At 69.1% G+C, this 115,343-nt stretch carries 103 protein-coding genes and 5 pseudogenes (1 of these 108 cut by a window edge); 46 read left to right on the top strand and 62 right to left on the bottom strand.

The genetic code is table 11. The annotated features are described in order from the left end of the window. On the top strand, positions 1-845 hold the 3' portion of the coding sequence (locus GA0070624_RS16970; RefSeq protein WP_091341815.1) for an IS701 family transposase. Its footprint begins 454 nt before the window's first position; only the last 845 of its 1,299 coding nucleotides appear in the window; the start codon falls outside the window, past its left edge; the stop codon is at positions 843-845. Between the two features lie 177 nt (positions 846-1,022). Next, entirely contained in the window at positions 1,023-1,682 is a 660-nt protein-coding gene (locus tag GA0070624_RS16965) for an HNH endonuclease family protein (protein WP_091342280.1), read from the top strand. 89 nt (positions 1,683-1,771) lie between these two features. Here the strand turns inward: GA0070624_RS16965 and GA0070624_RS16960 are convergent, their stop codons facing one another. Next, positions 1,772-2,845 (bottom strand): ATP-dependent DNA ligase, encoded by a 1,074-nt coding sequence (locus tag GA0070624_RS16960; RefSeq protein ID WP_245718834.1) that lies wholly within the window; start codon positions 2,843-2,845, stop codon positions 1,772-1,774. 832 nt (positions 2,846-3,677) lie between these two features. Between GA0070624_RS16960 and GA0070624_RS16955 the strand changes: the two genes are divergently transcribed. The 4 genes from GA0070624_RS16955 to GA0070624_RS16940 all read left to right on the top strand — a co-directional run bounded on the left by GA0070624_RS16955 (position 3,678) and on the right by GA0070624_RS16940 (position 7,719). Beyond that, on the top strand, positions 3,678-5,162 hold the full coding sequence (locus tag GA0070624_RS16955) for an alpha/beta hydrolase (protein WP_141715059.1): 1,485 nt from the start codon (positions 3,678-3,680) through the stop codon (positions 5,160-5,162). Between the two features lie 369 nt (positions 5,163-5,531). After that, positions 5,532-6,476, top strand: coding sequence for an endonuclease/exonuclease/phosphatase family protein (locus GA0070624_RS16950; protein ID WP_091342271.1), 945 nt, complete (start codon positions 5,532-5,534; stop codon positions 6,474-6,476). A 52-nt stretch (positions 6,477-6,528) separates the two neighbouring features. Beyond that, positions 6,529-7,203: a nitroreductase family protein gene (locus GA0070624_RS16945; protein WP_245719163.1), complete on the top strand. Its 675-nt coding sequence runs from the start codon at positions 6,529-6,531 to the stop codon at positions 7,201-7,203. Between the two features lie 120 nt (positions 7,204-7,323). After that, positions 7,324-7,719 (top strand): MmcQ/YjbR family DNA-binding protein, encoded by a 396-nt coding sequence (locus GA0070624_RS16940; protein WP_091342270.1) that lies wholly within the window; start codon positions 7,324-7,326, stop codon positions 7,717-7,719. A 313-nt stretch (positions 7,720-8,032) separates the two neighbouring features. Here GA0070624_RS16940 and GA0070624_RS16935 read toward each other — a convergent pair. Both GA0070624_RS16935 and GA0070624_RS16930 read right to left on the bottom strand, forming a co-directional pair. Beyond that, a pseudogene (locus GA0070624_RS16935) lies at positions 8,033-8,224 on the bottom strand (IS256 family transposase); the annotation flags it as partial. Positions 8,225-8,248: 24 nt separating this feature from the next. Then, on the bottom strand, positions 8,249-8,956 hold the full coding sequence (locus GA0070624_RS16930) for a winged helix-turn-helix transcriptional regulator (protein WP_091342267.1): 708 nt from the start codon (positions 8,954-8,956) through the stop codon (positions 8,249-8,251). A 130-nt stretch (positions 8,957-9,086) separates the two neighbouring features. Between GA0070624_RS16930 and GA0070624_RS16925 the strand changes: the two genes are divergently transcribed. From GA0070624_RS16925 to GA0070624_RS16910, 4 genes are all read left to right on the top strand, one after another. After that, entirely contained in the window at positions 9,087-9,845 is a 759-nt protein-coding gene (locus GA0070624_RS16925; protein WP_091342264.1) for a DUF899 family protein, read from the top strand. A 43-nt stretch (positions 9,846-9,888) separates the two neighbouring features. Next, entirely contained in the window at positions 9,889-10,488 is a 600-nt protein-coding gene (locus GA0070624_RS16920; RefSeq protein ID WP_141715058.1) for a DUF5134 domain-containing protein, read from the top strand. A 196-nt stretch (positions 10,489-10,684) separates the two neighbouring features. After that, the gene (locus tag GA0070624_RS16915) at positions 10,685-11,188 is read left to right on the top strand and encodes a DinB family protein (RefSeq protein ID WP_091342259.1); all 504 of its coding nucleotides are present in this window, start codon (positions 10,685-10,687) and stop codon (positions 11,186-11,188) included. A 375-nt stretch (positions 11,189-11,563) separates the two neighbouring features. After that, positions 11,564-12,955, top strand: a complete 1,392-nt coding sequence (locus GA0070624_RS16910; protein ID WP_245718833.1) for an MFS transporter — start codon at positions 11,564-11,566, stop codon at positions 12,953-12,955. A gap of 92 nt (positions 12,956-13,047) precedes the next feature. Here the strand turns inward: GA0070624_RS16910 and GA0070624_RS16905 are convergent, their stop codons facing one another. Beyond that, entirely contained in the window at positions 13,048-13,965 is a 918-nt protein-coding gene (locus GA0070624_RS16905) for an NADP-dependent oxidoreductase (RefSeq protein ID WP_091342253.1), read from the bottom strand. A gap of 190 nt (positions 13,966-14,155) precedes the next feature. On the opposite strand from GA0070624_RS16905, the gene GA0070624_RS16900 reads away from it, so the two are divergent. The 4 genes and pseudogenes from GA0070624_RS16900 to GA0070624_RS36855 all read left to right on the top strand — a co-directional run. Then, positions 14,156-14,464: a hypothetical protein gene (locus tag GA0070624_RS16900; RefSeq protein ID WP_091342250.1), complete on the top strand. Its 309-nt coding sequence runs from the start codon at positions 14,156-14,158 to the stop codon at positions 14,462-14,464. Continuing rightward, positions 14,434-14,679 (top strand): annotated as a pseudogene (locus GA0070624_RS16895) (integrase core domain-containing protein); the annotation flags it as partial. The gene GA0070624_RS16900 and the pseudogene GA0070624_RS16895, both read left to right, overlap by 31 nt. Before the next feature lie 102 nt (positions 14,680-14,781). Beyond that, positions 14,782-15,369, top strand: a complete 588-nt coding sequence (locus GA0070624_RS16890) for a GrpB family protein (RefSeq protein WP_091348969.1) — start codon at positions 14,782-14,784, stop codon at positions 15,367-15,369. A 379-nt stretch (positions 15,370-15,748) separates the two neighbouring features. After that, positions 15,749-16,183 (top strand): annotated as a pseudogene (locus GA0070624_RS36855) (IS110 family transposase); the annotation flags it as partial. On the opposite strand, the gene GA0070624_RS35270 reads toward GA0070624_RS36855, so the two are convergent. Next, a complete protein-coding gene (locus GA0070624_RS35270) occupies positions 16,160-16,516 on the bottom strand; it encodes a hypothetical protein (protein WP_218105178.1) in 357 nt (118 codons plus the stop codon). The pseudogene GA0070624_RS36855 and the gene GA0070624_RS35270 sit on opposite strands and share 24 nt — an antisense overlap. On the opposite strand from GA0070624_RS35270, the gene GA0070624_RS35265 reads away from it, so the two are divergent. Next, on the top strand, positions 16,497-17,042 hold the full coding sequence (locus tag GA0070624_RS35265; protein WP_218105177.1) for a transposase: 546 nt from the start codon (positions 16,497-16,499) through the stop codon (positions 17,040-17,042). The genes GA0070624_RS35270 and GA0070624_RS35265 overlap by 20 nt on opposite strands. Before the next feature lie 135 nt (positions 17,043-17,177). Further along, positions 17,178-18,158 carry an integrase core domain-containing protein gene (locus GA0070624_RS16880; protein ID WP_091342246.1) on the top strand — a complete coding sequence of 327 codons (981 nt, stop codon included), beginning with the start codon at positions 17,178-17,180 and terminating at the stop codon, positions 18,156-18,158. Between the two features lie 84 nt (positions 18,159-18,242). Here the strand turns inward: GA0070624_RS16880 and GA0070624_RS36850 are convergent. The 7 genes and pseudogenes from GA0070624_RS36850 to GA0070624_RS16845 form a co-directional block, all read right to left on the bottom strand. After that, positions 18,243-18,497: pseudogene (locus tag GA0070624_RS36850) on the bottom strand (oxamate carbamoyltransferase subunit AllG family protein); the annotation flags it as partial. Between the two features lie 52 nt (positions 18,498-18,549). Then, on the bottom strand, positions 18,550-19,518 hold the full coding sequence (locus tag GA0070624_RS16870; protein ID WP_176731736.1) for a quinone oxidoreductase family protein: 969 nt from the start codon (positions 19,516-19,518) through the stop codon (positions 18,550-18,552). A gap of 2 nt (positions 19,519-19,520) precedes the next feature. After that, a complete protein-coding gene (locus tag GA0070624_RS16865) occupies positions 19,521-20,435 on the bottom strand; it encodes an intradiol ring-cleavage dioxygenase (RefSeq protein ID WP_091342241.1) in 915 nt (304 codons plus the stop codon). Further along, positions 20,432-21,556, bottom strand: coding sequence for an iron-containing alcohol dehydrogenase (locus GA0070624_RS16860; RefSeq protein ID WP_091342239.1), 1,125 nt, complete (start codon positions 21,554-21,556; stop codon positions 20,432-20,434). The genes GA0070624_RS16865 and GA0070624_RS16860 overlap by 4 nt, the downstream gene beginning before the upstream one ends. Positions 21,557-21,561: 5 nt before the next feature. After that, positions 21,562-23,166, bottom strand: a complete 1,605-nt coding sequence (locus GA0070624_RS16855) for a 4-hydroxyphenylacetate 3-hydroxylase N-terminal domain-containing protein (RefSeq protein WP_218105176.1) — start codon at positions 23,164-23,166, stop codon at positions 21,562-21,564. Between the two features lie 46 nt (positions 23,167-23,212). Further along, positions 23,213-23,614 carry a nuclear transport factor 2 family protein gene (locus GA0070624_RS16850; RefSeq protein WP_091342236.1) on the bottom strand — a complete coding sequence of 134 codons (402 nt, stop codon included), beginning with the start codon at positions 23,612-23,614 and terminating at the stop codon, positions 23,213-23,215. Continuing rightward, positions 23,605-24,093, bottom strand: a complete 489-nt coding sequence (locus GA0070624_RS16845; RefSeq protein ID WP_176731735.1) for a flavin reductase family protein — start codon at positions 24,091-24,093, stop codon at positions 23,605-23,607. Before GA0070624_RS16845 ends, GA0070624_RS16850 begins: the two co-directional genes overlap by 10 nt. Positions 24,094-24,321: 228 nt before the next feature. Between GA0070624_RS16845 and GA0070624_RS16840 the strand changes: the two genes are divergently transcribed. Next, positions 24,322-25,251 carry a LysR family transcriptional regulator gene (locus GA0070624_RS16840; RefSeq protein ID WP_091342230.1) on the top strand — a complete coding sequence of 310 codons (930 nt, stop codon included), beginning with the start codon at positions 24,322-24,324 and terminating at the stop codon, positions 25,249-25,251. 30 nt (positions 25,252-25,281) lie between these two features. On the opposite strand, the gene GA0070624_RS16835 is transcribed toward GA0070624_RS16840, so the two are convergent. Further along, positions 25,282-25,848: a transposase gene (locus GA0070624_RS16835; protein WP_176731734.1), complete on the bottom strand. Its 567-nt coding sequence runs from the start codon at positions 25,846-25,848 to the stop codon at positions 25,282-25,284. A gap of 139 nt (positions 25,849-25,987) precedes the next feature. Between GA0070624_RS16835 and GA0070624_RS35785 the strand changes: the two genes are divergently transcribed. The 3 genes from GA0070624_RS35785 to GA0070624_RS16825 are packed head-to-tail and all read left to right on the top strand — an operon-like array spanning position 25,988 to position 26,976. Beyond that, a complete protein-coding gene (locus GA0070624_RS35785; protein ID WP_245718832.1) occupies positions 25,988-26,458 on the top strand; it encodes a hypothetical protein in 471 nt (156 codons plus the stop codon). Further along, positions 26,431-26,739: a transposase gene (locus tag GA0070624_RS35780; protein ID WP_245718831.1), complete on the top strand. Its 309-nt coding sequence runs from the start codon at positions 26,431-26,433 to the stop codon at positions 26,737-26,739. Before GA0070624_RS35785 ends, GA0070624_RS35780 begins: the two co-directional genes overlap by 28 nt. Before the next feature lie 39 nt (positions 26,740-26,778). Next, positions 26,779-26,976 carry a helix-turn-helix domain-containing protein gene (locus GA0070624_RS16825; protein ID WP_176731733.1) on the top strand — a complete coding sequence of 66 codons (198 nt, stop codon included), beginning with the start codon at positions 26,779-26,781 and terminating at the stop codon, positions 26,974-26,976. Positions 26,977-27,154: 178 nt separating this feature from the next. On the opposite strand, the gene GA0070624_RS16820 is transcribed toward GA0070624_RS16825, so the two are convergent. Both GA0070624_RS16820 and GA0070624_RS16815 read right to left on the bottom strand, forming a co-directional pair. Next, a complete protein-coding gene (locus tag GA0070624_RS16820; protein WP_141715057.1) occupies positions 27,155-29,242 on the bottom strand; it encodes a P-loop NTPase family protein in 2,088 nt (695 codons plus the stop codon). A 461-nt stretch (positions 29,243-29,703) separates the two neighbouring features. Beyond that, complete coding sequence (locus GA0070624_RS16815) at positions 29,704-30,978, bottom strand: tyrosine-type recombinase/integrase (RefSeq protein ID WP_091342221.1); 1,275 nt, start codon at positions 30,976-30,978, stop codon at positions 29,704-29,706. Between the two features lie 618 nt (positions 30,979-31,596). On the opposite strand from GA0070624_RS16815, the gene GA0070624_RS16810 reads away from it, so the two are divergent. Next, on the top strand, positions 31,597-31,860 hold the full coding sequence (locus GA0070624_RS16810) for an RNA methyltransferase (protein WP_218105175.1): 264 nt from the start codon (positions 31,597-31,599) through the stop codon (positions 31,858-31,860). A 12-nt stretch (positions 31,861-31,872) separates the two neighbouring features. Here the strand turns inward: GA0070624_RS16810 and GA0070624_RS16805 are convergent, their stop codons facing one another. From GA0070624_RS16805 to GA0070624_RS34055, 7 genes are all read right to left on the bottom strand, one after another. Next, positions 31,873-32,571, bottom strand: a complete 699-nt coding sequence (locus GA0070624_RS16805) for a maleylpyruvate isomerase N-terminal domain-containing protein (RefSeq protein ID WP_245718830.1) — start codon at positions 32,569-32,571, stop codon at positions 31,873-31,875. A 302-nt stretch (positions 32,572-32,873) separates the two neighbouring features. Beyond that, a complete protein-coding gene (locus GA0070624_RS16800; protein ID WP_091342218.1) occupies positions 32,874-34,151 on the bottom strand; it encodes a DUF2399 domain-containing protein in 1,278 nt (425 codons plus the stop codon). After that, on the bottom strand, positions 34,148-36,433 hold the full coding sequence (locus GA0070624_RS16795) for a coiled-coil domain-containing protein (RefSeq protein ID WP_245718829.1): 2,286 nt from the start codon (positions 36,431-36,433) through the stop codon (positions 34,148-34,150). Before GA0070624_RS16795 ends, GA0070624_RS16800 begins: the two co-directional genes overlap by 4 nt. Then, positions 36,400-37,122, bottom strand: coding sequence for a hypothetical protein (locus GA0070624_RS35775; RefSeq protein WP_245718828.1), 723 nt, complete (start codon positions 37,120-37,122; stop codon positions 36,400-36,402). Before GA0070624_RS35775 ends, GA0070624_RS16795 begins: the two co-directional genes overlap by 34 nt. Positions 37,123-37,229: 107 nt before the next feature. Continuing rightward, positions 37,230-37,895 carry a hypothetical protein gene (locus GA0070624_RS16790; protein WP_091342216.1) on the bottom strand — a complete coding sequence of 222 codons (666 nt, stop codon included), beginning with the start codon at positions 37,893-37,895 and terminating at the stop codon, positions 37,230-37,232. After that, positions 37,892-38,350, bottom strand: a complete 459-nt coding sequence (locus tag GA0070624_RS16785; RefSeq protein ID WP_245718827.1) for a hypothetical protein — start codon at positions 38,348-38,350, stop codon at positions 37,892-37,894. Before GA0070624_RS16785 ends, GA0070624_RS16790 begins: the two co-directional genes overlap by 4 nt. A gap of 86 nt (positions 38,351-38,436) precedes the next feature. Then, complete coding sequence (locus tag GA0070624_RS34055; RefSeq protein ID WP_176731732.1) at positions 38,437-38,586, bottom strand: hypothetical protein; 150 nt, start codon at positions 38,584-38,586, stop codon at positions 38,437-38,439. Between the two features lie 41 nt (positions 38,587-38,627). Here GA0070624_RS34055 and GA0070624_RS16780 point away from each other — a divergent pair, with 41 nt between their 5' ends. From GA0070624_RS16780 to ald, 8 genes are all read left to right on the top strand, one after another. After that, entirely contained in the window at positions 38,628-39,803 is a 1,176-nt protein-coding gene (locus tag GA0070624_RS16780; protein WP_091342212.1) for a CHAT domain-containing protein, read from the top strand. A gap of 544 nt (positions 39,804-40,347) precedes the next feature. Then, positions 40,348-41,787, top strand: coding sequence for an aminotransferase family protein (locus GA0070624_RS16775; RefSeq protein WP_218105174.1), 1,440 nt, complete (start codon positions 40,348-40,350; stop codon positions 41,785-41,787). A 153-nt stretch (positions 41,788-41,940) separates the two neighbouring features. After that, on the top strand, positions 41,941-42,870 hold the full coding sequence (locus GA0070624_RS16770; RefSeq protein WP_091342207.1) for a phosphotriesterase family protein: 930 nt from the start codon (positions 41,941-41,943) through the stop codon (positions 42,868-42,870). After that, positions 42,867-43,622, top strand: a complete 756-nt coding sequence (locus tag GA0070624_RS16765) for a FadR/GntR family transcriptional regulator (protein ID WP_091342204.1) — start codon at positions 42,867-42,869, stop codon at positions 43,620-43,622. The genes GA0070624_RS16770 and GA0070624_RS16765 overlap by 4 nt, the downstream gene beginning before the upstream one ends. A gap of 37 nt (positions 43,623-43,659) precedes the next feature. Further along, complete coding sequence (locus tag GA0070624_RS16760; RefSeq protein ID WP_218105173.1) at positions 43,660-45,132, top strand: aldehyde dehydrogenase; 1,473 nt, start codon at positions 43,660-43,662, stop codon at positions 45,130-45,132. Positions 45,133-45,191: 59 nt separating this feature from the next. Next, the gene (locus GA0070624_RS16755) at positions 45,192-46,316 is read left to right on the top strand and encodes an enolase C-terminal domain-like protein (RefSeq protein ID WP_245718826.1); all 1,125 of its coding nucleotides are present in this window, start codon (positions 45,192-45,194) and stop codon (positions 46,314-46,316) included. 94 nt (positions 46,317-46,410) lie between these two features. After that, entirely contained in the window at positions 46,411-47,730 is a 1,320-nt protein-coding gene (locus GA0070624_RS16750) for an MFS transporter (protein WP_091342197.1), read from the top strand. Positions 47,731-47,846: 116 nt separating this feature from the next. Next, on the top strand, positions 47,847-48,974 hold the full coding sequence (ald, locus tag GA0070624_RS16745; RefSeq protein WP_091342194.1) for an alanine dehydrogenase: 1,128 nt from the start codon (positions 47,847-47,849) through the stop codon (positions 48,972-48,974). A 229-nt stretch (positions 48,975-49,203) separates the two neighbouring features. Here the strand turns inward: ald and GA0070624_RS16740 are convergent, their stop codons facing one another. After that, on the bottom strand, positions 49,204-49,689 hold the full coding sequence (locus tag GA0070624_RS16740) for a hypothetical protein (protein ID WP_091342192.1): 486 nt from the start codon (positions 49,687-49,689) through the stop codon (positions 49,204-49,206). Between the two features lie 92 nt (positions 49,690-49,781). Here GA0070624_RS16740 and GA0070624_RS16735 point away from each other — a divergent pair, with 92 nt between their 5' ends. After that, positions 49,782-50,879 carry an integrase core domain-containing protein gene (locus GA0070624_RS16735; protein ID WP_091342191.1) on the top strand — a complete coding sequence of 366 codons (1,098 nt, stop codon included), beginning with the start codon at positions 49,782-49,784 and terminating at the stop codon, positions 50,877-50,879. Here GA0070624_RS16735 and GA0070624_RS16730 read toward each other — a convergent pair. From GA0070624_RS16730 to GA0070624_RS16710, 5 genes are all read right to left on the bottom strand, one after another. Beyond that, positions 50,791-51,240: an L-rhamnose mutarotase gene (locus tag GA0070624_RS16730; RefSeq protein WP_091342189.1), complete on the bottom strand. Its 450-nt coding sequence runs from the start codon at positions 51,238-51,240 to the stop codon at positions 50,791-50,793. The genes GA0070624_RS16735 and GA0070624_RS16730 overlap by 89 nt on opposite strands. 44 nt (positions 51,241-51,284) lie before the next feature. Further along, a complete protein-coding gene (locus tag GA0070624_RS16725; RefSeq protein ID WP_091342187.1) occupies positions 51,285-52,121 on the bottom strand; it encodes a carbohydrate ABC transporter permease in 837 nt (278 codons plus the stop codon). Continuing rightward, entirely contained in the window at positions 52,118-52,963 is an 846-nt protein-coding gene (locus tag GA0070624_RS16720) for a carbohydrate ABC transporter permease (protein WP_218105172.1), read from the bottom strand. Before GA0070624_RS16720 ends, GA0070624_RS16725 begins: the two co-directional genes overlap by 4 nt. Before the next feature lie 121 nt (positions 52,964-53,084). Then, the gene (locus tag GA0070624_RS16715; RefSeq protein WP_218105171.1) at positions 53,085-54,380 is read right to left on the bottom strand and encodes an ABC transporter substrate-binding protein; all 1,296 of its coding nucleotides are present in this window, start codon (positions 54,378-54,380) and stop codon (positions 53,085-53,087) included. A 55-nt stretch (positions 54,381-54,435) separates the two neighbouring features. After that, entirely contained in the window at positions 54,436-55,644 is a 1,209-nt protein-coding gene (locus GA0070624_RS16710) for an aminotransferase class V-fold PLP-dependent enzyme (RefSeq protein WP_218105170.1), read from the bottom strand. A gap of 183 nt (positions 55,645-55,827) precedes the next feature. On the opposite strand from GA0070624_RS16710, the gene GA0070624_RS16705 reads away from it, so the two are divergent. Then, positions 55,828-56,610 (top strand): FadR/GntR family transcriptional regulator, encoded by a 783-nt coding sequence (locus GA0070624_RS16705; RefSeq protein ID WP_091342183.1) that lies wholly within the window; start codon positions 55,828-55,830, stop codon positions 56,608-56,610. A gap of 53 nt (positions 56,611-56,663) precedes the next feature. Here GA0070624_RS16705 and GA0070624_RS16700 read toward each other — a convergent pair whose 3' ends face one another. The 3 genes from GA0070624_RS16700 to GA0070624_RS16690 all read right to left on the bottom strand — a co-directional run bounded on the left by GA0070624_RS16700 (position 56,664) and on the right by GA0070624_RS16690 (position 59,301). Then, the gene (locus GA0070624_RS16700; RefSeq protein WP_091342180.1) at positions 56,664-57,506 is read right to left on the bottom strand and encodes a class II fructose-bisphosphate aldolase; all 843 of its coding nucleotides are present in this window, start codon (positions 57,504-57,506) and stop codon (positions 56,664-56,666) included. A 2-nt stretch (positions 57,507-57,508) separates the two neighbouring features. Next, entirely contained in the window at positions 57,509-58,423 is a 915-nt protein-coding gene (locus GA0070624_RS16695) for a 1-phosphofructokinase family hexose kinase (protein WP_091342178.1), read from the bottom strand. 71 nt (positions 58,424-58,494) lie between these two features. Further along, positions 58,495-59,301, bottom strand: a complete 807-nt coding sequence (locus GA0070624_RS16690) for a DeoR/GlpR family DNA-binding transcription regulator (RefSeq protein WP_091342176.1) — start codon at positions 59,299-59,301, stop codon at positions 58,495-58,497. 166 nt (positions 59,302-59,467) lie between these two features. Between GA0070624_RS16690 and GA0070624_RS16685 the strand changes: the two genes are divergently transcribed. Then, positions 59,468-60,361, top strand: coding sequence for an SIS domain-containing protein (locus GA0070624_RS16685; protein WP_091342174.1), 894 nt, complete (start codon positions 59,468-59,470; stop codon positions 60,359-60,361). Positions 60,362-60,390: 29 nt separating this feature from the next. Here GA0070624_RS16685 and GA0070624_RS16680 read toward each other — a convergent pair. Further along, positions 60,391-60,666, bottom strand: a pseudogene (locus tag GA0070624_RS16680) (NAD(P)-binding protein); the annotation flags it as partial. Here GA0070624_RS16680 and GA0070624_RS16675 point away from each other — a divergent pair. Further along, the gene (locus tag GA0070624_RS16675; protein ID WP_141715241.1) at positions 60,596-61,150 is read left to right on the top strand and encodes a LysE family translocator; all 555 of its coding nucleotides are present in this window, start codon (positions 60,596-60,598) and stop codon (positions 61,148-61,150) included. The pseudogene GA0070624_RS16680 and the gene GA0070624_RS16675 overlap by 71 nt on opposite strands. A 9-nt stretch (positions 61,151-61,159) precedes the next feature. Then, a complete protein-coding gene (locus GA0070624_RS16670; RefSeq protein WP_091342170.1) occupies positions 61,160-61,876 on the top strand; it encodes a B3/B4 domain-containing protein in 717 nt (238 codons plus the stop codon). 37 nt (positions 61,877-61,913) lie between these two features. Here GA0070624_RS16670 and GA0070624_RS36420 read toward each other — a convergent pair whose 3' ends face one another. The 5 genes from GA0070624_RS36420 to GA0070624_RS16650 all read right to left on the bottom strand — a co-directional run bounded on the left by GA0070624_RS36420 (position 61,914) and on the right by GA0070624_RS16650 (position 65,774). Then, positions 61,914-62,042 (bottom strand): hypothetical protein, encoded by a 129-nt coding sequence (locus GA0070624_RS36420; RefSeq protein ID WP_281180981.1) that lies wholly within the window; start codon positions 62,040-62,042, stop codon positions 61,914-61,916. A gap of 180 nt (positions 62,043-62,222) precedes the next feature. Beyond that, complete coding sequence (locus GA0070624_RS16665) at positions 62,223-62,960, bottom strand: amidohydrolase family protein (RefSeq protein ID WP_091342168.1); 738 nt, start codon at positions 62,958-62,960, stop codon at positions 62,223-62,225. Next, positions 62,957-63,718 (bottom strand): amidohydrolase family protein, encoded by a 762-nt coding sequence (locus tag GA0070624_RS16660; RefSeq protein ID WP_176731731.1) that lies wholly within the window; start codon positions 63,716-63,718, stop codon positions 62,957-62,959. Before GA0070624_RS16660 ends, GA0070624_RS16665 begins: the two co-directional genes overlap by 4 nt. Further along, entirely contained in the window at positions 63,715-64,611 is an 897-nt protein-coding gene (locus GA0070624_RS16655; protein WP_091342166.1) for a dihydrodipicolinate synthase family protein, read from the bottom strand. Before GA0070624_RS16655 ends, GA0070624_RS16660 begins: the two co-directional genes overlap by 4 nt. Then, positions 64,608-65,774 (bottom strand): DegT/DnrJ/EryC1/StrS family aminotransferase, encoded by a 1,167-nt coding sequence (locus GA0070624_RS16650; RefSeq protein ID WP_176731730.1) that lies wholly within the window; start codon positions 65,772-65,774, stop codon positions 64,608-64,610. Before GA0070624_RS16650 ends, GA0070624_RS16655 begins: the two co-directional genes overlap by 4 nt. A gap of 95 nt (positions 65,775-65,869) precedes the next feature. Here GA0070624_RS16650 and GA0070624_RS16645 point away from each other — a divergent pair, with 95 nt between their 5' ends. After that, on the top strand, positions 65,870-67,096 hold the full coding sequence (locus GA0070624_RS16645; RefSeq protein WP_091342162.1) for a helix-turn-helix domain-containing protein: 1,227 nt from the start codon (positions 65,870-65,872) through the stop codon (positions 67,094-67,096). 172 nt (positions 67,097-67,268) lie between these two features. Here GA0070624_RS16645 and GA0070624_RS16640 read toward each other — a convergent pair whose 3' ends face one another. From GA0070624_RS16640 to GA0070624_RS16630, 3 genes are all read right to left on the bottom strand, one after another. Beyond that, a complete protein-coding gene (locus tag GA0070624_RS16640; RefSeq protein WP_176731729.1) occupies positions 67,269-68,324 on the bottom strand; it encodes a dihydrodipicolinate synthase family protein in 1,056 nt (351 codons plus the stop codon). A 10-nt stretch (positions 68,325-68,334) separates the two neighbouring features. Next, positions 68,335-69,351: an NAD-dependent epimerase/dehydratase family protein gene (locus GA0070624_RS16635; protein ID WP_091342159.1), complete on the bottom strand. Its 1,017-nt coding sequence runs from the start codon at positions 69,349-69,351 to the stop codon at positions 68,335-68,337. 113 nt (positions 69,352-69,464) lie between these two features. Next, on the bottom strand, positions 69,465-70,346 hold the full coding sequence (locus tag GA0070624_RS16630; RefSeq protein WP_091342157.1) for a Gfo/Idh/MocA family protein: 882 nt from the start codon (positions 70,344-70,346) through the stop codon (positions 69,465-69,467). A gap of 300 nt (positions 70,347-70,646) precedes the next feature. On the opposite strand from GA0070624_RS16630, the gene GA0070624_RS16625 reads away from it, so the two are divergent. Further along, positions 70,647-71,942, top strand: a complete 1,296-nt coding sequence (locus GA0070624_RS16625) for a Gfo/Idh/MocA family protein (protein WP_091342154.1) — start codon at positions 70,647-70,649, stop codon at positions 71,940-71,942. Between the two features lie 18 nt (positions 71,943-71,960). Further along, positions 71,961-72,980, top strand: a complete 1,020-nt coding sequence (locus GA0070624_RS16620; protein WP_091342152.1) for an alpha/beta hydrolase family protein — start codon at positions 71,961-71,963, stop codon at positions 72,978-72,980. A gap of 60 nt (positions 72,981-73,040) precedes the next feature. On the opposite strand, the gene GA0070624_RS16615 is transcribed toward GA0070624_RS16620, so the two are convergent. The 6 genes from GA0070624_RS16615 to GA0070624_RS16590 all read right to left on the bottom strand — a co-directional run bounded on the left by GA0070624_RS16615 (position 73,041) and on the right by GA0070624_RS16590 (position 80,771). Then, on the bottom strand, positions 73,041-74,045 hold the full coding sequence (locus tag GA0070624_RS16615) for a hydroxyacid dehydrogenase (protein ID WP_091342149.1): 1,005 nt from the start codon (positions 74,043-74,045) through the stop codon (positions 73,041-73,043). Positions 74,046-74,252: 207 nt separating this feature from the next. After that, entirely contained in the window at positions 74,253-75,149 is an 897-nt protein-coding gene (locus GA0070624_RS16610) for a carbohydrate ABC transporter permease (RefSeq protein WP_091342147.1), read from the bottom strand. Then, a complete protein-coding gene (locus GA0070624_RS16605) occupies positions 75,146-76,045 on the bottom strand; it encodes a carbohydrate ABC transporter permease (protein ID WP_091342145.1) in 900 nt (299 codons plus the stop codon). Before GA0070624_RS16605 ends, GA0070624_RS16610 begins: the two co-directional genes overlap by 4 nt. A gap of 45 nt (positions 76,046-76,090) precedes the next feature. After that, entirely contained in the window at positions 76,091-77,221 is a 1,131-nt protein-coding gene (locus GA0070624_RS16600) for an ABC transporter substrate-binding protein (RefSeq protein ID WP_245719162.1), read from the bottom strand. Between the two features lie 683 nt (positions 77,222-77,904). Continuing rightward, on the bottom strand, positions 77,905-78,756 hold the full coding sequence (locus GA0070624_RS16595) for an AAC(3) family N-acetyltransferase (protein WP_091342140.1): 852 nt from the start codon (positions 78,754-78,756) through the stop codon (positions 77,905-77,907). After that, the gene (locus GA0070624_RS16590; RefSeq protein WP_176731727.1) at positions 78,753-80,771 is read right to left on the bottom strand and encodes an extracellular solute-binding protein; all 2,019 of its coding nucleotides are present in this window, start codon (positions 80,769-80,771) and stop codon (positions 78,753-78,755) included. The genes GA0070624_RS16595 and GA0070624_RS16590 overlap by 4 nt, the downstream gene beginning before the upstream one ends. 229 nt (positions 80,772-81,000) lie before the next feature. On the opposite strand from GA0070624_RS16590, the gene GA0070624_RS16585 reads away from it, so the two are divergent. Continuing rightward, complete coding sequence (locus GA0070624_RS16585; RefSeq protein WP_141715054.1) at positions 81,001-82,596, top strand: hypothetical protein; 1,596 nt, start codon at positions 81,001-81,003, stop codon at positions 82,594-82,596. A 95-nt stretch (positions 82,597-82,691) separates the two neighbouring features. Further along, positions 82,692-82,907 carry an oligopeptide/dipeptide ABC transporter ATP-binding protein gene (locus GA0070624_RS35770; RefSeq protein WP_245718825.1) on the top strand — a complete coding sequence of 72 codons (216 nt, stop codon included), beginning with the start codon at positions 82,692-82,694 and terminating at the stop codon, positions 82,905-82,907. A 51-nt stretch (positions 82,908-82,958) separates the two neighbouring features. On the opposite strand, the gene GA0070624_RS16575 is transcribed toward GA0070624_RS35770, so the two are convergent. The 12 genes from GA0070624_RS16575 to GA0070624_RS16520 form a co-directional block, all read right to left on the bottom strand. Continuing rightward, complete coding sequence (locus GA0070624_RS16575) at positions 82,959-84,581, bottom strand: hypothetical protein (RefSeq protein WP_091342129.1); 1,623 nt, start codon at positions 84,579-84,581, stop codon at positions 82,959-82,961. Positions 84,582-84,717: 136 nt separating this feature from the next. Next, positions 84,718-86,160, bottom strand: coding sequence for a ligand-binding sensor domain-containing protein (locus GA0070624_RS16570; RefSeq protein ID WP_176731726.1), 1,443 nt, complete (start codon positions 86,158-86,160; stop codon positions 84,718-84,720). Positions 86,161-86,979: 819 nt separating this feature from the next. After that, complete coding sequence (locus GA0070624_RS16565; RefSeq protein ID WP_091342125.1) at positions 86,980-88,929, bottom strand: hypothetical protein; 1,950 nt, start codon at positions 88,927-88,929, stop codon at positions 86,980-86,982. A gap of 271 nt (positions 88,930-89,200) precedes the next feature. Next, the gene (locus GA0070624_RS16560) at positions 89,201-90,520 is read right to left on the bottom strand and encodes a helix-turn-helix domain-containing protein (RefSeq protein ID WP_091342123.1); all 1,320 of its coding nucleotides are present in this window, start codon (positions 90,518-90,520) and stop codon (positions 89,201-89,203) included. A gap of 34 nt (positions 90,521-90,554) precedes the next feature. After that, positions 90,555-91,763, bottom strand: coding sequence for a DegT/DnrJ/EryC1/StrS family aminotransferase (locus tag GA0070624_RS16555; RefSeq protein WP_218105169.1), 1,209 nt, complete (start codon positions 91,761-91,763; stop codon positions 90,555-90,557). Next, a complete protein-coding gene (locus GA0070624_RS16550; RefSeq protein ID WP_245719161.1) occupies positions 91,760-92,704 on the bottom strand; it encodes a fumarylacetoacetate hydrolase family protein in 945 nt (314 codons plus the stop codon). The genes GA0070624_RS16555 and GA0070624_RS16550 overlap by 4 nt, the downstream gene beginning before the upstream one ends. 31 nt (positions 92,705-92,735) lie before the next feature. Continuing rightward, a complete protein-coding gene (locus GA0070624_RS16545; RefSeq protein WP_218105168.1) occupies positions 92,736-93,542 on the bottom strand; it encodes an amidohydrolase family protein in 807 nt (268 codons plus the stop codon). After that, positions 93,536-94,279, bottom strand: a complete 744-nt coding sequence (locus GA0070624_RS16540; RefSeq protein ID WP_218105167.1) for an amidohydrolase family protein — start codon at positions 94,277-94,279, stop codon at positions 93,536-93,538. Before GA0070624_RS16540 ends, GA0070624_RS16545 begins: the two co-directional genes overlap by 7 nt. Beyond that, positions 94,276-95,382 carry a DegT/DnrJ/EryC1/StrS family aminotransferase gene (locus GA0070624_RS16535; protein WP_091342119.1) on the bottom strand — a complete coding sequence of 369 codons (1,107 nt, stop codon included), beginning with the start codon at positions 95,380-95,382 and terminating at the stop codon, positions 94,276-94,278. Before GA0070624_RS16535 ends, GA0070624_RS16540 begins: the two co-directional genes overlap by 4 nt. Further along, positions 95,379-97,490, bottom strand: a complete 2,112-nt coding sequence (locus GA0070624_RS16530) for a heparinase II/III family protein (protein ID WP_091342116.1) — start codon at positions 97,488-97,490, stop codon at positions 95,379-95,381. The genes GA0070624_RS16535 and GA0070624_RS16530 overlap by 4 nt, the downstream gene beginning before the upstream one ends. A gap of 1 nt (position 97,491) precedes the next feature. Continuing rightward, positions 97,492-98,505 carry a Gfo/Idh/MocA family protein gene (locus GA0070624_RS16525; protein ID WP_091342113.1) on the bottom strand — a complete coding sequence of 338 codons (1,014 nt, stop codon included), beginning with the start codon at positions 98,503-98,505 and terminating at the stop codon, positions 97,492-97,494. 55 nt (positions 98,506-98,560) lie between these two features. Further along, positions 98,561-99,844 (bottom strand): ABC transporter substrate-binding protein, encoded by a 1,284-nt coding sequence (locus GA0070624_RS16520; protein WP_091342111.1) that lies wholly within the window; start codon positions 99,842-99,844, stop codon positions 98,561-98,563. A 244-nt stretch (positions 99,845-100,088) separates the two neighbouring features. Between GA0070624_RS16520 and GA0070624_RS16515 the strand changes: the two genes are divergently transcribed. From GA0070624_RS16515 to GA0070624_RS16495, 5 genes are all read left to right on the top strand, one after another. Further along, positions 100,089-101,033, top strand: a complete 945-nt coding sequence (locus GA0070624_RS16515) for a carbohydrate ABC transporter permease (protein WP_091342108.1) — start codon at positions 100,089-100,091, stop codon at positions 101,031-101,033. Between the two features lie 77 nt (positions 101,034-101,110). Continuing rightward, a complete protein-coding gene (locus GA0070624_RS16510) occupies positions 101,111-101,920 on the top strand; it encodes a carbohydrate ABC transporter permease (RefSeq protein ID WP_091342105.1) in 810 nt (269 codons plus the stop codon). Beyond that, positions 101,920-102,798 carry a Gfo/Idh/MocA family oxidoreductase gene (locus tag GA0070624_RS16505; RefSeq protein WP_091342103.1) on the top strand — a complete coding sequence of 293 codons (879 nt, stop codon included), beginning with the start codon at positions 101,920-101,922 and terminating at the stop codon, positions 102,796-102,798. The genes GA0070624_RS16510 and GA0070624_RS16505 overlap by 1 nt, the downstream gene beginning before the upstream one ends. Next, entirely contained in the window at positions 102,795-104,003 is a 1,209-nt protein-coding gene (locus tag GA0070624_RS16500; RefSeq protein WP_141715052.1) for an enolase C-terminal domain-like protein, read from the top strand. Before GA0070624_RS16505 ends, GA0070624_RS16500 begins: the two co-directional genes overlap by 4 nt. Then, positions 104,000-105,766, top strand: coding sequence for a family 20 glycosylhydrolase (locus GA0070624_RS16495; protein ID WP_091342098.1), 1,767 nt, complete (start codon positions 104,000-104,002; stop codon positions 105,764-105,766). The genes GA0070624_RS16500 and GA0070624_RS16495 overlap by 4 nt, the downstream gene beginning before the upstream one ends. 37 nt (positions 105,767-105,803) lie before the next feature. Here GA0070624_RS16495 and GA0070624_RS16490 read toward each other — a convergent pair whose 3' ends face one another. Next, positions 105,804-106,829, bottom strand: a complete 1,026-nt coding sequence (locus tag GA0070624_RS16490; RefSeq protein WP_245718824.1) for a glycoside hydrolase family 172 protein — start codon at positions 106,827-106,829, stop codon at positions 105,804-105,806. Positions 106,830-107,161: 332 nt separating this feature from the next. On the opposite strand from GA0070624_RS16490, the gene GA0070624_RS16485 reads away from it, so the two are divergent. Both GA0070624_RS16485 and GA0070624_RS16480 read left to right on the top strand, forming a co-directional pair. Then, entirely contained in the window at positions 107,162-109,156 is a 1,995-nt protein-coding gene (locus GA0070624_RS16485) for a hypothetical protein (protein WP_141715051.1), read from the top strand. A 73-nt stretch (positions 109,157-109,229) separates the two neighbouring features. Continuing rightward, positions 109,230-111,539: a PQQ-binding-like beta-propeller repeat protein gene (locus tag GA0070624_RS16480; protein ID WP_091342092.1), complete on the top strand. Its 2,310-nt coding sequence runs from the start codon at positions 109,230-109,232 to the stop codon at positions 111,537-111,539. Between the two features lie 425 nt (positions 111,540-111,964). On the opposite strand, the gene GA0070624_RS16475 is transcribed toward GA0070624_RS16480, so the two are convergent. The 3 genes from GA0070624_RS16475 to GA0070624_RS16465 form a co-directional block, all read right to left on the bottom strand. Further along, positions 111,965-112,843 (bottom strand): carbohydrate ABC transporter permease, encoded by an 879-nt coding sequence (locus GA0070624_RS16475; protein WP_091342090.1) that lies wholly within the window; start codon positions 112,841-112,843, stop codon positions 111,965-111,967. Further along, entirely contained in the window at positions 112,840-113,787 is a 948-nt protein-coding gene (locus GA0070624_RS16470) for a carbohydrate ABC transporter permease (RefSeq protein ID WP_091342088.1), read from the bottom strand. The genes GA0070624_RS16475 and GA0070624_RS16470 overlap by 4 nt, the downstream gene beginning before the upstream one ends. A gap of 65 nt (positions 113,788-113,852) precedes the next feature. Beyond that, complete coding sequence (locus tag GA0070624_RS16465) at positions 113,853-115,103, bottom strand: ABC transporter substrate-binding protein (RefSeq protein WP_091342086.1); 1,251 nt, start codon at positions 115,101-115,103, stop codon at positions 113,853-113,855. Positions 115,104-115,343 lie beyond the last annotated feature (240 nt).

Genomic DNA, 115,343 nt, shown 5'->3' with positions numbered 1-115,343 from the left:
TCTACCTCCCGAAATCGTGGTGCGACGACCCGCAACGCCGGGCTGAGGCGGGTGTCCCGGAGCAGGTGCGGTTCGCGACCAAGCCACAGCTGGCGTCCCGGATGATCGAGACCGCGGTCACCGCCGGGCTGCCCTGCCGCTGGGTGGCCGGCGACGAAGCCTACGGCGGAGACCCGCGCCTGGCCGCCCAGCTTCGTCAGTTGCAACTGGGCTACGTCCTGGCGGTGGCCTGCTCACATCAGGTGACCACCAGCCTCGGTGTCTACCGCGTAGACGCGCTGGCCACGGGACTGCCCGCTTCTGCCTGGCAGCGCGTGTCCGCCGGTCGAGGCGCCAAGGGACACCGCTACTACGACTGGTCCTTCACCGCCCTACCCGCCCACCGCGACCAGCACGGAGGACACCACTGGCTCCTGATCCGCCGCAACCGGACAACCGGCGAGCTGGCCTTCTACCGCTGCTGGTCACCCGAACCCGTCCCGCTGCACACCCTCGTCACAGTGGCCGGGCGCCGCTGGAAAATTGAAGAGTCGTTCCAAGCCGCGAAGACCGGCCTCGGCCTCGACCAGCACCAGAACCGCCGCTGGACGTCCTGGCACCGCTGGACCACCCTGGCGATCCTCGCCCACGCCTTCCTCGCCGCTGCCACCGCTCACCGCGACCGGCCCGACCCGGCCGGGCTGATCCCGCTAACCGTCAACGAGCTACGCCACCTGTTCAACGTCCTGATCATCGAGCCCACCCGCCGCCACACCGATCCCTTGCTCTGGTCGGTCCGCCGACGCCGCCACCAAGCCCGCGCCATGAAAAGCCATTACGCCCGACAAGCCCTCATCGAGCCGTGATCACGATCCCCGGCTGGAGTATTAGGAGGACCGGCACCCCGCTTCGGTGACGACGACCGGCAGCTAGCGCCGGCGGAGCGGCTGTTCTGCGGTTGTTTGCTCATAGACCATTGCTTTGCCGGTCGACACCCGCGTATATCGAAGTACCGCTATCTTCGATGACCGGGAGAGCCGACCGTGACCCGTACTGCGCGCTGGGCCGCCACCCTGCCGGCCGCCGTCACCGCCACCACGGCCCTGACCGCCGCCCCCGCCTACGCCGAGACCTATTCCGCTTACCTGCGCACTGCCGTGTCGAACCTGCCCGTGGCCACCGAGGTTCGCACCGGCTACGACCGGAGCCTGTTCCCGCACTGGATCGACGCGGACGGGGACGGCTGCAACACCCGCAACGAGGTCCTCATCGCCGAAGCCACCACCAAACCGTCCGTGGGCTTTGGCTGCTCCTTGTCGGGCGGGCGCTGGTACTCCTACTACGACAACGCCTACTGGACTGTCACCAGCGACCTCGACATCGACCACATGGTGCCCCTGGCCGAAGCCTGGGACTCTGGCGCCCGGAACTGGACCACCAGCCGCCGCCAGGCCTTCGCCAACGACCTCGGCGACTCCCGCCCGCTGGTTGCGGTCACCGACAACGTCAACCAGGCCAAGGGCGACCAGGACCCGGCCACCTGGATGCCCCCCTACAGCTCGGCCCGCTGCCGGTACATCAACGAATGGGTCGCCACCAAGATCCGCTGGCGGCTCACCGTCGACGCCTCGGAGAAGAATGCCCTGACGAGCTGGGCGAACTCCTGCCCCAACGTCACCATCACCGTCGTCCGGGCCTTCTGACGGCATACGAAGGGCGCCGCGCCGGCCGGTTCCTGCTACTTGCCCGGTTGGTTGCGGCGCCCTTCCTGTGTGGGTTTGGCCGAGGTCAATCAGGCGCTGCGCGTGTACGCGGAGAAGGGGTCTTCGCCTTCGTCGAGGATCAGCGGCACGTCGTACACCGACAGGTCGGGCCTCGGCCGCGCGTACCGCACCCAGTGACGCCATCGGTGGTGCTCATAGGCCGTATCCACCTGAATCTCAGCCACCACGGTCGGCTCGACCTGGGCGTAGCGCAGCGGCGCAGGCCGCTCGAACTGGCCGGACCAGGCAGCCGGTAGCGGATCGGGCCAGGGGTGGATGACCGTACGCCTCTCGGTCGGACGTGGCGGGGACAGCAGTCTCGCCAGCTCCTGGCGCTGCGCCGTGGCCAGCGAGTGCGTCCGGCCGGTGTACCGGAGCCGCCCGCGCCGGTCGAACCGGCCGAGCAGAGCCGTCTCGGGGTTGCGGATGCTGCCAGTCACGCCGCCGATGATCGCCTCCGTCGTGGCACGGGCCCGGAACTTCGCCCACCCTCGCCGGCCAGGCTCGTAGCGGCTGTCGAGGCGTTTGATCACGACACCTTCCACGCCGGCCGTGGTCCAGGTGGTGAGCCATTCGCTGACCTCCGCGACGTCGGCGCTCTGCGGGGTGACCGCCAGCTGCGGCGGGCCGCCGGCAAGCAGCCGCAGCAGCCGGGCACGACGCTCGACCAGCGGGGCGTCGAGCACCGGCTCTGCGCCGGCGTCGACGAGGAGGTCGAAGGTGACGTAGTAGGCGGGGTGCTCGCGGGCTTCGCGCAGCAGCTGTCGACCGGCGGTGACCCGCCGCTGCAGCAGGGCGAAGTTCGTCCGCCCGCGCTCCCAGACGACCAGTTCCCCGTCGAGCACCGCACCGGGCGGGACGAAGGCCCGCACCGCCCGTGTGATGTCCGGGAAGTACGGCGTCAGATTCCTGCCGGCGCGTGATTGCAAGTAGACGTCGGAGGCTCCGCGGAACGCCAGGGCCCGCCAGCCATCCCACTTCGGTTCATAGACCAGGTTCGGGCCCTCGGGCACCGAGTCGACCGGCGCGGCCAGCATCGGGGCGACAGGCCGGCGTAGCACCAGCCCACCTGGCGACGTCTCCCACCACCAGGCCGGGCTCATCCCCTCCAGCCCCGTCCGGCCACACCGCGGGCGCCACTCATACGCGTCCCTCCCCCTGCCATCGTCGGGCAGCGGGATCGGGTCCCGGGCGAAGATCAGGCACAACGAATGCATCGGATCTGCCGCAATTCCGAGTCGGTTCCTCGGCGCTAGTCCGGTGCCGGGTCCTCTTGCCCAAAGTTCGGCAGACGGAGCCTTCAATATGGACACCCGGAGGGTATCGTGACAAGATCTCTGAGTGAGCTGGCAAGCTCGCATGATCACGGCGCTTTGGCGGGCTATTTCGGCATTTTTGGCCCATGAGGGTCAGAAACCAGAGAAGGCCATAAAAATCAGGGTCTCCTCATTTTCGCCACGGATGTAGCGTACTTGGCCGCTGCCACCCTATCAGCCAGTTGATGGAAAGTTCATGCGTTGACTTCTCATCGCGGGGCGAGCACCATCAGTGACGCGTTCAGAGTCGACAGGAACTAGGCGGCCCGGGTAAAGGACCCGAGAAGTAGAGACACGATCGTTGACAAACGACCAGGTCAACCTTTCCCCAGTTCTTGTCGACACAACCTTCGGTGGGATACACAACCGGCGGAGGGCAGTGACACCAGATGCCGCTCGGCGCGCATCGTGACCCGATTGCGGAAGCGGCACCGTTCCTTATCCAACGCATACTCCGCGTCCCAGGAACGTCCCGAGGTGAGATCCCGCATGCTGGTCGCCGTCGCGGCCTTTTTCATCCTGCTCGGCACACCCTCGCCCGCCCTCGCAATTAGGCAGGTGCGGCCAGGTGTCACGACTACGCGAACCGCGCGTAGCACTCCCCCTTAAGGAGACCACCATGTCCAAAGCAAAGCGAAGACTCAGAGGGGCGGCATTCACGATTGCCGCAGTAACTGCGATGACTGCCGCATTCCCTCAGCCGCTCTCCGCAGCAAAGCCCTCATCGACGGCCGCTGTCAGCGGCGCGTCTGCGGCCGCCGCCTGCGACAAGGCGCCGACCGATGTGCAGGTCAGCGATCACTTTCTACCCTTCACCGTCCCCGCCGGGCTGATGCCCGACCCGCAGTTCGACGGGCTCCCGGCCGAACTGCAGGTGCACCGCGTCCAGCCCGTCTACGCCAACGGCAAGTGCGCCTCGGTGCCCAACAGGGCCGCAGTGCTGATCCACGGCCGCACCGTGTACGGCCCGACCGTGTTCGACCTGCGACAGCCCGCCCCCGAAGGCGGCGAGCTCAGCGTGCAGAAGGCGCTCGCCCGGGCAGGAATCGACACCTTCGCTCCCAACCTGCTCGGCTACGGCCGCTCGACGCGCTTCGCCCATGGCCTGGACGATCCGGGCAACGCAAGCCTGCGCGCCTACACCAAGGACACCTGCTCGTTCCCCGAGGGGTGCGACCGCACTCACGTTCCGGTGTTCCCCCTCGATCAGCAGGGGACGAGGCTGCTGACCAATCCGCTCGGCGGACAGCGGCGGGCGCACTCGAGCAACGTCCGATTCGCCCGTGTCGACGTCTTCGTGCGCGACATCCGTCAGGTCATCGACGACGCCATCGTGCGGGCGCAGCCGTCGGACGGCAAGGTAACCCTGGTGGGCTACTCGGCTGGCGGGCAGCACGTCGGCCGGACGCTGTACGCGAACAACCCGGTACTTCCCGGAAGCGACCAGTACATCGCAAAGGTCAACCGTGTCGTGTTCGCGGCGTCGCTCTTCGGCTTTTCGACCGAGGAACCGCCGGAGGCGGGCTTGGCTACCTTCCCGCTGCACGTCTTCGCCGGTGGCGGACCCGGGAACCTGCCGGCCGACCGCGAGGCGGCGTGCACCGGCCGTGTGGTCCCGGGCAGTCGGGAGCAGGTCGTGGCGCAGATCCGGGAGGAGGATCCTGTGGGCGCCCAGTGGGGAGGGACCATCCCCGGGCAGCCGACCGGCCTCGGCCGCAGTCCGGTTTTCTCCAGCTACGGCTGGAACACCGATGTCGCAAGAAAGATGACCACACCCACACTCGTCATCCACGGTCTTGAAGACGAGGTGGCGCCGGTGGTGAACGCGGACAACATCTACGGCAACCTCCCGGCCTCGATGACGAACAAGGTGCTAGTCAAGGTGGCGTGCGGAAGCCACACCTTTGTGTGGGAGGGCTGCTCCGGGACACGCTGCACCCCCACCTCGGGCACCCCCTACGGCGGCAAGATCGGCGCCCCTTGGGCTGGCCCCCATTCCACCCTCAAGGCGGCGCTGATCGAGTGGATCACGAGTGGAACCTTCAACGGCTTCCCGAGCGGACAGTTCACCGTCAACGAGAGCGGGGTGGCGAGCGGGCCCTGAGATCGGCTGGCGTTCGGCGGTACGAAGAAGGCCCGGGTCACGATCGGCGATCAAGCCCGTGACCCGGGCCTTCCCATGGAGCGGCCCAACGGAATGGAACGGTCGCATTGCGAGTCCGTTCCCGTTACTGACTGCGCCCCGGCCCACTCGGTATAGCCGAACTCGATCCCGGGACCCGCACACCCAGTCCACCCACGCTCGCCGCTCTGGCTGCTCGCCCGGCTGCCCGAGGGGCTTTTGGCGCGAAGCCTTCTTGGACTCAGCGGGCGTCCCCGTCCGTCGGGCTTGGGACTGTTCAGGTGACAGCACGACGTGCTCTCATTACCGTCCGTCGCAGAGGCCAGCATGGCAGCGACGCCGGGAGGCAACATGACGTCACCGTTGACCGTGATGACGTGGAACGTGGAAAACCTCTTTCCCGCCGGCCACAAGGACGGACCTCCAGACCAGGAGACCTACGGCGTCAAGATTGCCTACCTGGCCACGACCATCCGAGGTCTCAACCCGGACGTGGTCGCCTTGCAGGAGGTGGGCGACCCGCAGTGCGCCCAAGACCTCGCCAGGGCGGTCGGCGACGGCTGGCAGGTCCAACTCTCCGACCACTCGGATGGCCGGCGTATCCGAGTCGGCGTCCTGTCGCCCCACCCCGTCACCGTCGAGGACCAGGTCGTCGACCTTCCCGAGGCCGGCCTGCCGGCGGTACCCGACGTCGATGGCACCACCCTCACCCGGATGGGCCGCGGCGCCCTTCAAGTCCACGTCGACGTCGGCAGCGGCCTGCGGCTGGTCACCTGCCACCTCAAGTCAAAGCTGCTGACCTACCCCGACAACCGCCGCTACCCCAAGAGCGAGGACGAACGCGCCCGGGGCGCCGGATACGCCCTCCTACGGCGGGCCGCCGAAGCCGTCGCCGTCCGCGTGCAACTCAACAAGATCATGACCGCCTCCGCCACCGACGGCGAACCCGGCGTACCCACCTTTCTCTGCGGGGACCTCAACGACGGCCCCGACGCCGTCACCACCACCCTGCTCAGCGGCCCCAGCGACGGAGACATCAACCGGCCCGACAAGGGCGACCCCGTCCGGCTGTACAACCTCGCCCCGATCCTGCCGATTGGGAGGGCCTACTCACGCATCTATCAAGGACGAGGCGAACTCATCGACCACATCCTCGTCTCCCGCGACCTGCGCCTACGAGTCGCCAGCGTCGACAGCCTCGTCGACGACATCGGCTCGATCACCGAGTCCACCGACACCCGACGCCCCGCTACCGTCCCCGACCACGCCCCCGTCATCGCCCGCTTCCACGCCTGAACAACACCGGCGCGCCCGCACGACCCACAGTCCCGGAGTACTAGGCGGTGACCTGGGGCTTCTCGGCCTGGCTGGGGACTATCTCGCTAACGGTGTTTCCGGCGGTCTTCTAGTAGGTCTCAGCGGCCGGGAAGCGGTCCCGGAGGAGACGTTCCAGCAGCTGCTGCGTTACCTGCGCACCTCGCCGACGACGATCAACATCCAGCCGAACCGTTTCCACGTGCTGGAGACGCAGGATGGCAAGGACAAGCTCGCGGACGCACTGGTCGGCCGCTTCGCGGACAACGCGGAGAAGGTGCGCAACGCGTCGCACGCCATCGTCTTCACAACGCGCAAGGACATCCCCGACACGCACCTGCAGGAGATCTTCGAGAAGGAGCGCGCCGACGGGCGCTTCGCCGACCCGGAGATCCAGAAGGGATGGGAGGCGGGCGCCTCCAACTTCGTGGAGATCCAGACGGAGAACTATGGCGGGGACGTGCTCCACTGGCTTGAGAAGAACACCTACCTCGTCGTCGGCGCCACGATGATGGCCGCGGCATCCCTCGGGGTGGACGCGACGCCGCTCGAGGGCTTCGACCGCACGACCGTGGACGCGGCCTTCGACCTGACCGACACCGACTACACGACCACGCTGCTTCTGGTGCTCGGCTACCCCGACGAGGCTCGGGTCTCCCGCCAGCCGGTCTCGCGGCTCGACGCGGAGAAGATCTTCACGCACATGTGACGGACGGGGCGGCCATCGGACCGCGGTGCCGGCCCCGTTCACTTCGACTCGGTTGCCCAGCGTCCGCACCTCCTCGACGGACGCCAGGCAATCGACCCTAAGGACTTCGAGGAGGTCAAGATGCAGATTGATAAGGCAGTGCAGGATCGAGCCGCGGCCCGCGCCGCCGAGCTTCCCGGCTCCGAGCACACACACCAGGTCACCGGCGACTGGGAGGTATGGAAAGTCGGCGGCAAGGTGTTCATGCTACAGACGTCCATGCCCGGCGAGCCCGTCGTGATCCTGAAAGCGGATCCATCCGACGCGGAGACGCTCCGCGCAGCTCACGCGAGCATCTCGCCCGGCTACCACATGAACAAGAAGCACTGGATCACGGTGCGGGCGGGTGCGGACGTCGAGCCCGCGCTTGTCGACAATCTCGTGACCGAGTCGTACCTCCTCGTCGTCGCCGGCCTGCCGAAGCAGAGCCGTCCCGTCGATCCCGCTTCGTTCCGCGTCCCGCCCTCCGCCGACTGATCACGCTGACGCCGACCGCGCACAGAGCGCTGTTGCCCCTCATCCGAGCAGCGCCCGCACCGGCGCATGGCACCCTTGCGTGGCCGGGCCGCAACGACGAGGACCTCACCGTCGGCGTCCTCATCGAGGCACACGTCCTCGACGACCGCCCGATCGAACCCCACCTGCCGATGAAATACCCTGGTCAAACGCACGCCGTGTTCCAATCTTCGGTGCCTGACCTTCGACAAGCCAGAAGCCTATGCTGATCTTGGGACTTCGCCCAACATCAGTGGCCCCTTCGGGGCAGCTTCGCCTGGCGGGTAGGTGCGGTGAGCGCCGACTCCAGGACCCGCTTGGTGAGCTGCTGCAACAGCCCACCATCGCCGGTCAGCTGCAACCCGGCCGCCCGGGCCTGCTCCACCAAGCGGGCGACCAGTTCCGCTTCGACACCGTCCGCCGGTTGTCCCGGCCCGTTCTTCGCCACCGCGGCAGTATCCACGGCGATCGTCGCTTCTGCGGACATCAGGTGCTGCTCCTTGATCAGGAGTTACACCGTTCGTCCCAGTGTCCCGCCGGGAGTGCCGTTTGAGTGCTGATCTGTGGCGCCCGGGACGCGTGTACCCGCGACGAGATGGCGGACGACCTCGGGATCACCGATGATGGCGGCGCCGGCCGCTACGAGCCTGGCGAGGTCGTGGCTGCCGAAGGCGGCGAGGAGGGCATCCGTCGTGGTGATCAGGACGGCGTGCGGCTTTTCGGGCGGCTCGTGGGTGACCTCGGCGCCGGTCGGCGTGAGGCGGACGCCGAACACCCCGGCGGGACCGTGGTCGCGTAGTTCGATCCGGAGCGTCGCCTCGGGCCGCTCCGGCATCGGCACGAAGAAGGTGCGGATGCTCAGCATGGCGCTGTCCGCGCTCACGAAGACCTGTTCCACGGTCGGCGGGGCGGCCAGCGCCCAGGTACCAAGCGCGACCACGATCGGCTCGAGGCCGCGACCCCACGCCGTCAGCTCGTAGACCCGCACATTGCCCGGCGGAGGCAGCTGCCGACGGCGTACGACGCCCGCGTCGGCCAGCTCGCGCAGCCGGTCGGACAGTGCGTTCGGGCTGGCGGTGGGGAGCGCCTGCTGGAGGTCGGTGAACCGTTTCGGCCCGAGCAGCAGCTCGCGCACCACGAGCAGCGCCCACCGCTCCCCCACGATGTCGAGGCCGCGAGCAACGCCGCACGCCTGCCGATAACCCCGCTGAATCGGCACCGAAAACCTCCCTACGCCTTGTCCGGACCCGCGCCGCCCGTTCGTCACACTGGTGAGTTCCAGAATCTCATACTTGCTCGATCCTAGCAGTTACTATTAGCCTCATAGCCCCTGACCCGAGGAGGAGCCCATGACCACGCCAGCGACACCCCCGATCACCGACCGCGAGACCTGGCAGAAGCAGCTCGACGAGCTGCGGCTCCGTGAGAAGGCGCACACCCGGGAGGGCGACGCCATCGCCGCCGCCCGCCGGCGGTTGCCGATGGTCGAGGTCGACCCGACCACCCGTCTGGTCGGTGCCGACGGCCCGGTGCCCCTGCTCGACGTCTTCGAGGGAAGGGCCCAGCTGTTCGCGTCGTACCACATGTGGCACCCGGGCAGGCCGGCCGCCGACCAGTGCGAGGGCTGCACGTTCTTCACCGGCCAGGTGCTCGAGTTGTCCTACCTGCACTCGCGCGACGTCACGTTCGCGGTCTTCTGCCAGGGGCCGTTCGAGGAGACCTCGCGCTACCGCGACTTCATGGGCTGGGAGGCGCCCTGGTACTCGGTGCCCGCGGAGTCGCTCGACTCCCTCGTCGCCGGGCGCGCGTTCGGGATGAAGGCGTGCTACCTGCGCCAGGGCGACCGAGTGTTCGAGACCTACTGGACCACCGGGCGGGGCGTCGAGGCGATGGCGCCGTCGTACGGCCTGCTCGACATGACCGTCTACGGTCGCCAGGAGGACTGGGAGGACTCGCCGGAAGGCTGGCCGCAACGCTTCCGGACCGACGGCGACCAGTTCCGGCTCGACGGCCGGCCCACATCGCAGTGGTCGCGCCTCGCCGCCGGCCGTAACGACGACCTCGGCGCCTCCGGGCCCGCCGGCAGCGCGCACCAGTGCTGCCACTGAGGTTCGGCGTCTGCCGGAGGCTCCGCCACCGTTCGTGGGGCCGATGATCGGCATTGCCCCCCTCCGATGGCTGCTGACGGTGGCGTTCGGAGGGGCGGCCGCCTTTCACCTGCTCCGGTGCCTGCGCCCACCCGCTGCGCGGCTCTGTCCGGTGGCGGAGGATCGACTCTCCGAGATGTTGCACCTGGTCATGGGCCTATCGATGATCGCGATGATCTGGCGGTGGGGCGCGGCGGTCCCGGCAGCAGCCTGGATTGCCATTTTTATGATGTCGACGGCGTGGTTCGCGGTGCGGGCGGTGCGGACGCCGCGCGGTCGCGCCCTCCCGGTGTTCTTCGCCACCGCCACAGGGACCATGGTGTGGATGAGTGCCTCGGCACCGGGGGACGCCTCCGCCGTCGGTCACAGTGGTATGGACATGGCCGGGATGGCTCATGCGCCGGTCGGATGCGCCGGATGGGCCAGTGCGCTGCTCGGGGGGTACCTGGTACTCGCCGCATTCTGGTGGGTTGGCCGCGGGATGCGCATCGGTGGACTGTCCACGGCGACGACGAACGCGGTGGCGTGTCCGCTGGACTGGTCGGCACTGTGCCACGGCGTGATGAGCGCGGGTATGGGCATCGCCCTGCTCGCGATGGCGTAACGATGGGCGCCAGGCGGGATGCTCGCCGCCGGGTGAACTTCGGTTGAGATCAAAAGGAACATGCCAAGATCGGGCATCCACTCTTCGACAGAAGCGGATAACTGGCACGCCAGTCGTCACGGAAAGTCGGCGGGTACGTATCCGCAAGGTTGCATTCGGCCCCTGCGAAGAAGTGTCGTGTTAGGGAGGTTCAGAAATGACGGTGGCAGTCGACGCCGAGATCACCGCGTTGATGCAGTGCCTCCAGAGGCAGCGAAACCACGTGCTGGGTGCCGTGGAAGGACTGAGCGATGAGGCGCTGCGGCGCCCCGTGCTGCCCTCTGGGTGGAGCTGCCTGGGGATGCTGCAGCACCTCACGCTGTCGGTGGAGCGTTTGTGGTTCCGCGCTGTTGTAGCCGGCGACCCGGAGGTCATCGACCTGGTCGGCAGCCAAGACAGCCCATGGCAGGTAGCTCCGGAACTACCCGCCGGCGATGTCCTTGACTGCTATCGCCATGAGGCTTCCCTGGCGGATGCCGTCATCGCCGCCTCATCTGCCGATGCCGACCTGGCCTGGTGGCCCTTCCCCGAGGGCGAGTGGCGCCTGCACAATCTTCGGGATGTCCTGCTCCATGTGATCACTGAGACCGCCTGCCACGCCGGACACCTCGACGCGGTTCGCGAGCTCATCGACGGGCAACAGTGGCTGGTGAACACCTGACTAGTAGGCCTGGCTCCGTGCTTCGACTCCCGTGCGGCCGAACCCGGTTGCGCCATTCCGGTCCCCCATGTCAGACGTGGCGACCACTCTGACGGCCAACCGGATCTGCCGCGAGTCGCGCGCTAGATGCGACGCCGGAGCGATCATGTCAAGCGTCAACCGAGGCCGCCGTGTCAACCATCAACCGGAGTCGGACAGCCGGCTGCCGGCGATGTCGCGTCTCAGGACATGCGTGACAGATCAGTCTCGGGACGTGAGTGACACGTCTGGCTAGACGATCTTCGTCGGGGTACGGTGCTCGGCAGGCCCCTTACCGGTGCTGGACCTTCTCGCTGGGGTAAGGCCCAGCATCGTCGGTGCCGGGCACAGGCCGGCATGAGCCAGCCGGGGGTTAGGGGTATGGGAGCGCCGACGACGTCAGCGGGAACCAGCAGGGCCGGTAGCGGTGCCGGAGGGGGCGCCGGGGGACGCAAGCTGGGTGCGTATCTGGTGGACCGGCGTCCACTGGCGATCCCCGCATTTAGGCGGTTGTGGGTCGCGTCGTTGATCGCCGCGGTGGGTGGTTCGTTCGGTGTGCTTGCCATTCCCACGCAGCTGTTCACGTTGACCGGCTCGTCTGCGGCTGTTGGGGTCTCGGCTGCGGTGTCGCTGGTCGCGTTGGTGGTCTCGGCGTTGTGGGGTGGTGCTCTCGCCGACGCCATGGACCGGCGTCGGCTGTTACTGGTCGCACACGGTTGCCTGGCTCTGACGTACGTGGGGCTGTGGGCGCAGGCGGCACTGGACCTGCGGTCGGTACTGGCGTTGATGGCACTGGTTGCTTGCCAGGGCCTCAGCTACGGAGCGGTCATGGCGGCGATGGGCGCGGCGGTGCCCCGCGTGGTGCCGGCCGAGCTGCTAGCCGCCGCCAACGGATTGAGCTCGCTGGTCCGGTACACCGGGTCGATCGTGGGCCCGCTGCTGGCCGGTGTGTTGATCCCGGCGGTGGGACTCGGCGCGTTGTACCTGTTGGACACGCTGGCACTGCTGCTCGTCATGTGGTCGGTGTTCCGGCTGCCCCGGCTCCCTCCGCGACCGAGCGTGCCTGCACCGGTGCTGGTGCCGCGCCCTGGGACGCCTTCCTTGGTCGGCGCGAGCGCCGCGCCGCGTCGGTCGACGGTCGGCCAGCTGCTGGACGGTTTCCGATATCTCTTCTCCCGGCCGCTGCTGGTGGCGCTGATCGGGGTGGACCTGGCCGCCATGGTATTCGGGGCACCGTGGGCGCTCTACCCGGAACTGGCCGAGCGGGAGTTCGGCGGCACGGCCGGGGGTGGGTTCGAGCTCGGGGTGCTCTACGCCAGCTACCCGGCAGGAGTGTTCGCGGTCGGGATGGTGTCGGGCGTGTTCACCCGTGCCCGGCGGCACGGTGCGCTGATGGTGTCCGCCGCTGCCGCCTGGGGTGTGACGGTCGTTCTGCTGGGGCTGGCACCCCAGCTGTGGCTCGCCGCCGCGGCGCTCCTGCTCGGCGGCGGCGTCAACTTCGTGCTCAGCATGTTTCGACGGGCCATCAGCCAGGCGAGCACCGACGACACGCTGCGCGGCAGGATCGAGGGCTCGATGATCGTTGTCACGATGGGCGGCCCACAGATCGGCAACCTCCTGCATGGCGTAACGGGCGCGGCATGGGGACCGCGCTGGGCAATTTCCGTGGGTGGAGGGCTGACCATCCTGGGCGTGGCAGCAATCATCCGGGCGGTGCCGCAGCTGTGGCAGTACGACGCGGCGCACTGAGCGGCCCCACTGACGTCGTCGGCGTCGGGTCGGGTGCCGATCTCGTCAGTGGGGCGTCAGCATGACGGCGCTGTTGGCCTATTCCAGGGCGCTCAGGGGCGCACGCGAATGACGGTCTTGCCCTTGCGCCGCTCGGTCGGGTTGAGCGCGGGAATGGCGTCGTCGAGAGTCGCGACTGTTCCGATGTGCGTGCGAAGGCGCCCGTCTCGCACCCGGTCGACGATCTCCATTAGCTGACTCGGAACGGACTCGACGACGAAGTCGACCGCCAAGCCGTCGACAGGGCGAGCCTCAACAGGTCCGACCACCGACACCAGCGTCCCGCCAGGCCGGATGATGCTCGCCGAGCGCCTTTGGATATCACCGCCGATGACATCGAAGACCAGGTCGACCCCGCCGATGTCGTCGAGATCCTCGTGGTCGAGGTCGAGGAACTCGTTCGCGCCGAAGTCGAGCGCCGCCTGGCGGTCCGCCGCCCGACCGGTACCGATGACGTAGGCGCCGAACTCCCGGGCGAGCTGCGTCACCACTGATCCGACGGCGCCGGCGGCGCCGTGTGCGAGGACGCTCTGCCCCGCCTGAAGACGACCGTGCTGGAACAGGCCCTGCCACGCGGTCAGGCCGGAGATCGGCAGACTCGCACCCACCGTGAAGTCGACGTTCCCCGGCAGCGGCGCAAGGTTGCGTGCCTCCACGGCCGCGTACTCAGCCAGCGTTCCATCGCGGTGCCAGTCCGTGATCCCGAACACCCGCTGTCCCAACGAGAGTCCCGTCGTGCCGTAGCCGAGGGAGGAGACCACTCCGGCGAACTCGTGGCCGATGATCGCCTGGGCGCGATCGTGACCGGAGCGATCGACCCACGTCGAGGGCCACGCCCACTCCGCGGGGACGAAGCCCGACGCGTGGACTTCAACGACGACGTCGTTGATCGCCGGCGTCGGCTCAGGCCGCTCCGCGAGTGTGATCCCGGCTGCTTCCGCGGCCTGATCCATCGCGACGATTGCCTTCATGGGTGCCTCCGTATATCTCGTGCTCGTCGGCTCTGTGCGCCGCTTTTTTGGGCCTGCTAGCCCTGCAGGTGCCGACAATGACGTCCGTCCTGGTCACGGCCGGTTTGGCCACGACGACAAAGATCTTGCCCTCATCAACGTGCCCAGGCTGGTCGAATCGCTGAAAACCACTGGGCGAGGATGACTGGTCGTGCTGCTTCGACGGGCCTACGTCGGCGTAACCAACGCGCTGGCGATGCTGCGTCTGCTGCCGATGAGCGACCGGGCCAAGGACGCCGAGATCCTCACCCTGCGACACCAGATCATGGTCCTCCAGCGGCAGCTGCACGGCCAGAAGATCCGGTTCACCCCCGCTGACCGGGCATTGCTCGCCGCACTACTGCACCGACTCCCCCGCGCCGTGCTACGCCAGATCCGGCTGCTGGTGCGCCCCGAGACCGTGCTGCGCTGGCATCGCGACCTGACCGCACCGTCGGCGACGCCCTGGACAACGCGCTGATGGAATCCACCATCGGCCTCTACAAGACCGAACTGATCAAACCCAGGCGGCCGTGGCGCAGCCTCGCCCAGGTAGAACTGGCCACCGCTGAATGGGTCGACTGGTACAACCACCGGCGGTTGCACTCCGCCCTGAACTACCTGCCACCGGCCGAATACGAATCGATGTTCTACGCTCACAGCCAACCCGACCAGCAAGCCCTGGTCACAGTCTGAGGACTCCACCAGACTCGGGGCGGTTCACACCAGATACTTGACATGATCGTCGGCTTACTGCAGTGACTGCGGCGAAACAGCTTCCCTGGCAGAGTGACCGCCATGTCGGACAGCCATAGCAGCGAGTCGGACGAGGTCAACGCCCCCGTTCACATTGAGCCCTACGACGCCGCATGGCCCGAGCGGTTCGCCACCGAGGCCAGCGTGATCGGCCAGACCATCGGTCCCTGGATCACTGGCGGCATCCACCACGTCGGCAGCACAGCAGTACCCGGGCTCGCCGCCAAACCAGTCATCGACATCATGGTCGGCGTCGCAGACCTGGGGTCGTCGCGCCCCTGCATCGAGTTGCTGAAGCCTTTGGACTACTGCTACTGGCCCTACCTCGCTGAGGTCATGCACTGGTTCTGCAAGCCACGCCCCAGCCACCGGACCCACCACCTGCACCTCGTGCCGACCGGCTCGCCGCGTTACCTCAACGTCCTGGCGTTTCGGGACTACCTACGAGCCCATCCTGACGCCCGTGCCGACTACAAAGCACTAAAGCGAGAGTTGGCCGACCGCTACCCACACGACCGTGAGGCGTACACCAAGGGCAAGACAGACCTCATCGGCAAGCTGACCGAGGCGGCTCGGGCGTGGGCCACAACCAGAGACATGAAGAGCGGCAAACCCGATAGCACAACGTAACGGCCGGCCCAATCCACCTGTGAATCGCTGCGTCCTCGAGACCGAGCGTCAAGCATCTGGTGGGACGGATCCGGGCGTAACGCATCAACCGGAGTACGACACCCGGCTGCCGGCATGTCCGGTCTCAGGACCTGCGTGACGGATCGGTATCAGTTTTCTGGTCCATGGGGACGCCGCGCGTGCGGGAAAATCGGGTTGGTCGCCCGCCGACGTCGGTCGTCCTTGGCGCAGGTGAGGCCGTGTATCAGTTTGACGCTGGGAGCCGCTACGAGGGGCTGCGCATTGTAGCTACGAGCACGAGGGTCCGACTCTTCCCGTTTCCCCGCTGGCTCCCGCGGGTGGCCGTCCCCGATCCCCCCTTTGCTCCTCAGAGGTTGTCATGGAAGAAGTCGATGAGCAGGAGCTACACATCGAGCGGGTAGCCGCGCTTGATCTTGGCAAGGCGGTGTTGGAGGCGTGTGTGCGGGTGCCGCACGAGTCCAGGCCGGGCCGGCGGATGCAGGAGGTGCGGACCTACCCGACCACCACGGTGGCGTTGCTGCAGATGGCGGACTGGTTCCGCTGCTGGGGTGTGACCCGGGTGGTCATGGAAAGCACCAGCGACTACTGGAAAGGTGTCTACTACCTGCTGGAGGCGGAGGGCTTCGAGTGCTGGCTGGTCAACGCCCGGGACGTCAAGAACGTCCCGGGCCGAGCCAAGACCGACAAGCTCGATGTGGTGTGGCTGGCCAAGGTTGCCGAGCGGGGTATGTGCCGGCCGTCGCTGGTGCAGCCCCGACGGATCCGGGAGTTACGCAACCTGACCCGGTACCGGCGTTGTCTGATCCGCGATCGCACCCGGGAGATGCAACGGGCGGAGAAGCTGCTCGAGGACGCCCAGATCACGCTGTCCTCGGTGGTCAGTGAGCTGTTCGGGGTGACCGGGCGGCTGATCCTGGACGCGCTGGTCGCCGGGCAGCGCGACCCGAGGGTGCTCGCGCAGCTGGCCAAGGGCCACCTCCGGCCGAAGATCACACAGCTGCAGGAGGCGCTGCGCGGGTTCTTCACCGATCATCACGGCGCCATCCTGGCGATGATGCTTTCCAACATCGACCGGCTCACCGCCCAGATCGCCGCCCTTGGACACGATGGTCGAGCAGGCGATCACCCCGTTCGCACATCAAGCACAGCAGTTGGCGCAGATCACCGGAGCCGGCCCCATCGCCGCGCAGGAGATCATCGCCGAAGTAGGCGTAGACATGGCCCGGTTCCCGTCCGCCGCCCACCTGGTGTCCTGGGCCAAGTTCTGCCCACAGACCCACGAGTCGGCCGGCAAGAAGAAGAACAAGGGCCGCGCGAAGGGCAACCCCTGGCTGGCCGCCACCCTGGGCAACATCGCCGCCACCGCCGCCCGCAGCGGCGCCGGCTTCCTCGGCGCCCGACACCGACGCATCGCCCGACGCCGCGGGCCGCAGAAAGCGATTGTCGCCACCGGCAACTCCGTGCTGACCATCATCTACCACCTGCTGTCCGACCCCACCGCCCAGTTCAACGACCTCGGCGCCGACTACTTCACCACCCGCATCGACAGGAACCGCCGGGCCCGCAGCCTGGCCGCCGCACTGCAAGCCGTCACCGGCCAGAAGATCACCATCCGGGACGGCCAAGCCATCATCGAAGCCCAAGCCGCGTAACCTCACCACTGTCACGCAACGACAGCACTCCACACGGCACGCTGTCGGGGCGCTGCCCCGACGCTGCCGCCTGCCCACACGTCCGTTGATTTACGGGTCAGGACCTGTGTCGCCCGCGACGGTGGGGCCAAGGATATGGAGATCCTGGTGCTCCGCCATCAGGTGGCGGTGCTGCGTCGACAGGTGCACCGCCCCGACCTCGAACCGGCCGACCGGGTGGTGCTGGCGGTGCTGTCGCGGCTGCTGCCCCGCCCGCAGTGGCCAGTGTTCTTCGTGACCCCGGCCACGCTGTTGCGGTGGCACCGTGAACTGGTCGCCCGACGCTGGACGTACCCGCATGCCCGGCCGGGCCGGCCACCGGTCAACGCGCAGGTCCGCGAGCTGGTGCTGCGACTCGCGGCGGAGAACCCGACCTGGGGGCACCGGCGCATTCAGGGTGAGCTGGCCGGCCTGGGCTACCCGGTCGCGGCCAGCACGGTGTGGAAGATCCTGCACAACGCCGGAGTCGACCCGGCACCCCGACGGTCCGGACCCACCTGGAAACAATTCCTGACCGCCCAGGCCCACACGATCCTGGCGTGCGACTTCTTCACCGTCGACACAGTGTTCCTCAAGCGGATCTACGTGCTGTTCTTCGTCGAGATCGCCACCCGCCAAGTCCACGTGGTTGGGGTGACCGCCCATCCAACCGGCGTCTGGGTGGCCCAGCAAGCACGGAATCTACTGAGGGACCTCGACCAACGCGCAGCTGGGCTGCGGTTCCTGCTCCGCGACCGAGATACGAAATTTACGGCGGTCTTCGACGCGGTGTTCACCGCCGAAGGCATCGACGTGATCAAAACCCCACCGCAGACACCCCGAGCGAACGCCTTCGCCGAACGATGGGTAGGCACCGTACGCCGGGAGTGCACCGACCGGATCCTCATCGTCAGCGAGCGCCACCTCGCGGCCGTCCTCACCGAGTACACAACCCACTACAACAGCCACCGCCCACATCGATCGCTCGGCCAGCAGCCACCCAACCCGCCGTCGGCAGTCACTGACCTGACCGCCGCCAGGATCCGACGGCGCCCGATCCTCGGCGGGCTGATCAACGAGTATTCGCAGGCAGCGTAGCCGAACCGGCTTTACGAGCCCCACAGCCTGCGCCAGCGACATGCCACCGTAGCCGAGGACGTCGACGACGGCACTGTCCTCGAGCGCCCCAGTGGCTTTCTGCCCCTCCAACCCCCGGGTCGCAGTCACCTCGGGTGACGACGCAACAACGCCGAGCCAGCGACCGGGGTGACCGGCGACCTGGATGCCGAACCGGTGGCCGTTGCAGCCGGTTCGGGTGACCAGGGTGGAGCCCGCGACACCGTCGGCTGCGGCGAGACAGAGCGCGGCGACCACCACCGACAGGTTCAGCGCGAAGGCCGGCGACCTGTCGAGGAAGTCGGCCGCAGCGGTGTCGATGCTGCCGCTGGCCCACTCCCGCAGCGCTGCATTTGCTCAGACACACCTCGCTTTAGAGCACGACGACGAGTTTCCGGTGTGGTGATGCTTTCTGCTCAACCCATGCCTCGGCAACGTCACCGAGTGTAAACGTGCTGAGGTGCATACGAAGGTCACCTCGTCGCGCGTGATGAATGATTTTCTTGTACGCCGCCGCGAGCACGTGTGCTGGGGCGACGAGGTTGGAGTAGCCGAGAACCGCGACCATTCGGCCTCGTACTGCCGCCGAGCTGACAGGGACCTCGGATGCTGCGGACTGTCCGAGGTTCACGACTCGGCCCATGGTTGCGGTGGCCCGGATCGCTGCCAGTGCTGGCGGACCCCACAGTGGGTCGATCGTCACGTCCACCGGGCCGCCCGCGGCTTCTCGGAAGGCGGCTTCGAGGAAGACGGGGTCTTGGCTGTCGAGCGGGACGATGGCATCGGCTCCCAAGTCCTTGAGCGCTTCGAGCGTCTCACCGGGTCGCGCGGCTGCCACGACGTGGCCGGCGCCGAGCAGGCGCGCCGCTTGTATGGCGATCTGGCCGACCGCTCCCGTGGCGCCGAGAACCAGCACACGTTCCCCGGGCATCAGTTGGGCTCGCCACTGCAGACTCACCCATCCCGCTAGCGCGGACACACCCAATGCCGCCGCGTCCGCGTCCGGGAGGTCCTCCTCGATGGGCAGCGTGGCTGATTCCTCGACGCCGACATATTCTGCGAGGGAGCCGGTGCCGCTGTACCCGGCGTGTGTCTCGAACCGGACCCGGGTGCCCGTGGTCAGGCTGGTTGCCTGTACCACGTATCCGACTCCTTCAGCTCCGGGAACGTAGGGGATTGCCGGTGGGCCGGCGTAGAAGTGCCCTGACGCGATGAGTAGGTCTAGCGGGTTCAGCGGCGCGGCGGTTACCCTAACCAGCGCCTGGCCCGGTTTTGGGGTGGGGATTGGGATGTTGGCGACCACTGGGGGCCTACCGAGCTGCTTCAAAAGGGCTGCACGCATGACTAGTCCTGTCGGCGTTGATGCGGTTGCGATGTTCGTGGTGGAGGCAGCGGTTCGAGCACGATTGTCAGGTCCACGCTGAACCATGGGCCGTCCATTCCGTCGGGAGTCTGCGCCTCGGTGGCCTGGTGCGGCTGGAACCGATGTACCAGGCTTGGCTTCACACCGAAGACTGCGTCGGAGTCGAGGTAGGGGCTAGCTGCGTCGAAGATGTGGGTGGTGACCGGGCGATGTCCCCCGGCGCTTCCGATGACGTGGATGTGTGCAGGGCGCCAGGGATGTCTTCCGGTGGCGTTGAGCATCCTGCCAACCGGCCCATCGTGCGGAATCGGGTAGTCGACGGGACGTATGGTGACGAACCAAACCCGTCCGTCCTGATCGGAACGGAACACGCCACGTCCGTTGTTGGGGTCCTGATTGGGATCCTGTACGGCGTAGAGCATGTTGCCGGCGTTCTGCCAGATGTCGAGCGTGGCGCCGGGCACGGGTTCACCAGCTGTATTCACGACGCGCCCATATACCACGAGAGGTTGGCCGGTGGTGGTGTCGATGATCTCCTCACCGTGCTGTCGGACGGGTGAGCCGTCGACGTGAAACGGCCCCAGCACGGTTGACTCGGTGGAGCCGTCAACGGCTCGGTGGTTGATCGCGTCAACGAGCATCGAGAAGCCGAGGGCATCCGAGAGCAGGATGAACTCTTGCCGGGACGGTGAACACATTTGCCCAACCTCGGTTAGAAATTCGATGCCGGCCAGCCACTCCTCTTCGGTCAGCTTCGTTCCGCCTGCGAACGCGTGCAGGTGGGTGACAAGTGATCGCAGGACATGCCCGAGCCGTTCGTTGTCGCAGCTGTCGAAGCTCCGCAGCACTGCCTCGGTGATGCTCTCTTTTGTCGTTGTCTGTGAATGACCGGTCATGCCTGCTCCAATGGATTCCCGCGCTGCGCCGTGGGGCGCTGCGTGGCGGGATACGCCCCCGCCCAGGCGGCCTCCAGCAGCCCGCGTACACCGTCGACTGTGAGGTCTGCAGGGTTGTCGGGGGCGGCGGCGACGATCGCGTATGCGACGTTGGCAAGTTCTGCTCGGGGTAAGCCGAGGTCCCTTAGCCGCGTAGGGGCGCCTAGGGCGGCGGCGAAGGTGAACACAGCATCGGCGACGGCGCCTTGGGGGTGCCCTTCGCCGAGGCATCGTTGGATGGTCGCCAGCGCGGCCGGTGCCGCGGCCGTGTTGTAGGCGATCACCTGTGGTAGTACAGCGCTATGGAGCGCTGAATGCCGCAGGGCGAAGCGGCCGCCCAACTGATGACAGATCGCGTGGTGAAGGCCGGTTCCGGCCCCGGCTAGGGCGGCACCGGCCAGGCTGGCTCCCACTAGCGCGTCACCACGGGCCGAGGCATCGTGTGGGTGCCGGACCGCTCTCGGAAGTGCGGCGTACAGGGTCGCCAGGCCGCGTTCTGCGTACGCCTGGGTAAATGGAGTGGTCCGAGTGCCCCACAGGCCCTGCAAGCAGTGGGCGATTGCGTTCAACCCGCTCGAGGCGGTGAGTTCGGGGCTCATCGTGAGGGTCAGGTCCGGGTCGTAGATCACGGTGCTCGGCAAGACCCGCCAGTCCCGTCCCGTGACCTTCCCCTCCTCCGTGGTGGTGCCGTAGATCGGGGTCATCTCTGATCCCGCGTACGTGGTGGGCACCGCGACCAGCGGAAGTCCGGTCTCTCGGGCGACCGCCTTGCCCAACCCGGTCGCCGAACCGCCACCGACGGTCACGACGCCGTCAACCGCGCGCTCACGTGCGAGGTCAATGACGTCGTGGACCAAGCTCTCCGGCACGTGCTGGATCACCCTCGAGTGGTGCGCGACGAGTCGGCCGCCGAGGTTGGCAATCACCGCCTCGAGGCGGCTGCCCGCAGTCCCGGCGATGAGCAGAACAGAGTTCAGGCCGAGCCCTTCGCACTCCTCATCCAAACGGGCCAGGCCGCCGGCGGCGAACACGATTCGCGCCGGCAGCCGGCTGTCCTGCACCAGGGGTTTCATCTCGACCATGTGCGTCAGGCCTTGGCCGCGTCTTCCCGCTTCGCATCGTCTGCGGCATAGTAGCCATCGCGCTGGTCCTGGTCGCGGGCGTACTCCGGTTGGTAGCGGACCGAGGCGTAGTGGGACTGCTTCTCGGCCTCCGCGGCACGTTCGGCGATGCTCTCCATGCTGCCGAAGCCCAGCACCTCGCGGGCCAGCTCAGTGAGCGGGCCGTCGACCTGGTATTCGGTCCGTTGCATCGTCAGCAGCCTGATCAAGTACAGCGGCGTGCCGTTGAACTTCTCGAACATCTCGTTCCGGGTTCCCCAGTCGGACAAGAACCGTTCGTGGATCAGCTTGAACAGCTTGGTCCGGTCCCATGCCGTCATTGCCGGCCCCCGGAAGGCCTCGGCCAGTTTCGGACCGATGTAGGGGTCTTCGAGATCCGCCCGCGTTGGGTACACGACGATCCCTCGACCGCAGAAGTCGATCAGGATCTCGGTCATCTTGCCGATGTTCTCCAGGTAGTAGGCGCGCCCGAAGTCGACGAAGATGTTGTTCGGCTTGTACAGCCCACCGGGGGTGTGGAACCCGGTTTCCTCGGCCGCCAGGGTGAACGCCCGGCAGGTCTCACGGAACCTGACGAGGTCGGCGAGGTTCGACGCGACAGTCGGTGCCGTATGAGTGCCAAGAGCATGGGTGACGAGGAGCCCGAGCCCGGCGATGAGCTCGGCGTTCGCCACGTGCCGGATCTGCGTCTCAACGTGAATCCAGTCAAAGGTCCGCTGCGGGTACCACTTGGCGTGCTCCGGGTTGCCGACGTGCTGCACTCGCTCCCACGGGATGAAGACGTTGTCGAAGTACGCCATGCCGTCGAGCTCGTCGCCGAGCGAGGCCATCGGCCGGTCGAACTCCGAGGCGTCAGCCGCGGCATTGGATGGGCGGGTGAAGATGGACAGGCCCGGTGAGTTGACCGGCACCAGCGCGTAGACCGTCTGTTCCGGGGTCTGGCCGGGTCGCCACAGGTTGCCGATCAAGAGTTCGTCGACGAACGGCATGCCGGTGCCGATCGCCTTCCACCCGCGTACGACGATCCCGTCGTCGTTACGGTCGACCATGGTGAGCATGGGTGTCTCCGCGAGCGCGTCGTCTCGCGAGCGGTCGTACTGTACGTCCAAGAACATCGGCGAGAACGACAGGTCGTTGTTCTTGATCCGGTGCCACGAATCCACGATGTACTGAGCCAGCGGGCGCCCCTCGTGGAAGCGGGAGTTGTCCTCCCACGGTTGCGGGTCATCAACCATCGTGTAGAAGACGGGAAGCATGCTGCACGGCGGGCGCTTGAACATCGCGCCCTTGAAGTGCCGCCAGATGAGCTCGTAGTACTTGCGCCGCCGTACGACGTCTTCCTTCGACCGCGGAAGGAACCAGTGCATCGCCCGCCGCTCGCCGTCGTCATCTACAAATGTCGTCACGTCCTGGTGCTCGGGGTCATGGTGGAGGTCGTAGTACCCGGCCATCGCCTGGGCATAGCCGCGCGTTTTCGGGTGGATGGTGACATCGTCGATCAACTCACCGCCGCAGTAGACGCGACGGCCGTCCTGCAATCCCTTTAGATACTGCTCCCCGGTTCGGATCATGGTGGTGACTTCCCTTCTTAGGGGTGCGGGTGATTGTGTCGTAGGTTCAGGTGCTTTGCATCTGCCGGTTGAACGAGGCCGCGTCCCAGTAGTCCGCGCTGTGACCGATAGCCCTTTCACCGGCCGTCAGCCACAGCACCCCCGGTAACTCCAACGGCTGCCCATGAGCGGTATAGGGGCCGAAATCGGCCTGCAAGGATCCGGTCAGCCGGTAACGGACCGCAGCGTGCTGCGCGGTGACCGCGGTCGACTCGACGTGCCACATGGCGTCGGGGAATGCACGCAGGAAGAAGCCGAGGCCGGCGACGATCGCGTCGCGTCCCTGTCGAGGTCGACCCGTCGCGACATCCAGGTGGGTGGCGTCGAGGCAGTAGCAGGGTGCCACCGAAGTGGGGCTGTGGTTGTTGTAGGCGTCGAGCAACACGGGCACGATCTGTTTCAGCTCCATGCCAACTGCCCGCCTAGACGCGAGGTTGCGTCGAAGTCGATCGGCTCGTGATACCTGCCTGCCCCGTACAGCAGCGGTCGTCGGCTCCCGTCGATGAAGACCCCAGACACCAGCCCTATCAGCACCATGTGGCTGCCCACTACGCGGGCGTCATCGAGGTCGCAGTCAAAGGCGGCCAGCGAGTCATACAGCAGCGGTGCGCTCGCTCCCTCTGAGGGTAGGCAGTAGTCGTCGAGGTACTTTGGCATACCGGGACGCGAGCACAGCCGAGACAAGAACTCTTGGTCCTGGCTCAGCAGGTTCACCCCGAACCGGCCGCCGGTTTGCACGGCGCCCGCGAGCACCGTGTTCCTGTTCAAACAGATCAAGACTGTCGGTGGTTCTGCACATACCGGGGTGAAGGCGCTAACGGTCATCCCCCATGGCCGGCTCTTGTAGGTGGCGGTAATGATCGTGACGCCGGTGACCAGGCGCCGCATCGCGGCACGGAACTCGTCAGCGGTGACCGCGTTACTCGGGGCAGAGGGTCTGACTGTAGCCGACTGAAGACTCATGGCATCGACCATCCGAATCTGTGAAGGAGCATCGCCGTCGGTAGTCCCGTCGCTCCCGTGGCACGCCATCGACGCTAGGAGCGGGTGAGGTATTCAGCAATACTGTGATTGGTATCACTACCAATCGCTGCATCAATACCTGGGAGCCCCACCATGAACCTGGCGAACGTCGATTTGAACCTGCTGGTGGCGCTTGATGCCCTCTTGACCGAGCGCAATGTCACCCGAGCGGCTGCTCGGCTCGGCATGACGCAGCCTGGCATGAGCAACGCACTGGGCAGGCTGCGGCGGATGTTAGCTGACCCGCTGCTGGTACGCCAAGGACGCAACCTCAGCCTCACTCCGCAAGCCGAAGCCTTGCTCGACCCGCTGGCCAAGATCCTCAGCCTGATCCAGCACACGCTAGAGGACCGCGCGACATTTGATCCTAAAAAGGACAGTCGCAGCTTTACGATCAGCGCATCCGACTACGCCACGCTCGTCCTCGTAGGGCCACTCGTCAGGCGCCTTGCCGTCGATGCCCCAGGAGTGACCGTGCACGTGTTTCCGCGTGCCCCCGAAGCGGCGCAGTTGCTTCGGTCTGGCGAAGTGGACTTCGTCATCGAGCCAAAGGAGTTGATGCCCGCTGCCGAGTTTCCCGGATTGCAACTGTTGGGCGATCGTTGGTCCTGCGCCGTCTGGGTCGACAACGTGGAAGTTGAGAAAAAGATGACCATGGAAACTTATCTGCGGTTACCACACGTCATCTACTCGATCGGACGGTCGCTGTCTCTACCGGACCGGTACCTACAGGAAAGGAATATACGTAGAAGGGTCGAGTCTTCCGTCGACAGCTTCCTGCTAGCTGCATTCCTGTTGAAGGGAACCTCCCTGACCACTCTTCTTCCGCACCGGACCCGCCCCTACCTGCAAGTCGCCTCGGAGATACGGATGCTCGAACCTCCGCTGGAGCTACCCGAAATCACCGAATGGCTTTGGTGGCATCCCAGACATGACCTTGATCCTGGGCATACCTGGCTTCGAACCAGATTCGCCGAAGTGGCATCGGACATTCGGCAGGGGAGCCGACAGTCGACCAGATAGGACGAAGGGCGCTGATGCCCCTATGTTCTGTCAAGCGGTTCGTGGGGTCGGATCTATGGGATCGAGCTGGCGGAGCAGGTGGTAGATCTCGCGGGCGATGTACCGCTTGAGACATCGCATGGCTTCGCGGCGGGTGAGGCCTTGGCTGCTGCGTCGGTCGAGGTAGTCCTGGGTGCGTTGGTCACCCCGTGATCGGGTCAGGGCGATGCGGTAGAGGGCGGCGTTGGCGCGGCGGTCGCCGCCGCGGTTGAGTCGGCGCCGGCGGGTCTTGCCCGAGGACGCCTCGATCGGGTTGACGCCGCATAGCGCGGCGAAGGACGCCTGGCTGTGCATCCGGTCGGGGTTGTCCCCTGCGGTGATCAGCAGCGCGGAGGCGCTGTCGGGGCCGATCCCGTGACGGTGCAGCAGCTGTGGCGCGTTCGAGTTCAGCACGGCGGTGATCTGGCGCTGGAGTTCACGTTCCTCGGCGGTGAGTGTCTGGATGCGCTGGGCCAGGCGGCGCAGGGTGTAGACGGTGGCGGTGGCCACGTCGGTCGGGGCGGTGTCGGGCAGGGCGGCGCAGTGGCGGATCAACGCTGTGTTGGACAGGCCGGTCAAAGTGTCGCGTAGCGTTGTGGCGGCGGTGACGATTACGGCCTTGAGCTGGTTGACCTGTGGGGCTCGAGAATTGGGTTACCCCGGCTGACCCGCGGCGCTGCGCCTGCTCGACGCCGGCGTTGCCGACACAATGGAGTCCGTGATCGCGTCCCTTGTGTACCGGCTGCTTCGCCAAGTGCTGCAGATGTTGACCCAGCTCGCCCGCGACGGTGGAGCCAAGGACGTTGAGCTCCTGGTGTTACGCCATCAGGTGGCGGTGCTGCGCCGCCAAGTGCACCGCCCCGATCTCGAACCGGCCGACCGGGCGGTGCTGGCAATGTTGTCGCGGCTGCTGCCCCGCCCGTACTGGTCGGCGTTCTTCGTCACCCCAGCGACGCTGCTTCGTTGGCATCGTGAGCTGGTCGCCCGGCGGTGGACATATCCGCATGCCCGGACGGGCCGGCCACCGGTCGACCGACGGGTCCGTGAGCTGGTGCTGCGACTCGCGGCGGAGAACCCGTCGTGGGGGCATCGCCGGATTCAAGGTGAACTGGTCGGCCTGGGCTTCCGGGTGACGCCAAGTTCACTGCGGCCTTCGACGCGGTGTTCACCGCCGATGGCATCGACGTGATCAAGACTCCGCCGCAGGCACCTCGAGCGAATGCGTTCGCGGAGCGCTGGGTCGGCACCGTACGCCGGGAGTGCACCGACCTGATGCTCATCGTCAACGAACGCCACCTGGCGACCGTACTTGCCGATTACACATCGCACTACAACGATCATCGGCCGCACCGTTCACTGGGACAGCAGCCACCAAATCCGCCACCGCGCATCGTGGACGTGACCGCCGCCCGGATCAAACGGCGTCCGATCCTGGATGGGTTGATCAATGAGTATTCGCAGGCAGCATAGCCAGACCCGATTTACGAGCCCCACAAGGAGGAGGACGAGGTGGCCAGGGACTACACCTACGCCGAGGCCGCGGCGAAGCTACGCATCGCGGAAACCACCCTCCGGCGCTGGGTGTCCAAGGGCCGCGTCCCCTGTCACCGCCTCGGCCGAAAGGTCCGCTTCACCGACTCGGACCTCGAAGCCGCCTACCAGGTGTGCCCGGCTCTGGCCCGCCGCCCACGTCATAGACCGTCCTAGGAGGGCCGCCCCCGCAGCGGGCGCCTAGCCACCCCGACCCGTTCTGGCTCGCCGCCAGCTGCTGGATCGCGCTTCGGTTGCTAGACGGTTGTTCCGCCTGTTGGGTTACGCGGTCCCCCCGACGGTCACGTGAGTTGGTGTAGAGCGTCAGTCTCTGCTTCTTGTGGAGGCTTTCCCTTCACGCCGCGGCCGCGAGGGCGGCCAAGCGTCCGCGCAGCTCCTCGCCCTGCTCACAGTGCGGTGCGAGCTGCTCGACGATCGCCCGGCGGCTGGCGTTGTCAGGTGCCCGCAGCGCCTGTTCGGCGAGGTCGATCCGGCGTTCCAGCTCGATTCCGCGTTCGGACAGGATCTCCACGGCGCGATCCAGGATCTGCGTGCCGCGGGCGTCGGCCTCGGCAGCGAACAAGACAACGTATTCCTTCGCAACCTCGTCGAGGTTGTCGATCAAGACCTGACGCAGCAGGTCAAGCGTGGCGAGCTTGGACTTGTTGCGCTTGATCAATCCCCAGACCACGCCGAAGGCCAGGGAGAGGCCCACCGGCACGATGACAACCGGACCGCTGATGAAGCCGGCACCCGCCACGATCGCGGTCACGATCGACGTCCCAACGCCGAGCACTTTCGACACGTCCTGAAGGATGTCCTGGCCACTGGTGCGGTAGCGTTGCGAGGGTTCTGTCTTGAGCCTGGTCAGGTCGATCTGGGTGCTAGCTGACCCCATCTGCTCAGCCGATGTGGTGTCGCCGAGGATGGTCTGCACCGATTGGAAGACATTCTCCAGGAACTCCTGCGACTCACGTTCCCACAATTTCTCCGGCCCGTGCTGGCTGGTCCATTCGCGAAGCAGGTCGGCACGTCGCGATTCGATAGCCTCCGACTCCTTTTTCTTCGAGAGATCCGCAGCCCGGATTGCGTCGTCCAGCGCTGTGTGCAGGTGCTCGGCCAGCCCGTCGAATGTACGGGACATATTGCGGATACGGCGTAGGAGGTCCTCGCGCAGCCGCTCCCGGAACTCCGGAATCGTGGCGTTCAGTTGCTCCAGCCTCAGTCGCAGCCGATCCCGCTCGCCCGCCATTTCCTCCAACGGTGTGCGGGCAGTGTGCAGCATTTCCGTCAACAGGCTCAGCCGGCTGGCCAGGGTCCGGTGCGCCTCCTCAGCCACCCCCCGCAGATGGGTCTGTCCCGTGCCCGCCTCGATAAGGTCGGTCAGCACCCCCCGCAGCCGACCCATCCGGCTCCAGCGGGCGTAGTTCTGGCCCTTGTGGCGTTGTCCGTCGCCCTGCTCCATCAGCCACCGGCCGTACGCCTCCCACGCGGGTGAGACCGGGATGAAGCCTTCCGCCCCGATGAAGCCGGGCGAGGCGTCCCGCTGCACCGGCGGGAACCTCTCCACTAGGTAGGAGTTGTTCGCCGAAACCGTCTGCTGCCACGCGGTGCTGTGCTCGCCAGGGTTGGTGGAATTCGCCCGGTCAATGCCCGTCACCACCCAGATCACCGGCTTGCCGGTGCGCACGTGATGGTCGTGCAAACGGCGGATCAGCTCATCATCCTCCCGGCCCACCGTCTGGGTCGCCTGAGTGACAAAGACAAAGCAGTCGGCGTCGTGCCAGGCACGGTCGGCGATCTGGTCGTGCTGTGGGTCGATTGACCCGTGCCCCGGCAGGTCGTAGAGCTTTCCCGGGATGCGGCAGTCGCGCAGCAGGATCTCCACCTCCGCGACCTGGCGGCTGCGGTGGTCGACGCTCAGCCGGTTGATATCCAGCCGAGGGTCTTGCGTGGTGTAGGCCGCGACGACGGCCGGCGGCACCGAGTTGCCGATCGCCTCCCATTCCCGGCTGTCGGTGAACCGGACCCGCAAGAATCCCCGGCCGGAGGCGTCGACATCACTGGCGGCGGTGACCGGCACGACGGTTACCGGGCAGGCCGTCGTGTGCTTGGGGGCCGAATACAGCAGTCCCAGGTATTGCTCGGACGGCATGTCGTCGTCGCCTATGACCTCCTCGTAGTCCAGCATCCCGACCAAGCCACTGATGAGGAAGCTTTTGCCCGACGAGAACTGACCGACGAATGCCACATTGATGAGCGCCGACGCTGCCCGCACCTTGAGCTGATGGACTGCATACATCGCCGTGGCCAGCCATTCGCGGTCGACCTTCCGGTGCTCGTGTACGTCGTCGTGGCCAAGGGACGGCTCGGCGCCCAGCCACTCCTCCAGCGCCTCAAGCTGTTGTCGGACATCACTGGTGAGGGCTTCCAGGTCTGACATCCACATCTCCACGAGAGGTTCGGGGGCTGTCCTACTCGGACCAAGTTTGTTGGGTGTTGGAGAGAGTAGCGGCGATCAGCGAGGCTCATCGATCCCCGTTCGGACCCTGAACCTTGATGATCGGTTGATGGCGCCTGCGCTTCCCGTCAAGGGCGTCCACTTCTGGCAGCGGTGACAGACCGATGCAGACTTCGGCAGCTGGCCGTTCGGTCGGGCCCGACCGTCATCGCTCCTTGAACGGCCGTGCTCTAGAAGAGGGATGGCATTGGAGCACGAGGACGTGCAGCGCCTCAACGACTGCCCTCGGGAAGTCGGGAGAAAGAGATCGGCTGGACGATCGGCCCAGATGAGGATGGCGGCCCACGGCTCTATTGAGCTGTCGGCCGCTGCACTGGCACCCTGGGCCTCTGGCACAGACTCTCAACCGATGGTCTCAGCGCCCGGCATGGAGCCAGGATGCCCTACCGCCCGGCGGCCGCCAGCTTCTCGACGCCGAGGAAGTCCCCCACGATCTGCCGCACCGGCTCGTGGTGCCGGCGGGTCGCGTGCACGTACACGTTCATCGTCGTCGTCACGCTCGCGTGCCCGGCCATCGTCCGCAGCGCCGCCAGGTCGACGCCCTCCGTCGCCAGCAGCGTCAGCAGCGAGTGCCGCAGCCCGTGCATCGTCATCCGGCGCGGCAGGCCCCGCTCTCGGGCCAGGTCGCGGATCTTCACCAACCGGTCCGTGTAGAAGTCCTCGTACCGCCAGTGGTTCCCGCGCGGCGCCACGAACACGAACTGCCGCCCCTGCTCCCGGCTGGCCGCCGCCACCCGCTCGGCGACCATCCGCATCACCGACGCCGGCAGCGGTACCTCCCGGTAGTCCTGCTTCGTCTTCGGCTTGGGCTCGACCACCCACCGCCGGTTCACCTTCCGCAGGACCTGCACGATGGACACCGTGCTGCGGGCGACGTTCACCGCCCGGGGCGGCAGCGCCGACACCTCACCCCAGCGCAGCCCGGTCGCCAGCTTGCACAGCAGCAGGTCCGCCGCCTCCGGGTCGACCGCGTACGCCGCCTCGAGGAACAGCCGGGCCTCGTCCGGGCTCTCCAGGATGTCCCGCTCGGCGCGCGGGCCCTCGGGCAGCGGCAGCCCGTCCATCGGGTTCGACGTCCGCACGGCCGGCTCGCCGTCCTCGCCGGGCCGGCACGCCGCCGTGAAGATCGGCACCACGCTGTCACCCCGGATGTTGGCGATCGTCTTCGCCGACACCGGGCCCGCTGGCAGCTCTCCTGGACGGGTCCGGCCCAGCTCCCCGGCGTCGCGCAAGCCCTGCTGCCACTCGCGCATCTCCCGCCGGGTGATCTCGACGATCGGCCGATCGCCCAGCCGCGGGTAGACGTGCTTCTCCAGGCGCTCCCGGTACTTGCGCATCGTCTCCGGGTGCGGCTTCACGAGCGTGCCCAGCCACTCCTCGGCGTACGCCCGGAACGTCAGCTTCTCCTGGACCGGCTCCGGCGCCGGGGCGACGACGCCGGCCGGGAGCAGGGCGGTGAACCCGTGCTCGACCAGCTGCTCAGGCGACGGCATCCGCTCGCCGGCGGCCTCGACGAGCGTCCTGAAGCGCTTCGCGTCGGCCTGGTAGTCGAACGTCCGGCTGACCTGCTGGCCGTCGCGGCGGCCGCCGTCGCGCCACTTCACCCGCCAGCGAATCGTCTTCCCGCCGTTCGTCGTCCTTCTTTCCAGCCCTGCCACAGTTCCTCCACGTGAAGCGGCCTCGAACCCCGCCTCTGCGGGCTCTGCCGCCGAGCGCACCTATACGCAACAGTGGGACCGTAACCGTCTTGTCGGGGCGGCTCAAGATCGCGCCGCTAGTTGTTCCCGACGACGCCCGTCCGGGCCCGTGCTCCCTCGGTGCTCCCTCGGCGGCAGCAGACCGAGAACCGACTAAGGCCGCTGACCTGAGTAATGCCAGGTCAACGGCCTTCTGTGCGAGTTCTTGATCTTGTGTCCGAGGGGGGATTCGGCCACATGTTCCAAGCACATCCGCTGGGAAGCGGTGTGCATGCGTTGACGGTAGGCCATTGTGGAGCACACTTGCAACACCCCAACAGAGGCATCAGTACGCCCGATCCCCAGCCTTGACGCGGGCCGCAGGATGGCTCACGCCACGCTCGCTGTTCTCAACGACTCGTCGATGGTCGGGTGCGCCGCGAAGCACCACTCCCCCATGAACGTTGACCCTCGGAGCGTGAGCGCTCCCGTCCAGTGAGCCCGTCGATCCGGGTACGGCCCCGCCGAGAGATCCGGGCCGCCCGCCGACCCCGCTCCCACCGATACTGGGACCATCTGATCGCCGCCCCGTTGTGGCCGATGCACGGTGCGAATCTCGGCACCCTGCTGCGTACCTGCGACGCCGTCGGGGCATGCCTGGCCGTACCCCGCTTCCGCTGGATCGATGAGGCCGTCGCCCGCGGCAACAGGCTACGCCGGCCCAGCTGCGTACACCGAATCGGCGACCCAACCGGCTGGCTGCGCACCCAGAAGGACAACGATGCGCACATCGTCGGTGTGGAGCTGGCCGACGAAGCGATCCTGGTTCTGCACCACGTCGAGAACCCGGCCTACGCAGGATAAAAGGGATCGTTGTTACACGGACGGGTCCCAGGCGATGAGCTGATCGAAGATGCGACGGTCGCCGTCCAGCTCCAGCTTCAGAGAATCCGGCGGTATGCGGCCGTAAAAGAACAGGACCAGATCACTGGCCGTGCCCCGGGCGGAGGCGTCGGCCGTGTCCGGGTCCGGGTCCTCGCTGGCAGCCGGCGCGCCGAGGCGGGCGGTCCATGCGCCGTCGCGGGACAGCCGAAGGCGCCAAGAGCGGCCCTCGGTGGCGTAGTAATCGACGACGGCGGGTTCGTGCGGCCAGGCGACATCCGTCGAGCAGAGGGTGAACTGGCAGTCGTCGAAACCGTCGAGGGCGACCTCGTCCGGCAGCGGCTCCGGGTCCCCCACGGTGAGCTGGACATCGTAGGTGTGCACCGCGATCTCGGGAACCTGGCGCCGAGCCCATGCACCGGAGGTTTGCGGTGACTGCGAGTCACCCCACCACGTCCAACAACCGCGGTCCGGGCCGGCCTCGCGCAGCGCGCTCGTCAGTCGCTCGACGGACTCGGTCCACCAGGCCAGGAGAGCCTCGCGTTCCCGAGGCGCACCCGTGCCGTCCTCCCAAGCCGACTTCTCCGGGGGAGCGTCGGCCGGCCCTGCGGCGACGATGGCGGCCGACTTGCGGCGGCCCATGCCCACGTGTTGCACGAGATCGAACAGCGTCCACCCCGGACAGCTCGGCACCGGCACGTCGAGGCTGGGCGCCGCAGCGACCGCGGCGCGGAAGGCGGTCGTTCGTCAATCAGCCGCAGATGATCAGAGAACGTGAGAATCTTGTGCACCCCGGCTTTCTAACACTGTGCTCCGGCAACCGGACAGCGATTTTCACAGCCGACACGGCGGGCGCCGTGGCACTGGCGCGCCAGGGTTCCACCTGCCGTGACCTGCACCGTCACGATGAAAAAGGCTCAATGCTGCGTGACCTGCGTGACCTGCGTGGACGAGGTTTTCGGCAAGCGCAACGTTGCAGCGGCCACGGACGGCCCCTACCCGTAGTCTGGAGTTCGCTTCAAAGCGGTGGCCAGCGCCATTCTTGCGGTTGCTTCCTGTTCGATGGCGTAGCCGCGGTCGAGGCAACTGCGGGCGAAGGCTCCGATCTGGTCAGGCCTGATCGTAAATCGTTCTAGCTGAGTGCGACTGTGAGCCGAGAGAGCCCGGCCGGGGTTGTGTTCGGCAACGCCGACGTCAATGACGTGAACGGTCGTGCCTGCGGCGAGGCGGTCGCGGATCCGGGCAGCGATCCGTACGCCGCCGAGGTCAGCGTCGGTGCAGATCAGCGTCGAGGGAGTTTGCGCTGCTGCTTCCGTGATCAGTTTGACGACGGGATCGGGTGGCTGTCCATGGCACCAGATGACCGGCAGGTCCGGGTCCATATCGCAAAGCGTTTCGGCGGCCTGCCGGTTCTCGATGATTAGTAGCAGGCCAGCGCCGGCACGGACGTCAATGTTGATCGAGTGGCGGTGGCTGAGGCGGATGTCGTGTGGTCCGGGTAGCGGCGATAGGTCGACACGGGTGTCGCCGGCGCGAAGCCGGATCGGGCCGCCGATGCCGATGTACGGACTGCGGGACAGGCCGAGCGCGGCGATCGCGTCGGGTTCGAACCCGAGGTCGGCCAGCAGCCGCTGGACGTCGTCGCGCGCCTTGGTGTTTCCGGCATGGTTTTGCACGAACGCGCGAACGGAATCGTGGACGACGCCGGCCGCTAGGTCGGCGGCGGCGTTGACTACCCAACCGAGCCGGTCCGGGTGATCGGTGGCACCCAGGGCCTGAGCGACGCCGGGCCATTCGTCGCGCAGGTCGGCGGCGAGGTCGGCGGCACGGGTCTGCAGCGTGGTTCGCTGGTCGCGGCGGGCAGTTCGGCGCTCCTGCTCGGCGGCGGCGAGGTCGGGGTGCGGGTAGACCCGCTTGGGTGTCGGCGCGAGGCTGCTGCCTTTGAGGTCGTAGCCGATGGTGACGCAGCCCGCGCGGGCAAGGGTGAACACAATCGTTTCGGCTTGGGTACCGAGTCGGGCGGCGACGTGGGGCCAGGTGTGCTCGCTGCGGATCATCCACGCCCAGTCGGTGTCGCTGAGCAGCCCGGCGGGCCGGTGCGGCGGCAGGTGTGGGGTTTCAGTCCGCAGGCGGGCAGTGCGTGGGCACGGCCGGTTCCGGCTGTCCCGGGGGTACCGGCCGTTTGCCGGCACCGGCGCGTAGGCAACAAGCCCGGGCCGGTCGATCCAGGTGAGGGTGATTTCGGTGTCCTGGTCGGTGTCGGGAGTGGTCACGTCTGCGGCTCCGGACGGTAGGAGGTCATCCACTCGGCAAGGAGTTCGACGCGGGCTGCCTCGGTCTCGCTGCCGATGACGACGGGTGCTTGGTTGTACGCGTACGCATCGGAAGTTCGCCGCAGCTTGATGTACAGGCTCGAAGAGCCGATCGCGTACCGCTCCATGTCGTCCTGCAGGGCGCCGACAACGCTGATGGCGCGGTCCCGCCCGATGTTCTCGAACAGAGCCACCGCGTCGCGGCGGTGGGCGGAGCCGAGATTACGGCCGAGTTCGTCGAGGACGAGCAGCAGCGGCCGGTCCTGGGATCCGGCGAGCGCGGCGGCGCAGACAAGTTTGACGGCCTTGTCGTCCATCTGCGCGGTGTTGCCGCGAAGCCGGTACGATGACAGGGGTTTCCCCTCGCCGCGTCGCCAGCGTGGGGTGACCGTCCACTGCCAGGACTTCTGCGGGTCGGCCGGCGGTTCCGGCTCGGGGTAGTCGAGGCCGGCGCCGTACCCCCCGTACGCCTGGTCGAGGTTGTCGAACTCGTCGGAGACCTGCTTCAGCTTCGCTTTGATGGCCTTCGCCAGGGTGGCCCGCAGCGCCGTGGACGCCAAACGTGCCTCTCTCAAGTGGTCTTCGGCGCTGACCAACGTGCGGGTGAGGTTGGCCCGGCCGTTTTGGATCTGGTCGAGTTGCTGCCGGTCGATGTCTTCGAGGTCGTCGAGGTGTGTGCCGATGATCCGAAGCACTTGGGGAGTGAGGCGGATGTGGGCGTTGAGCTTACGGTCGCGGCGCTGCTGGTCGACGACTTTCAGCTCCTCTGGAAGCGCCTCATCCGGGGTTCCGGGCGGGAAACATGCCCGGTGAAGCTGATCGGCCCGCAAAGCGCACAGGTCGTCCCACTCCGCGATGGTCCGCTCGTGCTCCTGCTCGGTGAGGGTAAGCAGGTGCTGTTCCGCTGAGGCGACGGTTCCCGCCCACGCCTCATGCCGGCGCGGCAGGTCCAATGCTTGCCGTCGTTGGGTCTTCTCCTGCCACGTCTCCCGGTTTTGCTGCAGTTCCCGGCGCAGCGCGTTCAACTGTGCCCTCGCCGTCGCGATCCGCTCGTCGCGGGCGTTCTTCTCTCCCAATGCCGTCTCGTACGCCGCCTTGGCCCGGCCGAGCGGCCCGGCAAGCTCAGACAGCTTGTCGCTGATCTGGTTGTTCTGCACTCGCAGCTTCCGGACTTGACCATCGAGGTCGTCCGCTTCGAGTGCGGCTTTGGCGGCGGCGACGCGTTCGGCGGCACGGTCTCGGGCACGTTCGGCGGCTCGAACGTCGGCGTCGGCGGCCTCGTCGGCGGCGGACGTTTCCTCCAAGACGTGGAGAGCGGCCTGGATGCGGCCGGCGCGACCGGTCATCGCTTCAGTGAACCCGGCGATGCCGTACACGCCGGCGGTCGTGTCAATCCGGCCGGTGTCGTCGTCGGCGCGGTCGCGCAGCGCGGTCAGAAACCGATTCACGGTCATGGTCGCGTCTGGGGCGTTGGGCAGGTCCAGGCCGCCGGGCTTCCCGTCGCGGTCCGCTTCGACCAGCAACGAGCCAGGCACCGTCGTTAGGACCTTCATCGCCTCGGCCGCGTCGGTGACAACGACCGCATGCCGGTACGGCAGCAGCCGCGCCTCCCACACGGGCCGCTGCTGCTCGGTCAGCGAGATCGCGTCCACGAGTGGAATGCCCGTAATGCCGCGGTCACGCAGCGCCTGGACCTGGGCCACCGCGACGTCCTCGCCGCGTTCCGCTGCGTTAAGAGCCTCGCGTGCCTGCTGGACAGCCTTCTGGGTGACACCCTTGTTGCGCTGCGCGGCCTGGATGGCGGCTTCCGCCTCGCGGAGTTCGTGCTCGGCTTCGGGTTGCGTCCGCCCGTCTGCGGCCTCCGCGCTCTTCCGTAGAGTCCGGATCCGGCCGGTGTGCACCTCGATCCGGGCGACGTTTCCCTTCTCCTGGTCTTTCAGGTCGTTGACTGCGGCCTGAGCCTCCTCGTGTGCCTTTACCCGTTGGCGATAGCTGACCTCGAACGTCTTGTCGTCGGTGAGCCGCTCCAGGTTGACGTCGGCGATCTCGATGCTCGCTTCGAGCTCTTCACGCCGGGTTTCGAGTTGGCCGATGTCGTGGGCCAGGTCGTCGTCCGCGGCGACCCCGTCGATGAGGAAGCGTGCGCACCGCGACCTCCAGCTGTCGTATGCGTCGGCCTTCAAGGTGCGGGCTTTTTCCCGAGCGTGAATCATGTCCTCGGTGACGTGACCCGCCTGTTCCACTCGTCGTACTCGTGCTGCGCACGCTGGGCGTCGACCGCGTGCTGGTACTCCTTCTGCCGGGCCTTCAGCTCGTCGTCGATCTCCCTGTTCAGGCCGGTCAACGCACCGATCGCGTCGAAGATCCGCTCCGGGGTCAGTTCGTTCAACGGCTGGGCGAGCAGGTTCGCCGTCGCGCTGGCCCGCACCGACGTCGACAGGAACGACACGCACCGCACCGTCCTGCCGTACAACGTGCGGGCGAGCTTGTTCGCGCGGATGTTCGTGCGGCCGTTACTAGACGGCAGCGTGTCCCACAGCTGGTCGGCGCCGGCGGCCCGGTCGTTCTCCGTGTCGCCGTACGCGACGTGCCGCTGCGGCTTCCACCGCAGCTCGACGTGCGGCGCCTGCCGGTTGATCCGCAACCACACGGTCAACGCATCCGCCTCGATCTCGGCGATTGTGTGGCTAGCTGGCGGGACGAATACGCCGATGATGTAGCCGTGGTCGGCGTTGGCGTGCACGACTTCCTGCCCGGCTAGCTCCGCGGTGAACAGCAGCTCAGCGGCGGCCTGCGCACCCGACTGCAGCCGCCATTGGTCGTCGGCGTGCAGCAGGCTGAGCCCGGCGATGAATGACGACTTTCCGGCGCCGTTGGAGTCCGACGGGCCCTGTCCCGCGACGGTGATCAGTCCTCGTGAGGTGATTGGCACGGGATGGGTCGACAACCGCGAGATATTGATCATCTGGATGCCAGCAAGGACTCTCGGCCCGACGATGTCAGTGGCGCCATCGTCATCGAGGAAGCTGCCTGGTGCCGTCAACGAGGATTCTCCCTGCTGATGGTGCGGTTACGGCGCTCGCGGATCACGGCGGCGAGCGGATGGTTTGGGGCGGCGGCGAGGATCAGCTGGTCTTGTAGCCGCTCCCGCACGGCAGGGGTCAGCCGCAGCAGTTGCGGACCGGGCACGTACCCACCTTCGGCGTCGACGCGGTCACGGACCCGGCCGAGCAGGCCGCACGCGACAAGTTTGCTCAACGCGGTCTTCGCCGCGACCGCCGGAACCTTGCTGGCCCGCAGGATGTCCTCCTCCGCCGTCGGGTAGGGGCTCGTCCACACGTCCTGCGCGAGGCGTTCCTCGCTGCGCGGTATCGCGACCGAGTAGACGAGCACGAGGACGAGCACCGCCCGTTCGACCACGGTCAGCGGCTGCCAGCCGCTGCCGGTCAACTGCGTGGCGACGGCATCGTCGTAGCCGGAGGTGAACCGCAGCCCGTCGACCTGGACGAGGACCCGGCCGGTGCGGCGCAGCAACTGCTCCAGCCGGTCCCGGCTCGTCGGGTCCTGGAACGCGAGCAGTTCCTGCCGGTGGACCGGTTCCCGGCTGTGTTCCAGCAACGCGTACGCCGCTTCGACGTGCTCCCGCTGCCGGTCGGTCAGCGTGGCCAGGACGGCTTCGAACAGTGGGTTCTGGTCGCTGCTCACCGCGCCTCCTGTCTCTGCGGCCGCATATCAGAGTCCGGGTCGGGGATCATCCGCCACAGCTCCCGGACCGTGGACAGCTCCAGCGGCCCCCACGTCGCAACCCGCGGCCCCAGCCGCACCCTCCCCGCGGTTTGCAGCACCCAACGGGCGGCTTCCAGCCTGCGCAGGGCGGCGGTCAGCAGCCGCTGTCGGCTTCTCTGGTCCCGGCCCGGGGTGAGCTGCTCCAGGACCCGATCGACGCGTGCGAGGTCCGCCGGCTGGCCTGGCCACGGATCCGTTCCCGGGTCGGGCCAGCAGCAGCGCAGGCACGAGGCGAGAACCCGTAACGTGCCGGCGGCGTCCTGCAGCGTCACCGCCTGCTGCCGGTATTCGGCGAGAACCTGCGGGCCGGCGCTGGACGGAATGTTCGGCAGCAGCCACACCGATTGCGCGTCCGCTTCGATCAGCCGCCGCATCCCCGCCGGTGACGGGCTGCCCGCCGAGGCCCGCTGCGGGCCCCCGGAGCGAACCTTTGCCCACCACACTGCGGTATCCCGCTCATTCACGCTGGCACCTCCACCGGCTTCTGCCGTCGGAACCAGCCGTCGGTGACCCACGTCAGGTCCCCGGCAACGTCGATGCTCAGCCCGTCACCCCACGTCAGCGTGTACGGCAACTCCGGCCGTAGCCCGATCGCGGTCAGGTCCGACAAGACCCGCCGACCCGCCCGCCAATCCCCTGCCGCAGCGAGCAGTGCGCTACGTTGCCAGCCTGGCCGCACGGGACGGCCGTCCCTGGGCCGCCCGCGCCGCCGCCCGGTTGCTGGAGGCCTCGGCGCTGGCCGTCGGCGAGCACCTGGCCGTCGACCTGGCCGTCTACGAGATCAACCGAGGTGCGCCATTCGAGGCGCTGCTGCACCGCTCCCTGCTGGCCGGTACCCTGGGCCGCCGTGCGACGCCGCCGCAGCTGGCCGATCCGTCCACAGTCGACGTCGGCGACCGGCTGTGCCTGTGGATCCACGAGCTGGACACATCGCTCGAGACGATCGTGGTGGCCTGGCGCTCCGCCGACGACCAGGTTGCGGCCTGCGTGTCCGAGTTGACCGCGGCCGCCGGGCGCGCGCTCCGAGACCTGGCTGACAGCCGACCGGCCCGGATGACCCCTGCCGTGTGCGACAAGCTTGGCGAGAAGCTGCTCGGCGCCCTGCCGCTCACCCGCCAAGGTGCCGCCGGCTCGGTGATCGTGATCCCGTCCCCGGCGCTGCGCCCGCTGCCGGTCGAGGCCCTCACCATCGCCGGGCGGCCCGTCCTCGACCCGCACGCCCCGGTCACCGTTGCACCGGCCCTGACAACGTGGGCGCGGCTACCCCCGCCGCCGCGGCTGTCCCGCCCCTACCGACTGGTCGGCGTCTTCGACGAGACTCTGCCCGGCGCCGCCGCGGAGATGCGGTACCTGCGGGCGCTGGGCCGCGCCGGCGTTATCGACGGGCAGGCCGTCCTCTCACCCGGCAAGCTCGGCGCGCAATTGCGCGAACACCACTACCAGGTACTCACGCTCGCTGTCCACGGCACCGTGTCACCTTCCGGTCTGACCCTGCACCTGCCGCGCGGCACCGCCACCGGCCTCGACGTCCTTGGTTGGCGCCTGCCCCCGGTGGTGGTGCTGGCCGCCTGCCGCTCCGGCGCGGCCGGCACCATCCGCTGGCCCATCGACCTGACAACCGCATGCCTGCGGCGCGGCGCCTCATCGGTCATCGTGTCCCGCTGGCCGGTCGCCGACGACACCACCGCGACGCAGATGGCATCGCTGTACGAGACGCTCGCCGACGGCGCCAGCCCCGGCGCCGCGCTACGCTCAGCCGCCGGTCACACGCCGGACCGCCCGCTGTGGTCGTGGGCGAACCTGGCGGTATACGGGCGCGCCGACTGATCCCGCGCCACCACACAGGGACGACCTGCCCCCGTGAGCGCAGGCGGTACCGCAGGCGCTCCGCAGCCTCGATGTCGACGGCGTCCCGATCCATCCGATTCTGCCGAGATCAGCTGCATCAGCGGGGAACGAGCGATGCTCTGCCAGCTGCTCCGGCCTTGGACTGGCGTCCAACGACGGGCCGGCAAGGTTAGCTATAGCTAGCGCCCGATGCCCCGAGGCGTCGGGTGGGCAGCGTTGCATTAAGCCATCGCGCGCCCTCGGCGCCGCAGATTTTCCATCACGAGGCTGAAGACGGGGGCAAGACCGCCATCGGTCGCTGGACAGCGCAAGCAACAGGAAGGCTTTTGTCTGGATTCAATAGACCAGGTTGAGCGCTCAACTTCGATCTTGCAGGAGGTCTTGCGGCCAGTGATCTCGACGCTTAATCCGCGATCGCGCCCCGGCCTGCCCAGAATGTGAGACGACGCAGGGTGATGCTTGACACGACCGGGGACCCCCAAAGTCTAATGATCGGACTTATGGACCTATGGAGGTGCTCGCGATGGTGAACCAGTACCCGACGCAGCTTACGGCGAAGACTCGCGTCCGCCACTACGCCGCCGACTTCCGGAAGCTGGATGAACTATTCCCAGGGAAGTACCCGCGAATGTTCGTGCACGGCGAGGGCACCGACCTGATCGACTCGGACGGCCAACGTGTCTTGGACGCCGGTAACCACCTCGGGGTCTGCGTGGTGGGACATGGCCGGGGCGACATCGCCGACGCCGTCGCCGCGCAGATCCGTGGACTGGAGTTCGTTTCCCTGGAGGCGGGGGCTTCGCACCCGTACGTTGCCGCCCTAGGCGAGGAGTTGGCCGGGCGCGTCCCGGTCGATAACCCGATCTTCAGTTTCACGAGCAGCGGTAGCGAGGCCAACGAGGTCGCGATGAAGGTGGCCCGCGACTATCACCGCCGCCGCGGCGAGTCCGGCCGGTTCAAGATCATGAGCCGCTACGGCTCTTACCACGGCTCCAGCTACGGGGCGACGACGGCCACTTCGATCCCCGCCTTCCGCGAGCCGTTCCAGCCGCTGGTGCCCGGTTTCGTGTCGCTTCCGCAGCCGTTCGCCGGGTTTTGCGGCAGCTGTTCGTTCGGGGAGGACTGCGTCGGACACTGCATCGAGGAAACCGCTGCGATCATCGAGCAGGAGGGCCCGCACACGATCGCCGCGATTCTCGCCGAGCCGGTTTCCATTCCGGGGGCCGTCAAGGTCCCGCACAACGACTACTGGCCGCGGCTTCGTGAACTCTGTGACCGGTACGGCATCCTCCTGATCGCCGACGAGGTCGTCACGGGCTTCGGCCGGACCGGCACCCTGTTCGCCTGCGAGCACTGGGGCGTGAGGCCGGACATCCTGACGATGGCCAAGGGTCTGACGAGCGGCTACGTGCCCATGGGGGCGGCAGCCGTGTCCGGACGGGTCCAAGAGGCCTTCGAGGGCTCGCCGCTCGTCCACGTCAACACCTACGCCGGCCACCCGGTGGCAAGCATCGCGGCGCTCACCACCCTCAAGATTATCGACGAGGAGGGCCTGGTGGCGAACGCCGCCGCACGCGAGCCGGAGCTGCGGCTGCGCCTCGAGGAGATCGGCGCGCAGGTGCCATGGCCGGCGCGCGCCTCGGTCATCGGACTGCTCGGCAGTCTTGAGATCAGCCTGCCTGACGACGTGGACGCAGAGCGGTTCCGGGCGCTGCTGTGGCATGAGAGCTACGAGCAGGGGGTCGTGGTCCGCGTGACTCGCGCGGCGCAGATCGTGTCGGTGTTCTTCTACCCGCCCCTGGTCATCACCAGCGACCGGTTGCAGGAGGGCTTGGACCACCTTGCGGCGGCGGTCCGACGTGTCACCACGACGACGTTGATGGACGACGGCCGAGTCGAGGTAGGCCCGAGCGCCGAGATCCAGGCCTCTGCCGAGCTGGCTCACGCCGCCTCGACTCGCTGACCTGTCCCACTTCCGCCCGGCGGCGCCGGGCGACGTCTCGAGGAGACACACGTGCAAACCCCATTGAGCGATGTACGGGCCGCTGATGGTCACCGACCCACCGGATCGGACAGCCACCCCGACCGGGGACAGAGTTTGACGTCCGGACACGTGATGACGGTCAACGGGCCCATTTCGCCGGACGAGCTCGGCTTCACGCTGATGCATGAACACCTGTTGACCAGGTTCTGGCACGCGACGCACCGTTTCGACCTGGCGGGCATGCCGGAGGACGAGCGGTACATCGTGGAGGAGCTAACGGCTCTCGCCGCAACAGAGTGCCGCACCCTCGTCGACGTGACCCCGGTTGGCATCAACCGGGACCCGGCGGCGCTACGGGACCTCTCCCGCCGTACCGGGATCCAGGTCGTCATGGGATGCGGATGGTATCGCGACTCCTACTATCCGGCGACCGCGGAGATCGATCGTCGATCCGTCGACAGTCTCGCCGACGAGCTGATCACCGAGATCGAGACCGGCGCCCAGGGAAGCGGGGTACGGCCGGGAATCATCGGTGAGATCGGCACCGAGAAGAGCTGGATGTCGCCCACGGAGGAGCGGGTTCACCGCGCTGCAGCCAGAGCGGCGAAACGGACCGGACTCGCGATCATGATGCACAGCTTCGCCTCCGAGATCGGCCTTTGGCAGTTGCAGGTGCTCAGCGAAGAAGGCGTGGACCCGTCGAGGGTGATCATCGGCCATGCGGACAGCTACCGGGTTCGCTCCTACCACCAGGCACTGCTCGACGCCGGCGCCAACATCGAGTTCGACACCCTGATGTGGTACCGCCCCACGCTGTTCGAGGATGCCCTTGACCTGGTGTGCGAGTACGTCCAGGGCGGCTTCCGTGAGCAGGTGCTGGTGTCGATGGACACCTGCAAGTCAGAGCACCTCTCGCGGTTCGGCGGTGCCGGACTTACCGGCATCCAGGAAAAGGTGATACCGGGTCTGCGTGCGCGAGGGCTCAGCGAAGCAGACCTGGCGGCAATCTTCGTCGAGAACCCACGCCGCATTCTCACCGTGACCGCGAAGGCAGTGGCATGAGTGCGGATGGGAAGCGCACCGCACCCGGGTTCGCCGAGGTGTTCCACCCGGTACCGGGCCACCGAACCCAGTACGAGGTCATCGACCAGATCACGTTCGCCATCCGCGCGGGCGTCTTCGCGCCCGGCGACCGGCTCCCGTCCCTCGACGAGCTGTCGGCGCTGCTGGGCGTAAGCAGGTCCGTGGTCATCGAGGCGGTGCGAAGCTTGTCGATGGCAGGGGTCATCGCCACCCAGCGCGGCAACCGGGGCGGCCTGACCGTCGCGACGAGCAACATCCCGGTGGCGCTCCTCGGACTGACCGCCAACAAGTTCGACAAGCTACCGGACATCCTCGAAGCCCGCCGAGCCGTCGAGGTTCAACTGGCGCTGCTCTGTGCCCAGCGCGCCACGCCGGACGACTTCGATGCGATGGAGCTGTCCGTGCTGCGCCTAGTCGAGAGCCGGGACGCCGACCGTCTGGAACGACGGCACTGGGACCACCTTTTCCACTACCAGATGGCCCGGGCGGCTCGAAGCGAGGTGCTCGCCTACATGCAGCACCAGATCCTCGAACGGCTGACCGTCGTCCTCGAGAGCTACTTCAGAGAGGACGAAGACCCACTGGCGGTCGAGTCGCTGCACCGGGAGACCCTCGACTGCCTGCGGACCGGTGACCCGGAGCTGATCATGCGGGCCGTGGAGCGACACCTGGCACCGCTCGAACTGCTGGTGCAGCAGCCGTCCCCCGCTGACACCCCAAGCCGAAAGTGAGAACCACATGACTGAACGCCCATTCCGAGCTCCACAGGTGCCCGACCAGCTGTTCATCAACGGCGAGTGGGTGACGCCTGCCGATGGTGGCAGCCGGCCGAGCGTGGACCCCTTCACCTCCAAGCCGTGGGCAACGCTGCCAGAGGCTGGTGAGGCCGACGTGCGGCGAGCGGTCGACGCCGCGGCTCAGGCACTCGACGGGGAGTGGGGGCGCACGTCCGGTCGAGACCGACGCAAGCTGCTCCTGCGCATCGCCGAGGTGATCACCTCCAAGGCTGACGAGCTGGCACTCATCGAGGCATACGACAACGGAAAGCTGCTCCGTGAGATGCGCGGGCAGCTGGACGGATTGCCCGACTGGTACGAGTTCTACGCAGGCCTCGCGGACAAGGTGCGCGGAGCGACCGTGCCGCTATCCAAGCCCGACTTCTTCGGCTACACCGTCAAGGAACCCGCAGGTGTGTGCGCAGCGATCACCGCCTGGAACTCCCCGCTGCTCCTGCTGACCTGGAAGCTGGCACCGGCGCTCGCGGCCGGTTGCACGATGGTGGTCAAGCCATCGGAACACGCCAGTGCGTCGACGCTCGCTTTCGCACGAGTGCTTGAGGAGGCTGACGTCCCGCCCGGCGTCGTCAACGTCGTCACCGGCGGCCCGGAGACGGGACGGGCGCTGGTGGGACACCCGTCCGTTGCCAAGGTCTCGTTCACCGGGTCCGTCGACATCGGCTCCCAGGTCGGGCAGGCCGCCATCGCCGACCTGAAGCGCGTGACCCTGGAACTGGGCGGCAAGTCGCCCAATATCATCTTCGAGGACGCGCCGCTCGCTGACGCCGTCAACGGCGCCATAGCTGGCATCTTCGCCGCGACCGGCCAGACCTGCGCAGCAGGGTCGCGAGTCCTCGTGCACAAGGACATCCACGACGAGTTCGTCGCAGCCCTGGTCGAACGTGCAGCGACCATCCGACTGGGTGACCCGTTGGCGTCCGACTCCGAGATGGGCCCGGTGGCCTTCCAGGCTCAGCTCGAAAAGGTGCAGCGGTACGTCGAGATCGCGACCCAGGACGGTGCCGAGCTCCTCTCAGGAGGGCGACGGCCCTGCAGCGCCGAACTCCGGGACGGGCTGTTCATCGAACCAACAGTCCTCGGCAACGTCGACAACCAGATGCGGATCGCGCGCGAGGAAGTGTTCGGACCGGTCGTCGCCGTCATTCCGTTCAGCAACGAAGAGGACGCGATCCGTCTGGCGAACGACTCCTCGTACGGCCTTGCGGCTGGGGTGTGGACACGGAGCGTCGGCCGCGCACATCGCATGGCGAAGGCATTGCGCGCCGGAACGGTCTGGGTCAACTCCTACCGAACCGTCAGCTACGAGATGCCCTACGGCGGCTTCGGCGCAAGCGGCATCGGCAGAGAAAACGGCATCGAGGCGATCGAGGCCTACCTCGAAGACAAGGCCGTGTGGATCAACACCAGCGACGCGGCCGGACGCGACCCCTTCCGCCTCGGCTAGGACAACAGGAGAACTGACCAGACATGCGCATCACGTCAATTCGCGAACGGGAGATCCCGTTGGCCGCGGAAATCCGCAACGCCTACGTGGACTTCTCCACCATGACCGCCTCCATCGTCGCCGTCGAGTCCGATGTCATCCGGGACGCGCGACCGGTGACCGGGTACGGATTCTCGTCCCCCGGCCGCTATGCACAAGGGGAGATCATCCGCAATCGTGCCATCCCCCGGCTCATGCGGGCGGAGGCGAAAGCCCTCCTCGACCCGGAGACCGGTGACCTGGACCCGGTGCGGGCCAACGCCATCATGTTCGAAGGCGAAAAGCCGGGAGGCCACGGAGACCGCAGCGTCGCCATCGGCGCCGTGGATGCGGCGATGTGGGACCTTGCCGCCAAGCTCCGCGGCCAGTCGCTTGCCCAGCTGTTCGCCGACAGGTTCGGCAACGGTGCGGTGGCCGACAGCGTTTGGGTGTACGCCGCCGGTGGCTACTACCAACCGGGGTCCGGACCGGACGCACTGGTCGCAGAGATGACCAGCTACCTTGGGCAAGGCTTCGAGCACGTCAAGATGAAGATCGGCGGGGCCCCGCTGACGGAGGACGCCGAGCGGATCGCCGCCGTGGTGGAAGCCGTCGGCGACGGTGCCCGTGTCGCCGTGGACGCCAACGGCCGATTCGACCTCGACACCGCCTTGGCCTACGGCGAGATGCTCACTCCGTTCGGACTGCTCTGGTACGAGGAAGCCGGCGACCCCCTCGACTACGCGCTGAACGCCGAGCTCGCCCGTACCTATTCGGGCTCGCTCGCGACGGGCGAGAACCTGTTCTCGGTCCAGGACTCGCGCAACCTCATCCGCTACGCCGGGATGCGCCCCGATCGCGACTGGCTGCAGATGGACCCCGCCTTGAGCTACGGGCCGACCGAGTTCATCCGCATGGTCGCCGATGCCGAGAGCAACGGCTGGCGCCGTGACCGCTTCATCCCCCACGGCGGTCACCAGCTCAACCTCGCGCTGGCCGCAGGGCTCGGACTCGGCGGGACCGAATGCTACCCAGGCGTCTTCCAGCCCGTCGGAGGGTTCCTCGACAGCACGCCGGTCAACGGGGGCCGGGTGAAGGTCCTCGACCACCCCGGCATCGGCGTCGAGGAGAAATCGAACCTCTGGGCGCACTTCCGCGACCTGTAGGCCACCCACGCCCGGTGACTGCCTCGCAGTCACTGACCACCACGGTTCTTGATCACGAACAACCAGAGAGACGCACATCGAGAGAGGCACCCCCATGACACAGACCCTCACTCAACCGTCCCCGCCGACAGCCGACCCCTCCACCCTCAAGCGCGCGGTGATCGCCGGCGTCATCGGCCACTTCGTCGAGTGGTACGACTACGGCGTCTACGCCTACGTGGCCACCACCCTCGCAGTAGTGTTCTTCAGCTCCTCGAATCCGACCGCCGCGTTGCTCGCCGTGTTTGCGACGTTCGCCGTGGCGTTCTTCGCCCGCCCCCTCGGCGGTCTCTTCTTCGGCTCTCTCGGTGATCGCATCGGGCGACAGCGCTGTCTGGCCACCGTCGTGGTGCTCATGTCGCTCTCGACGTTCGCCATCGGGGTGCTCCCCACCTACACCAGCGTCGGCGTCCTTGCCCCGGTCCTCCTCCTCACCGCCCGACTGCTTCAGGGCTTCTCCGCCGGCGGCGAGATCGCCGGTGCTGCCTCCTTCATCAACGAGTACGCCCCGGGCAACCGACGGGGGCTGCTGTCGAGCCTGCTGCCGGCGGCCTCGGCCACCGGCCTGCTCTTCGGCGCCGTTTTGATGGCGGTCCTCACCGCGAACCTGTCCAAGGACGGGATGAACTCCTGGGGCTGGCGAGTTCCGTTCCTGATCGCACTGCCGCTCGGCATGATCGGCCTGTACCTCCGACTCAAGATCGAAGACACCCCGATGTTCCGGGCCCTGGTCTCCGCAGCGGAGGCCGATCCGGCGCCACTCCGGTCCAGTGTCACCGGACAGTTCAAGTGGATCGCGGTGGCTTTCGGCGCCACACTCACCTACGGAGTCGGCTTCTACGTGGTCATGAGCTACATGCCCACGTACCTGAAGGGAGTCGCCCACTTCGATACCGGATCCATGCTCGCCATCACATCGGCGGCCCTGATCACCCACATCGTCGCCCTGCCGCTGTGGGGCGCCCTCTCCGACCGGGTCGGCCGCAAGCCGGTGCTCATCGGGGCCAGCGTCGCTCTCGTCGTGGTCACCTACCCGGCGTTCCTGTTCATCGCCCAGGGAGGCGTCGCGGCCGCGATCACAGGCGGTGCGACGCTGGGAGCTCTAATCGCCGCTGGCGCCGCCCCGCTGTTCGCCTACATGGCTGAAATGTTCCCGACCCGAGTCCGCGCAAGCTCAGTGTCCATCGGATACAACGCCTCGGTCATGATCTTCGGCGGGACCGCACCGTTCATCGCGACCTACTTGATCGACCGGACAGGCAGCCAGGTCGCACCCAGCTTCTACCTTGTGGCCGCCGCCGCGGGTGCAGCACTCACCCTCGCTCTGGCACCGACCAGCAAGAGCAGTCACCAAGACGCGCTGCGCCAGAGCTGAGTCACCAATCCAGGTCGCGCCTGGAACTGCGGCGCGGGCGTCGATTCCCCCTCGGTGCCCGCGCCGCACGACCGGGCATGTTGATCGCCCCCCGAACCATGAAAGGCCAGTCTGTCATGAAGATCGGCGTGCCAGCCGAAGTCAAGAACCACGAGTACCGCGTCGCCCTCACCCCAGCAGGCGCGCACGAACTCTCAAGCCACGGCCACGACGTGTTCGTGCAGTCCGGAGCCGGCGTCGGCTCAGCAATCCTCGACGAGGACTACCTCGGCGCCGGAGCGAAGATCCTGGACACCGCGGACGACGTCTGGGCAGAAGGCGACCTCATCCTGAAAGTCAAGGAGCCGGTCGCAAGCGAATACGACAGGATGCGCGACGGCCAGGTGCTGTTCACTTACCTCCACCTGGCCGCCTCCCGCCCGTGCACCGAAGCGTTGCTCGAAAAGAACGTCACCGCCATCGCGTACGAGACCGTCCAGACCCCGGACGGCCGGCTCCCGCTCCTGGCCCCTATGAGCGAGGTCGCGGGTCGACTGGCCCCCCAGGTGGGCGCCTACCACCTAATGCGCTCAGGCGGCGGCCGCGGGATCCTGCCCGGAGGCGTACCCGGCACCCAGCCGGCCAAGGTGGTTGTCCTCGGCGCTGGCGTGTCGGGCATGAACGCCACCGCAATCGCCGTCGGCCTCGGCGCTGAGGTCACCCTGCTCGATCTCGACGTCGACCGGCTGCGCGCCGCTGACGAGGTGTACCGCGGCCGGGTGCGCACCGTCACGTCAAACCGGTTCGAGGTCGAGAAGGCTGTTCTCGACGCAGACCTGGTGATCGGAGCTGTGCTGGTGCCCGGAGCCAAGGCGCCGACGCTCGTGTCCAACAGTCTGGTCTCGCGAATGAAGCCGGGCGCTGTGCTGGTGGACGTCTCCATTGACCAGGGCGGGTGCTTCGAGGACAGCCGCCCCACCACTCATGCCGACCCGACCTATCGGGTACACGACACGGTGTTCTACTGCGTCGCGAACATGCCCGGTGCGGTGCCTCAGACATCGACCCATGCCCTGACCAACGCGACGCTGCGGCACAGCGTCGCGATCGCAAACAAGGGCTGGAGGAAGGCGCTGCAAGACGACCCCGCCCTGGCCCGGGGATTGAACACCTACGCCGGTGGGCTCACAAACGGTTTGGTAGCGAACGCACACGGCCTTCCCCACACCGAGTTGGAGGAGGTCCTTCGTCCCGTCACGCTATAGAAGGACGGATCACGGCGGCGGCTCGGGGGACCCTGAGTCGCCACCCCAACCAATCTCCTCCCGCACCTTCCACCAAGATGGCGGCCGGAACCGAAGCACTCCTCGCCGAGGATCGGCTGCCGTTCGTACGTTTCACGTCTGTGAAGAAGGCGGTCAGCAGGGTTAGGTCGAGGCTCATCAGCTGATGGTCGCCGCGGTTGGCATTACCTTCACGAGCTCGCCGTGCTTCTCATCGCGTGGCGCGCCGGTCAGGTCGCCCATGCCTGCGAAGGTCCTCGCCGTGTTCTTCATCGGACGGTTGCGGGAACATCTCGCCCCGGGGCGCCGGCGCCCGGCCGGACCCGTGAAGCGCGCTCAGGTCTGCGTCGAGCGTGGCCGGATCGTAGCAGACGTGGTGGATCCAGGTGCCGAGGCCATTCCAGGTGTTGGCGGCCTCAATCCAACGCCGGGCGGCGGTCGCTTTGGCGTCATCCTTCTCGTCAGGGTTTCCCTTGCCCTCAAGGAGCACAGTCAGGCCGCTCCTCATTCGGACAACGAAGTCCGGGCGGTAGCGGTGAGTGATGCCGAAGTAGAGGTACGGGATTTCCAGGAACAGCTTGTGGTTCTTGACCCAGGCCTGCACCTCGTCGTGTGCATCCAGCACGGCGCAGATCTTGCGCTCAAGGCCGGAGTCGACGACGGCGTGTGACAGGTGTCCGCCTGCCGAAAATGCCATCCGTGCAGGTGGCGGGCTCTGCCTGGCTCCTCATGGCCAACTCGTGGCCCCGGCCGTCAAAGCGGTAGCGGAACGGAGCAGGATGATCTCTCGTGCTGCTGCGCCTGGCCTATCTGACCGTCACGAACGCGTTCGCCGCGCTGCGGCTGCTGCCGGTGGGGGATCGGGACAAGGACGTGGAGATTCTGGCTTTGCGGCATCAGATCACCGTTCTGGAGCGGCAACTCGGTGCTGACCGGGTGAAGTTCGCGCCCGAGGACCGGGTCTTCCTCGCCGCCCTTCTCGCGCCTCTGCCCCGCCGGGTGCTGCGCCGACTGCGGCTGCTGGTGCGACCGGACACCGTCCTGCGCTGGCACCGGGACCTGATGAACCGCCGTCGCGCACGCACCTGCCGCCTCAAGCGTCCCGGACGTCCGCCCACCGTCCGCTCCATCCGCGTCCTCGTGCTGCGACTGGTCAGGGAGAACCCGAACTGGGGTTACCGGCGGGTGCACGGCGAGCTCGCCACCCTCGGTATCAAGGTCGCTGCCTCCACCGTCTGGGAGATTCTCAAGAGTGAGGGCATTGACCCCGCGCCCCAGCGCGGCAGCACGACCTGGGCCGGCTTCCTGCGCTCCCAAGCCGAGACGCTGCTCGGCTGCGACTTCATCGAGACCGTCCCCCTCACCGGGCAGCGCCAATACATCCTCGCGGTCATCGAGCACGCCAACCGCCGTATCCGCGTCCTCGGCACCACCGCGCATCCGACGGCGGGCTGGGTCGGGCAGGCCATCAAGAACCTCGTGATGGATCTCGAGGACGCGGGCTGCCGGGCGCGCTACCTGATCAGGGACCGGGACGGGAAGTTCCCCGCCATCATCGACGAGGTCCTCGCCGACGCCGGCATCCAGACCGTCTGCTGCGGCGTTCGGATCCCGAGAATGAACGCGATCATGGAGAGATGGGTGCAGTCCTGCCGCCACGAGCTGCTCGACCGCACCCTGATCTGGAACGAACGCCACCTACGCCACGCGCTACGCCAGTACGAGCAGTTCTACAACACCCACCGCGCCCACCAGACCATGATGCAAGCCGCACCCCTACGAGCTGTCCCCGCACCAATCACAGATCGGGGACGAATCGCCCACCTCGACATACGCCGACGAGACCGACTCGGCGGCGTCCTCCACGAATACCAACACGCCGCTTGAGCTGCACGGACGAGATATTCGGCAGGCGCAGGGCCAGGTGGGCTTCGAGGTTGAACACCTTGTCCAGAACATGCATCCCGCGATCGGCGCGCCCGTCGGCGAGCTGGGGGAAGAAGTGCGCCATCTCGGCCTGCCAGCGCCGGTTGACATCGGTGCGCTCCATCGCCGCCTGCGCGGCCGCGAAGCCGTCCGTCACCAGAACACCGACGAGCAGTCCGTCCTCCCGGAGATGAAGCGTGTAATCGCGCCAGCCGGCGTCGCGTAGCGCGGCGAGCATCTCGGGCCACACTGCCGCGTGCCGGGCACGGTACTCCTCGAGCCGTGACGGGTCGACCTGCAGGGTGAAGCAGACACGGGACATCAGAGTCTCCGTTCAGTTGGTCGTGCCCGGACTGGCCGGCGCGCTCAGCCCTTGACCGCGCCGGCGGTGAGCCCTTGGACGATGTACCGGCTGGCGAAGGCGAAGAGAACCATCGTGGGGAGGATGGTCAGTACCGCCGCCGCCGCCATCGACGACCACTCGATGTTGAAACTGGTGATGAAGGCGTTCAGCGCCGTCGGGATGGTGCGGTTCTCGTCGCTGTTCATCAGCGTGACCGACAGGAACAGCTCATTCCAGCAGTTCACAAAGTTGAAGATGAACGCCGCGATAATCCCCGGCTTCATGACCGGCACGATGACCCGGAAGAGCGCCTTGAGGCGGGAGCAGCCGTCGATCAGGGCCGCTTCCTCCAACGCATCCGGCACATTGGCGAAGAAGCCGCGTAGCATGACGGTGCTCACCGGGATGCAGACGGCGATGTAGATCAGCACCAGACCCAGCTTCTGGTCGACCAGTCCCAACTGGACCATCAGCAGGTACAGCGGCCCGAGCGCGATGAACGACGGGATCATCTGCGTGACCAGGAAGGCCAGCAGCACCGCCGACTTGCTACGGAACTCGAACCGGGCGAGCACGTAACCGGAGAGCATCGCGATCAGCGTGGCCGCGGCCGCGGCAGCGGTCGACACCGTCAGGCTGTTCAGGATGTACGTACCGAACTGCGCCTTCTGGAACAGTCCGATGTAGTTCTCCAGCGAGAACTCCTTCGGCCAGTACGCCAGCGGGTAGCTGAAGATCGCGCCCGGCGCCTTGAACGAGGTGATCGTGATCCAGTACATCGGGAACAGGGTGATCACGGCCCACAGGGTCAGGAAGAGAACCCGGATGACCTGGCCCGCGACGGATTGACGTGACGTCACGATCGAACCACCTTCCGTTCACGCAGGGCCAACAAATAGAAGGCGCTGAACACGAGGAGCACGGCGACGACGATCAGGCCGATCGCCGAGGCATGCCCGTAGTCACCACGTTGAGTTGTCTCGATCATCCAGGTGGTGACGATGTGAGTCTGGTTGGCGGGTCCTCCCCCGGTCATCGCCCAGATGATGTCCGGGAAGTTGAAGATCCAGATGACCCGCAGCAGCACGGTCAGCGCGAGGGTCGTGGCGATCTGCGGAATCGTGATCTGGAACAGCACGCGGGCCTTGCTCGCGCCGTCCAACGCGGCCGCCTCGTACAGCTCATCGGGCACCGACTGGAGTGCGGCAAGGATCATGATGGCGAAGAAGGTCACTCCGTACCAGACGTTCGCCACGACCACCGCGAACATCGCGGTACCGGGCTTGGCCAGCCACGGCACCGGGCTGTCGATGATCCCGATCTTCGTCAGCAGGTCGTTGATCACCCCGAACTCGCCGTTGAACATCCAGCGGAACAGGATGCCGATGAGGAAGCCGGAAATGGCCCAGGGAAAGAAGACCAGGGCCTGGTAGAGGCCGCGGAAGCGGAACCTTCGGCGTAGCCACAGCGCGAGGGCGAAGCCGATCAGGAACTGCGGGACGATGGACGCGAAGACCCAGACCACGGTGTTGCCCAGCACGGTGAAGAAGGTCGGGTCTGCGAAGATCGCGGCGAAGTTGTCGAAGCCGACCCATGAGGTGTCGGTGAGGTCGGCGAGGTTCCACTTGCGAAACGCCATCTGGCTGCCGGAGATCATCGGGTAGTACGTGAATACCGCGACGAAGATGACAGCCGGCGCCATGAACGCCAGGACGGTGAGGCCTCGCCGGACCGTGAAGGGTCGCTTTCGCGGGCCTGAAGGGGCGCCCGGCCCGGAAGCCGGGCGCCGCCTTGTCGGTAGTGCTGTCTGCGTCATGCTCTTACTACTTCGCCCACTTCTCGGTCCAGTACTTGTCCCAGCTGGCGAGGAGTTGCTCGTTCGTAATCTTGCCGGCCAGGACCTGCTGCACCTCGGTGTCCGCCTTCTGGGCCCACTCCGTCCACCAGCTGGCGTCCCGGGGCTGGATGGCGGTGATGTACACGTCGGGCTTCTGGTTCATCGTGACGTAGCTCTTCCAGGCGCCCACCTTGTAGAACTCGTCGTCGACTGCCGTCTTCAAAATGGGCACGAGACTGTTCTCCTTCGTGAAGCGGATCGAGGCATCCCCCTCCGAGAGGAACTTGATCAGCTTGACGGCCTCCTGCTTGTGCTTGCTCGACGAGGCGATCCCCCAGCCGGCCGTCGCCATGGGCTGAATGGCCTTTCCGGTCGGGCCCACCAGCATCGGAGCCGTCGTCCACTGATCCTTGCTGATCGCCTTGGACTGCCCCACGGTGGCGATGACTTCTGGGTCCTGCAGGAGGAATGCGGTCGACCCGTTCGAGAAGCCCTCGACCATCTCTGGGTAACCCCACGCCACCGATGACGGCGGAGAAGCCTGCTTGAAGAGCGCGAAGTAGGTCTTGAGCGCCTCGAGGGCCTCCGGGGCGGAGAAGATGCTCTTCCCGTTGGACAACTTGTACGCGTTGTTGACGTCGATCTGGTCCGCGACGTAGGCCTCGATGGCGACGGTGGCGTTGGTGTAGCCGTTCTTTCCGCCGCGGAACGCGTAACCGTATCGCTTCTTCGACGGGTCCTGGATGGCGGTGGCCTGCTGGAGCAGCTCCTCCCAGCTGTTGGGGGGAGCGTTGAAGCCGGCATCCTTCACCAGGTCGGTGCGGTAGAAGAGGCTGAGCCCGTAGAAGCCATAGGGCACAAAATAGGATTTGCCCTCGGAGTTCTTCGAGAACTTCGCCGCGTTCTCCGTCAGGGCGTCCCGGCCCGTCCAGCCCTCCAGGTCGTGCGACATGTCGTACAGCCAGCCGTTCTTGGAGAACGGACCGACGGTGAGGTCCCGGACCTCGAGTACGTCGATGCCGCTACCGGCCTGCAGCATCTGCTGGAGCTTCTGATCGGCCTGGTCTGTCGGGGGCGACACGAGCTGCACCTTGACGCCCTTGTTCTTCGCCTCGAAGTCGGCGAGAAGGCTCTTGAGCAGCTGGGTGCGGGCGGGGTTGGTGAGGCTCTCGACCATCTGCAGCGTGACCGTGCCGTCAGCAGCGGGGCTGGAGCAGCCCGTCATCGCGATGGCGGTGGTCAGGGAGAGGGTGATTCCGGTGAGCGCCCTTCTCAGTTTCACGGTTCCTCTTTTCGATGGTGGGGGAACGTGGCGTGCTCTGTCGGGGGTGGAGAGGTCAGGACGGACCTGCGGCCTCGCGCGCCCACCGGCAGAGCACGGGGACGCAATGTTCGGCGAAGTGCTCGAAATCCTCGGCCGTGTTGTAGACATGGGTGGACAGGCGGTAGTAGCCGGTGCCATCGAAGCTGGTGAAAGCGGTTTCGACCCCGAGTTCCCGCAGCACCCGGTCCCGCAGGCCGTCGGCGTCCTGGTGGGTGGTGGCAAGTTCCGCCGGCAGGCGCACCAGGCGCATCGCGTTCACCGGACTTCCGACGTCCACCCGGTGGTCTTCGCCCGTGATGGCAGAGAAGGCCGACGCGATGACCTCCTCGGCGTAATCAGCCAGGCCACTCATGTACCGCCGGGCGGCCTCCCAGCCCCAGGTGTGTTCGATGAACGCGATCGACCGCGGCGCCGCGAGGTAGCTGGTCGCGTCGAGAGTTCCCTGGCTATCGAAGCGCTGCGGAAAGTCGAGCGGCGCGCCCCACGAGTCAATCAGCGGGTACAGCTGGTCCCGCAGCGCGTTTCGCGCGACCAGAACCGCCGCGCCACGCGGTGCGCAGGCGAACTTGTGCAGGTTGCCGACCCAGAAGTCGCAATCCAGTCCGTCGAGCGGTCGGTCGTAGAGCCCGGGAACGTGCGCCCCGTCGACCAGCACGGGGATGCCGCGGCGTCGCGCCTCGGCGGACACCGTGTCGACCGGAAGCAGGCGTGCGGTCGGCGAGGTAAGGTGATCGATGACGACAAGGCCGGTGTGGTCTGTGAACTGCGCTACGACAGCGTCGTGGGCCTGCTGCAGCGTCGCGTCGAGTGGTATCCGAGCGACGCGCACCCTGCCGCCCGAGCGGCGGGCGAGGCGTTCGGCGCCCATCGTGACCGCTCCGTAGCCGTGGTCGGTGACCACGATCTCCATTCCGGGGCGGGCCGGCAGGTTCGCGTAGACCACGCTGGCACCGCCGCTGGCGTTGGGAACGAACGCCGTGTCGTCGGCGGCGACGCCCAGGAAACTGGCGATCTCGGCCCGGGCTGCGCCGATCTTGGGAGACAGCTCTGAGAACCACAGGACCGGGGCGGCGTCCATCTGCGCGCGCAGGGCGTTCTGATGGGCCTGCACGTGCGCGGGAACCGCGCCGAAGGAACCGTGGTTGAGATGACGTAGGTCGGGCTGGAGCGTCCAGCCGGCTGCTGCCGGCGAGCCGTCGGGCAGGGTCAGGCACGCGGTCATGGACGTAGCGGTCATGGGTTCCCGCTCTCGAAGAAGGGCGTGAGCCTTCGAAAGACGTTAGATAACTTGCCGTAATAGTGCGCGTACGGGGCTGCTGTGGAGGCCTTTGCCAGCGGAGACATCATATGACTCCGGTGATCTCGTGCGCTAGCCTTATAGTTGACCATCGTTCGAGGGAGCTCCGTGTCCGCAGTCGACGTCGCCTTCCACGGCCTCCGGCAGATGATCTCCTCCGGTCGTTTGGCCGCCGGTCAGAAGTTCCCGCCGGAGGCGGAGCTCTGTGAGGAACTCGGGGTGTCCCGCGGATCGCTGCGGGAGGCGGTCCGGATGCTGTCGGCACTCCGAGTGATCGACTCCCGTCATGGCTCGGGCACCTACGTCGCGAGGCTCGTGCCGGAGGAAATCGTCGGCACTCTCGCCCTGACGGTCGACCTGCTGCCTCTGGCCGGGTTGCTTGAGATCTACGAGTTGCGGCGCGTGCTCGAGGCCCATGCGACTTCGCAGGCAGCCGCGAGAATCACCGACGAGCAGGGGCGGGAGCTGCTGCAACTGCTCGACCGGATGGAGGCGACCTCCGACGGACATCAGGCCTCAGAGCTTGATGCCCTCTTCCACTCGACCATCGCCGCCATTGCCGGCAACCCCACACTCGCGACTCTGTTGGATGTGTTCCGATCGCGGTCTCGCTCCTACCAGATCTTCGATACGGCGGACGGGAAGTTAATCAAGGCGACAAGCGACGCGGGCCATCGCTCGATCACCAACGCGCTCATCGCGCGGGACCCGGCGGCCGCCTACAGCGCCGCCGCTCAGCACGTAGCTCAGACGGAGCACTGGCTGCGCCTTCACCAGCCGCCGGTCAGCGGAGCCCCTGAGCGATCGGTTGCCCCGCCCGCCCCCTCCCGTGGCCGTTCATACCGCCGGCGGCAGCTTGCGGGATCCGCGGACAATCAGCCGCACCAGTAGCACCACCCGGCAGGGCGGACCGGTCCCACGTGGCCTCGTCCGCCGGCGCGGCATTAGCCGGCCGCCTTGTCCAGCACGGTGAGCAGGTGCGCCACGACGTCGGCGACGGCGTCGCGGGCGACCCGCAGGTATTTGCGGGGGTCCACCGGGGGGTTCGGGCCGGCCAGGACGTCTCGGACGGCACCGGTGTACGCCAGGTTCAACGCCGTACCGAAGTTGATTTTGACCATGCCGTGCCCGATGGCGCCGCGCAGGTGCTCGTCCGGCACTCCTGAGGACCCGTGCAGGACCAGCGGCACCGGGACGGTCTTGCGCAGCTGCGCGATCAGGTCGAGATCGAGAGCCGCCTCTCGGGTCGTCATCGCATGTGAACTGCCCACCGCCACCGCGAGTGCGTCGACCCCGGTCGCCGCCACGTAGGACTCCGCCTGGCGTGGATCGGTCCGGACACCGGGCGCGTGCGCGCCGTCCTTGCCGCCCACCTCACCGAGTTCGGCCTCCAGCCACAGCCCCCGCTCGTGCGCCCAGTCGGCCGCCGCCCGGGTAACGGCCACATTCTCCTGGTACGGCCGGGTCGAGGCGTCGAACATGACGGAGCTGAAGCCGGCGTCGGCTGTCTGGTGCAGGAGCGACTCGTCCGCGACGTGGTCCAGGTGCAGCGATACCGGCACCCGCGCGGCGGTGGCGATCTCGCCGAGGGCGGCGGCGATGGGGCGTACGCGGCCGAGGTGGAAACCGACGGCGTTCTCGCTGAGCTGGAGGATCACCGGCCGGTCCACGCGCTCGGCGCCGGCGACGATCGCCTCCGCATGTTCGAGCGTGATGACGTTGAACGCCCCCGCTCCCCTACCTGCGGCGGCGGCGGCCGCGACGATCTCGCCGGTACTGACGCGCATCCCTAGACCTCCTCGACGTGGACCAAGTCGCGAAACCGCCGGTAGGCGTCCCGGTCGACCTCACCGGCCACGGGGCGCAGCACCGCGGCGGCCGACAACGCCACGGCGTCGGCCAGCCGTTCCGGCCAGCCGCTCCCGGCGCGCAGCCCCCGGGCGAGCGCGGCGACACATGCGTCGCCGGCGCCGGTCGGGTTGCCCGACAGCGGTTCGGGCGGCCGGGCCACCCATCGGCGCCGCGGGGTCGCTGCCAGCAGGCCGTCGGCGCCGGCGGAGACGACGACGGCGGCCGCCCCGGCCGACACCAGAGAGTCTGCGGCGGTCCACGCGTCGCCGTGACCCGTGGCCGCCGCCAGTTCCTCCCGGTTGGGCTTGACCACTGCCGGTCCGGCGGTGACGCCGATCCGCAGCGCCGCGCCGGAGACGTCGAGGACGGCTGGCACACCGGCGTCGCCGGCGATGGAGATCAGCGATGCGTAGCCGTCGTCCGGTACTCCCGGTGGCGCGCTACCGGAGAGCACCACGACGGCCGCGTCGGGGAGCAGGCGGTGGAAGCGCCGGACTAACGCGTCCCACTCGTCGGCGCGCACAGCTGGCCCCGGCTCCCAGAAGCCGGTCGCGTCGCCCGCGGCCTCGTCCACCACGGCCAGCGTGCGCCGGGACTCGCCGGCGATGGGCACCAGCTCCTCGGTGATCCCGGCGGCGGCGAGGTGGCGTCGGATCCGGTCGCCCGTGCCGCCACCGGCGAGACCGGTCAGCACCACGTGCTCGCCGAGGCTGTGCAGCACCCGGGCCACGTTGGTGCCCTTGCCGCCAGCGTGCTCGGCGGTGGAGACCACCCTGTTGCCGGAATGCCAGCGGACCTGGTCGACGACGTAGGTGACGTCGAGGGCGGCGTTCAACGTGACACAGAGGATCACCGGGCGACTCCCGGTGACGGCACCCGGCAGGGCGCGACGACGGTGCGGCGGGACAGGTGACGGATCATCTGTCAGACGACCGTGACGGTGAGCCCGGCCGTCCGCAACCGGTCCACTTCCGCGGGGTCCGCCCCGGCGTCGGTGATGAGCTCGCTGATCGCGGACACCGGGGCGATGCCGGCGAACACGACCCGGCCGAGCTTGCTGGAGTCGGCCACCACGATCGCCTTGCGGCTGCGTTCGATCAGGACCCGGTTGGTGGCGGCCTCGGTCTCGTTCTGTGTAGTCAGGCCGGCGTTGCGCTCGATGCCGTCGACGCCGACGAAGGCGATGTCGATGTTTATCTTGTCCAGCGTCGCGTCGGCCAGGGGTCCGACGAGTTCGTAGGAGACGCCGCGGGCGACGCCGCCGGTCATGATGAGCTTCACGTTCGGCCGGACCGCGAGTTCCGCCCCGATGTTCAGCGCGTTCGTCACCACCGACACCTCACCGCGGTACGCCAGGCAGCGGGCGACCTCCAGGGTCGTGGTGCCGCCGGTGAGCGCCACGACGTCGCCCTCCGCCACGCGTTCGGCAGCGGCGCGCGCGATGCGCAGCTTCTCCGCGTGGGCCTGGCCGCTCCGGTACCGCACCGGCAACTCCGTCGCGCCGGAGACCGCGCCGCCGTGCGCGCGTTCGAGCAGCCGCTGGTTGGCCAGCGCGCGCAGGTCCCGCCGCACCGTGGCCTCGCTGACGCCGAGGTCGAGGGCGAGGTCGGCGACGTCGACGCTGCCCTTCTCGCCGAGCATCTGCAGGATCCGGCCGAAGCGATCGGCGCGGTGCCGGCGGCGTGCGGCGGCGTTCCCGTTCGGTGAAGTTTCTTGGCCTGCCGTCGTCATTGGAGCGCTCGCCTCACCGGATCCGTTGCTGGCGGAGGAATGCACAGTGGGCAGCATCCCAGGTTGCACAATCGTGCGCAAGTGTGTGCACAGTGTTGCCCATCTTGTGATCGGATATGACCGGGCGTGCTTGACAGAGGCAAAACCCGCGCGCGAGCATCCAGCGATGAGCATGACCGCGGATGAGATCGCTACCCAGCCCGACGTGTGGCGGCGGGCGACCGCCCTCGCACCCAGCGTCGCCGACCTCCTGCCCGGTCGGGGCGAGGAGGTGTGCATCGTCGGTTGCGGCACCTCCCTGTACATGGCGCAGGCCGCCGCGGCGCTGCGCGAAGGTGCCGGACACGGACGCACCGACGCGTTCCCCGCCTCCGAGCTGCCCAGCGGGCGGCGCTACGACGTGCTGGTGGCCATCTCCCGCTCCGGTACCACGTCGGAGATCGCCCACGTGCTGCGCCGCGCGCCGGCCGCTCGCTCGGTGGTGCTGACCGCCCTACCGGACGGGCCGGTCGCGGCCGCGGCGGACGGGGTGGTGCCGCTGGTCTTCGCCGACGAACGTTCGGTGGTGCAGACCCGCTTCGCCACCACCGCGCTCACCCTGCTCCGTGCCGCCGCCGGTGAGGACACGGCCGAGTCGGCGGCGGACGCGGAGCGGGCCCTGGCGGTCGACCTCCCCGTCGACCCGACGGCGATCTCGCAGTGGACCTTCGTGGGCCGCGGCTGGACCGTGGGGCTCGCCCACGAGGCGGCGCTGAAGCTCCGTGAGGCGGCTCAGGCGTGGACGGAGGCGTACCCGGCGCTAGAGTACCGGCACGGGCCGATCAGCGTGTCCGGGCCCGGCACCGTGGTGTGGTCCTTCGGTCCGCTGGATCCCGCACTGGCCGACCAGGTCCGCTCGATCGGCGCCACCGTGGTGGACCTGCCGCTGGACCCGCTGGCGTCGCTCGTGGTGGCGCAGCGGGTGGCGGTCGCGCTGGCCGAGTCCCGTGGGCTCGACCCGGACACCCCGCACAACCTGACGCGCGCGGTGATCCTGGACGACGCCGCCCTCCCCGGCTAGGACGTTCCGCGCGCCCGCCCGGTAGAAGGTTCGGCGATCGCCTTCGGGTTCGTCCACGGCTTGAACGAGTAGCCGAGGGTGTACATGTCGGAGTCGGAGCGGATGCCCGGGTAGCGGAACAGGTCCCAGGTCCCGCCGATGGCGCCGCGGGCCTCAAGCACCGTGTAGGTCTTTCCTGGACAGTTGCCCTGCAGGTGGACGGCGGCGCCGACGCCGGAGAGCCCGGCACCGACGATCAGGACGTCCCTCTCCGCGGGCCTGGCCGGCGGTCGCCGGGCCGGCCTGGTCGCCGCGCTCGCCTGCACGCTGAGCCTGGTGCCGCATCTGGTGGCTGCGGTCACCGGGCTGGCCGCACTGCTGCACGCCAGCCCGGTGCTGTTCCGGGCGGTGACCTGGCTGGGCGTGGCCTGGCTGCTGTGGCTGGGCTGGTCGTCGCTGCGGGAGCGCGGCACCTGGCTGACCGACGGCGACCCCACCCCGCCGCGGACGGCCCGGCTGGTCCGTGACGGGGTGCTGCTGAACCTGCTCAACCCCAAGGTGACCGTGTTCTTCGTGGCGTTCCTGCCGCAGTTCGTGCCGCCCGACCGACCGGGGGCGACGGCCCGGATGCTCGCGTACGGCGCGGTCTTCATGCTGGTCACCTTCGTGGTCTTCGCCGGGTACGGCGTGCTGGCCGCCGCCGTGCGCGCCCGGGTGCTGGCCCGGCCCCGGGCCGCCGGGCTGCTGCGCCGCACCCTCGCCGGCAGCTTCCTCGCCCGCGGCGTCGGCCTCGCCCTCACCGCCCGATAGGAGTCTCCCGTGCACTTCCGACACTCCCCCGCGATCCGGTCCGCCTTCCCGGAACTGGCCTGCGGTGTGCTGCACGCCACCGGGATCACCGCCGCCGCGGACGTGGATCCGTACCTCGAGGCCCCCACCGAGGCGGCCCGGGCCCGGCTCGCCGCCGGCCCGGAGGGCGGGTTCCCGGAGATCCAGGCCTGGCGGCGGGCGTTCGCCGCCATGGGCCTGCCGCCGACCCGGTACCGGTGCGCGGCCGAGTCGCTGCTGCGCCGCCTCCGGCGCGACGGGACGCTGCCCCGGCTGCACCCGCTGGTCGACCTCGGCAACGCCCTCTCCGTCGGGTACGCCGTCCCGGTCGCCGTGCTCGATCTCGCCCGGATCTCCGGTGACCTGGAGGTCCGGCCTGCGATCGGCGACGAGACGTACCTGACGCTCGCCGGGGACGCGGAGCGACCGGAGCCCGGCGAGGTGATCTTCGGCGACTCGGCCGGGCGGGCGCACTCCCGGCGCTGGACGCACCGGCAGAGCGGCTGGTCGGCGGTCCGCGAGGGGACCACCGAGGTGCTGGTGGTGATCGAGGCGGTGCACGACGGCGGCCCAGACACCGTGTCCCGGATGCTGGCGGAGCTCGCGTCGACCCTGACGCGGGTGTGGCGGGTGCCGGCGCGTACGGCGGTGCTGACTGCCGACCCGCCGGCCTTCGAGGTCACGCCGGCCCGGACGGCGGCCGGCTGACGTGCCGCCGATGGCCGCAGCCGCCGGGAGCACCCGGTCACGGCTCGGGTGGGTCCAGCCAGGTCCACATGATGCTGCGTAGGTCGCCGGTCATCGCGTACATCTGGGCCACCAGGCGGGCCGCCGAGGCGGCGTACACCTGTCTGATCCGTTGCTGTGGGTCCACATCGTCGCCTCCGTGTCGGTCGTTGCACCCCGTACGACCGGCGAGGGGGCGGCGAGGTGACATTTCGGCGGGCCCCGGGGGTCGGGCTCCGGGGCGGGGCCGTTCGCCGCGGCCAGCGACCGGGCCTCGGCACGGTAACCGTCCACGGCGACAATCCGGGCGGCGGCCTGCACCCCGCGGTCAGTCCCCGCCGATGTCGAGCCGGAACAGGTCGGCGGCGTTGCGCCAGGCGACCAACTCGCTCTCCTCGGGACCGAGGTCGGCGGCGAGCACCGCCCCGTACGCGGCCGCCGGGTCGATCAGTGTCGCGTCGGTGCCGAACAGCAGCCGGCGGGGGTTCACCGCCGCGGCGACGGCCGCGAAGCGGCCGGCTTTCGTGTGCGAGAAGCAGGGCTCCAGCCAGAGCCGGTCGACGGAGTTGGCCGCCTCCACCGCGTGCCGCCAGCCGTCGGCCCCCATGTGCCCGGCGATGGCCCGCAGGCCGGGGATGTCGGCGCAGGCCTGGGCGAGGTCCAACGGGGTCGGGCCCCACGTGTGTACGAGGACCGGCAGGTCGTGGGCGGCGACCAGGGCCAACGCGTCCCGGGTCTGGGGGGACGCCACCGGCGAGCCGGTGTAGTCGGTGTGGATCTTCACACCGACGAACCGGCCGGAGGGAAGCAGCTCGCGCAGGTCACGCTCGGCGTCGTCGAGCCGCCGCGGATTGATCGTCAGGTAGCCGAGCAGGCGGTCCTGCTCCGCAAGCACCCGGGCCATCGCCCGGTTCCCGGCGGCGGCGTCGTAGATGACCGCCTCGGTGGCCGAGACGATCGCCAGGTCGATGCCGTACCGGTCCATGACCGCGAGGTTCGTCGCGACCCGGCCGACGTCCATGCTGAAGAACCAGGGACCCCAGTGCGCGTGCACGTCGATGATCATGTGTTCGCTCCCAGGATCCGTCGGGCATTGCCACCGGCCACCTCCGCCACCGCGGCCAGATCGAGGCCGGAGCGGGCCAGCCGCAGCCGGGGCACGACCGGCTCGTAGAACGGGGCACGGGAACCGTAGAGCAGGCGCTCGACGCCGACCTGCGCGGCCACGGTCTCCAGGGCGTCCGGGGAGTTGAGCAGCCGGGTCGAGGTGTGGAATCCGGGCTCGTCGCGGGCGACGACGACGAAGTCGCCCAGGTGGTAGAAGTGCGTGTCGAGGAAGACCACGGTGGCGCCGAGCAGGGGCCGCCAGAACCGGCGTACGTCGCCGCCGGCCAGCACGACCAGCCCGGCCTCGGCCGCGCGGCGGGCGACATGTCGGACAGAGGGGAAGTCCGGTTCCACCCGCTGCTCCTCGGGGAAGAGCCGGACGGCGGGGAAACCCCGCTCGGCGAGCCGGACCACCTCCCGCTCGGCGCCCAGCGGATCCCGCAGGTCCACCGCGCCCACCGGCAGCACACCCGGGCCGGCGAGGGCGGCGGCCTCGTCGTTACCGCCGGGCACGTCGAACAGCACCGCCCGCAGGCTGGCCACGGCCGCGCCGGCGATGCCGTTGGCCGCCAGCACCGCGCGCACCTGGGCCGGATCGCCGACCGGTCCGGGCCGGTCGGCGTACCGGCCGACCAGGACGTCGACGTCGAACGTGACCGGTGGCAGGTCGTCCGCCGCGAACGGCTTTCGCGCGCCCTCGCGCGGGACACCGGTCACCGCGACCTCACCATCCGCAGCACCCGTTCACGGTCCTCGGCGGGCAGCGCCGGGCCGTACGGGTCGACGGCGTACCGGGGCGGGATGCGCCCCTCGTGGGTCGCGATCCACAGCATGCGTTGCACGTAACCTTCCATCGGGTCGGTGAAGGTGGCGCTGGCCAGCCGGTCGAGCTGCGCCGAGGCGACGACGAACTCGTCGTACTGCTTGTCGGCGAAGGCCCGCAGCACCGCCGCGGTCACCGGGACCGCGGCGGCGGCCAGGCCGACCAGCGCGGCCTGGGCGCCCCAGAGCAGGGACGGGCCGAACATCCGGTCCTCGCCGGTCACGGCCAGCCGGTCGGCCCGGTAGGCGGCGGCCAGCGCCTCCTGGCAGGCGATCGCGTCGTTGAGGCGGGCCACCTTGACCCCGGCCACCCCGGGGTGGGCCAGCAGCGCCGCCAGCGCGTCCGCGGGATATGGTCGCAGGTAGAGGTCGAAGGCCAGCATCGGCAGCCCGCTGGCCCGCCACAGCGCCTCGTGGTGGGCGACCGCATCGTCCTCGACCGGAAACACCAGCAGGCCGGCGGCCTCCAGTTCGGCGGCCTGGACGGCCTGGTCGGCGACGGCCGCCTGGGTCTCCCCCGGCCGCCCGCCGACGCCGACCACCACCGGTACGCCGGTGTCGACCGCCTGCCGAATGATCTCGCCTCGGGTGGCCGGGTCGAGGTATGGGCCCCGACCGGTGTGCGCGAGCACCGCGAGCGCGTCGGCGCCGTCGGCGACCAGCCCGCGCAGGTACGTCCCGACCAGGGCGGGGTCGATCTCGCCGGCCGCGCTGCCGGGGGTGGTGGCGGCGGCGATCAGTCGCCACCGGAGCCGGTCGCGCAGCGCCGCCGCGTTCGGGTCGATCATGCGTCGGTCACCGCGGCCCGGACCGCCTTGGCGATCTCGTCGACGTGTGCGTCGGTGTAGTGCTCGTTCCAGTCGATCACCAGCAGAGTCTGCGTGATCAGCCGTTCCGCATTCGGTTGGGTGCCCCAGCCGTAGGTGGGCACCCGCTCGGCGGGCGGCACGGTCAGCGGGTACCGGGAGGTGCCGTAAATCGGCCCCCCCATCAGGGCGGGCGCGCAGTGCAGGGGTTCGGCGAGGTATCCGGCGCGCGCCGGGATGCCCGCGCGCACCAGCCGGTCGGCGACCTCGCGGTTGGTCAGCGGCGGGTCGAGCACGATCGGGAAGAGCCACCAGGCGTGCCGATCGGGGTCGGCCGGCACGCGTACGCGGGGCAGATCCGCCAGCGCGGCGACCAGGCGCCGCGCGGTGCGCCGCCGGTCGGCCAGAACGCCGGGCAGTTTGGTCAGCTGGGCGCGGGCGACCGCACCGGACAACTCGGTCATCCGGTAGTTGACCCCGAAGCTCTCGTGCCGGCGTACCCCGTCATCGCGGGGCCAGCCCTTGTCGGCGAAGAGCCGCATCCGCCGGGCCAGCGCGGCGTCTTCGGTGATGGTCAGGCCGCCGTCGCCACAGGTGATGTGCTTCCACTGCTGGAGGCTGAAGCAGCCGATGGTGCCGACGGCGCCGGCGAGGCGGTCGTCCGGGTACCGGGTGAGCCAGGCCTGGGCGCAGTCCTCGATGAGCGGGATGCCGGCGGCGTCGGCGACCTCCCGCAGGCCGGTGGCCGCGGCGCCGAAGAGGTGCACGCCCAGGATCGCCCGGGTCCGGGGCCCGATCGCGGCGGCCACCGCGACCGGGTCCAGGTTGCCAGTGTCCGGGTCGACGTCGGCGAACACCGGGACCGCGTTCTGGGCGAGGATCGGCGCCACCGTGCCGAAGTCGCTGATCGGGGTGGTGATGATCTCGTCGCCCGGGTCGGGCGCGACGGCGGCCACGGCCAGGTGGAGTGCGGCCGTACCCGAGCTGCAGGCCACGGCGTGCGAAACTCTGTGCAGGTCGGCCATTTCTCGTTCGAGGGCACGGACCTCCTTGCCCCAGACCGAACTGAGCATGCCCGACCGGAGGACCCGCGTGACCGCTTCGACCTCTTCCGCACCAAGCGTCCGACCACTGGAATCGGCCATGCTGGGATACGACACGTGCTCTCCCCGGCTTCGTGAATACCGGACCCGACCGTAATCTTAGACGTACGGGCCACGCAACCCCTCAGGAGGAGCTCGTGACCATCAAGATCGGCGTCGTCGGACCACATGACCTGGTTGACGACGTGGCGGCTACCTGCGAGGAGCAGCCCGGCGTCACGGCGCGGCGGTACGACTACGACCACGAGTCGCAGGCGCCGGCCATCGTCGAGGCGCACGGCGGCCAGGTGGAGGCGTGGCTCTTCACCGGCGTCGTGCCGTACACGCTCGCCCGGGAGGCCGACGTGCTGACCCGGCCGGCGACCTTCGTCGACTACACCGGGGCGACGCTGCTGCAGGCGGCCGTCCGGCTGCTGCGGGACGGACACGACCCGACCCGAATTTCCATCGACACGGTCGCCACCGCCGACGTGACGACCACCTTCACCGACGCCGGCCTGCCCGTGGACCGGCTGCGTTCGCTGCCGTACCGCAGCGGGCTGACCTCCGCCGACGTGATCGCCTTCCACCGCCGGCAGCGCCGTGGCAGCTCCCCCGCGACCGTGGCGGTGACCTGCCTCAGCTCCGTGTACGAGGTACTGCGCCACGAGATGCCCGTGCTGCGCCTCGCCCCGTCCAACCACTCGGTGCGTACCGCCCTGCGACAACTGCTGCTCGAGGCCAACAGCCAGGCGCAGGAGGACGCGCAGATCGCCCTCGGCCTGGCCGACGTGCCGGACGGGGACGAGGGGCTGCTCAAGGAGGTGGCGGTGCTCGGCGGCACGATGGCCCGGTTCGCCCGCGGCACCCACCTGATCGTGACGACCCGCGGACCGCTGCACGACGCGACCGCCGGATTCACCGCGCTCCCCATGCTGCGCCGCCTCGCCGGCCGGCACGACACCGTCCACATCGGCTTCGGACTGGGGCGCAGCGGCGCGGAGGCGGAGAACCTGGCCCGCCGGGCGCTGAGCCGGGCCCGCCGCATCGGCCCCACCGTGGCGGTGCTGTCGCTGCGCGGGGACACCGACATCGTGCTGGAGTCGACCGCCCCTACCCCGGCCCCGCAGGAGGCCAACCTCGCCATCATCGCGCAGCGGGTCGGCCTCTCGGTGCCGACGCTGCAGCGGTTGCGCCAGGTGCGGCACGCCGTCGGCGCCGCGCCGCTGACCACCCGCGAGGTCGCCGAGCAGCTGAACGTGCAGCAGCGTACGGCCCGCCGGATGCTGCATCGGCTGGAGCTCGCCGGCCTCGCCGAGCGGACCGGCAACCTAGCCTCGGGGACCAGCGGGCGTCCGCTGACGCTCTACCGGCTGACCCTTTGACGTGCTCTCCGCCCTAAAAGACGGGGATTCCCTTCACGCTCTGCATCAGTAGATCGAGCAGCACGAGCGCCGGTCCAAGGCATGCTCGGGGCTGCCGCCCCTCCCACGCGGGCCCTCACCCCCGCCCTGAAGGGCGGAGCACCGGCCGCATCTTGGTACGATCCAGCGGCCGTCAGGCCAGCCACTCGTCCAGGTGCTCGGCGACGAAGTCGTCGTCGCGCAGGTGCGGGTACGCCTCGTGCACCCGGTCCAGCTCGGCGAGCTGCCCCGGGGAGAGCTCCTCCGTCGGGTCCAGGCACCAGCGTCCGGCGAGCAGGCCCTGCCGGCGCAGCACCTCGTGGATGCCGGGGATGCAGCCGTGGTAGTGGTTGGCCGCGTCGAAGATGGCGGCGTTGGCGTCGGTGAGGTGGCCGTCGAGGGTGAGCAGCTGGCGCAGTGCTGCGTCGTCGCCGGCCCGCGCGCGGCGGGCCTCGTCGAGCAGACCGACCGCGCTACGCGCCCACACCGCCCACTGCCCGAGCAGGCCACCGACGAACTCCACCTTGACCGGCCGGCCGTCGACCATGACACGGTGCGGCGCGACGAGGTCCGCGAGGATGTGGTCGTCATTGCCGGTGTAGAGGGCGAGGTCGCCGTTGCGGCCAGCGGCGCAGACGCCGTGCAGCACGTCCAGCGTCCGATACCGGTCGAAGGGCGCCACCTTGATCCCCACCACCGCGTCGAGCGCCGCCAGCCGGGTCCAGAAGGTACGCGACAGTTCCCTGCCGCCGACGGCCGGTTGAAGGTAGAACCCGACCACGGGCAGCACCTCGCCCACGGCGCGGGCCCGGTCGATGAGAGCGTCCTCGTCGAGGCCGGCGTGCGGCGACAGCAGCACCATGTGGTAGCCGAGCGAGGCGGCGAGTTCGGCCTCGGCAACCGCCTGCGCGGTGGGTCCGCAGGCGCCCGCAACGAGGATCGCGGCGGAGCCGGCGGCCGTCTCCGCTGCCAGTTCCAGCACCGGCGCGAGCAGCCCGACCTGCGGGTCGTGGATGGCGAACTGGGTGGTGTGCACGCCGACCGCGATACCGCCCGCGCCGGACGCGAGGTAGTAACGGGTCAGCGCACGCTGGCGGCGCTCGTCCAGCCGCCGCCGCTCGTCGAGGGCGAGCGGGTGGGCGGGGATGACGCAGCCGCGCCGGAAGCGGTCCAGCGCCGCGGCGTGCCGGGTGCTCGGGGCGGTCAACACAGTTGATCTCCTAGAACTTGCCGTCGCGGCGCTGGAATCCGGTCGGTTTGCCGAGCAGCGGTAGACCGTCGGCCACCCACTCCGCCGTCCACTCGATGAGTTCGGCGAGCGGCACGTCGGGGTAGCCGAAGAGCCGGTGACAGAGCTGGGCGTTGGACAGCAGGGCGGTGGGGGCCTCGGTGCCGGTGACAATGGGTTCCCGGCCCAGCCGGTCGGCGAACGCGGTGGCCACCTGGCGGACCGAGACCGTTTCCGGACCGGTCAGGTTCAGCACGAACGGCGGTGTGGCGGCGTGGTGCAGCGCCCGCAGGACGACCTCGTTGGCGTACCCCTGCCAGACGATGTTGGCGTGTCCCATGGTGACGTCGATCGGGTCGCCTTGGTGCACGGCCCGGGCAATGTCGACGAGGACGCCGTAGCGCATCTCGACGGCGTAGTTGAGCCGGATCAGCGCCAGCGGGGTGTTGTCGCGCAGCGAGAAGTGGGTGAGGAGGCGCTCCCGGCCGAGGCAGGACATGGCGTACTCGCCGACCGGCGCGAGCGGAGTCTGCTCGACGCAGCCGCCCGACGTGAGCGGCACCAGCGGGTAGACGTTGCCGGTGCTGAGCGCCACGAGGCGCCGTCCGGCGAAGCGCTCCGCCACCCGGCCGGGCAGGTACGTATTGGTGGCCCAGGTGGCGTGCTCGCGGCCCGACGTGCCGAACTTGGAGCCGACCAGGAAGACGACGTTCGCGGCGTCCGGCAGCGCGGCCAGGGCGGCGTCGTCGGTGATGTCCGCCTCGACGACGTCGGCGCCCTCGCCGCGCAGCGCGTCAGCCAGGCCCGGCTCAGAGAAGCGGGAGACCGCGATCACGCGGGAGCCGGTGCCCGCCGCGGCAACGCCCCGCAGAGCCAACCGGACCAGGCTCGGCCCGAGCTTGCCGCCGGTGCCGAGGACCAGGATGTCGCCGTCGAGCTTGCGCAGGTCGTCCACCAGCACGTCGCGCGGGCGCGACAGTCGTTCCTCGAGCTCCGTCAAGGATTTCATCGATGCAGCCCCTTCCCCGGTTAACGGCCCTGACCGTAACTGTGCGGCGGAGGGATCGTCAAGCGGCGACGGGCGAGTGCGAAGATCCGGGCCCGACCTGCGGGCCCCGGCGGTCAGGCGTAGGCGCGCGCGGTGGCGAGCATGCCCAGCACGGCCCGGGTCTGCGCCCAGGGGACCGGGCTGGGCGCACCATCGACCATGGCCAGGAACGCCTCGATGGTGGCCCGGTAGCCGAGCTCGTCCTCCCCGCCGCGCAGCGCGACGTGCCGCTCCCCCGTGGACGTGTGCACGGTGACCTCGTACGCTTCGCCCTCGCTGATCCCGAGCACCTCGACGGTGCCGGGCACCCCGTCCCCCCATTGCAGGGTCAACAGGCCGGTGTCCTCGGACCGGAGGGTCCCGTAGCGGCGGGTCGCGGTGGCCGCGCCGACGAGCCGGACGGCCGGCCCCAGCAGCGCGACGAGGAGCTCCACGCCGTGCAGACCCATCATGACCAGCGTCCCGCCGCCCACGGCCGGGTCGTCCTGCCACGGGTTGTAGCCGGTGGCCCAGAGACCCACGTCGTGCCGCACGGTTGCCCGCACCGCGAGCACCTCCTCGCGGGGCACGGCGAACGCCGCGAAGTCCGGCGCGAAGCGGAGCACCGAGGTGGACAGGACCAGCTCGGGCGCCCGCGCCACGACACGGTCGAGCTGCTCCAGCTGCCCCGTGGTGGCCGCCGCGGGCTTGTTCACGAAGCAGGGCAACCCCTGGTCCAGCACCCGCTCAAGCGCCACGGGCACCTGCGGCGGGGGCACCGTGAGGACGACGCCGTCCGGCCGGGTGGCGAGCAGCGCGGCGAGGTCCGGCGCCACGGCGGCGTCCGGATGCTCGGCCAGGAAGCGGGCCAGCCGCTCCGGATCGGGTTCCCAGACCACCAGGTCGGCCTGCCGGCCCAGCGTCCGGGCGTCGGCGTAGGGGTGGCTGGTGGCGAGTCCGGCGAGGGCGATGCGCATGACCGCACAGGCTAGCGCGCCAGGTCGCCATCCCTGGTCACCCCCGGCTGACCGTGGCGAAGACTACCCGGCAGCGCCGGACACACCCCTCCGAGACAAAGCTCCGGCGTCACCTCGGCGTGGAGATGAACGCCACGCATCGACCGACCGGCGCTGTCGGGCACCGCCTCGCCCCTTCTCGGACTCGCCAAGTTCGGACTAGGCAAGCTTACGGTCTAGGCCGATACTAAGCCCACAAACAAGAGGGATTTCCGCCAGCGGTTGTCTCATCAGGCGACCGCCGTAACGAGAAGGAACCGGATGACGGTCACCCTGGCCATCGTCGGCGCAGGCACACGCGGCACAATGTACGCCGGTTACGCCGAGCAATTTCCAGACCGGGCGCGCGTCGTCGCCGTCGCGGATTCCCGTGCGGCCTACCGGGACGCGCTCGCCGACCGGCACGGCGTACCCGACGCCGGCCGCTTCACGTCCTGGCGCGAGCTCGCCGAGCGGCCCCGGCTGGCTGACGCCGTGGTGCTCGCCACGCCGGACCACGAGCATGCCGAGCCGGTCGCGCAGCTCACGGCGCTCGGGTACGACATCCTGCTCGAGAAGCCGATGGCCCCCACCGAGGCCGAGTGCGACGCGGTCGTCGAGGCGGCCCGGCGCAGCGGCGTCCTGCTCGCCGTGTGCCATGTGCTGCGGTACACGCCCTACACGGACGCCGTCAAGCGGCTTGTCGCCGATGGCGCCATCGGCCAGATCATCGGCATCGAGCATCTTGAACCGGTGGGCTGGTGGCACTTCGCGCACTCATACGTGCGCGGCATCTGGCGCCGCGCCGACGAGTCGTCATTCAGCCTGCTCGCCAAGTGCTGCCACGACCTCGACTGGCTGCGGTACGTCGTCGATGCGCCGCCGGTCCGGATCAGCAGCGTCGGAGCGCTGCACCACTTTCATCCCGGGAACCGGCCGCCGGAGGCGGCCGACCGCTGCCTCGACTGCCGGGTCGAGGCGAGCTGCCCGTACTCGGCGACCCGCTTCTACAACGACTGCCTGGCCGACCCGCGCCGGCATGCCTGGCCACTGTCGGTGCTGACCCGCGACCTCACCGAGGCCGGGGTACGGACGGCGCTGCGCGACGGCCCGTACGGACGCTGCGTCTACGCCACCGACAACGACGTGGTCGACCATCAGGTGGTGACCGTGTCGTTCGAAGGCGGAGCCACCGCGACGCTCACGATGAGCGCCTTCACGCCGGGCGGGCACCGGCGCACCCGGATCATGGGAACCCGGGGGCACCTTGAGGGCGACGGCGAACGCATCACCCTCACCGACTTCGTGACCAGTGAGGTGTCCGTCATCGACGTCGTGGGGGGTGGCGCGGACGCCGGGTCCGGCCACGGCGGTGGGGACCTCGGGTTGATGGCTGCCTTCGTCGAGGCCGTCGCGACCGGCGACCGGTCGCTCGTGCGCTCCGGTCCAGAGGAGTCGCTCGACAGCCACCGGATGGCCTTCGCCGCCGAGCGCAGTCGGCTCACAGGCGGGGTGCCGGTCGAGCTGACCCCTCCGAGCAGCAGCGTCGCCGCCTTGACCGCGGCATCAGCACACTAGCGTGGCCTGGGCGTTCTCATGGTCCACCGTCTCGCAGACCTCCGCGCCGACACCATGCCGATGCTGCTGCCGCACGGAGCCGCCGGCACGGACTGGCCGGCCGCACGGCTGGCGGCCGAACGGGTGTGGCGACGTTACCTCGGCACGCTGCCGGGTCCCGTCCCGGTCCGCCACGCGATAATCGCCGAGCACCACGAGCCGACCCACGTCCGCCAGCACCTCGTCTATGACGCGCCAGGTGGCGAGCAGGTGCCCGCCCTGCTGCTGGTGCCGCACGATGTGCTGGCGCACCGCCGTCCGGCGCCGGCGGTGCTCGCGCTCCACCCCACGGTGGGTACCGGCAAGGCGGACGTGGCCGCACCCGATGGCCGGGCCAACCGCCGGTACGGCGTGGAACTCGTCGAGCGCGGGTTCGTCGTGCTCGCGCCGGACACCATAACGGCGGGCGAGCGGGTCCCGTACGGCGAACAGCCGTTCCACACCGCCAGCTTCTACGCGGGCAACCCGGGATGGACGGCGGTCGGCCGCATGCTTGTCGACCACGTGCAGGCGATCGAGCTGTTGTGCGCCCTCGACGTGGTCGATCCGAACCGCATCGGCGCGATCGGCCACTCTCTCGGCGGGTACAACTCGATCTTCCTCGCCGGGCTCGACGAGCGGGTTCGCGCCGTCACCGCCAGCTGCGGCTTCAGCGTGTTCGCCGACGATCCGGACCCGGGCCGGTGGGGCGAACGGGACTGGTTTTCCCACATTCCCCGGCTCAGCCAGGATCTGGCGTCCGGCGAGGTGCCGTTCGAATGGCACGAGATCGCCGCGCTCGTCGCGCCGCGCCCGATGTTTGCCTGGTGTGCCAAGCAGGATGACATCTTCCCGCACTGGCCGGCGATCGCCGCCGGGGTGGCCGAGCTCGCGAGGCTGTACGGCGTCCTCGGCCACCCGGAAAATCTCGAGTTCGTCCTGGGTGACGGCGGGCACGACTTCCCACCACCCGCCCGGCAGGCGGCGTACGCGTTCCTCGAGCGGTGGCTCGGCCCGTGAAACCCGGCGGGGACGGTCTCCTGGTCAGGTCCGAGCGGGGCAAGGCACCGGCAGCGCCAGTCAGCCCATGCGGTCCAACAGCTCAGGCGTCACCTCGTGGTGCAACGCCTCGCCCCGCAGGAACCGGGCCACCTCCGCGACCACGATCTCGCCGGCGCGCCGGCGCGACTCGACCGTCCCCGCCGCCTCGTGCGGCGTCAGCAACACGTTCGGTAGCGCCCGCAGCGGGTGGTCTACCGGCAGCGGCTCCTCGTCGAACACGTCAAGCGCCGCGTCGAGTCGCCCGGTGCGCAGCGCCGCGAGTAGCGCGTCGCTGTCCACCAGCAGCGACCGTGCCGTGTTCACGAGCAGGCCGCCGTCGGGCATCAGGGCGAGCTCCCGCGCGCCGACCATGCCGACCGTCGCCGGCAGCACCGGGGCGTGCAGCGACACCACGCGCGCGGAGGACATCAGCTCGTCGAGCCCGACGCGGGCGACCCCCAGCTCGACCGCCTCCTCGGCGGACAGGTACGGATCGAAGACCAGCACCCGCGCGCCGAGCGCCCGGACCAGCGCGATGTATGCCCGGCCGGTCCGCGACGCCCCGACCACGCCCACCACGCTGTCGCGCAACTCCCGCCGGGGCGGGGCGGTCTTCGCGGCCGCCCAGTGCACGCCCGACCGCAGCGCATGGTCGAACCGGTGCAACCGGTGCAGCAGGGCGAGGGTCAGCGCCAAGGCCTGCTCCCCCACCGCGTACTCCATCGCGTCACCGGCCTGGGTGACCCGCACCCCACGGGCGAAGCACGCCGGGGTGGCGTACGCCTTGACGGAGGCACCGGTGTGCGCGAGCAGCCGCAGCCGTGGCGCGGCGGCCAGCACCTCCTCCGACAAGGGGGCGCAGCCCCAGGTGGTGACGACGACCTCCGCGCCGTCCAGCAGGCGTACGAAGGTGGCGACATCAGACAGGTCGGCGTCATCGGGCGGCAGGCGCAGCTGGCCGAGCGACGCCAGCGCATCCCACAGGTCCCCGGGGAAGAACAGCGAGCGCAGCCTCGGCCCAGCCGCCATCGCGATGATGCTCATCCGACTCGCGGCGCTGCCCCCGCTCGGTCGCGCGGCGGAAACACTGCTTCCTCCTCTCCAGGGCGGAACCTGCACAGGCGCCGGCCTCGAGCGCGGCGTTTGAGCGCCAGAGGGCAATGGTCGACATCCTCATTCGGACCGTCTCCCCGGTCTCAGGCGGGCCAGGCCAAATTACTGTCTAGGCCAGTATCGAGCATGAGTGGCGGCTCAGCCCTTGATACCGGAGGACATCACGCCCTCGGTGAGGTACCGCTGACCGAACAGGTACGCGACGAACAGCGGCACCGCCGCGACAACCGCACCGGCCATCACCTCGTTGAGGCTGGTTCTTTCCTGCTTGTGCAGCGAGGCGATGCCGACGGTCAGCGTCTGCATGCTGGTGTCCTGCCCGACGAGCAGCGGCCACAGGAAGTCGTTCCAGTGCCAGAGGAAGACGAACACCCCGAGCGTGGCGAGGATCGGCTTGCACAGCGGGATCACGATCTGCCAGTAGATCCGCCAGTCGGAACAGCCGTCCATCCGGGCCGCCTCGATGAGTTCGTCGGGAATGGTGCTGATGAACTGCCGAAGCAGGAACACTCCGGTCGCGTTGGCGAACGTCGGAACGACGAGCCCCCAGTAGGTGTCCACGCCCCCTGCCTGCGCGATCAGGATGAACAGCGGGATGAGGGTGATCTGGTACGGCACCATCAGCATCGCGAGGAAGGACCAGAACATCACCTCCCGGCCGGGGAACCGCTTCTTGGCAAAGCCGTATCCGGCGAGCGAGGACAGCAGGAGGACGAACACGACCCCGACGACCGAGTAGATGACCGTGTTGAAAAGCCAGCGGAGCACACCGTCGGCGCTGAAGATCCGGTCGTACAGTTCAGCGGTCAACGACTGTGGCAGCAGGCTGCCCGGGATCTCGATGGCCCCCTGCGGCTTGAACGACAGGATGACCATGGCGTAGAAGGGAAACAGCGTCACCAGGGCCCCCAGCACGAGCAGGAGGGCGGTGACCGCCCGGCCGAACCGGCTCGCCAGGGGCAGCCGGCGGCGTCCGGCCGACGGCCGGGTTGCGGCGGCAGTGGCCTCGGCGCGAGGCGGCGTCACGACGGTCATGCGTCGCTCCTCCCGAAGATCAGGCGCTGGATGAGCGCGATGACCAGGGTGAGCACGAAGAGCGCCACCCCGACCGCGCTCGCGTAGCCCAGGTTGAAGTAGGTGAAGCCCTGGTCGTAGAGCATGTAGACGAGCGTGTATGAACCGTGAGCTGGCCCCCCGCCGGTGAGCACATACACCGAGTCAAATACCTGGAACGAATTGATGGTGTCAAGCACGCCGACGAAGAACAGGGCGGGCCGTAGCTGCGGCAGCGTGATGTGCCAGAACTTCGCCCACGGTCCGGCGCCGTCAACCACTGCCGCCTCCTCGATCTCCGGTGGCACGTCGTGCATCCGCGCGAGGATGATGAGCATGTCGAAGCCGTAGCGCCCCCAGACGGCGAGCACCGCGACGGCGGGCAGCACAAGCAGGGTGCTGCCCAGCCAGTCCTGCGGCAGGCCGAGCCAACCCATGATCTTGGGCCATGGGCCCGACGGTGAGAAGATCCAGCCGAACACGATGCCGGCGAACACGATGCTCGTCACTGAGGGCAGAAAGAACACCGCGCGGAAGAACCGCGCACCGCGAAATGCCCGCCTGGTCAGCAGTGCCATCACGGTCGCCACGACCATGGACAGCGGCACGCTGATCATCGTGTACACGGTGGTGACCCGAAGTGCCGTCCAGAAGTCCGGGTCGTTGACGAGGTGCTCGTAGTGGTCGAACCCGCGCCAGGTGGACCCGCCGCCGATCGTGTAGTCGAAGAAACTCAACAGAATGCCCGCGATCGCCGGCCCGAACCGGAAAATCATGAAGAGCACCAAGCACGGCAGGACGAAGGCGAGCCCGGTCAGGGTGTCCTTCACCGCGCGCGCCCGTCGCGTGTCCGGGCCGGCGATCTCGAACGTTGCCATCGGAGACAGTGATCCTTCCTGGCGGTAGTGCGGCCTGCGGTGGGGCTAACCGAGCAGCTGGTTGGCCTGCTTGGCGGCCTCCTGCATGGCCTGCTCCGGAGTCTTCTGGCCGATGATCGCAGCCTGCACCAACGGCCGGAGCACGCCCTGGACGTCGCGCGCCTTGGGGTGCAGCTCGCCCGGCGAGGCGTAGTTCAGCATCTCCTCGCACTTGCCCAGCACCGGGTCGTCGGCGTACTGCGGCGGCACGGACTTGCGCGGGGCGAAGTAGCCCGAGGCCTTGTCGTAGGCGGCCATCACCTCAGTACTGGTGATGTAGTTCAGCCACTTGGCCGTGGCGTCCTTGGCCTTGGAGCCCTTGAGCATCGAGAACGACCCGACCGTCCCGTAGGTGGCCTGCGCCTTGTTCTGCAGCGGCGGCAGCGCCACGATGTTTTCCTTGCCCCACAGCGGGATCATCGTCGACGGCGCTTCCGAGTACATGCAGGCCACCTTGCCCTGCCCGAACCGGGTCTGCTCCGGCTTGAGCTCCTGCGTGATCGTTGCCTTCTCGACGAACCCGCCCTCGACGAGCTTGCGCATGAAGGTCACCGCCTCGACGCCCGCCTGGTCGTCGAACACGACCTTCTTGCCGTCCTCGGAGAAGGTCCTGCCGCCTGCCTGCCACAGCAGCGGGTAGAAGGCCTGGTTGATGCCGTCGAAGTATGGGATGGCCAGGACGTCGAAGCCCTTGGCCTTGAACGTCGGACCGAGTTTGAGCACGTCGTCCCAGGTCTTCGGGTAGTCCGTGACCCCGGCGGCCTCGAACACCTTCTTGTTGCACAGCGTGGGGACCACGCTCATCAGCATCGGGGCACCGACGATGTGGCCGTCGACCGTGACCGACTTCGTCACGCTCTCCCGGTAGTCGCTCTTCGCGTCCGCCGACAGGTACTTGTCGAGCGGCTCGAGCGCGTTCTGCGCGTAGAACTTGGGCAGCTGGTCCGGGATCATGTAGACGGCGTCCGGCCCCTTGCCGGCCGCGATCGCCGCGGTCAGCTGCTGCTCCCGGTTCGCCCACGGGTAGATGTTGACCTTGACTTTGACGCCGTTGTTCTGGTTCTCGAACGCCTTGATCTTCTCGTCCCAGAAGGCGCGGTGCTGCCCCTCGTCGGCGATGACCGGGTAGACCCACATGGTCACCTCCGATCCGGACCCGCTGCCGCCATCCTTCGACCCGCACGCGGTCGCCCCGGCTGTCACGGCCAGAAACGCAAACGCTGCCGCGAGTGTTCGCCGCAGAGCCATACACTCACCCTCTCTCTCGGATTTACGGTCCAGACCGTAGTTCCGGCCGACGATCACGTCAATGGGCAAGTGCAGCCACCGGCCACCTCGTTATTCAAGCGTCACGGGGGCGAGTCGACGTAGACGTCATCCGCTGGCGCGACCTGACGGCGGACCGTCCCACGCCGGGGCGACGAGGACTTCCATCGACCCTGGCTCTGGCGAGGCGGACGGAACCCTTAGGAGGTTTCGGATCTGGCCGAAATATGTCCGTTTCGGACCGCGCCGGAGGTGGCCCGTACTCTAACCGGTCCGAGGGGCGGCGGGCGACCGTCACCAGGACCTCCGATCCCCTTGGCCCTGGTGACCGCAGCCGCATCTGCCGAGGCGGCGGGCATGGCCTTCGCCGCCCAACGATCAGGCCGGGTTCATGATGCGAATCGGGATCGGCGTCCCGAGACCGGCCGCGTCGGAGTTTGGAGAGGGGAAGCCTCTGTCCTGGCCACCGGGAACAATCCGAAGCCCGCGCCGGCCCAACGGTTCGATGATGAGGGGCGGCCGGCTTGCCGGGCCGCCCCTCATCATTCATGATCTCAGCCGGCGCCCTGCGTCAGTTCGGGCGGCAGGGCGGGCGACGGAACAACAACGCCGCCGGTCATCACGGCGCAGCGCCGGCAGTCGGCGTACCGGCAGCGGGCCGCGCCCCGGTCGGCGACCAAGGCCGCGGCGGCGCGGGCGACCAGCGGTCCGGCCGGGTACGCGGTCCACGCCGAGCCGTCGACGGTGACTCGCCGGGCCAGTGGTTCGAGCATCGGGGCGAGCCGGTCGAAGCCCCGTGAGCAGGAGCCGACCTCGCATTCGACGACGCCGGCACGGGTGAGCGCCCAGCGCCGGAACATCTGCCGACCGGCCCGCTGCTCAGCGAGGTGGATGGCGGTGACCGAGGTCAGTCCGGTGCCCATGCACAGGATCAGCCCGTCGTGGGCCGCCAGGGCGCGCAGTGGCGCGTAGACGTCCAGCGGCGCCTGCCCGGCCACCAGGGTGGCGGCCAGCGGGCCGACCGCGGTGAAGGAGTTGAGCGGGTGATCGCCGCGGCGTCGGTCCGGGTGAGCGACCACGGTGGCGGCGAGTGCACCCACGGCGTCGGCGTGCACATACGGTGATGACGGGTCCCAGCAGTGCTGGGCGGGGCGGGTCGGCACGCTGCCGTCGTCCTCGGCGTTGTCCGGGCGGGACCGGCCGGGCGGTGGTGGGGTGGCGTACCACCCGCCGCTCCAGGTCGACACCATCAGCGTGCCGCCGCCCGCCAGCACCGCCTCCACGATCGCCGTCGGCCCCCCGTCGAGCCGCCCAAAGGAGCGCAGCGAGGAGTGCACGCAGACCGGGCGGCCGGTCGCGCCGATCGCGGCGAACCCGGCGGCCATCTCGGCGAGGCCGGCGCTCATCCTTTGATTCCCACGGTGGCGACGTTGTCGGCGACGTACCGCTGGAGGAGCCCGAAGACCAGCAGGCACGGCAGCACGGTGATGGTCGCGGCGGCGAGTTGCTGCTGTGGCAGCATCTGATCGGAACGTAGCGTGGCCAGACCGACGGTGATGGTACGCATCTCGTCGCTCTGGGCGACCAGCAGCGGCCACAGGAAGTCGTTCCAGTGCCAGATGAAGTTGGCCAGGGTCGGCACGATCATGCCCCAGTACGTGTCGATGCCGCCCGCGGCGCTGACCGTCAGAAAGAACGGGATCAGCGTGACGTGGAACGGCACCATCAGGGTAGCCAGCATCACCCAGAACACAGTGTCCCGGCCGGGCCAGCGTTTCTTCGCGAACGCGTACCCGGCCATCGTGGCGAGGATCAACACCAACGCGGTGGAGACCGCCGAGTACACCAGCGAGTTGACCGCCCAACGGGCCAGGCTCGCACCACGCAACGCCGTAACGAAGTTGTCCAAGCTGACCCGGTCCGGCCACAGCACATCCGGCAACGTACGCACACCCGGCGGAGACAACGCCACAAGCAGCATCGCCACGGACGGCACCAGCGTGGCAAGCGCAACCAGCACCACCAACGTCACCGTACCCAACCGACGGCGAGGCGGGCGCCCGGCGCGGCGCCGGACGGCGCCGATGGCGACCGGCTGGCTGGTCACCACAGTCATGTGTCTCCCTTGTGGTTGGAGGCGGTCCGGGCGCTGCGGACCGGCCGGGTACGTCATCCGGTCCGTGCGATGAGCTCGTTGGCCTCCTTGGCCGCGTCGTCCAGGGCCTGCCGCGGGCTCTTGTCGCCCTTGAGCGCGGCCTGAATGTGCGGCGCGAGCACGGACATCACCTGCCGGGAGGCGGGCTGCACCTCGCCGGCGAACATGGTGGACAGATACGGGGCGAACTGCTTCATCACCGGGTCGTCCGGCACCGGCACGGACTTGCGCGGCGGGAAGTACCCGAACGCCGTGCTGAGCCTGGCGAGCACGTCGCTGCCGGTGACGTAGGGGGAACTCCTTGGCCGCCTTGGCCTTCTTCGGGTCCTTGGCCTGCGAGGTAAGGACCAGGCCGCCGGGTATCCCGAAGCCGACCTGCTGGCCGTTGGACAGCGGCGGACCGACCAGTACGTTCTCGGCGCCCCACAGCTTCTGCACGTTCTTGACGAACGGCACGGACATCGCGTTGTTGAACGCAACCTTGCCCTTGGCCATCGGGCCGGTGGCGGCATCGCCCGGCGCGGTGAGCTGCGACTTGGGGATGCCACCCTGCTTGTAGATGTCGACGAGGATCTGCAGCGCCTTCTCGCCCTCCGGGCTGTTGAACGCCACCGACTTGCCGTCCGGGGCGAAGACGTGCCCGCCGCTCTGCCACAGGAGCGGGTAGTACGTGCCGTTGAGGGAGTAGCTGGCGGCCGCGGTGTAGTCGAGGGTCTGGTATCCCTTCGCGCTCAGCTTGGGCACCCAGGACAGCACCTCGTCCCAGGTCTTCGGCGCCTCGGTGACACCGATCTCGGCGAGCACCTTCTTGTTGTAGGCCGGCAGGTCCGCGGTCAGGTAGAGCGGCGCGATGTACAGCTTGCCCTCGTACGTCGACCCGCTGATCGCGCCCGGCTGGAAGTCCTCGCGCGGACCGCCGAGCGCGTCGTCGACCGGCTGAAGCGACCGGGTCCTGGCGAACTGCGGCACCTGATCGGGGATCATCAGCACCAGGTCCGGCCCCTTACCCGAGGCCAGCGCCGTGGTCAGCTTCTCCTCCCTGTTCTCCCACGGCTGGGTCTCGATCTTGACGTCGATGTCCGGGTGCGCCTTCTCGAAGTCCCACTCCACCCCCGACCAGAAGGTCTGGTTGACCGACTCGTCGCCCAACGGATACATCCACAACGTCACGGTCTGTTTGTCACTGCCGCCCGCGGACCCGCCGCAGCCCGCTGCGGCGAGGGCGAGCGCGGCCACGGCCAGGCCGCCGACCAGTCTTCGAAACATGCTGCCCTCCTCGCCAGCGCGACCCATCGGCGCGCCTCTCGTCCGCACGGGTCGCGCGGGATGTGCCGCCACGTCTGGTCGCGGCACTTCCTGTCGAGCCTGCCTTCGATGGCAAGCTAAGGGACTCCGGTTACGGCGGTCAATAAAAGATTTTGGGACGGCCTAAATTCTTGACAGTCCATCCGAGGAGCTTCACCCTGGCTGTCAATCGATTTCCATGGAGGTGGAGGTGTTCGACCAATCCCCCGTACGCGGCCCGCTTACCACGCGCCGCCGCCTACTCAAGGTCGCCGGCGCCAGTGCGGCCGCGCTGGCCACCGGCGGCCTCTTGTTGCCCGGCCGCGCCGCGGCCAGTGAACCCGCCGAGTGGACCACCCGCGCGAAGTTCGACGCCCTCGACCTCGGCTTCAACAACGGCGACGGGCGCAAGACCGACCTCAACGAGGATCGGGCTGCGCTTGGCTGGGGCGAGTCGTATGTGCTCCAGGCGTACCTGCTGATGTACGAGGCGTACCGCGACCCGTACTACCTGGACAAGGCGATCGACCACATCGACCACGTGCTGGCCAGCCGGGACACCGTACGCGGCGTGACCGACTGGCGCGGCCAGTCGCTGCCGGCCTGGCGGGCTGGCTGGCCGTACTCAGCCGGCCACCTCGACCTCGTGGACACGGCCGGGCGGCCGACGCTGCGCCTGGTCAGCGCGCTCGCCTACGCCGAGAGCATGACCGTGACCGTGTCGGCCGGCACCCTGCCCGGCACGTTCCGGATCGACACGTCGCACAAGGTTTACAAGAACGCCGTCAACACCTTCGACAACCTGACGATGGATCCGACCAGTCCGGACTACGCGGTGCGGCGGATCAACGACGCGTTCGACGCCACCAAGGACCAGCTCACCGCGCACGACCTTCGCGCGCAGTCCGACGCCGCCGGAGACCCGGTGCCCGGGGCCCAACTGATGAGCTCGTCGTACTTCTACTCCTGTGTCCACACCGGACAGATCGCGTACCCGATCGCCTGGTTCGCCCGGATCGTGCACACCACCCCGAAGCTACACAAGAACCGCTTGTACCGCGACAAGGCCCGCGAGTACTACGCCGCCGCCGAGGCCGCGGTAGCGGTCCACGACGAGGAGTACCTGGTCACCGACGACGGACGCGGCTACTACGGATACCTCAAGGGCGCGCCGGTCAACCTCGACGGCTCGGACCTGCCGCACAACTACAGCTGCTCGATGGCCCGCGTCTACCTGGAGCTGGACATGGCCGGCCACGGGCATCGGCACCGGCGGCGGGCCGAGGAGCTGGTCCGCAGCTTCGTCGCCGACCTTCGCCACCAGCCCGACGGCACGGCGACGTGGACGTACTACCGGGGCGGCGGCCTGTGCTACACCGGCTGGACCCGCGCCGACGACGTCTCGATGAACTTCCCGGTGCGGGGTGCGACGACCAAGCCCGAGGACACCGAGCACGGGCACATCGAGGCGACCATGGCGACCGTGGCCTACCGGGCCGGAATCGGCATCACCGCGGCGGACATGACCGCGTTGGCCCGTACGCTCAACCAGAGGATCCTGCAACGCACCCCCGACGGCCGGCTGACCGCCACCGAGTTCGTCGACGGCAGCGGCCGGACCGGCATTCCGTACTACGAGACAATCGTGCCGCCGTACCTGGGCCTGGCCTCGTTCGGTGACACCGACACGCTGATCCGCGCAGGGGCGCAGCTGATGGCGCAGAACGATCCCGCGCCCCAGGTGGTGCCCATCTACTCCACGGCATACCTGAACTGGGCGAGCCGCACCGGAGCGCGGGTGCGCTGACACCGAGCTGCTGGCCGGGGCTCCCTACGGGGCGCCCCGGCCAGCGGCCCCGGCAGTATGCGTCATCGGTCAGGCACGAGTTGAGGACTGGCGCCGTGCCCGTGGTGCCCGTACGGCACCCCCGCGATCGCGGCCGCGACTGGATCGTGCTCGCCGGCGACCCGCCGAGCCCCGTCGACCCGCCGGCAAGCTGCCGCTTCCACACCCACTGTCCGCTCGCCGCCGATGTGTGCCGCGAGCGCACCCCCACCCTGGACACCCCGGCCGAAGGCCACGCCGCCGCGTGTCACTTCGCCCCAGCGAACATCTAACGGGTGCTGGGCGGTGCGAATCGTCGCAGTCGATTGGTCACGGCGTAGGGATCAACGTGGCCGCGACGGGCCGGGAGCCGAAGGGTACGCCTGAGAAGCCGTCCTCTGGGTGGATCGGCGTGCCCGCCGCGGCGAGGACCTGCGGCGCCACGTCGACGTGGCATGCGTGGACATCGCCGGTGGGGATGCCGGGGCCGCAGCGGCGATCCACGCCGTCCGCTCCCACCGGGTCCGCTGACCGTGCCCACCGCCGTCGCGGTGACCGTGATCGGTGACCACGATCGTCGTCCACTCCTCGTCGGCGTAGCTTGGGCGGGTCGAGATGGCGTCCAGGATCTGGCCGATCCTGCGGTCTGCGGCCTCGATGGCGCTGATGTAACGCGCCGGTGCCACCGTCATGGGCGGTGTGGTCGGGGTCGCCGAGGTAGACAAAAGAGGCGTGCACGTCCTCGCGCGACAGCACCGCGACCGCCTCGTCGGCGAGAGCCTGGTCGGCCACGTTGTAGCCGAGCTCCTCGCCGTCGACAAAGGTCTGCCGCGATGGCGGCCCGAAGATCGGGCCGCCATCCCCCGCGGGTAGTTCGGGTCGTTCAGTGCGACCCACCCCCAGGCGATCGCCGAACCCTGCAGGTTGATGACAGCGCCAGAGGAGTCCTTGACGTCGGAGAAGGTCTTGGTGGTCAGGTCCAGCCGGGACAGGCCGTCCGCGTCGGTGTAGTAGACCGAGCGCCCGTCCGGGGCAAGCGGGGAGACGCCGCGCGAGCCGATCGGAAAGGTGATGACGGTCTGTCCGCTGTCACCGTCGGTCAAGGTGTCGGCGGCGCCGGTGTCCGGGTCGAGCACCGCCGCGGTGAGCGAGGGGTGCATCTTGGCGATCAGCCGGCCGCTGACGTAGTTCAGGTCGTAGACCTCCTTCTCACCGGTGAACGCCGCTGGCAGGATATCCGCCTTGGCCCCGGTTCCAAGGTTGTGCCGGACCAGGCGGCCGGTGCCGCCGGTGCCGATGTAGAGGATGTCCTCGGTGCCGTCCAGCTTCAGCGCGGTGGACAGGGCGTGGGTCTCTCCAGACCACGCGGTGCCTAGGTTGTACAGGGTTCCGGTGCCGGAGACGGCGAAGACGCCGGCGCCCGGGTAGGTACCGCCGTAGACCGCGCAGCCGCGCCCCGCGCTCATCACGTACAGCACGACCGCCCCGGGCACCGGGGCGCCGAGATTCGCCAGGGTCTGGGTGTCGGGGTCGTACCGGTAAACCCGACCACCGCGGTAGCTGCCGATGGTCACCTTACGGTTGGAGTCGTCGACGGTGATCGCCCAGGCGGCGGTCTGACCGGCCAATGGGAAGGATTTGACCACCTGGCGGGTGTTCAGATCCATCACCACGAAGGTGCCGGGCTCGGTGACGGACGCTGCGTCGCCGTAGACGACGGCGTAGAGCAGCGGTCGCCCGGTGGCGTCGGTGCCGACCGCTCCCTTGTGGATGGTGATCGCTCGGGCCTGCGGACCGAGATCGGTGAAGGTGCCGCTGGTGGCGGCGGCCGCCGCCACGCGGTGGGCCGGAGCGACGATGGCCAGGGCGGCGACCAGGATCAGCAGGGCGAGGATGACCTTGCTGGTCTTGCCCGGTGGAGCAGGTTTTGCCGCATAGGTACCCCCTGGGCAAAGACCCGGTCGCATGCGCGGACCGGCACGTGCTCCTGTTGCGACAGTCAGGGCCGCAGTCGTGGGTGGTGGCCCGGACGCTGCGGGCATCCGGCCGTGGTTGTCAGGTGCCGTGGCTGCCCGGGGCGCCGCCCCGGGCAGCCACGGCGGCTCAGGCCCCCACGTCGGACTGGCCGGCCGCCGCCACGATCGCGTCCTTCTCCGAGTCGGTCAGCACCCCGGAGCGGACGAGATCCGCGGTGACGTGCGCGACGTGCGCGAGGAACGCCCCGTGGCTGTCCCAGCTCGTCTCGTCACGGATCAGGTCGTTGACCGTGCAGCCGTCGGCGGCGTATCGGTTGGCCACGCCGGAGTCGACGTCGCCGGTGAACACGTGAGCCCGCAGGTCCGAGCCCCGGCAGGCGTCCGCCTCCGGCACGTAGCGCAGCAGGTGCGAGCCGTACTGCACCGCGCCGTTCGCCGCCTTGACCCCGTTGCGGAACCACAGGTTGCCCTGCGCGTCCTGGGTCAGCCGGTACGTCTGCGCGTCCCGAATCACCGTCACCGCCTTCGACAGTGGGTCGATCTTGAGCAGGTTCCCGTCGAGCGAGGCGTAGACGTGCTCGTCGGCGGGGTTAACCGTTAGCTCGTCCTGCACCCCGGAGTAGTCGCCGGGGATGTCCTGCCGGTGGACGACGGCTCCGGTCGCCGGGTCGAGGATGAACAGCTCCCCGTCCGCGAGACCCCAGATCCTGCCGTCGGGGCCGGCGACCACCGAAGTGATCGCGTCGGCGCCGGGCAGCGGGGTGTACTCGGCGATCTTCTCGCCGGTGGCGAGGTCGGCGGTGAAGAGCTTCGCCTCGGTCGCCTTCGGTTCGGTGCCCCCGCCACCACTGATCGAGGTACCGGCCCAGAGCCGGTCGCCGATCACGGCCAGCGCGACCACGCCCTGGTCAGCCACGATGTCCCGGTGCGTGACCCGCTCGCCCGTCGCGGTGTCGTACACGGTCAGCGCGCCGCCCCACAGGCCGTAGTCCGGTGTGCTGCCGACGTAGATCTTCGAGCCCGCCGAGGCGAACGTGATCGGGCGGTTCTGCCCGTCCGGCTGCAGCCGGAACAGCTCCCGCGGGTTCGTGCCGCGGACGTACGGCTTGGCCGGGTCGTACTCGAGCACGCCGCCGTACGGGTAGATGCCCTGGTACATCTTCCCGCCGTGCCAGCCGAAGCCGTCGGCCTGCCCCAGTCCGCCCAGGTTGGTCGCCTTGCCGGTGGTCGGGTCGAGCACCGACAGATTGCCGTTGATGTAGAGGTTCGTGTAGACCCGCCCGTCCGGGCCGGCGCTTATGTTGTTGATGTCCAGCGCCTGCGGCGGGAACGGCAGCACGTACTGCTCATTCGCTCCGGTGGCCGGGTCGTACCACAGTGCCTGCCCCTGGTAGTTGCCGATCGCCGCGTAGACCTTGCCGTCGATGAATCCCCACCCGACCCCGGGCCCGGCGCTGACCACCGGCTTGCCGGCCGCGTCGAGCGCCGGTCCGTACGTGTCGGTCGGCAGATCGTAACGCCAGAGTTGGGTGCCGGAGGTGAAGTAGACCGACCGCCCGTCCGGGGCCACCGTCGAGGTGCGCGGGAGCTCATCGTGAAGTTCTCGGCCAGTACCGCACCGGTGTCCGGGTCCAGCACGAGCGCCTGCAGCTTGCTGCGCTTGACGAACAGCTTCCCGCCGACCAGGTTGATGTCGGCCGGAGCGTTCGGGTCGCCGCGCAGCGCCTCCGGCCAGATGTCGCGCTTCTCTCCGGTCTTCAGGTCGACCCGGATGAGGTGCCCGTGGCTACTGATCGCCGCCCAGAGCACGTCGCGGTCGGGGTCGATCGCCACATCGATGACGTACTGCTCGCCGGCGTACATCGGGCCGTAGTCACGGAAACCCTCGGCGGGCGAGTACGAGAACACGTGCGCCCCAGGGTAGGTGCCGCCATAGATCCGGCCGTCGGCGCCCGGCCGGAACCCGTACAGCACGGTCTGCCCCGATACCGGCGCGCCGAGATCCACGGTCTCGCGGCTCTGTGGGTCGTACGAGTAGACGTGGGCGTTGGGATAGCTGCCCGCGTACACCATGCCATCGCTGGCCTGGGTGACGCCCCAGGCACCCGAGGATTCGGGCAGATAGGCGGTGTCGAGCAACTCCCGGTCACCGGGTCGGTCACGCTCAGCACACCCGGCGAGCCCATCTGGACGGCGAAGGCGGCCGGGCGGCCACCGGCATCGCTGCCGTATGCCACCTCGAAGACGGTCAGGGCGCTCTGCTGGACCCCGAAGTCGGTGACGTTGCCGGGCTCCGGGTCGCCCGCGGCGGCGGCCACGGCAGGCTCGGAGCCGGCCAGGAGAGCTGCGGCGAGCGCGGCGGCGAGGGCCCCTCGGACCCTACGGCTGGTCATCGAGGGCCACCGATGGCGATGTGGATCAGGTTGCGCTCACGCAGCGTGTAGAGGCCCCGGCCGGACGGATCGGCGGCCAGCTTCGCGCCGTCGAACCAGCCGCCGGCCAGGCCGTCGACGACCGTGGTGACCCGCAGCGACTCCAGGTCGACCCGGTAGACCCGGTTGCCGTCGGTGCCGTACAGGACGTCGTCGCGGACCACGAGGTCACCGCCCGGTCCGCCGACCTCCACCGTGCGCAGCACCTTCCGGCGGGCGGGATCGAACTCGAACAGGACCCCCGTGTCGGTGACCCCGTAGATCCGGTTCGCGGTGTGCCCCAGGTCGGCGATGAACGTCGCGTCCGCCACCGGTTCCAGCTGCCACTCGAGGCGACGCCGCGCCAGGTCGAACGCGGCCAGTCGGGCCGTGGTGGTGACGGGCGGCAGGCCGAACCCCTCCTGGATGTACGTGCCGAGGTAGGCGGTGCCGCGCAGCGTCGTCACCGAGTAGACGCTCTGCTGGTCGACGACCGGCCGGTACACGTCCAGCGTCCCGGTGGGCGCGTGGTAGAGCGAGAGCGCGCCGTCAGGCTGCCCCGGCTCGGGCTGGGTCGGGATGACGAGCAGTTCCGACGGCCCGTCGTACACCATGTCGCGGGGTCGGTCCTGCCGGTTCGCGATGTGCGCGAGCAGCGTCGCCTCGGCATCGCCGGGTCGCCAACCGTAGAGCAGCGCCTGCGTGTACACCCCCATGTAGACCTGGCCGTCCACGGCGACCATCGCCTTCGGCTCGCCGGGAATGCCGATCCGGGTCTGCTGACCGGTGGACCGGTCGTGCACCTGGGTGCCGCCCTTGCCGCTGACGTACACCCGGCGGCCGTCGGACATGACCGTCATCGGCTGTTCAGGGGCAGCCCGGAAGCCGCGCTCGACAAGGTTGCGGTAGTCGATGGTGTTCGTGGCCGGGTCGTAGACGTACAGGGCGCCGTCCTGGATGCCCCAGACCTTGCCGTCGTACGCGAGCAGCGCCGGCGTGCCGGCCTCCGGGTACGGCACACCGAGCGCCTCGACCTGCCCGGTTGCGCGGCGGTAGCGGTAGAGGGTGCCGGACGGCCGGCCGGCGAAGTAGACGTCGTCGCCGAGGATCGCCGTGGCGGTCACGTACTTCTCACCGGGCGCCGTGGCCTTGACGATCCGGTAGTCGGTCGGGTCCGTCTTGTTGACCAGGAGCAGCTCACCGACCGACGAGATCCCCATCGCCAGGTGGGTGTCGCTCATCGTCATGCTCGCCACGAAGTCTCGGGTCAGCAGCTCGGGCGGCAGCACGTCCCGCTTCGCCCCGGTTGCCCGGTCAAGGGCGACCAGGTGGGCGTGCGCCCCGATGCCCGCCCAAACGGTGGTGGCGTCGGCGGCGATGCTGCGCACGTACTGCTCGCCCAGCACCGGCTGGCCCAGGTCCCGGGTGGCCCCGGTGGCCGGGTCGTACTCCGCGACGCGACCGCTCTCCGAGAAGCCGAGATAGATCTTGCCGTCGGGGCTCGCGGCGATGTTCCAGATGAAGTGGTCGTCGAAGGAGGCAACCTTCGTGACCGTGTGGGTCAGGGTGTCGATGCGGTACAGGTCGGACGGGATGTGGGTCCCGACGTAGACGTCGGTGCCGATGGCGGTCATCGCCCAGGCGCCGATGCCGGTCGCGATGTCGTAGTGACGGATCACCCGGTCGGTGCCGGGGTCGTAGACCCCGACGGCGTTGGGCGAGAGGCCCCGGGTGACGGCGTAGAGGAGCCCGTTGACGAAGACGGCGTTGCCGAGCGCGTTGGTGACGCTGGCCGGGCCGAGGTCAGTGACGGTGCCCTCGGGCGGGCTGCTCGCCGAGGCGACGCCGGTTGGCAGTGCAGCTGGCAGCGCGGTCAGCGCCGCGCCGGCGACGGTGGCGCGCAGGATGGTACGACGCGATAACGACACGAGGTGACCTCCCGGGTTGCGTAAGTGCTGGGCACTCTATTACGGGCGAGGCCGAAACTCCATAGCCACCGATGGGTCGAGCTGCGAGAGGCAGGTTCTTGATGCCCGGCACCGGGCGAACACTCGCCTTGGGGAGCAGGGTTAGCTCATAATGGTCTCGTCCGTAACCACACCACAGCGGCGAGGCGATCGACGATTCGCGCCGAGGCCCCGCAGGTGCGATGCGTCCTCGCTCGCCTGGCCGGAAACTCGCGGCGTCCGGCCGGGCTGCTCAGCCGAGTCGTTCCACCATGAGTCGGTACGACTGACGAGGTCGGCCCGGGCCGGCGGCGCGGGCCGGGGGCATCTGCCAGGCCAGCCCCAGCTCGGCGAGCGCGTGCAGCAGCCGGCGGGCCGCGCGGGGCGTGATGTCGAGCAGGTTCGCGACAGTGGAGGCGTCAACCACGACCGGGCCCGACGTCGGCATGTCGCCGTCCGACCGGATCGCGGCCACGAGCCGCGCGAGGGTCCCGGCGGCCTTCGTCCGCGCGTCGTTCTGGGCCGCCAGCCGCACCCGGGGCCGCGACGGAAGCATCAGGACGTGGCCGTCGTGCCCGACGAGGTAACTGTCGTGCTCCCCGTCGGTGCGCGAGCGGATCAGCGCGGCCCGCGCGTTGGCTTCGGCTTCGCGCGCCGTCTCCCCCAACCCGATGCCCAACTCGATGTCGATGCCCAACTCCGCACGCACCCGCTCCACGAAGGGCGGGACGGCGAAGTCTTCGGTCGCCGCGACCAACGAGCCGAGCGTGGCGACCACGTAATAGCCGCGTTCGTCGCGGGGCAGGACCGTGGCGCCCATCCCGCGCGCCTCATCGAGCAACAGACCGTGCAGCGCCAGCCGCAGCGACCCGAAGTCCCCGCCGCCCACCGGCGCTTCCACGATGCCGATCGCGATCTGCGACTCCTCCAGGCGGCTGCCCAGCCCGAGCAGAAGCGCGGTCCGCAGCGCGATGCGCACCGTCGCCTTGGTGGGCCGCACCAGCAGCACGGGGACCCCGGCCTTGGTAAGCCGCTGCGCCACCGAGCGCACGCTGGTCAGGGCCACCGTGGTGGTGCCGGAAAGGTGGAGCTCGGAGTGGAACGACTCGAAGGCGCTGGGCGAGGACGGGTCGGAGTACTCCAGCACGTGCACGTCGTCAGCGGAGACACCGATCTCGGCGTACGCCTCGTCGACCTCCCGCCGTGGCACCGAGTCGACACTGACCCGGCGCAGGTCGTATCCGCCGTCCAGGACGGCACGCAGCAGCGTGCCGTAGAGCGCTGAGCCGGACAGCGGCACGAAGGTCGCGGGTACGGCGATGGCGCCGGCCTCGCGCGCCAGGTCGTACGGCAACGGGCCGGCGAAGAGGCACACGTCGAGCTCGGGCTGGACCCGGGCCAGTTCCCGGGCGATGTCTCCCTCGTCCTCGTATGCCACCGCGACGAGCCGGAAGTCGACCGGACCGTCGGCGAAGTCCGCACCTAGGTGCATGGTGGTGGCCACCACGTCGGCGGTGCCGACCACGCCTACGGTCAGCTTGTGGCCGAGCCCTTCGGAACCCGCCTCCCCCACCGGTCACACTCCCGTCTCCGTAACTGTGTGCAGACTACCCACGCAGGCGCGCGTGAACGCGGACGAAGGCCGCCGCGATGGCATCCACATCGGCGTCGGTGTACGCCTCGTTCCACTGCAACACGAGCAGGGTCCGGTCGATCAGCCGCTCAGCCTGAGGGCACAAGCCCGGTCCGTAGCGGAACTCGACGCGGGCCGGCGGGCTGGTGAACGGGAAGCCGGATCCGCCGTACAGGCGCCGTTGCGCGAGTGCCGGATACCCGTACACCGGCTGGTCGAGGTAGCCGGCCGTCACGGGTACGCCTTCGGCGGCCAGCGCCTTGGCGTACGCCTGGTTGTCCGCCCCCGCCGCGTCCACATCCAGCACGACCGGGAACAGCCACACGGCGTGCCGGTCGAGGCCGGCCGGCACGCGAATCCCGGCCAGCGGGCGCAGCGCGTCGGCGAGGCGCCGGGCGGTGCGCCGACGGTCCGCGACGACGGTGAGCAGCTTGGCGAGTTGGGCCCGCGCGACCGCCGCCTGCAGCTCGGTCATCCGGTAGTTCATCCCGAACGACAGATGAGTGCGCTCGCCGGTGGCCCGGGGCCAGCCCTTGTCGGCGAACAGGCGCATCGCGGCGGCAAGCTCCGGGTCCGCGCTGACCGCTAGACCGCCGTCCCCGCAGGTGATGTGCTTGTACTGCTGCAGCGAGAAGCAGCCGACGTGTCCCACGGTGCCGGCGAGTCGGCCGTCGGGCAGCGCCGTGAGGTACGCCTGCGCACAGTCCTCGATCAGAGTGATTCCGCGGCAGTCGGCGATGTCGCGCAGCTCGTCGACGGGTGCGGCCGCGCCGAACAGGTGCACGGCGACGATCGCCCGGGTCCGCTCGGAGATCAGGGACTCGACGCTGGACGGGTCGAGCAGGCCGGTGGCCGGGTCGAGGTCGGCGAAGACCGGCACCGCGTTCTGCGCCAGAATCGGGATGACGGTACCGAAGTCGGTCAACGGGGTGGTGATGATCTCGTCACCGGGCGCTGGGTCGACCGCGCCGACGGCCAGGTGCACCGCGGCCGTACCGGAGGAGCAGGCCACCGCGTGGTCGATGCCGAGCAGGGCGGCGAACTCGTTTTCCAGGGCCGGTGTCTGGGTGCCGCCGACGGTGAAGTTGAGCTTCCCGGAGGCGAGGACCTCGGCCAGCGCCGCGGCCTCCTCGTCACCGAAGCTGCGGCCGGCCGGCTCCGCCGCGCTCGGATAGTGGATCACGACCGCACCACCCTTCCTCCGGTGGTGACGGCCTCGGCCGGCACGGTCGCCGCCGGAGCCCCGGGCTCGGTCGGCCCGGCGGGTGCGAACACCACCCGGTTGCGCAGCACACCGAGGTCACCGACGCGCACCTCGACCGTGGACCCGTCCGGGACCGGGCCGATGCCGTCGGGCGTACCGGTGGCGATCACGTCGCCGGGCTCGAGGGTCATGACCGCGCTGAGCCGCGTCAGCAACTCGCCGACCCCGAAGATCATTTGATCGGTTCCGCCCCGTTGGCGCGGCTCACCGTCGACCCGTACCTCGAGGTCGAGGGCCTGCGGATCCGGGACCTCGTCAGCGGTCACCAGCCACGGCCCGAGCGGTCCGTAGCCGTCGATGCTCTTCGACAGGTCCCAGGGGTGCCGCGCCTCGATGTCATCCAGTTGCAGGTCGCGGGCGGTGAGGTCGTTGCAGATCGTGTACCCGGCCACCGCCTCACGCCAGGTCAACCCGGTGAGGTTCCGCGACCGGCGGCCGATCACCACGGCCAACTCACCTTCGTGGTCGATCCGCCGGGTCAGCGGTGGAACCACAACGTCGCACCCGTGTCCGGTGAGGGTGTTCGGGCCCTTCAAGAAGGTCACCGGCCGAGCGGGCGGGGTGAAGCCGCCCTCCTGTGCGTGGGCCCGGTAGTTCAGCGCCAGGCAGATCATCTTGGGTACGGGCCAGACCGGCGGCCCGAGCGGAGCTTCGTCGAGTGGCTGTACCACGTCACCGTCCGGTCCCGCCGCTGCCCGCGCCGCCGCGGCGGCCTGCCAGCGCTCCCGTTCGGCGGGCGGCAGGGTCGCGGCCGCCACCGGGCCGGCGTGCAGGCCGAGCACGTCGGCGCGTACGACCAGGTCGCCGACGCCGATTCCGACGCGGAGTCCGTCCGGTGTACGTAATCCGGCGATTCTCACAGTGATCAACCCCTCACGGTTGGGACAGCAGTCACGGTCGAGGTGGAAGCAGCGCGGCGAACGCACCGCCGAGGACGGTGATCCGGTCGGCCAGGGGCAGGTCGGCGAAGAGGACCCGGCCGAGTGAATACCGCAGGTCGATGAAGGGGAAGTCAGAGCCATAGATGACCCGGTGTGCGCCCAGCTCGCCGACCATCCGCTCGAGCGCACGGCTGGTGAAGTACGAGCCGCAGATCTCCAGGTAGAGGTTCTGATGCCGGCGGGCCAGCTCGATGACCGTGTCGAAGCCGGCCGGCAGCGCGCCGGCGTGCCCGAGCAGGATGGTGACGTCGGGGTGGCGCTCGGCGACGGCGGCGAGCATCGCCGGGTCGTCGTACGCCGAACCGGTCCAGGTGTGGCTGAGCACCGGCCGTCCGGTGGCCGCCGCGAACTCCCAGGCGGGACCGTAGGCCGGCCCGGGAACCGGGTACTCGTGCAGGCTCGGATGCAGCTTTATGCCGATGAAGCCGGGGTCATCGGCCCACCGGGCCACCTCCGCCTCCGGGCTCTGGTGCGGGTTGAGCGTCAGATAGCCGGCGAGCCGGTCCGGGTGTGACCGTACGGCGGCGGCCGTGGCGGCGTTGCCGGCGGCGGTGTCCAGCTCGATGGCCAGGCAGGAGGAGAGCACCGCCCGGCGCACCCCGCACCGGTCCATCAACCGCACCATCGCGTCGGCGGACGGGTCAGGGATGAAGAATCGGCTGTACGGGCCGACGTGGGCGTGCGCGTCGATCACGTCGGCGCCCGCGAGCGGAACCCGGTTCCGGACCGCCTCCGTGAGCGGGTCGGGGGTCAGCACGGGTCCCCCCCGCCGACAAGCCGCCGCAGGTTGCCGGCGCCGATCGCCGCCACCTCCGCGTCATCCAGCTCCGACCAGAGCAGCCGGGTCACGGCGTCGGCCGGATCGCGCACCGGCAGGCCGGTGCCGAACAACAGCCGAGCGCTCCCGAAGCGCTCCACCAGCCACTCCAGCCCGAGATGGCTGCCCAGATAGGACAGTTCGACGTGGACGTTCCCGGTGCGGGCGAGGACCCCGGCGAGTCGGCGAAGCGCCCGGTATCCGACCTGGCACACCACGACGGGCAGCGCGGGGCGCGCCGCGGCGATCGCCTCGATCTCGGTCATCGACGCCTGGTCGGCGTCGATGAGCACCGGGAGCCGCGCCGCCGCCAGGGCGTCGAGCAGCGCCGCGCAGTCGCTTCCGGCAAGGCCGTAGCCGTGGTCGGCCGGGTAGAGGCGCACCGCCGCGACGTCGTGTCGTCGGGCTGCGGCCACGAACTGTGCTGGTGGCGCCACCTCGCCGCAGCTGTCCGGTAGGCCCACCCAGGCGGGCCGCAACCGCGGCTCGCCGGAAACCTCGGCGAGCAGCTGGGCATTGCCACTGGCCGGGTCGTGCCGCCACGCGGCGGTGTGGGCGACGACCGCCGCCTCGATGCCGAACCGGTCCATCAGCTTCGTCAGCGCCGCGACACTGCCCTCGCCCACGTTGCCCGCCGGGAGCCTGCCGAGCATCGAATTGCAGTCGTACAGGTTCACCGAGTGGCCTTCTCCACGGCGGCGACCACCTCGGCCATCCGTTCGACCGGTGCGAGCAGCAGCTCGTGCGGCAGCCAGACGGTCTCCCGGCAGGCCCGCTCGGTCTCCGGGAGGTGCACACCGTCGTAGCGCCCGGCGAACAGTGGCTGCCGGTAGAGCGGTACCGGATAGCCGGGCACGGCAGGGATGTCGAGCGCCCGCAACGCCTCGACGAACTCCCCCACCGGGCCACGGCCGTAGCGGAACAGGTAGAGGTGGTGGGCATGGACGGTGACCCATGGCGCCCGCCCCTGCGGGGTGACCGTCCCGGGCAGGTGCTCATCGAGGTAGCCGGCGGCCGCCTCGCGGGCCGCCACCTGGGCGGTCAACCGGTCCAGGCCGGCGCGGAGCAGCGCCGCCTGCATCGCGGTCAGCCGGGAGTTCCAGCCGAGAACGTGGTGCTCGTACCAGGCACCGCCGGCCACCCGGCCCTGGTTGCGCAGCGAACGCATCCGCTCGGCGATGCCGTCGTCGTTGGTGGTCAGCGCTCCACCCTCGCCCGCGGTCAGGTTCTTCGAGCCCTGGAACGACCAGGACGCAAGATCGGCGAGCGCGCCGACGGGCCGGTCCCGGTGGCGGGCGCCGTGGGCGTGCGCGGCGTCCTCGACGAGCGCCAGACCGCGCCGTCGGCAGAGGGCACCGAGCGCGTCCATATCCGCCGGATGCCCGCCGAGGTGCACGGCGATGACCGCGGCGGTGCGCGGGGTGACCGCGGCGTCGACCGCGGCGGGGTCGAGACAGTAGCTGTCGGGGTCGATGTCGGCGAACACGGGCGTGGCACCGGCCAGTGCGACCGCCGAGGCGGTGGCGAGGAAGGTGTACGCCGGCACGATGACCTCGTCTCCCGGGCCGACGCCGAGGGCGCGCAGCCCGAGCAGGAGGCTGTCCGTGCCGTTGGCGGCGCAGATCGCGTGCCGGGCGCCCGTGTAGGCGGCCCACCGCTGCTCGAAGTCGGTGACCGCTGGGGCATCGACGCCGTTCCACCTGCCGGAGTCGATCACCTCGCGGACCGCCGTCAGGTCCGCGTCCGTCCACTGTGGCCATGTAGGCCAGTCGCCGGTCATCGCTCCCCCTCGCTATCGATCTGTACTCTCCACCGGCCGGCCGCCGGCAGCGTGACCCGGCTGCCGCCGTCGACCCGGGTCGGGCTGATCCGCACCCCGTCGAGCCGGGTGGCTCCGGCCGCGGCGATCCACAACACGGTCCGGGCGGCGACCTCGGCCGTGACGGTCCAGCGGTCCGCATCGACCGTCAGGCCCACGGCGTCGGCACGGCCTCGCACCAGCGTCCGCCCGGCATGCTCGATCGGGTTACCGGCCCACGACGCCGCGGCGCGCAGCCGGCCGTCGCCCAGTCGCACCACCGACCCGTCCCCGATGACGTCCACGCCACCCGCGTGGGCGATCCGCAGCACCGGGCCGGCCTCCGACAGACTCACCGTGGGACGCGTGGCGGCGTACGGCACCAGCACGTGCCGGGCCCGGCCGGCCGGATAGCGCAGAGTGAGCCCGTACAGCGTCGCCGGCGACGACGCGCCTTCGGCGTCGGGTATCCGGGTCGGACCCGAGTCGGTGCGCACGGCCTGCGGCAGGTCGACGGGGAGCACGAGCAGGGCGGGGCCGATCCCGCCGTGCAACCCGGTGGCCGGATCACCGCTCCACGGCTGGAGGGCACCCAACCGCCAGTCGTACGGCCCGTCTTGATAGTCGTCACTGATGACCCAGTAGGTCGGATCGTCGCGCAGCAGGAGCACGCATCTGCGGTGTGGCGCGCCCCAACCGGTGTGCTCGGCGACCAGCATGTCGCACTCGGGAAGCCTCACGTGGGCGTCGACGCGGGCGTCGTGGTCCTCGCCGACATCTCCGTCGCCGGGCTGGATCGTGTTGTGCGCCCGGGTCGCCCGGTACCAGCCCTGGTACTGCGGATCGTCGTAACTCTCCGGCCCGCCGGGCTCCCAGGCCAGCGCCGCGCCGTGGCCCCACAGCACCAGGTCGAGCGCCGCGTGGTGGCTGTGGCTCTCCAACTCGTGTTCGATGTACGGCCCGCAGTTGACCACCCCGTAGTGCCCGCCGACCCGCAGCACGGCGAACTTGCTCTGCGGCAGCAGGACCGAGCGGGCCGGGGCCGCCTCGGGTGACTCGGCGGGAAGTTCGCGCAGTTCCAGCCAGGCGAGGATCTCGGCGATCCGCTCGGCCGGCAGGTGCGCTCGGGCGACGGCGAGGTACGCCGGGTCGCCGTACAGGTGCCAGCCGCGGAGCAGCGGCTCGGCCACGTGCGGCACGTGCGAGTCGTTGAACGGCGGTACGACTCCCCCGGGTGTGGCCATCGCCAGCAGCCAGTCGTGCATCGCGCGCAGCCGCGGATGCGCCCGCAGGCTCTCGTCGCGCAGCGCCGCGTTCTGCAACCCGGCCAGGCACATGAGGTGGTAGGACGGGCTGCGCTCGTAGTGCCCGCCGTCGGCGTACACGTCCAGCATCAGGTGCTCGTGCAGCCGCTCGCCCGCCACCGCGGACCAGGCCGATGCTTCGGTGAACTCCGGTAGATAGCCGGCGATCTCGGTGAGTACCGCACAGCCGGCGAGCTGCCAGTTGCCGTGCCGGAACGCGTCGTGCTCCTCGGCGAGCCAGCGCGCGCCGCCGAGCAGCGTCGCGACCAACCGGTGCCGGGTCTTCTCGCTCAGTTCGTGACCGAGAGTGTGCAGGGCACCCAGCAGCACCTGCGAACGGCAGGCGACCCCGAGGGTGTACCAGACCACGTCCAGCCCCGGCCACTCGCCGCGTACCTGGTCGCGGACGGCGTACCAGTCGTCCACGATCGCGCCGAACCGTTCGGCGTACCGCCGCTCGCCGGTGAGCGCGTACGCCTGGACGAGCGGGTTGGTCCAGTAGAGGTAGTGGAACCCGTACAGCCCGGACCGCCCATGTGCCGGGTCGGTGAAGTCGAAGGGCTGGTCGAGCAGCGCGTCGGCGGCGGCCAGCACCTCGGCGGCGCGCGGGGTGCCGCGCAGGTGCGCCGCCCATCGGAGCGGATCGCGCACCGGCGTGACCCCGGTACGGGTCGACAGCCGCGCCCGCAGATCCGGCACATCCACCGCGGCGGCGAGCGCTTCCGGGCTGATGTGCCGCATCCGCAACTCGTCGACGTGTCGCGCCTTTTCCACCAGGGTGGTCATGTCAGACGGCCTCCGGTCGGCCCGAGGCGATCGAGCGGTGGATGGCGGCCAACACCGCGGTGACGTGTCGGCTGGACTCCAACGTCACCAACGGTTCACGGTCGTGACGTACGCAGTCGACCAGGTGCCAGATCGCGTCCCGTACCGCGCCGGCCGGCACCCCGTGCACCGTGCGCAGCAGCAGGTTGCGCGGGTACTGGTAGGCGTCCTCGGTGGCGATCTCGATCTGCTCACACTTGCGGTCGAGGTGGATCACGCCCCGCTCACCGATGACCTCGACGAACGAGTCGGTCATCGTGGGGAAGGTGTCCGGGTATGTCCAGCACGACTCGAAGGTCGCCACCCCGCCACCGCGGAAGCGGCACTGCGCCTGGATCGCGTCCGGTGTGTCCACCCCCAGCCCGCGCAGCACGCCGTCGACGGCGGAGGCGTAGACCGTCTCCACCTGGTCGTCGAACATCCAGCAGACGAGGTCGATGTCGTGGCTGGACAGGAACCAGGCGCAGGTGGTCCGGTCCGCCCACGGGATCATCCGGGTCGGGACGTAGCGGGTGTCGTTCTTGCGGGCGTACGCCACCCGGGGGCGGCCGATGTCACCGGCGGCGATGCGGGCCTGCGCCTGGGCGTAGGCGGGAACCCAGCGGTGGTTGAACAGGGTCATCGCCTTGACCCCGGCCTGCCGGACCGCCGCCACCGCGCGCTCGGCGTCACCCGGGTCGGTGGTGAACGGCTTCTCCACCAGCACGTGCTTGCCGGCCTCCGCGGCCGCGCAGACCGTCTCGGCGTGCAGATGGTCCGGGGTCGCCACGACCACGATGTCCACGTCGGCGTCGGCGACCAGCGCGGCGACGTCCGGGTGGACGCTCGCGTCGTACTCGACGGCGAGCTTCTCCGCCGAGTCCCTGGTCCGGCTGGTCACGGCGACGACCCGGGTGGCCGGGTGCTCGGCGAGGACGCTCGCGTGGGCTCGACCCATGATGCCGGCACCGACGATTCCGACACCCAACTGCGGCATGTTCGTCCTTCCCTGGGCCGGTGGCCGCCCCTGGCAGGGGCGGCCACCGGGTGGATCACTTGGCGGCGAGAATGGTGTTCCACTCTTTCTCGGCGTCGGCGAGCGCCTGGTCGGGGCTCTTGGTGCCGGTGAGCATCGCCCGCACGTTCTCCCGCCAGCGCTCGGTCAGCTTGTCGTCCTTGCCGGTGCCGAGGAAGCCGAGCTGGAGCTTGGGCAGCTCGTCCGCGACGAGCTTGCGGGCTTCGTCGTGCAGGTTGCCCGGCTGGAAGGTGCTGAACTGGGGGTCCTTCAGGGACTCCACGGTGGACGGGTAGATCGCGACGAGTTTGCAGAACGCGGTCTGGTTCTCGGCGTTGGTGAGGTAGAGACCGAACTCGGCGGCGAGCTTCGGGTTCTTCGCGCCCTTGGGCACGACGAACGTCTGCTGGTCCGGCAGCACGTAGGTGCCTGCCGCCCCGGTCGCCCCCGGCGCAAGCTTGAGCTTCTTGAAGACATCAGGCGCGTTCTTCTCGATGTTCTTCAGCTGGAACGGCAGGCCGCCGGCCGAGAACGCTACCTGCTGGTTGTCGAGCGTCTGCGGGTACTGGCGGTCATCCTTGACCGTGGTGCCGGGGGCGAGGCCACCCTTGGCGTAGGCGTCCTTCCAGGCCGAGAGGATCGCCTTCGCCTCGGGTGTGTTGAAGGCAGCCTTGGTGCGGTCGGCCGACAGCATCGGCACGCCCTCGGCCTGCATCACCGACACGTCGGGGATGCCGTTCATGCCGTACACCTTGGGCGTCGCCTGGTGCAGCTTCGTCGCCCACTGCAGCGCCTCGGTGAAGGTCTTCGGCGGGTTGTTGACGTCCAGGCCGGCCTTGCTGACCAGTTCGCTGTTGTAGATCGAGACCGGTGCGCCGCCGTTGTACCAGGGCAGGCCGATCAGCTTCCCGTCGGGCTTGAGCGGCTCGAGCAGGTTCGGCACGTACGCCTTCTGCTGTTCGTCGGTGACGTACGGGCTGAGGTCGGTCAGCGACGGGATGAACTCCTCCAGGTCGACGTTGGTCAGGTTGACCACGTCAGGCGCCTTACCGGCCGCCACCGCGGCGAGCAGCTTGGGCTTCACCTCGTTGCCCGGCACGTCCACCCAGGTGAGCTTCGCATCCGGGTGCTGCTTCTTGAATCCGTCGATGAGCCCGGTGATGTAGCTCTCGAAGTTCTTCTTCAGATTGATGGTCCAGAACTCGAGCTCGGTGCTGTTGGTGCTGGACTTGTCCTTCTCGGTCCCGGCGACACAACCGGTCGCAAGACCGAGCGCGAGCCCGGCGGCCAGGGCTCTGGCCAGCAGCGAAGTAACCCTCACGGCAGACCTCCATTGGTCCTAGGGGTTGGGCGATCGGTCGGGCCGCCGCGAGGGCCCGGGAAGGAGCCCGCATCGGTGACCTTGACAGTGCCTAAGGGGCGAAATAGGGTCCGGACAACATTTCGGCGGTCCTTAAAGTTTGTTGCGGACAAAGGTTAACCATCACGCTCGGCCTGTCAAGGGGTTCAATCGACTGACGGTCCACCCACGAAGACTGACGGCCCACCCATGAAGGAAGTGCGGCATGACGATGACGGTGGTGCCCGCGCCGGCGGAGACGGGGCACTCGGTCGCCCCTCCCGGCCGGAACCGGCGGGTCCGACAGCACTGGGGTGCAACCCCGTACCTCTTCCTGCTGCCCGCTTTGACCCTGCTCGGCGTCTTCTTCGTCTGGCCCGCGGTCACCGCCGTGCAGCTCGCGTTCTACGACTACCGGGTGGTCTCGCCCGCCGAGTTCGTCGGCCTGGGCAACTTCAGCCACATGCTCGGCGACGACCGCTTCTACACGGCACTGACGAACTCCGGCCTCTTCTTGATCGGCATGCTGCCGATCCTGGTCGTCATCCCGCTGCTGCTGGCGGTCCTGGTCAACCTGCCGCTGCGGGGGATCAAGGTCTTCCGCCTGGTCTACTACCTACCGGTGGTCACCTCAATGGTCGCCGTTGCCATCGCCTGGAACTACGTCTACCACCAGCGCGGGATCCTCAACTGGCTGCTCAACACCCTCGGCCTGCTCGATCAGCCGGTGCAGTACCTCCTCGACCCGGGCTGGGCCCTGCCGGCGCTCGTGCTGGTCGAGAGCTGGAAGTCGCTCGGCTACTACATGATGATCTACCTCGCGGGACTGCAGTCCGTACCGCGTGAGCTCTACGAGGCGGCGGCGGTGGACGGTGCCGGGCCGTGGCGCCGGCTGAGCAGTATCACCGTGCCGATGCTGCGCCCCTACATCGCGGTGGTCATGGTCCTCGCGGCACTCGACTCGATGCAGGTCTTCACGTCGGTGTTCGTGATGACACAGGGCGGCCCGCAGGATGGCACCCTCACGCTCGGCTACTACATCTACGACGCGGCGTTCCGCCACTTCAACATGGGCTACGCGAGCGCGATGGGCCTGGTGCTGTGGGCGATCCTCGTCGTGTTCTCCCTCGTCTCCTACCGGTTGACTCGCGGGAAGGCGGCCGCCAGATGAACGATCGCACCGAGCAAGACACCACCCAAAGGCGCGTCATAGAGCCGGGGCGAGCGAAGCGAGTCAGCCTGAACGGGATGAAGCAGGCCGGGTTCTACACCCTGCTCTGCCTCATCGGCGCCCTGTTCATCGGCCCGTTCCTCATCCTGCTCACCAGCGCGCTCAAACCCGCGAGCCAGCCGGTGTACTCGTTCCCCCCGCAGCTGATCCCGATACCGCCGGTGCTCGACTGGTTCGTCGAGTCGTGGACCAAGATCTCCTTCCCGCGCTACCTGGCCAACTCCATGATCTACGAGCTGCTCACCGTGCCGGCATACCTGGTCATCTCGGCGTTGGCCGCCTACCCGCTGGCCCGGATGGAGTTCCGCGGCCGCGCACCACTGTTCGCGCTGATCGTGTCGACGATGTTCCTGCCCGGCGAGGTCATGCTGGTACCGCGGTTCCTCGTCGTGTCCGAACTCGGCATGGTCGACACCTTCGCCGGCGTCGTCCTGCCGGGGCTGCTCTCCGCCTTCGGGGTGTTCCTTCTGAAGCAGGCCTTCGAGCAGGTCCCGCGGGAACTGTTCGACGCGGCCCGAGTGGACGGCTGCAACGAGTGGCAGATCTTCTGGCGGGTGGCCGTCCGCCAGGTCACCCCGACCCTCGCCACGCTCGCGATTTTCGGTTTCATCAGCGTGTGGAACAACTTCATCTGGCCGCTGGTCGTGCTCAAGAGCGAGGACAAGTACCCCATCGCGCTCGGCCTGGCCTACCTGCAGGGCATCTTCGGCACCGACGTACGGTCGATGGCCGCAGGAACGGTGATCGCGGTCCTGCCCATCGTGGTGTTCTTCATCGCCATGCAGAAGCACTTCGTCGACGGCATGCGCGGGGCGGTGAAGGGCTGATGGCGCGGATTGGCCTGGTCGATCTGGACACCTCCCACCCCGGCGCGTTCACCCCACTGCTGCGGGCGATGGACCACGACGTGGTCGCGGTGTGGCACCACGGACCCCACGGACCGGCGGCGGAGTTCGCCGCCCAGCACGGCATACGGCACGTCTTCGACGACCTGTACCCCATGGCCGACGCGGTGGACCTGGCCCTGGTCTCCGGCGCCGACTGGTCCACGCACATCGAGCGGGTCACGCCGTTCGTCGCCGCCGGTCGGGCGGTGCTGCTGGACAAGCCGTTCGCCGGGAACGCCGCCGACCTGGCGCAGCTCGTCGAGTGGGCCGGCCACGGCGTACGGCTCTCCGGGGGCTCCTCGCTGCGCTGGGCGGTGGAGCGTGACCCGGACGCCGAGTTCGCCCTCGCCGGCTGTTCCGGTCACGAATTCGACTACGGCATCCACGCGTACTCGCTGCTGCACGGGCTGCTCGGACCCGGCATGCGGCGGGCACGGTGGCTCGGCGGGCGCGGCCAGGCCCGGGTCGAGATCGCCTGGGCCGACGGGCGCACCGGGATGGTGTCGGTGGGGGAAACCCCGGCACGCCACCCCTTTTGGGCGACCGTCCTGTCGGGCCGGTCCGTGCGTCACGTCGAGGTCGACCCGTCCGCGCTGTACGAAACGATGCTGCACGCCGTCGTGCCGTACCTGTCCGGGCAGGCTCCGGACCCGATGCCGATGTCCGCCCTGATCGAACCGGAGCTGGCCGCCCTCGCCGGGTTGTGCTCGCGTTACGACGGCGGCCGCTGGGTCTCCTTCGACGACCCGGACCTGGCCGGGGTGGAATACGACGGGCCCGCGTTCGCCGCCGCGTACCGACGGGCGAAGCTGCGGTGAGGCCGACGGACGTCCGGGTGGCGGACGTCACCGTCCGGTTCCGCGACGTCCCGTTCGCCGCCCCGCTGGTGCTGAGCTCCGGACCGATCGACGGGCTCACCGAGGCGACGGTGACCGTCGAGGTGGACGCCGCCGGGCGGCACGCGTCCGGCACCGGCAGCGTGCTGCTGTCCCACCCCTGGGCCTACGGCTCAACCGGGCACGACGATGCCGGCGACGGCTCGACCGGCGGCAGCCGCGGCAACCGCGACACCGTGATGCGGTCGGCGGTGGCCGCGCTTGCGCAGGCGGTGCTGGGCAGCGCCGGTGATCCGCTCAGCATCGGCGCGGCCCTGCTCGACGCGCTGCCCGACCTGCCACTGCCCCGGCTGGCCGCCGAGGTGTGTCTCGGCCCGGTCGACGCGGCGGTGCACGACGCGTGGGCGCGTGCCGCCGGCCGTTCCGCCTTCCAGCTGTACGCCGACCCGTACGTGCCCGACCTGTCCGCCTTCCTCGGGCCGGATTTCGCCGGTCGGTACCCGGTCGACTATCTGGCCCCGCGCCCGCCCGCCCGGCTGCCGGTGCAGTGGGTGGTCGGGGCGAACGATCCGCTCGACGGGCTGGCCGGCGCGCGCTGGCTCAAGGTGAAACTGGCCGGCGCCGACCCAGCCCACGACGCGGCACGGGTGATGGCCGTCCAGGCCGCGGCCGGCCCGGGCTGCCGGCTGGCACTGGACCCGAACGAGGGCTACCGGACCGTGTCGGACGTCACCGCGCTGCTGGACGCGCTGCCACCCGGCCTGACCGTGGACTACGTCGAGCAGCCGCTGCCCCGGTCGGCTGCGGTGGCACCGCCGGGCAACGGCATCCCCGTCCTGCTCGACGAGGGGCTACCCGACCCGCGCCGGCTCAACGAGGTGACCGGCTGGGACGGCGTGGTGGTCAAGACCTGCCGTGGGCAGACCGCGGCGCTGCTCACCTACTGCTGGGCGCGGCAGCGCGGGCGGTACGTCGTGCAGCAGGACCTCACCCACGTCGGTGCCGCGCTGGAACACGCGGCGGCGTTCGCCACCCGGACCGTCCGCGCGGTCCCCGCCTTCGAGTGCAACAGCCTGCAGTACGCCCCGGCCGGCAACGACGAACTCGCCCGCCGCCGGCCGGAGCTGGTAACCGTCGTGGACGGCACGATCGACGTGTCCGGCTGCGGCAGGGAGGGCATCCGATGATCGAGGCACGCGCCGTCTTCCCCGAGCCGGGTTTCTTCCGGCCACCGAGCGGGGCCGCCGTGCATCATCCACCGGCCGCCGCCGCGGCAGCGGCCCGGGTGGCCGGCCTTGTCGGGCTGCCCACCCGGGTGGTCGACGGCGGATCGGGGTGGTGGGTCGTCGCGGGCGCGACGCCCGCGCCGGTACTGACCCCGCCCGACCGGCCCGACGGGTTCGCGCTGGCCGTCACCCCCGATCGGATCGAGCTCACCGGGCGCGGCGCCGCCGCACTCGGCTACGCCGCCGCGTCGCTGGCCGACGGCGGCCTGGCCTGCCGGCGCCTGGTCGACTTCGCCGATCTGGCCGTGCGCGGCGTTCATCTGGACCTGAAGGGGCCCGCGCTGGCGCCGTCGTACCTGGACGGCCTGCTCGCCCGGCTCGGTGCGCTGCGGGTGAACACCCTGCTGGTCGAGTACGAGGACAGGTTCCCGTACCCGGCGGAGCTGGACCTGGCGGCACCGGATACCGTCGATGTGCCGGCACTGCTTGCCACCGCGGCACGCCACGGCATGACCGTCGTTCCGCTGGTGCAGTGCCTCGGCCATCTGGAGTACGCCCTGCGCCGCCCGCGCTGGCGCAACCTCGCCGAGGACGACCGGCATCAGCAGCTGTGCCCCATGCTGCCGGGGTCGCTCGAGTTCTTCGCCGGCACGCTGGACGCGGTCCTCGCCGCGCACCCCGAGGCGGACCTCGTGCACATCGGCGGTGATGAACCCTGGTCGCTGGGCGCCTGCCAGCGCTGCGCCGGCCAGCGGCGACCCGACCTGTACGCGCAGCACGTCGCCGCCGCCGCGCGAGTGGTGATCGAGGCCGGTCGGCGCCCGGTGGTCTGGGACGACGTGCTCTACGCCGAGCGCGACCCGGCCCTGGTCGACGCGCTGCCGGCGGAGACCGTGCTGATGCCGTGGGAGTACGCCGCGACGGGTCGGACCGGCTGGGCGAGGTGGGGCAACCCGCAGACCGTCGTGGCGACCTCCGACCTCGTCGCGTCGGCACCGCCCGGGGCGCCCCTGGTGCCGGTGGCGTCGTTGCCGCCCGAGGAGCGCCGGCTGATCGAGACGGTGAAATCCGGGGACCACCCGCTGCCCTGGGCCCGGGCGCTCGCGGCCCGGGGCCGTACCGTGATCGGCGCCGCCGCGGCGCGTGGCGCCGATGGCCCGAACGCGGCACATCCCCACTGGTCCCGGCGGTTGGCCAACGTCGGCATGTGGGCCGCGCAGGCCCGCTCGCTGGGCATCGAGGGCGTGGTGAGCACGGCGTGGGCGGCGTACGACACGGTCAGCCCGCCGTGCGAGCCGCTGCCCACCGCGGAGCCCGTGCTGGCCGCCTCGGCGGCCCGGTACTGGAACGTTGACGCGGCGGTAGCGCTGCCCGAGTGGTGCCGAGTGGTCGAGAACGGCACGGTGCACGAGTTGCGGGCGGTGTGCGACTCGGCCGCCGACCCGCTCGTGCGGGCCTGTGCCCGACACCGGCTGCTGACCATCGCGACGGACGAGGTCGCGCAGACGGCGGCCTGGCACCGGGGCAACGGCGCCGATGATCCGGCGGCGTCAGCCGCACGGGCCATGGCGGAAGGGTCGGCGGACCGGCTCATCAGCGAGTGGCGCGCATGGCAGGAGGAGTACGCCGAGGCGCTCCGCGACGTGTACGCCGGCGAGGGCGGGGCGGTGGTCGCCGCGGCCAAGGCCGCCGAGCCGGTCCGCCGGCTCGGCGGCGGGCAGTGAGCCCGGCCGGCCACCGGAACGTCCGGCGGCCGGCCGGTCACACCACCTCGATGTCGCCCAACTCCGGGTACGGCGCGTGGGGCTCGCGCTGGTACCAGAACGCGGTCGAGGAGATGTCGTCGCGCAGCGGCAGGTACCGCCCGTCGGGTCGCCAGCCGAGTGCCTGCACGGTCACGCGCAGGTCGGAGCGGAAGTGGATCGGGTCGGGGATGTGCCATCGGTACATGCCAAACCGATTGGGGGTGTGGCTGCCGGTGATGACCTGTGGCATGCCCAGGAACGGCGTCGAATACTCCCGGTAGGCCCCTGCGGGCTGCTCGAAGGACCAGGCGCCGCCGAAGTAGTCCTCCGTGCCGGTTCCGCAGATGGTCGGGAACTCGATGTCGCCGTCAAGGTAGAACTTGACTTCGCCCTCGCCCCACCAGCCGGCCGAGTTGGCCTGCCAGGCGAGGTACGTTCCGACGTAGTGGCCCCGACCCCGCACGCCGTCGAGGATGACGTGCGGTTCGGCCCACGCGGTGGGGTGCGAGCGGCGCCATGAGGCGTGGAAGTACGCCGCGTCGTCAGGCACCGGGGACAGTTCGTAGGTGACCTGGTAGTAGAGGTTGACCGGGGTGTGGTGGCGGCTCTCCACCTCGATACGCGCGGCCTGCCGGAACGGCATTGGCCAGTACGAGTTGTACCCGCCGTTGGGGTTGACCGCGACCGGGAACGAGTTCACCAGCGTCGGGACGTTCCAACCGGAGCAGAAGAAGTCACCGAAGGGCACCTCGACGCTCGGATGCTCCTCGCCGTCCCAGTACATCCGCAACACCAGACTGCGGTCGGCGCCCGGTGGTCGCGCGAACCAGATGTGCTGCACGGTCCCCGGGCCGGTGAGGTCGGCGATGACCTGGGGCGCACCCGGGGCCAACACCGCGTAGGGCGAAAGCTTCCAACCCTGACCCAGGTCCCAGGCGGCCGAAGCGTTCGGACCGTCGAGCGCCGCTCCACCCCGACCGGGCTCGCCGGTCGGGTTCTCCGCGCTGACCGACCGGGTCACCGCGTCCCGTATTCGCCACAACTCAAACAATCTCAGCCCCCAGCCCAAACAACTCCACGGCATTGCGACACGCGACCCGTTCGGCCCCCTCATCGGTCAGGTTCGCGGGATCGCCGCCATGCTGAGGAACCATGGGCGCGGGTGGGCCGAATTAAGGCCTCGGCCGAAACTAGGGAAAGCCTGACTGCATGTCAAGGTGGGGCAGGTGCAGGCCCACGACCTGACGGCTGAACAGCCACCAGGTCGGGAAGGGAAGCTCCGTCGAGGTTGGCTCTAGAGATCGGAGCGAATTCCTTGTAGGTTCCGGCTACGACCGAAACTCCATCCGTTGCGTCTGCCATCGGAGGTACCGAGTGCTCGAACCAGTCCGCCGCGCTGTGCGGGTCGCCGTCATCGGCGTCTGCCTGAGCCTCTTCGCCCTGCCTGCCCCGTCCGCTTCGGCTGACTCGTCGGTCACGACGGATGGCCTGGCACTCGGCCGTTGCACCGACCCGCAGGGCACCATCACCGACCTCGGCCCGGCGAGCATGAACAACGCGCCGGGCAACGCCGAGCTCATCGGCGACAAGATGTACATGGTGACCCGTGGGCTGTCGCCCAACGTGGTCGGTGTCTACGATCTCGCCACCGACCGCGTCACCACCCACTACGAGATCCCGACCGGCATCGGCGCCTGGGCCACGGCCACGATCGGCACGGACCTGTACGTCGGTACCCACCTCCCCTCCGACCTCTACAAGGTCGACACGGTCAGTGGCGCGGTCACCAAGGTGGCCTCGTTCGACGACGACTACATCTGGAACCTCGCCGCCTCGCCGGACGGCAAGATCTATCTCGGCTTCTCGCAGAGCGGTCGCGTCGCGGAGTACGACCCGACGACCGGGGCCACCCGGGACCTGGGCATGGCGACTGCCGGTGAGCAGTACGCCCGCAGCATCGCTGCGGACGCGACGACCATCTACGTCGGGGTCGGCTCACACGCCCACCTCGTCGCGATCGACCGGGCCACCGGCGCCAAGCGGGAGATCCTGCCACCCGAGCTGGCCGGCCGCGACTTCGTCGCCAGCATGGCCGCCAGCGGCACCTACCTGGCGATGGGCATCTCCTCCAACGGCGAGCTGCTGGTGATGGAGAAGGCGAACCCGGCGGACTATCAGATCGTCAAGGCGTCCGTGCCCGGCGAGAAGTACATCACCACCGAGGTCATCGACGGCGACGACGTGTTCTTCGCCGGCCGACCCTCAGGCTCCTTCTACCGGTACAACATCACCAGCGGGAAGCTGGACGTGCTCGGCGTGCCGTACCCGGAGATGGCCACCGCCCGGCTGCTGGCGCATGGCGGCAAGATCTACGGGCTGCAAGAGGGCGCGGTGTTCGTCTACGACAAGGCCACCGGCACGATGGAGTACCGCAACCTCGTGCAGCGGGGCTTGCGGGCCGCGCCGGAGCAGCCGATGACGCTGCTCTCCGACGGGCAACGGGTCTACGTCTCGGGCAAGGGTGGTGTTCAGATCCACGACCTGGGCACCGGGCAGCAGTCGCGGCTCGGCCTGCCCGGTCAGCCGAAGGCGATGGTCGCCGTTGACGGGCGGATCTACATGGGCGTCTACACGCAGGCGCTGCTGTACGGGTACACGCCGGGCGCGGAATCCGCGGAGCTGCTGGCCAGGGTCGGCAACAACCAGGACCGGCCGCGGGACATGGTGTACGACGAGAGCGGCGGGCTGCTGGTGATGCCGACGCAGCCGGAGCCGGGGCATCCCGACGGCGCGCTGTCCATCTATGACATCGCCGCCAAGAAACTCGACGTGTACCGGCCGGTGATCGACCGGCAGACCGTGTACTCCGTGACGGTGGACAAGGGCGTGGCATACCTCGGCTCGTACCTTCAGGAGGGCTTCGGCCTGCCGCCGGTGGCGAAGCAGGCCACGCTGGCCGCGTTCGACCTGAGCGAGCGGCGGGTGCGTTGGCAGCTCGACCCGGTACCGGGCGCGACGTTCATCGCCGACCTGGTGCACCTGCACGGCCGCATCTACGGGGTGACCGACAACGGGGTGTTCTTCGAGGTCGACCCGGTCCGCCGCCAGGTGCTGCGTACCGTGCAGGTCGGCACGGCTGGCGGTGACCTGGTGGTCAAGGGCCTGGCGATCTACGGCACCGACGGCAACCGGGTGTACCAGGTCGACCCGGTGACGCTGGAGGTCACCACGGTCGTCGACGGTCTGGCCGGCGCCTGGTTCGACGGCGCCAAGCTCGCCGACGACCCGGCCGGCTGCGCCCTGTACACGGTGCGGGACCGCAACCTGATCCGAATCGCGGTCTCCGGGCGTCCCTGGCGCTCTTCCTGATCCCCGGGGTGGCGTGCCGTCGGTCGGCGGCGCGCCACCCAACGTCCCTATCCCTCACCCTCCGGGAGGTCCAGTGCGTCTGTCCCGATCAACCCGCGCGCTCGCCGCGATCACCGCGGTGGCGACGGCTCTCGTCCTGCCCACCACGAATGCGGCGGCCGCCGACGAGCCACCGCCGCCACCCACACCCGGCGCCACGACCGACTTCGGCGTCCAGTCGACCGCGCTCACCGTCTTCGAGGGGTACTTCGGCACCGACGCCGGCGGGCGACCGATGTGGTACTCCGTACAGATGGGCACGCCGGGCGTGCTCGCCGCCGTCGACCCAGTCAGCCGGCAGCACGTGCACACGGCCGAGCTGCCCGAGTCCTCCGGCGCCTGGGCGGTGACCCAGGCCAACGACGGCAAGGTGTACGCCGGCAGCTACCCCAACGCGCACGTGTACCAGCACGACCCGGCGACCGGCCAGACCGTTGACCTCGGTGCACCGGTGCCCAACCAGACCGTGCTCTACGGCTTCCAGGCCGGCACGGACGGGAAGATCTACGGCGGCACCTACCCCAGCGCGCATGCGTTCTCCTACTCGCCGAGCGAGGGCTTCCGCGACCTCGGCCAGATGTTCGACGGCGAGCAGTACGTCATCGACGTGGCGATCGACCCGGGCCGCGAGGTGCTGTGGGCCGCGATCGGCTCGCACGGGCACATCATCCGGTACGACCTGCGCACCGGCGAGAAGCGCGACATCCTGCCCGAGGCGCGGCGCGGGTCGACGGCCTACCCGGCGGACATGAACCTCGTCGGCGGGCAGCTGGTGCTCAAGCTCAGCAACCTGCAGGCGATCGTTTTGGACGCCGACACCGGCGAGCCGGTGCCACTGGTCAACCGCGACACCGGCCAGCCCGCAGAGACGTTCTCGCTGACCTCCCGCGGCACCTCCCGGATCGCACCCGACGGGCGGTCGGTGTACTACACCGCCGGCCTCGACCTGGCCCGCTACGACCTGATCGACCACACGTTCGGTCCGGTCCGCGACGCCAGCGGCGCCGCCGTGAAGGCCGGCGGCGCGGGCGTCGGGTGGGGCTGGCTCGACGGCTCGCTCTACGCGCTGATCGGCAACTACGCGGGCCAGGCGCTCACGTACGACCCGGCGACCGGCGCCGCCGATGCGTACACGCTGCCGTTCCCGTACCAGCCGATCGACATCGCCAACATCAACGCGGGTGAGGACGGGAATATCTACACCAACCTGTACATCAACGGGTCGCTGACCATCCTCGACCCGGTGACCGGTAAGAAGGTGACGCAGAGCCGGCTCGGCCAGACCGAGGGCTGGGCCTGGCACGGCGGCAAGATGTACATCGGGGTCTACCCGGCCGGTCGGATCATGGAGTACGACCCGACCAAGCCGTACTCGTTCGGCACCAACCCCAGAGAGCTGTTCAGCCTGCAGAGCGCGTACGGGCAGAATCGTCCGGTCGCGTTCGTTGACGCCGGGGACGCCATGTACATCGCCAGCACGCCCGACTACGGGCTGTGGGGCGGGGCGCTCACCCGATACGAGTACGCCACCGGGCAGTACACGGTGCAGCGCAACATCGTCACCGACCAGGGCGTGACGTCACTCGCCACGATCGACGGCAAGCTGTGGGGCGGCACCAGCATCTCCGGTGGTGGGGGCACCGACCCGAAGGCGACCGAGGCCAAGCTGTTCAGCGTCGACCCCGCCACCGGCGCCAAGACCCGAGAGCTGGTGCCGGTGCCCGGGGCGTACGCGATCACCTCACTGATCGCCGGGCCGGACGGGAAGCTGTGGGGGCTGGCCGACAACACGCTGTTCATCGCCGACCCGACCACCGGCGAGGTCACGTACCGGCAGCAGTTGCCCGGCGTGTACAGCGGCGTGCAGGACGAGCTGTACCTCAACCCCGACGAGCACGTGTACGCCTCGCTCGACGGGAACCTGCTGCGCATCGACGCGCTCTCGTACCAGGTGACCGTGGTGCGGGACTCGGGCACCTACCGTCTCGCTCAGGACAAGCAGGGCAACCTGTGGTTCCGCAACGGGGTCAAGGCGGACCACGGCGCGGTGCAGTACGGGTCGCACCTGCTGCGCTACACCCCGCAGGCCGACGCCTGCCCGAAGTCTGACCTTCGGGCTGACGTGTTCACTGGCGACGTCGACAGTGGTGTAGCCAACCGCTACCGGCCGGACGGCTGCACAGTCAACGACCTCATCCGCGACGACCAGCCCTGGAAGAACCACGGCGAGTTTGTTTCGCACGTCGCTCACGTGACCGAGCAGCTGGTCAGTAATGGCATCCTCACGGCCGCGGAGAAGGATGCGATCGTGGACGCCGCTGGCCGGTCCGGGATTGGCGGCTGAGCTGACAGTTTGATGATGAAGGGGCGGCCGGCTTGCCGGCCGCCCCTTCATCATCAACCGCACCGGCTGGCCAATGCGGGCACTCCCGTGCGCGGCATCCGGTCGACACCGTACGAATCGACAATGTGCACGGCGCAGCTGGTCACCACCCACCTGCCGGTACCGCGGCCGTGCGGCTACCGGCGGGCGCTCGAAGCGCGCCCTCCGCTGACGTCGCCGGCCATTGCCGCACAGCATGGGCGATCGGCGTACCGGCAGCGGGCCGCTGACGGCCGGCGCGTAACGCCCAGGCCGCACGGGCGATCAGCGGTCCGGCCAGGTATGCCGTCCACGCCGGGCCGTTGACGGTGACCCGCTGGGCCGGCGGGTCAAGCACCGGGGGGAGCCGGCCGCCCCGACGGTGGCGAGGTCGGCGCGGCTGGCGTTCATCCCTTGATTCCCGCGGTGGCGACGTTGTCGGCGACGTAGCGCTGGAACAGTCCGAAGACGAGCAGGCAGGGCAGTACGGTGATGGTCGCGGCGGCGAGCTGCTGCTGCGGCAGCATCTGATCGGAGCGCAGCGCGGCCAGGCCGACGGTGATGGTGCGCATGTCGTCGCTCTGCGCGACCAGCAGCGGCCACAGGAAGTCGTTCCAGTGCCAGATGAACACGAACACGCCGATCGCGGCCATGCCGGGCCGGGCCAGCGGCAGCACGATGCGCGTGAACATCCGCCACTCGGACGCGCCGTCCATCCGGGCCGCCTCGAACAACTCGTCGGGCAGGCCCGCGATGTACTGACGCATCAGGAACACGGCCTGCACGTTGGCCAGGGTCGGCACGATCATGCCCCAGTACGTGTCGATGCCACCGACGGAGCTGACGGTGAGGAAGAACGGGATCAGCGTGACGTGGAACGGCACCATCAGGGTGGCCAGCATCACCCAGAACACCTTGTCCCGGCCGGTCCAGCGCTTCTTGGCGAACGCGTACCCGGCCATGGTGGCAAGCATCAGCACCAGCGCGGTGGAGACCGCCGAGTACACCAGCGAGTTGACCGCCCAGCGGGCCAGGCTGGCACCACGCAGCGCGGTGACGAAGTTGTCCAGACTGATCCGGTCCGGCCACAACACGTCCGGCAGCGTGCGGGCGCCTGGCGGTGAGAGCGCGACAAGCAGCATCGCCACGAACGGCACCAGCGTGGCGAGCGCGACCAGGACGACCAGCGTCAGGGTGCCAAGCTGGCCGCGCCGCGGGCGGTCCGGACCGCTGGCGTCGGTCGGTGCGTCGGCGGTGGCCGCGCCGCCAATCGTGACGCCGGTCATGACGGGCTCCGGTCGAGCAGTCGCCGCTGGATCAGCGACACCGCCAGGATGACGACGAACAGCACCATCCCGATGGCGCTGGCGTAACCGAAGTCGGCGAACTTGAAACCCTGGTCGTAGAGCATGTACACCACCGAGTAACTGGCGTTGACCGGTCCACCCCCGGTCATCACATACATCGCGTCGAAGACCTGCAGCGCGCCGATCGTCTCGATGACGATCACGAAGAACAGCACCGGACGCAGCAGTGGCAGCGTGATCCGGCGGAACAGCCCGAACCCGCTCGCGCCGTCGATCCGTGCGGCCTCCAGGTATTCCTCCGGGATGGTCTGCAACCCGGCCAGCAGGATCATCATCGAGTACCCGAAGCCCTTCCACGCGGCCATCACCGCGATCGACGGCAGGACCAGCGGGGCATCGTTGAGAAACGGCACGTCGCCGATACCGGCCTTGTTCAGCAGCCCGTTGATCAGGCCGCCCTCGACCGAGTACAGCCACCGCCAGATCACCGCCGCGAACACGGTGCTGGTGACGTACGGCAGGAAGAAAACGCCGCGGAAGAATCCGCGCGCCCAAATCAGGCGTTGTAGCAGCACCGCGGTGACCAGCGACAGCACGGTGGTGAACGGAACGAACACCAACGCGTACACGACGGTGACCCGCAGCGCCCGCCAGAACCCGGTGTCGGCGACCAGCCGCTGATAGTTGCCCAGGCCGACGAAGTTCCAGCCCGCCAGCGGATGGTAGTCGGTGAGGCTGAGCAACGCCGACTCGAACGTCGGAGCCAGCCGGAACACCGCGAACAACGCCAGCATCGGGGCCGCGAACGCCACACCGGCCAACGCCTCGCGGCGGCGTCGCCGCCGGCGCTGGACGGCTCCGGTAGTGGCCGGTTCGGCGGCGGGGCCGGCTCGACGGGCCGGCGGGCTGCTCACCGCGGTCATGTTGTCTCCCTTGTCGATAGCGCCGGCCCGGACGCCGAGAGGGCGTCCGGGCCGGCCCGATACCGTCATCCGGTCCGTGCGATGAGCTCGTTGGCTTCCTTGGCCGCGTCGTCGAGGGCCTGCCGGGGGCTCTTGTCGCCCTTGAGCGCGGCCTGGATGTGCGGCGCGAGCACGGACATCACCTGCCGGGAGGCGGGCTGCACCTCGCCGGCGAACATGGTGGACAGGTACGGTTCGTACTGCTTCATCACCGGGTCGTCCGGCACCGGCACGGACTTGCGCGGCGGGAAGTACCCGAACGCCTTGCTGAGGCCGGCGAGCACCTCGCTGCCGGTGACGTAGCGGAGGAACTCCTTGGCCGCCTTCGGATCCTTCGCGGCCGAGGCGAGCGCCAGGCCGCCGGGCAGGCCGAAGCTGACCCCCTGCTTGCCGTTGGACAGCGGCGGGCCGACCATTACGTTGTCGGCACCCCACAGCTTCTGCAGGTTCTTGAGGAACGGCACGGACATCGCGTTGTTGAGCGCGACCTTGCCCTTGGCCATCGGGCCGGTGCTCGCGTCGCCCTGGGCGGTGAGCTGCGACTTGGGAATACCGCCCTGCTTGTAGATGTCCACGAGGATCTTCAGCGCCTTCTCGCCCTCAGGGCTGTTGAAGGCCACCGACTTGCCGTCCGGGGCGAAGACGCGCCCGCCACTCTGCCACAGCGTCAGGTAATACGAGCCGTTGAGCGAGGCGTCGGTGGCGGCGGTGTAGTCGAGTGTCTGGTACCCCTTCGCGCTCAGCTTGGGCACCCAGGACAGCACCTCGTCCCAGGTCTTCGGCGCCTCGGTGACGCCGATCTCGGCGAGCACCTTCTTGTTGTACGCCGGCAGGGTCGCGGTCTGGTACAGCGGCGCCAGGTACAGCTTGCCCTCGTACGTCGACCCGCTGATCGCGCCCGGCTGGAAGTCCTCGCGCGGGCCGCCGAGCGCGTCGTCGACCGGCTGGAGCGAGCGGGTCCTGGCGAACTGTGGCACCTGATCGGGGATCATCAGCACCAGGTCCGGCCCCTTACCGGAGGCCAGCGCCGTGGTCAGCTTCTCCTCCCTGTTCTCCCACGGCTGGATCTCCACCTTGACGTCGATGTCCGGGTGCGCCTTCTCGAAACCCTGCTCCACACCGGACCAGAAGGTCTGATTGACCGACTGGTCGTTCGTTGACAGCGGGTACATCCACAACGTCACGCTCTGCTTGCCGTCGCCGGCCGATCCGCCGCAGCCCGCTGCGGAGAGTGCGAGCGCGGCCGCGGCCAGGCCGCCGACCAATCTTCGAAGCATGTTGCTCTCCTCACCGGCGCGACCTCATCGGCGCGCCGTCCTCGCGTGGCGCCAGGCATACCCGGTACGCCCGGCCCCGACGCAGCAGCTGTTGTCATCCCGTCCGGGTGTATCCTCGGAACCTAGGGGACCGCTTTCGGTCAGTACCGAAATTGAGACCTCCAAATACTGACAGCCGGATCCGCCGGGCTCAAGGTGTGCCAGCAACCGATTTTCTACGGGCCGATCGGCGGCAACCGG

This window comes from Micromonospora rhizosphaerae (assembly GCF_900091465.1).
In the GTDB taxonomy this organism is placed as follows: Bacteria; Actinomycetota; Actinomycetes; order Mycobacteriales; family Micromonosporaceae; genus Micromonospora; species Micromonospora rhizosphaerae.
The sequence above is the reverse complement of the archived record's forward strand: the minus strand, read 5'-3'. Positions and strand labels throughout refer to the sequence as shown.

Coding starts and splice junctions, on each gene's coding strand:
- GA0070624_RS16960 (WP_245718834.1), bottom strand. CDS start 2,845: ATGAGCCCGGCCTGGTGGTGGGAGACGTCGCCAGGTGGGCTGGTGCTA.
- GA0070624_RS16955 (WP_141715059.1), top strand. CDS start 3,678: ATGTCCAAAGCAAAGCGAAGACTCAGAGGGGCGGCATTCACGATTGCC.
- GA0070624_RS16950 (WP_091342271.1), top strand. CDS start 5,532: ATGACGTCACCGTTGACCGTGATGACGTGGAACGTGGAAAACCTCTTT.
- GA0070624_RS16940 (WP_091342270.1), top strand. CDS start 7,324: ATGCAGATTGATAAGGCAGTGCAGGATCGAGCCGCGGCCCGCGCCGCC.
- GA0070624_RS16925 (WP_091342264.1), top strand. CDS start 9,087: ATGACCACGCCAGCGACACCCCCGATCACCGACCGCGAGACCTGGCAG.
- GA0070624_RS16920 (WP_141715058.1), top strand. CDS start 9,889: ATGATCGGCATTGCCCCCCTCCGATGGCTGCTGACGGTGGCGTTCGGA.
- GA0070624_RS16915 (WP_091342259.1), top strand. CDS start 10,685: ATGACGGTGGCAGTCGACGCCGAGATCACCGCGTTGATGCAGTGCCTC.
- GA0070624_RS16910 (WP_245718833.1), top strand. CDS start 11,564: ATGAGCCAGCCGGGGGTTAGGGGTATGGGAGCGCCGACGACGTCAGCG.
- GA0070624_RS16905 (WP_091342253.1), bottom strand. CDS start 13,965: ATGAAGGCAATCGTCGCGATGGATCAGGCCGCGGAAGCAGCCGGGATC.
- GA0070624_RS16890 (WP_091348969.1), top strand. CDS start 14,782: ATGTCGGACAGCCATAGCAGCGAGTCGGACGAGGTCAACGCCCCCGTT.
- GA0070624_RS35265 (WP_218105177.1), top strand. CDS start 16,497: ATGGTCGAGCAGGCGATCACCCCGTTCGCACATCAAGCACAGCAGTTG.
- GA0070624_RS16880 (WP_091342246.1), top strand. CDS start 17,178: ATGGAGATCCTGGTGCTCCGCCATCAGGTGGCGGTGCTGCGTCGACAG.
- GA0070624_RS16870 (WP_176731736.1), bottom strand. CDS start 19,518: ATGCGTGCAGCCCTTTTGAAGCAGCTCGGTAGGCCCCCAGTGGTCGCC.
- GA0070624_RS16865 (WP_091342241.1), bottom strand. CDS start 20,435: ATGACCGGTCATTCACAGACAACGACAAAAGAGAGCATCACCGAGGCA.
- GA0070624_RS16860 (WP_091342239.1), bottom strand. CDS start 21,556: ATGGTCGAGATGAAACCCCTGGTGCAGGACAGCCGGCTGCCGGCGCGA.
- GA0070624_RS16855 (WP_218105176.1), bottom strand. CDS start 23,166: ATGATCCGAACCGGGGAGCAGTATCTAAAGGGATTGCAGGACGGCCGT.
- GA0070624_RS16850 (WP_091342236.1), bottom strand. CDS start 23,614: ATGGAGCTGAAACAGATCGTGCCCGTGTTGCTCGACGCCTACAACAAC.
- GA0070624_RS16845 (WP_176731735.1), bottom strand. CDS start 24,093: ATGCGGCGCCTGGTCACCGGCGTCACGATCATTACCGCCACCTACAAG.
- GA0070624_RS16840 (WP_091342230.1), top strand. CDS start 24,322: ATGAACCTGGCGAACGTCGATTTGAACCTGCTGGTGGCGCTTGATGCC.
- GA0070624_RS16820 (WP_141715057.1), bottom strand. CDS start 29,242: ATGTCAGACCTGGAAGCCCTCACCAGTGATGTCCGACAACAGCTTGAG.
- GA0070624_RS16810 (WP_218105175.1), top strand. CDS start 31,597: ATGCACGGTGCGAATCTCGGCACCCTGCTGCGTACCTGCGACGCCGTC.
- GA0070624_RS16785 (WP_245718827.1), bottom strand. CDS start 38,350: ATGCGGCGGCTGATCGAAGCGGACGCGCAATCGGTGTGGCTGCTGCCG.
- GA0070624_RS16775 (WP_218105174.1), top strand. CDS start 40,348: ATGGTGAACCAGTACCCGACGCAGCTTACGGCGAAGACTCGCGTCCGC.
- GA0070624_RS16770 (WP_091342207.1), top strand. CDS start 41,941: ATGACGGTCAACGGGCCCATTTCGCCGGACGAGCTCGGCTTCACGCTG.
- GA0070624_RS16765 (WP_091342204.1), top strand. CDS start 42,867: ATGAGTGCGGATGGGAAGCGCACCGCACCCGGGTTCGCCGAGGTGTTC.
- GA0070624_RS16750 (WP_091342197.1), top strand. CDS start 46,411: ATGACACAGACCCTCACTCAACCGTCCCCGCCGACAGCCGACCCCTCC.
- ald (WP_091342194.1), top strand. CDS start 47,847: ATGAAGATCGGCGTGCCAGCCGAAGTCAAGAACCACGAGTACCGCGTC.
- GA0070624_RS16740 (WP_091342192.1), bottom strand. CDS start 49,689: ATGGCATTTTCGGCAGGCGGACACCTGTCACACGCCGTCGTCGACTCC.
- GA0070624_RS16730 (WP_091342189.1), bottom strand. CDS start 51,240: ATGTCCCGTGTCTGCTTCACCCTGCAGGTCGACCCGTCACGGCTCGAG.
- GA0070624_RS16720 (WP_218105172.1), bottom strand. CDS start 52,963: ATGGCGCCGGCTGTCATCTTCGTCGCGGTATTCACGTACTACCCGATG.
- GA0070624_RS16710 (WP_218105170.1), bottom strand. CDS start 55,644: ATGACCGCGTGCCTGACCCTGCCCGACGGCTCGCCGGCAGCAGCCGGC.
- GA0070624_RS16700 (WP_091342180.1), bottom strand. CDS start 57,506: ATGCGCGTCAGTACCGGCGAGATCGTCGCGGCCGCCGCCGCCGCAGGT.
- GA0070624_RS16690 (WP_091342176.1), bottom strand. CDS start 59,301: ATGACGACGGCAGGCCAAGAAACTTCACCGAACGGGAACGCCGCCGCA.
- GA0070624_RS16685 (WP_091342174.1), top strand. CDS start 59,468: ATGAGCATGACCGCGGATGAGATCGCTACCCAGCCCGACGTGTGGCGG.
- GA0070624_RS16665 (WP_091342168.1), bottom strand. CDS start 62,960: ATGATCATCGACGTGCACGCGCACTGGGGTCCCTGGTTCTTCAGCATG.
- GA0070624_RS16655 (WP_091342166.1), bottom strand. CDS start 64,611: ATGATCGACCCGAACGCGGCGGCGCTGCGCGACCGGCTCCGGTGGCGA.
- GA0070624_RS16650 (WP_176731730.1), bottom strand. CDS start 65,774: ATGGCCGATTCCAGTGGTCGGACGCTTGGTGCGGAAGAGGTCGAAGCG.
- GA0070624_RS16635 (WP_091342159.1), bottom strand. CDS start 69,351: ATGAAATCCTTGACGGAGCTCGAGGAACGACTGTCGCGCCCGCGCGAC.
- GA0070624_RS16630 (WP_091342157.1), bottom strand. CDS start 70,346: ATGCGCATCGCCCTCGCCGGACTCGCCACCAGCCACCCCTACGCCGAC.
- GA0070624_RS16625 (WP_091342154.1), top strand. CDS start 70,647: ATGACGGTCACCCTGGCCATCGTCGGCGCAGGCACACGCGGCACAATG.
- GA0070624_RS16620 (WP_091342152.1), top strand. CDS start 71,961: ATGGTCCACCGTCTCGCAGACCTCCGCGCCGACACCATGCCGATGCTG.
- GA0070624_RS16615 (WP_091342149.1), bottom strand. CDS start 74,045: ATGAGCATCATCGCGATGGCGGCTGGGCCGAGGCTGCGCTCGCTGTTC.
- GA0070624_RS16610 (WP_091342147.1), bottom strand. CDS start 75,149: ATGACCGTCGTGACGCCGCCTCGCGCCGAGGCCACTGCCGCCGCAACC.
- GA0070624_RS16605 (WP_091342145.1), bottom strand. CDS start 76,045: ATGGCAACGTTCGAGATCGCCGGCCCGGACACGCGACGGGCGCGCGCG.
- GA0070624_RS16600 (WP_245719162.1), bottom strand. CDS start 77,221: ATGTGGGTCTACCCGGTCATCGCCGACGAGGGGCAGCACCGCGCCTTC.
- GA0070624_RS16595 (WP_091342140.1), bottom strand. CDS start 78,756: ATGAGCGCCGGCCTCGCCGAGATGGCCGCCGGGTTCGCCGCGATCGGC.
- GA0070624_RS16590 (WP_176731727.1), bottom strand. CDS start 80,771: ATGTTTCGAAGACTGGTCGGCGGCCTGGCCGTGGCCGCGCTCGCCCTC.
- GA0070624_RS16575 (WP_091342129.1), bottom strand. CDS start 84,581: ATGCGACCGGGTCTTTGCCCAGGGGGTACCTATGCGGCAAAACCTGCT.
- GA0070624_RS16535 (WP_091342119.1), bottom strand. CDS start 95,382: ATGACCGGCGACTGGCCTACATGGCCACAGTGGACGGACGCGGACCTG.
- GA0070624_RS16530 (WP_091342116.1), bottom strand. CDS start 97,490: ATGACCACCCTGGTGGAAAAGGCGCGACACGTCGACGAGTTGCGGATG.
- GA0070624_RS16525 (WP_091342113.1), bottom strand. CDS start 98,505: ATGCCGCAGTTGGGTGTCGGAATCGTCGGTGCCGGCATCATGGGTCGA.
- GA0070624_RS16515 (WP_091342108.1), top strand. CDS start 100,089: ATGACGATGACGGTGGTGCCCGCGCCGGCGGAGACGGGGCACTCGGTC.
- GA0070624_RS16510 (WP_091342105.1), top strand. CDS start 101,111: ATGAAGCAGGCCGGGTTCTACACCCTGCTCTGCCTCATCGGCGCCCTG.
- GA0070624_RS16505 (WP_091342103.1), top strand. CDS start 101,920: ATGGCGCGGATTGGCCTGGTCGATCTGGACACCTCCCACCCCGGCGCG.
- GA0070624_RS16495 (WP_091342098.1), top strand. CDS start 104,000: ATGATCGAGGCACGCGCCGTCTTCCCCGAGCCGGGTTTCTTCCGGCCA.
- GA0070624_RS16475 (WP_091342090.1), bottom strand. CDS start 112,843: ATGACCGGCGTCACGATTGGCGGCGCGGCCACCGCCGACGCACCGACC.
- GA0070624_RS16470 (WP_091342088.1), bottom strand. CDS start 113,787: ATGACCGCGGTGAGCAGCCCGCCGGCCCGTCGAGCCGGCCCCGCCGCC.
- GA0070624_RS16465 (WP_091342086.1), bottom strand. CDS start 115,103: ATGCTTCGAAGATTGGTCGGCGGCCTGGCCGCGGCCGCGCTCGCACTC.